Raw genomic sequence first — 105,417 nt, forward strand, 5'->3', positions numbered from 1 at the left:
AGAGAAGGCCCCTAAAGAATCAACCTTTCCACTCAACGCAAGACTTACTCTTACTCATATGCGATTCCCCTGCCCACAAGGGGGAGGGAACACTGCCGCGCACTCCAATTCGATCCTTTTGGCGCCTGAACGTTGGCAGTTTGCCGTTGTCAGCGCCGACTGGAGTCTCCCTCCCCCTTGTGGGGAGGGGTTAGGGGCGGGGGTCCGTGCCGGGCAAAGGCCGGCAATAGTGGCTTAGGCGGCTCCCTGGCGGCTATCGATCATGGCGCGGCGCACCGAGCGGCGCCACTCGACGGCGCCGGCAAGGCCGTGCAGCACCGTCTCGGTGGTCGCCCAGTCGATGCAGCCATCGGTGATGCTCTGGCCATACACCAACGGCTTGCCGGGCACGATGTCTTGCCGGCCGGCGACGAGGTTGCTCTCGATCATCACGCCGATGATGCGCTCGTCGCCCGCCGCGACCTGGCCCGCGACATCGGCCGCCACCTTGGGCTGGTTCTCGGGCTTCTTGGCTGAGTTGGCGTGGCTGACATCGATCATCAAACGGGGCGCGACACCGATGCGGGTAAGTTCCGTGCTAGCGGCTTCGACGCTCGCCGCGTCATAATTCGGCTGAACGCCGCCGCGCAGGATGACGTGGCAGTCCTCGTTGCCGGTGGTCGTCGCGATGCCGCTGCGGCCGCCCTTGGTCACCGCCATGAAATGATGCGGCTGGGCGGCGGATTTCACTGCCTCGGCAGCGATCCGCAGATTGCCGTCGGTGCCGTTCTTGAAGCCGACCGGGCAGGACAGGCCCGATGCCAGTTCGCGGTGGATCTGGCTCTCGGTCGTGCGCGCGCCGATGGCACCCCAGGCGACGAGGTCGGCAATGTATTGCGGCGTGGTCATGTCGAGGAATTCGGTCGCAGCCGGCAGGCCGAGATTGTTGACGGCAGACAGCACGTTGCGCGCCATCCGCAGTCCCTTGTCGATGTTGAAGCTGCCGTCGAGATCGGGATCGTTGATCAGGCCTTTCCAGCCTATTGTGGTGCGCGGCTTCTCGAAATAGACCCGCATCACGATCTCAAGCCGGTCCGACAGGCTCTCGCGCAGCGCCGCCAGACGGCTGGCATAGTCTACCGCAGCGACCGGATCGTGGATCGAACACGGGCCGACGATGACGAGCAGCCGATCGTCGGTGCCGTTCAAGATAGCGTGGATGGCATTACGTGAAGCGCTGACGGTGCGCGTCGCCGTCAGCGTGCGCGGTATTTCCCGCATCACCTGGTCCGGCGTACTCAATTCCCTGATTTCCTTGACCCGAAGATCATCTGTAGTGGTCAACACGGCTTTCTGCTCCTGTTTGGGGAACCTGCCGGCTGAAACAAAAAAGCCGCCAGGTATGGCGGCTGTTCGGATCTTGTTGCTGCAATCTTCAGATCGAGCGCAATCCTCCCGCCGCCAGCGAGCTCCTAAAGTACCAATACGTGGCGGTCAGGTTGATCATGAAACTCATATAGTCGAAGCCGAAGTGTTTGTCACGTGCCCCGATGGCAACCGAGCAGCAGCCTCACAACGGCAGATCACGCGGGTTCGTCGCGCCGGCGCTCAAGGTCAAGATCGGCGCCGCGCAGCGGCGAGCCCTGCAGGAACTCAGCAAGCGTGACCTTGCGCGCGGTCTTGCGATGCCATTCCTCGGCCGAGACGACAACCACGCTTGGTTTGCCGTTTCTGGTGATCGTCTGCGGTGAGGACTGTGCGCGCTCGATAACCTCCGAGAGCCGGGCCTTTGCTCCGGCGACCGTCCAGTTGGTACCCTCTTTGGGTGCAGATGGCATCTCGACCTCCGTGACCATCCTGACTACATGGAATAGCGATGCGTCGGCAACAGGGCGCGGGTGACGGGCGTTTCCGCTGGACTCGCCGGCGCTATTCCGGCGCCGACCCGGCAATACCCTGGTCGTAGTCGACCAGCGATCCGGTCATGACGCCCGATTGCGGGCTCACCATGTAGCTGATCAGCCGAGCCAGCTGGTCCGGCTTCACCAACTGGCCCATCGGCTGCGCGGCTTCGGCCTTTGCCAGCCAGTCGTCCGGCGCGTCGTGCCATTTCTTCTGGACGATATCCTCACCCTCGGTGTCCATCCAGCCGGGCAGCACGGCGTTGCAGCGGATGCGATTGCGTCGATACGAATTGGCGACGTTCTTGGTCAGCGTCATCAGCGCGCCCTTGCTCGTGGAATAGGGCGTCAGGAAAGACTGCCCGCAATGCGCCGACATGGACAGCACATTGACGATCGAGCCAGGCGCCTTGCGATCGAGCAGATGCGCCACCAGGCCCTGCATCAGGAAAAACGGGCCGCGCACATTGGTGTCGAAGATCTGGTCGAAAAGCTCTTCGCTCGTTTCGACCAGCGAACCGCGCGCCGATGTGGCGGCGGCGTTTACCAGCGCGTTGATGGTGCCGAAATGCGAGATCGCGGTGGCGACCGCGCGCTTGCAGTCGGTGACCTTGGAGACGTCGGCGCTGATGAAGATGGCGTCGACACCCAATTTCCTGAAATGGGCAACGGCCTTGTCGCCCTTCTCCTGCGAGCGGCCGATGAGCGCCAGCGCCCGGCAGCCCTCGTCTGCCAGCGCCTCGGCAACGGCAAATCCGATGCCTTGCGCACCACCGGTGACGATGGCGCGTGTCTGTGAATTGCGATCGGCTGATGCGCTCATCGCTATGCTCCTGTGTCTGGGGTCCGAAATCCGGTTCTTACTTGTCGAGGCGGACGGTCTTGCCCGATGTCGCGGACTTTAGTGCCGCGTCCGCCAGCTTCAGTGCCACGAGGCCATCCGCGCCGCTTGGCGCCGCCTTCTTGCCCGACGTCGCCGCAGCGATGAAGGCAGCGATCTCATTGGCATAGGCATCGAGATAGCGGGTCATGAAGAAGTCGTGCAACGGCGGGCGCGTATAGCCCTTCTCGTTGGCCAGTTCGATCGACACCGGGCGCTGGTTCTCGGCCGCGATCATGCCTTTCGAGCCGTGCACCTCGATGCGCTGGTCGTAGCCATAGGTGGCGCGGCGCGAGTTGGAGATGACGGCCTGCTTGCCGGATGCGGTTTCGAGGATGACGCTGACGCTGTCGAAATCGCCGGCCTCACCGATCTTCTTGTCGACCAGCACCGAGGCATGCGCGCTGACAGCCACCGGCTCCTCGCCGAGCAGGAAGCGCGCCATGTCGAAATCATGGATGGTCATGTCGCGAAAAATGCCACCCGAGCGCTTGATGTAATCGATCGGCGGCGCACCCGGATCGCGCGAGGTGATGGTGACCATCTCGACGGTGCCGATCGCGCCGTCGTCGATCGCCTTGCGCACGGCGGCGAAATGCGGATCGAAGCGCCTGTTGAAGCCGACCATCAGCGTCGCCTTTGTCTTGTCGACCACCGCCAGGCATTTCTCGACCCGCTCGGCGTTCAAATCGATCGGCTTCTCGCAGAAGATCGCCTTGCCGGCCTTGGCGAAACGCTCGATCAGGTCGGCATGGGTGTCGGTCGGCGTGCAGATGACGACGGCGTCGATGTCCTTGGATTTCTCGATGGCGTCGATTGTGCGCACTTCGGCGCCATAGGCGCTCGCCAACTCGGTCGCCGCCTTCTCGAACGCGTCGGCGACGGCAACCAGTGTGGCCTGCGGATTGGAGCCGACGGCGCGGGCGTGGACCTTGCCGATGCGGCCGGCACCGAGGAGGGCGAAGCGGAGAATCATGGAAATTTCCTCTAGGGATGGGTTCGAGAGAGTGGTGTCTCCACCTTCCTGTCAGGGAAAGGTGGCAGGCGTATTTTTTTGGCGCAATTCCGACCGGAAAACCGTTTCACACTTTTCCCGGAATTGCTCAACGCGCCAGATTGTTGCTAAACCGGGTGATCATCCTGTTTAGGCCGCGAGCTCTGCCTCCCCGGTCTTGGCGCCGGTAATGTAGGAGACGATATCGTTTCCGTCGGTGTTCTCCTTGCGCAAATTGGCGACGATTCGGCCGCGCCGGAACACGACGATGCGGTCGCAAAGATCGAACACCTGGCGCATGTTGTGGCTGATCAGGATCAGCGGCTCGCCATTGTCCTTCAGCGTGCGGACGATGTTTTCGACCTGTGCTGTCTCCTGCACGCCAAGTGCGGCCGTCGGTTCGTCCATGATGATCAGTTTTGACGCGAAGGTCGCGGTCCGGGCGATCGCCACGCATTGGCGCTGGCCGCCCGACATATGGCGGATGGTGTTTGACAAATTGGGGATCTTCACCGCCGTGCGGACAAGTGCGGCCTCGGTCGCCTTGCGCATGTATTTGCGGTCGAGAATCGAGAACGGGCCGAGATTGAACAGCACCTTTTCGCGGCCGAGGAACAGGTTCGACGGCACATCGAGGTCGTCGGCCAGCGCCAGGTTCTGAAACACGGTCTCGATGCCCGCCTCGCGCGCCTCGATCGGCCCGGTGAAATTCACTTCCTTGCCATCGAACCAGATCTGGCCGCTGGTGCGTTGCTCGACACCGGTGATCTGGCGCACGAAGGTCGATTTGCCGGCGCCGTTGTCGCCCATGATGGCGACATGCTCGCCTTTGCGCAGCTCGAAGTTCGCGCCTTCCAGCGCATGCACGCCGCCATAGCGCTTGGTCAGGTTTTCGGTCTTCAGGACGATGTCTGACATGGTCAAGCCCTCATTGCCCGCAGGCGTTGGCGCCACTGGTCGAGAACGACAGCACCGACGATGATCACGCCCTTGACCATCTCCTGGTAGTAGGCGTCGAGGCGCAGGAAGGTAAAGCCGGAGATGATGACGCCGAAGATCAGCGAGCCTATCACCGTGCCAATGATCGAGCCACGGCCGCCTGACAGCGAGACGCCGCCGATGACCGCCATGGCGATGGCGTCGAGTTCGTACATCACTCCCATGCCCGACTGTGCGGTGAGGTTCTTGGAGCTCAGCACCACGGCGGCGAGCGCGGCGAGCACGCCGGCGATGACGTAGACAAGGATCTTGTGGTTGGCGATCTTGATGCCGGACATGCGCGCGGCATCCTCATTGGAGCCGATCGCGTAACAATGCTTGCCGTACCTTGTGTAGCTCATGATCAGCTGGAACAGCACCGCCAGAGACAGGAAGATGATGACCGGCATCAGGCCTTTGCCGATCGCCGCGAAACTCTCGGTGGGAAACGAGATCGGCTGGCCCTTGGACCACCATTTGGCGATGCCGCGCGCGGTCACCATCATGCCGAGCGTGGCGATGAACGGCGGAATGCGCGTGTAGGCGATCAAGGCACCGTTGATCAGGCCGGCAAACAGGCCGCAGCCGATAGCGACCAGCACCGGCACGATCACCGGCAGGTCGGTCCAGCCCTGCGCGAGGAACATCGCCTTGGGGTTGGGATTGCCGTTGACGGTCGCCACCTGGGCAAAACTCATGGCAATCATTGCCGTCGCGCCGACGATCGAACCCGAGGACAGGTCGATGCCGCCGGTGATGATCACCTGCGTCACGCCGATGGCGATGATGCCGACGATCGACACCTGCAGGATGATGATCTGCAGCCGGGCTTCATTGAAGATCGCGCTGACGTCGCTGCGGGTGTTGAACAGGAAGCTGTCGCCAAGAAAGAGCCGGCCGATCAATTCGAAGACGACAACAAGAATGACGAGCGCCAGGAAAACGTTGAGTTCGGCAGGCCATGCGCGCTTCTTCGCATCATAGGTGAGGCCGCCGACGCCATGAGATGTCTGTGCCATCGTTCTTTCCTCCGTCAGCCGCAGTTCTCCCCTTGCTGCCTTGCCGGCGCTGAGGGGAAGAGGAGCGGCGCAGTGAGAGCGCCGCTCCGCATGTCCGCTGCTCAGTTCTTCTTCAGGAACTTGTCGATGTTCGCCGGCGTCACCAGTTGGAAGGGGACGTAGACCTTGTGTTCGACCTTTTCGCCCTTGGAGAGCTTGAGCGCCGCATCCAGCGCACCGGCGCCCTGGCCGGCCGCGTCCTGGAACACGGTTGCGTCGAGGTCTCCCGCCTGCATGGCGGCAAGCGCGTCCTGGGTGGCGTCGACGCCGCCGACGACGACCGACTTCATGTCGATGTTGGCGGCTTTCATCGCCTGGATGGCGCCGATCGCGCTTTCGTCATTGTTGGCGATGACGCCGTCGAATGGCTTGCCGGTCGACAGCCAGTTGGTCATCAGGTTCTGCGCCTCGTCGCGGTTCCAGTTCGACGTCTGCTTGTCGATGATCTTGATGAAATTGCAATCCGGCGTCGCGATCACCTCTTCGATATCCTTGGTGCGCTGCACGGCGGCCTGGTTGGAGAGCTCGCCCATGATCACATAGACATTGGCTTCCTTCTTGCCGGCTTCCTTGAACAAGCGGCAGACTTCCTTGGTCTCGAGCGTGCCGGAATCCGCCTCGTTCGAGGCGACGAAGGCCTGGTTGTCGGGCAGCGTGTCGACATTGACCGGCTCGCGGTTGACGTAGACCAGCGGGATCTTGGCTGCGGCGGCAGCGTCCGACATCGCCTGCGTGGCCGAGGTGTCGACCGGGTTGACTATGATGGCGTCGACGCCCGAGGCGGCGAAGTTCTTGATCTGGTCGAGCTGCTTGGCAACGTCGTTCTGCGCGTCTTCGACCTGCAGCTCGACGCCGCTCATGCCCTTGGCCTGAGCGATCATGCCGTTGCGCAGCACGGTCAGGAAGTTGTCGTCGAACTTGGCCATCGACACGCCGACCTTGGCGGCCATGGCAGATGAACTCATCAGCGCCGCGAAGGCGACGCCCAAAAGCAGTTTCTTCATTGTGTTTCTCCTCCACATATTGGTGTCCGGTTTCACCGATTTATCCGGAATCCCCGATCTCCCCGGGGAATCTCTCCCACGGCCTTTTCTGTTCCGGATGGCGTTTTCCTAGGGGAACGCCAGGCTCCCAGTTTTGAAACAGATGTCCGGAACGAAAGGACCAAAATACGTAGCTGATGAAATATTTATTCCATTTCACATCGGGGCGTCAAGGGCAATTCAGCGGCCTGCGGGCCTATTTGCGCATCGCCCTGATGGATTCTATCATTTGCCTCGGCGGCTCGCGCGGCGGCAGCTAGATGTTTTCCGGCAGATAGATGTCAAAGGGCAGGAAGGTCTGGCCTGGAGCGTTGGCGGCGCCGGTTTCGATGGCATGCGCCATCAGGTCGACAAGCTCACGACATAGAGCGGCGAGCGGCGTCGAGATCACCATGGTGAGGATGTTGTCGGCGAGTGCCGCGCGCGATTCGGCGTTGATCTCGTTGCAAACGACCACCGGCATGTTCGCGGGCTTTGCTGCGCGCAGCGCCGACACCGCACCTTCCATGCCCCCGCCGGCGACGTAGCAGCCGACAAGATCCGGATAACACGCCAGAAGATCGATCATCGCATCATGGGTCACCTGGTTGGCTTCCAGATTGACCAGCGTTTCAAGCACGCTGAAGTCCGGCGCATGCTCGCGGAAGAAGGAGCGAAAGCCGATCTCGCGCAGCTCGTGGCCGTGGAAGCGGTGGCTGCCGACGAAGAGGGCGACCTTGCCGGGTTCCTTCGCTGCCTTGGAGATCATCCATGCGGCGGTGCGCCCGACCTTGCGGTTGTCGAGGCCGATATAGCCCTCCCGGATGCCGGCGGCAAAGTCGGACAGCACCGAAAAGACCGGCTGGCCTCTCGCCTTCAAGGTTTCCACGACCGCTGTCAGGGTCGGATGGTCCGGGCCGACAACGGCGATAGCCCGCGATTTTGCCGCCAGCCTGCGCATCTGGGATGCGATCTCGTCGGGAGCCAGGGAACTGGCGAAGTCGATGGTCGCAACGCCACGGAAGCGCTGCGATTGCGAGATGGCCAGTTCGAGTTCCCGCGCGAAGTCACCGTAGAAGGCATCATTGCCCCGTAGCAGCAGGAAGCCCAGCCGGTATTCCGGCAATTCCTGGCGCATGCGCTGCTTGATAAGTCCGGCGGCGTGATAGCCGATATCGGTAGCGGCCTCGTAGACGCGGCGCGCGGTCTCCTCGCGCACCGGCAGCCGGTTGTTCAGCACGCGGTCGACGGTGGCGACACTGACGCCCGAGACGCGCGCCAGATCGGTGATGGTGGGCCGTTTCGCCATGCTTGCCTCATTGGATCGCCTGAGGCTTCCTACACCATTCTGATGGGAAATGATAGAAACTATCTTTATGATGTTGAGTCTATCATGATCTGGCACTATTTTTCAGGCTCGAAGCCAAATGGATTTCGGGCGTTCGTTCCGACGAGTGCCTCGCCGAGGGAGGCAACCATGCATGCTGCGCCGTCCCGGCGTGACTACAGCCTGATCGGCCGCGACGCCAAGCTCGCCGTCGAGACCGGGCTGTCGGCGGCCGAATGGTATCACACCGAGATTCCGCGCAAGCAGATAAAGGAGCTGATGCAGCGCTCCGACGGGCCGGCGATCCGCGATACCATCATCTGGCTCGCTGCCCTGATCGTCAGCGGCGCCGGCGGTGCCTGGTTCTGGGGCACATGGTGGTGCGTGCCGTTCTTCTTCGTCTACGGCGTTCTCTACGGCTCCTCGACGGATTCACGCTGGCACGAGTGCGGCCATGGCACCGCGTTCCGGACGCAGTGGATGAATGATGCGGTCTACCAGATCGCCTGCTTCATGATCATGCGCAATCCGGTGACCTGGCGCTGGAGCCACACGCGCCATCATACCGACACCATCATCGTCGGCCGCGACCCGGAAATCTCGGTCATGCGACCGCCGGACCTGGTCCGCGTCGTCCTGGGGTTCGTCGGTGTGCTCGACGCCTGGCATGCGATGAGCGACATGCTGCGCAACGCCGCCGGCAACATCAGCGCCGCGGAAAAGACCTTCATTCCCGAGCAGGAGCAGCCAAGGGCGATCCGCGTCGCCCGCATCTGGACGTCGACCTATGCCGCGACCACTGTGTTGGCGTTCTACACCGGCTCGTTTCTGCCGCTGATGCTGATCGGCCTGCCCAGGCTCTATGGGGCCTGGCATCACGTTATGGTCGGCCTTCTGCAGCATGGCGGCCTGGCCGACAATGTCACCGACCACCGGCTCAACAGCCGCACCGTCTACATGAACCCGATCAGCCGCTTCATCTACTGGAACATGAACTACCATGTCGAGCATCACATGTTCCCGATGGTGCCCTATCATGCGCTGCCGAAGCTGCACGAACTGATCAAGCACGATCTGCCGGCGCCGACACCGTCGATCCTGGCCGGCTACCACGAGATGATCCCGGTCTTCCTGCGCCAATTGCGCAACGAGGACTATTTCCTCAAGCGCGAGCTGCCGCCGACCGCCAGGCCATACCGCGAGGAATTCCACAACGATGCCGTCGCGGTCGCGGCGGAATGATCGTTCGGTCATCCGGATTTCCAGGCGAGCCCCGATTGTTGAGGAGGAATCTATGAGCGACTGGGTCGAGGCCTGTGACACCGGCGACATCGACGAGGAGGATGTGATGCGCTTCGATCATGGCGGACGCACCTTCGCCATCTATCGCAGCCCGGATGACGAGTACTTCGCCACCGACGGCTATTGCACGCATGAGAAGGCACATTTGGCCGACGGGCTGGTGATGGACGACATCATCGAATGCCCCAAGCACAATGGCCGCTTCAATTACAAGACGGGTGACGCCCGCGGCGCGCCGGTCTGCGTCAACCTGAAAACCTATCCGGTCAAGGTCGATGCCGGCAAAGTCCTGATCCAGGTCGGATGACCGATATGGCGCGGGGAATGGTCATTGTCGGCGCCGGCGAATGCGGTGGGCGAGCAGCTTTGGCACTGCGCGATCTCGGTTATGAGGGGCCTGTGACGCTGGTCGGCGACGAGCCGCATCTGCCCTACGAACGCCCGCCGCTGTCGAAGGACGCGATGGCCAGCGACGCGCCCGAGATCAAGGCGATCGCCAGCGACGCAATTCTGGCCGAGAAATCGATCCGGCATATCCATTCCGTTCAGGCCGTGGCGATCGATCGCGCGGCGCATATGGTGCGCCTGTCGGACGGTTCGGTCCTGCCTTATGACAAGCTCCTGCTGGCGACCGGTTCGACGCCGCGCAAGCTGCCGATGGCGGGACTGGGTCGGCGCTGCGTTTATCTCCGCACCTTCGTCGATGCGCTCGCCATTCGCGCGCATCTCAAGGCAGGCAATCGTATCGCCATCATCGGCGGCGGCTTCATAGGCCTCGAACTCGCCGCCGCGGCACGCAAGCTCGGAGCGTCGGTCACCGTCATCGAGGCGCAGCCGCGCATACTGATGCGCGGCGTACCGGCCGAGATCGCCCAGATCATTCATGATGCGCATGTCGCCGAAGGCGTGAAGATCCTGTGCGGCGACGGCATCGTGTCCATTGCCGACGATGGCAACGAGGTGCGCATTGCGCTTGCCGGCGGACAGGACATATCAGCCGATCTCGCCGTCATCGGCATAGGCGCCGTGCCGGTGACCGGGCTTGCGGCCGAAGCCGGCCTGATGATCGACAATGGCATCGCTGTCGATGCCGAGCTGCGCAGCAGCGATCCCGATATCTTTGCCGCCGGCGATTGCTGCTCGTTTCCGCTCGCGGTCTATGGCGGTCGCCGCGTGCGGCTGGAAGCCTGGCGCAACGCCCAGGAGCAGGGCGCGCTGGCGGCGAGGAACATGCTGGGCGCCGGCGAGGTGCACGCAGCGGTGCCGTGGTTCTGGTCGGATCAATATGGTCTGTCCCTGCAGATCGCGGGCCTCTCGGACGAGGGCCGCAGCACTGTGCGCCGCGACCTCGGCGATGGCGCCTTCATCCTCTTCCACCTGGCCGAGGATGGCAGGCTGGTGGCGGCCAGCGGCATCGGTCCCGGCAACACGGTCGCCCGCGACATCCGGCTGGCCGAAATGCTGATCGCCAAGCGGGCGAAGCCGACGCCGGAAGCGCTGGGATCGCAAACCGTCAAGCTGAAGTCGTTGCTGGCGGCTTGAGCTTGCGAAGAATGGAGGGCCGAGGCCCTAAAACAGTGCCTTCAGCTCCGGCAGCTTGTCGTTGACCAGCCAGCCGTAATAGTTCTCCTCCGGCAGCTTCTCCGGCTCGCCGGCGGCGCGGCGCCTGTCGTTCTCCGCCTTCAGCGCGTAGGCGCGCTGCTCCGGATTGCCGACATTGTAGAGCGTGGCGGTCAGCCCCGGATTGCCCGAAATATCGAAGCCGGCAATGCTCTTGTAGGCGTCGATCGATTTTTTGATCGTCGCGGCGACGTAAGGCAGCGTCAGGTCGGGATCCATGATGGTCTTGTAGACCGAATTGGGGTCGGCGACGTCGAGCTTCGGCAGGCCCGAAACCCTGTGCACGAGATCGCTCATCTGCAAGGCGGTCAGCGGATTGAGCTGGCCGAGGCCGAAGGTCTGGCCGGCATAATAGGGCTGGAAGAAGGTGGCGCCGAAGCGGTCGTCTGGAAAGCTTGTCCCGCCGACGCTCTTGCCGCGAAACGAATGGTTCCACACCTGCTCACGGCATTCCCACAGATCATAGCTGTCCGAGACGCCGGCGCATTTCTTGAATTCCGGCCGCTGCACGAAATCAGTGACGTCCTCGCCGTCATAAGCGAAGGACAGCTTGCTCGACAGGTAAGAGATCGCCTTGACGTAATAAGTCTGCAGCCGGTCGTAAGCGTCGACATTGTAGGTGTGCTCGCCGACGATGGCGCCGACGATGTGCATCGGATCAATGCCGTAGGTGGCTGCTGCCTTCTTGATCTTGCCGCGCAGGTCGGCGTCGTTCTGCAGCAGGGCGTAGACCTTGCGGTACTTCGCCTGGAAGGTGGTGTTGGTCGCCTGCGTGCGCCGGCTTGAAGCGCCGGGAATGTCCGGCTGTACGGCATTACGGTTTCCCGCCGGCACCAATGTCGCCGCTTCAGTGGCGAACAGCGTCGCCGCCAGCGTCAAGCCGAGAATGAGCAGGATCAGTTTTTTCATGCGCCGCCGCCCAAGCAATTCCAGGAAAAGTGTGAAACGGGTTTCCGCCCGGAATTGCGTCAACCAAGAGATCGAGAATGCCGCGCAAACTAGGTAAAGCTCTTGATCGAGTCGAGAGCACCCCTTCGCCCAGCACTACGAAAGATGGCCAGATGGTACCATCTGGCCACACCCCAAACTGTTTGCCGGAACCGTGTCGTCCGGACCGGCGCCGGAATGACCCCGGCGCCGTCGTTTAAAGGATGAATCGCGACAAATCTGTGTTTCGCGACAGATCGCCGACATGCTTTTCCACATAGGCGGCGTCGATTGTGACGCTCGTGCCGTTGCGGTCCGGCGCGTCATAGGAGATGTCATCCAGCACTCGCTCCATCACCGTCTGCAGCCGCCTTGCGCCGATGTTCTCAACGCTGGCGTTGAGGTCGACGGCGATGCCGGCCAGCGAATCGATGGCGTCGTCGGTGAAGGTCAGGTCGACGCCTTCCGTCTTCATCAGCGCGATATACTGCTTGATCAGGCTGGCCTCGGTCTCGGTCAGGATGCGGACGAAATCGTCCTTCTCCAGCGCCCGCAGCTCGACGCGGATCGGCAGGCGGCCCTGCAATTCCGGCAACAGGTCGGACGGCTTCGACACATGGAACGCACCCGAGGCGATGAACAGGATGTGGTCGGTCTTCAACGGTCCGTATTTGGTCGCCACCGTCGTGCCCTCGATCAGCGGCAGCAGGTCGCGCTGCACGCCTTCGCGAGAAACTCCAGCGCCCATGCCGCCTTCACGCGACGCGATCTTGTCGATCTCGTCGAGGAAGACGATGCCGTCATTTTCGGTCGCATCGAGCGCCCGGCGCACCACCTCATCCTGGTCGAGCAGCTTGTCGGACTCATCGTTGACCAGCAGCGCGTAGGATTCCTTGACCGTCGTCTTGCGCGACTTGGTCTTCTTGCCGCCCATCGCCTTCGACAGCATGTCGTTGATGTTGAGCACGCCGATATTGGCGCCCGGCATGCCGGGAATCTCGAAGCCGGGCATGCCGCCAGTGCCGGTGTCGGCGACTTCGATCTCGATCTCCTTGTCATCGAGCTCACCGTCGCGCAGCTTCTTGCGAAAGCTATCACGCGTCGCCGGGCTCGCTGTCTTGCCGACAAGCGATTCCAGCACCCGTTCCTCGGCGTTGATGTGGGCGCGCGCCTTGACGTCCTCGCGCATCTTCTCGCGCACCAGGCCGATGGCGATCTCGACCAGGTCTCGGATGATCTGCTCGACGTCACGGCCGACATAGCCGACTTCGGTGAACTTGGTCGCCTCGACCTTGACGAAAGGCGCACCGGCCAGCCGCGCCAGGCGGCGCGAGATCTCGGTCTTGCCGACGCCCGTCGGCCCGATCATCAGGATGTTCTTCGGCATCACCTCTTCGCGCATCTGGCCTTCCAGCTGCTGGCGGCGCCAGCGGTTGCGCAGGGCGATGGCCACGGCGCGCTTGGCGTCCTTCTGGCCGATGATGAAGCGGTCGAGTTCCGAAACGATTTCGCGGGGAGAAAATGTGCTCATATGACTAAATTCCACTTTGCCACTGCTTGATGGCCTCTAACGGATGCAGCAGCATGATCACGTTGAGTGTCAGATTGTCCCGGATCAGATAGCCGGTACCCAGTTCGAAGATGACGGCGAGGCTGACGATCACCCATATAGGTAGCGTTCGTGCCATCACAAATCCCAGCACCATGGCCAGTGTGTCCGAGACCGAATTGATGATGCTGTCGCCGTAATAGTCGAGAGAAATGGTGCCGGCGCGGTAGCGGTCGATGATGAACGGGCTGTTCTCGACCAGTTCCCAGCCGCCTTCGATGAAAACGGCGAATGCCAGCCTCAGGCCGATCGGTGAGCGCGGAAACAGGAAGCGCGCCAAGGCATAGAACAGGAAGCCGTGGATGAAATGCGATGGCGTGTACCAGTCGGAAATATGCTGGGAATTCTCCGAACTCTGCACGATTCCATGCCAGAGCTTGACGTAGCCGCAGGTGCAGATCGGTGTCCGTCCCATCAAATAGAGCGTGACGGCCTGGACGATGATCAGCCCAAGCACGATGAGAACCCCCATCCGCCAACTGTTTTCGTAGGCCGAGAGGTCTTTGTCCTCGCCGGATGCTTTCATGCCGTCATTCCCCCTCATGCCCATCGTGCTCTTCGGTCATCACAGCCCGCTACGCCTTCAGCGGCGGCAGCCAGCGGATTACGGCCGCCGGCAAAGTAGGCTTGACGACAATTCGCCGGATACGCTGCCAGCCCGCCCCGAAAAGGACGATCAACGCGCCGACAACGACCAAGATCAAGGCAAAAGGCGGAATGCCAGTCGAATGGGAGGCGGAGTTGACCAGATAGTAGATGCCCAGCGAGCCGAAATAGGCCAATGTGGGAACCAACAGCGAACGGCGGTCTATGGCGAGCGCAACATAAACGAAGCCAAGGATCAGGATCGTCAGCATGATGGTCGCATTGGCATCGGGCGCGATATGTCCGAATGCGACGTTCTGGCCAGTTGCCATGATAAAGAGCGGATGCACCAGCATGGGCGCCGATACGACATGCAGCCAGAACGCACAATCGGACCAGATTTTGCGTCGATCTCGGTCGTGGATGTCGAAAGCCACGGCCGTCGAGAATACGATCAGGCCGCAGATCAGCGGCATGTAGAGTGCCGCGCGGAGCAATTCGGGAACATCCTCGAGGCTTGGCGGCGCAACCGCGCCTGTCGTCACGCCGTCGTACAGGACTATCGCCGTTTGCAGGAAAGCAAGTAGGGTGAAGGCGATGGCGATGACCCCGGCAAGGACGGGGACGCGAAAGCGCCAGAAATAGATCACCGCCGCCGCTATTCCCCCGCCGAGAAACAGATATCCGGCCCGGGAAGCCGTTTGGCGCAACGCCAATAGCTGCCAGATGGTCTCCGGCATGCGGATGTCAAAGCTGGCCCTAACCCCCAGCGCCAGCGCGACCAGGATGGCGACCATGAAGATCAGGGCAAGCACGGAAGAAGACAATTTCATCCGGTGCTGGCGCGTGACAATTTCGGCGAGTGCCCAGGCGAAAACCGCAAGAATGCCGGCAATCCAGAACGTCTGACCAGGAAGCATGGTGATGAGGACGAAGAAAATACCGGCGTTGAGCAGAACAGTCCCCACGGTGATGAAGAGATCATTGCCGCCGCCGACCAGTCGCAGGTTTTCCTCGTCACCCTCATCATCGGCGCGCTGGGCCCCAGCCGCGCCCGCGCGCTCCATGGCCTCAAGTTGATCCCGCAGCGTCTGCGAAATCAGACCCGCGGCGATCGCCTTGTCGAGTGTTTCCGCGCGGATCAATCGGGCTCCTGTGGCGCGTCGCGCGCCATCATCAATGCTGGCCCGTATTCCGATATTCTGGTGTCAAAGGCAACAAAGCCAGCCTTTTCATAAGCGCGGATAGCCCGCCCGTTGGCGGGATCCGGGTCTATGATGACGCGCGGCACGCCTTCCTCGAACAGCTGTTCGACGAACTGGCGCACGATTGCCGAGCCATGGCCGAGCCCGAGCAGCTCCGGCCGGCCGATCGACAGGTCGATGCCGAGCGTTCCGTAAGGCTGGTCGGCATAGGGGTGGTCGTCTTCCAGATGCGGGTCGTAGCTCTGCAGATAGGCGATCGGCTTGCCGTGGAGTTCGACGATCAGCGGCTCGACGGAAATCGAGTCGATATGATCGCGAATCTCGGCGATTTCCGTTTCGGGATCGTCCCACCACTCTGCCACATGCGGCTCGGCGAGCCAGCCGGCGATCATCGGCAGGTCTTTCTCGGTCACCGGCCGAAAATCATATCTATCTTCTTGTTCAACCATGATCTTTCCCGAAAACCGGTCTCCACTTTTCGGGATCATGGTCGGCGGCCGGGTCAGCCGGCATCGAGCGTTTCGATGACGAAATTGTTGTTGGTGTAGACGCAGATATCGGATGCGATCTGCATCGCCTTGCGGGCGATCTCCTCGGCGTCCTTGTCGCTGTCCATCAGGGCGCGCGCCGCGGCCAGCGCGAAATTGCCGCCAGAACCGATGGCCATGACGCCATGTTCGGGCTCGAGCACGTCGCCGGTGCCGGTCAGCGCCAGCGAGACCGACTTGTCGGCAACCAGCATCATCGCTTCCAGCCGGCGCAGATAGCGGTCGGTGCGCCAGTCCTTGGCGAGTTCGACGCAGGCGCGCGTCAGCTGGTCGGGATATTGTTCGAGCTTGGCTTCAAGCCGCTCCAGAAGGGTGAAGGCGTCCGCCGTGGCGCCGGCGAAACCGGCGATCACATTGCCGCTCTTGCCGATGCGGCGCACCTTTTTGGCGTTGCCCTTCATGATGGTCTGGCCAAGGCTGACCTGGCCATCGCCGGCGATCACCACCTTGTTGCCCTTGCGCACCGTCACGATGGTCGTGGCGTGCATGGTCAGTTCATTCGACATTTCCTGGCTCCGAGCAGCGCTATCCCAATAGGCGATTGGCGCGTACGAGTGACTTGATCGGCCATATGTATGCATGGGCCCGGTGATTGCAAACCGCTCGATACCCGACCGGGATGGCAACTGGCAATCGCCGGATCATGCTGCTAGAAGGCTCTCGTTTTCAAGCCGGTGAAGGCTTGGAACGCATGAAAACCCTGGGACAAGGACAAGGTCATGTCGCCCCGTTCCGCCGAAGCCAGCCGCAAGACCAAGGAAACCGATATCGCGGTATCGGTCCATGTCGACGGTTCGGGCAAATCAGACATTTCGACGGGCGTCGGCTTCTTCGACCATATGCTGGACCAGCTTTCCCGCCACTCGCTGATCGACATGACGGTCAAGGCCAAGGGCGACCTGCACATCGACGACCACCACACGGTCGAGGATACCGGCATCGCGCTCGGCCAGGCGCTGGCCAAGGCACTCGGCGAACGGCGCGGCATCATGCGCTATGCCTCGATCGACCTTGCCATGGACGAGACGCTGACGCGTGCGGCGATCGACGTGTCCGGCCGTCCCTTCCTGGTCTGGAACGTTTCCTTCTCGTCGCCTAAGATCGGCACGTTCGACACCGAACTGGTGCGCGAGTTCTTCCAGGCGCTGGCGCAGAATGCCGGCATCACGCTGCATGTCACCAATCATTACGGCGCCAACAACCACCACATCGCCGAGACCTGCTTCAAGGCGGTGGCGCGTGCGCTGCGCACGGCACTTGAACGCGACCCGCGCCAGCCGGACGCGGTACCCTCCACCAAGGGATCTTTGAAGGGATAGCGTCATGACCGCCTATGTCGTCATGGAACCGCCCGGCCGCAGCGAGAGGGCCGATACAACGGCCTTTGTCCGCGACGGCTTCACCTGGCTGGGTTTTCTGGTGCCGCCACTCTGGTTCGCCTGGCATCGGCTGTGGATCGAGGCAGCCCTTGCCTTCGTGGTCATGGGCCTGCTTTCTATGCTTGGCCAAAAGCTCGGCCTTGGCCCGGCCGCATCGCTGCTGTCGCTGCTGGTTTCGCTGTATGTCGGACTGGAAGGGCAGGGGCTGCGCATATCGGCACTTCGCCGGCGCGGCTGGCACGAATGGGGCGTGGTCGAGGCCGGATGGCTCGATGACGCCGACACGCGCTATGCGCTCGAGGCGGAAGCGCTTTCCGATCAGCCCGCACCGGGACCGCGCATGGTCCCGGACGCTGCCCTGGCGCGGCCATCGCAGCCGGGCATCGCGCTGGGGCTGACCCATATTCCGGGAAGACGCTGACATGCGCGTTGCCATCATCGATTACGGCTCGGGCAATCTGCGCTCTGCCACCAAGGCTTTCGAGCGCGCCGCGCGTGAAGCCGCCATATCCGCGGACATCGACCTGACCGCCGATGCGGAGAGGGTGCGCGCGGCCGATCGCATCGTCCTGCCCGGCGTCGGCGCTTATGCCGACTGCGCGGCTGGCTTGCATGCCGTCGAAGGCATGTGGGAGGCGGTCGAGGAGGTCGCGATTGCCAAGGGCCGGCCTTTCCTGGGCATCTGCGTCGGCATGCAGCTGATGTCGCAGCGCGGCTTGGAAAAGATTGTCACCAACGGCTTCGGCTGGATATCAGGCGACGTCAAGGAGATCAGGCCGGCCGATCCGGCATTGAAGATCCCGCAGATCGGCTGGAACACGATCGACCTCAAACGCCGGCATCCGCTGTTTGCCGGCATTCCGACCGGGCCGGACGGGCTGCATGCCTATTTCGTCCATTCCTACCATCTTGATGCGCGCCAAGCGGACGAGGTCCTGGCGGTCGCCGACTATGGCGGCCCGGTGACGGCCACGGTCGCCCGTGACAATCTCGTCGGTACGCAGTTCCATCCTGAAAAGAGCCAGGCGCTGGGCCTGGCACTGATCACGAATTTCCTACGCTGGAGGCCCTGAAACACCATGAGTAAGAAGGGCTACTGGATGGCGATGATCGATGTCCGCGATCCCGATGTGTACAAGCAGTACATCGAGGCGAATGCCGTCGCCTTCGCGAAATACGGCGCGAAATTCCCAGTGCGGGCCGGTCGTTACGAGAGCCCCGAAGGACCGACCGGCAACCGTCACGTGCTGGTCGAGTTCGAGTCCTACGACAAGGCGGTCGAATGCTATCATTCGCCGGAGTATCAGCACGCCTCGAAGTTTCGGCTTGCCGCCTCATCAGGCCATTTCGTCATCGTTGAAGGCGCCTGAACGGATGATCCTTTTCCCAGCCATCGACCTCAAGGACGGCCAATGCGTGCGCCTCAAGCACGGCGACATGGCCACCGCGACCATCTACAATGACGATCCGGCGGCCCAGGCCAAGGCCTTCGAAAAACAGGGCTTCGAATGGCTGCACGTCGTCGACCTCAATGGCGCGTTCCAGGGCCAGAGCGTCAACAGCGCGGCGGTCGGCGCCATCCTCAAGGCGACGAAGAATCCGGTCCAGCTCGGCGGCGGCATCCGCACGCTGGCGCAGATCGAGGACTGGCTCGATCGCGGGCTGGCCCGCGTCATCCTCGGCACGGTGGCGGTGCGTGACCCCGGCCTGGTCAAGCAGGCCTGCATGGCTTTCCCCGGCAAGGTGGCCGTCGGCATCGATGCCAAGGGCGGCAAGGTTGCCGTGGAAGGCTGGGCCGAGGCGTCGAGCCTCGGCGTCATCGAACTGGCGAAGAAGTTCGAGGGCGCCGGCGTCGCCGCCATCATCTACACCGACATCGACCGCGACGGCGTTCTGACCGGCATCAACTGGGATGCCACCATCGACCTTGCCGACGCCGTGTCGATCCCGGTCATCGCTTCCGGCGGCCTCGCCTCGATCGCGGACATCGTGCGCATGACCATGCCCGACGCGAAAAAGCTCGAGGGCGCGATCTCCGGCCGCGCGCTCTATGATGGCCGCATCGATCCGACCGAGGCGCTGGCGATCCTGAAAGGCCGGCCTGCGGCGGAGACGCGGTCGTGAAAATCTCCATCATTCTGGCCTCTTATGACAGCGGCCACTACCATGGCGGCATGGGCCAAGGTCCGGATTCGCTGATATCGGGCGGTCTCGTGGACGCGCTGACCATAGCTGGCCACGATGTTGCCGTGGAAGACATCGGCAAGGTCGGAGACATTCAGGAGCGCGAGATCGCCACCGGCTTTGCCGTCTGCAACGCGGTTGCCGCCGAGGTTCGCTTTGCCCGTGACGCCGGTCGTTTTCCCATCGTTCTTGCCGGAAACTGCCTGACCAGCGCTGGCGCGGTCGCCGGTGAGGACGCCGATGCGATCATCTGGGCCGACCAGCATGGTGACCTCAACACGCCCGAGACATCCATGTATGGCTTTCTCGACGGCATGGCGCTGGCCACTGTTCTGGGCCTGTGCTGGCGCCCGATGGCGGCGGCCATTCCCGGCTTCAAGCCGATCGATCCGTCCCGCTGCGTGCTCATCAACGCACGCGATCTCGATGCCGCGGAAAAGCAGCTCCTCGAGACATTGCCGATCATCCGGACGGAATGTCCGGGAGTGGCCCAGGCGACCGAAAGACTGAAGGTCGCCGGTGCCAGACGCGTGCACATGCATCTCGACCTCGACGTGCATGACCCCCAGCAGCTGCAGGCCAACCGCTACGTCAGTTCCGGCGGGCCGAGCCCGGAACAGTTGCGCGACGCGGCTTGCGCCGCGGCACTTGCTGTGCCGGTCGTCGGCATCACTGTTTCCGCCTATGATCCGGCCTTCGACGCGCAGGGCGATGTCCCGCCGCTGGTCGGTCAGTTGCTCAACGATCTCATCGCCACGATAGAGGGCCGCTGATGCTGAAAGCCCGTGTCATCCCCTGCCTCGACGTCAAGAACGGTCGCGTCGTCAAGGGCGTCAACTTCGTCGATCTGATCGACGCCGGCGATCCGGTCGAGGCGGCCAAAGCCTATGACGCCGCCGGCGCCGACGAGCTCTGCTTTCTCGACATCACCGCTTCGTCGGACAATCGCGAGACTATCTTCGACGTCATCGCACGCACCGCCGAACAATGCTTCATGCCGCTGACCGTCGGCGGCGGCGTGCGCCAGGTCGCCGATATCAGGAAGCTGCTGCTGGCCGGCGCCGACAAGGTGTCGATCAACACGGCGGCGGTGAAGAACCCGGATTTCGTCGCCGAGGCGGCCGACAAGTTCGGCAACCAGTGCATCGTCGTCGCCATCGATGCCAAGAAAGTGTCGGGCGCCGGCGAGGCCGATCGCTGGGAGATCTTCACCCATGGCGGGCGAGAGAAGACCGGCATCGATGCGGTCGAGTTCGCGCGAAAAATGGTCGATCGCGGCGCCGGCGAGATCCTGCTGACCTCGATGGATCGGGACGGCACCAAGGCCGGCTACGACATCGCGCTGACCCGCGCCATTGCCGACGCGGTGCGGGCGCCGGTCATCGCTTCCGGCGGTGTCGGCACGCTCGATCACATGGTCGAAGGCATTCGCGATGGCCATGCCGGCGCGGTGCTGGCGGCCTCCATCTTCCATTTCGGCACCTATACGATAGCGCAGGCCAAGGCGCATATGGCCGCTGCGGGGCTGCCGATGCGGCTGGACTCGCTTGGCAATCGGTCCTAAAGCATGATCCCGAAAAGTGGGAACCGGTTTTCGGCAAAAAGATCATGCTGAAACAAGCAGATAGATGACGGTCATGACCGAGTTTTCGCTATCCGATCTGGAAAAAATCGTTGGGGAACGCGCCCATTCCGGTGATCCGGACTCCTGGACTGCAAACCTGTTTGCGCGCGGCATCGACAAGGCGGCGCAGAAGCTTGGCGAAGAAGCGGTCGAGACCGTCATTGCCGCCGTCAAGGGCGATAAACAGGCCCTCGTTTCGGAAAGCGCCGATCTTGTATATCATTGGCTCGTCGTTCTCGGCCTCTCCGGGGTTCCGCTGAGCGACGTGCTTAGGGAACTCGAACGCCGCACCGGGCATTCGGGCATCGCCGAGAAGGCGTCACGGCCCAAGGGCTGACCGCGAGGAAGGCAGGTATCTCGATGGATCAGCTCGCGCCAACCGAGAAATATTCCCCCTTTCGCTTCTTCTCCGCCGAGCAATGGTCGCAATTCCGCGCCGACACGCCATTGACGCTAAGCGCGGACGAATTCCGCCGCCTGCGCTCGCTCAACGACCCGATCGACCTCGAAGAGGTCAAGCGCATCTATCTGTCGTTGTCGCGGCTCTTGTCCGCGCATGTCGAGGCGAGCCAGCTGCTGTTCAGGCAACGCCAGGCCTTTTTCAACGCGGTGGACATCGTCAAGACGCCTTTTATCATCGGCATTGCCGGTTCCGTCGCGGTCGGCAAATCGACCACGGCGCGCGTGTTGAAGGAGCTGTTGGCGCGTTGGCCGTCGAGCCCCAAGGTCGACCTTATCACCACCGACGGCTTCCTGCTTCCCAACGAGGTCCTGCGCCGCGAGAACCTGATGGAACGCAAGGGATTTCCGGACAGCTACGATGTCGGCGCGCTGCTGCGCTTCCTCTCGGGGATCAAGTCGGCGCTGCCCGATGTCCGCGCGCCGGTCTATTCGCATCTGACCTATGACGTCATTCCCGGCGAGTTCGTCACCATCGATCGGCCTGACATCCTGATCTTCGAAGGTATCAATGTCCTGCAGCCCGGCAAGCTGCCGCAGGACGGCAAGATCGTGCCCTTCCTGTCGGATTTCTTCGACTTCGCCATCTATATCGATGCCGACGAGAAGCTGATCCACAATTGGTACATCTCCCGCTTCATGCGGCTGCGTGAGACCGCTTTCCGCAACCCGGAGTCCTTCTTTCACCGCTATTCGCAGCTCTCGGAGGGTTCGGCGCGCGCCATCGCCGAAGGTCTGTGGACCAACATCAACCTGAAGAACCTGCGCGAGAACATCCTGCCGACGCGGGCCCGCGCCGACCTCATCCTGCGCAAGGGCGCCGACCACCGGGTCGAGGAAGTGGCGCTCAGGAAGCTGTGACGGCCGGCTTCGTCACCCGCCTCAGCGTCAGATTGATGCGGCCGCCATTTTTCAGCAGCGCCGAAGTCGAGGGATAGATCCGGTCGACGCCGTGGAAGCACAGGCGGCCTTCGCCGCCGAGCACCACGACATCGCCGCTTTTCAGTCGAAACGACTTTGTGCCGCCCTCGCGCGTCGCCCCCTCGCGCGTCACTTGGCCAACCCTGAACAGGCAATCGTCGCCGAGCGAGACGGAAACCACCGGCGCCGAAAAATCGGCCTCGTCGCGGTCCTGGTGCAGGCCCATCTTTGCCTCTGGAGTGTAGAAATTGACCAGGCACGCTTCCGGCGGATGCGGATAGCCCGAGACCTGCCGCCACAGCTCGAGCAGGCTGTTCGGGATTGGCGGCCATGGCGCTCCGGTCACTGGATGCGTCGGCTGGTAGCGGTAGCCTTGCTCCTTGTCGGTAACCCAGCCGAGCGGGCCGCAATTGGTCATGCGCACGCTCATCTCCTTGCCGGTGCGCGGCATGGCTGGCACGAATAGCGGCGCCTGCTGCACGATGCTTCTCACCTCATCGACCAGCGCTTCCTGCACGCTGCGTGACAGGTAAGCTGGCATGTGGCGGACGCCTTTGGGCAGGACGAGCATAGGCTTGGTCGCTAGATCCGTTCGTCAAAAGTCAAGCATGCCATCGCCAAATGAAAACGGCGACCTGAAAGTCGCCGCTCATGTCATTTGCGGTTCGAAATTGGAAGTTGTTTTGTGTGCTCGCCATTGGGTGTGTAGTGCTTAATCATTCTCCACCCGGCCGCGCAGTTTCTTGATCGTGCCGCGTCCGGCCTTGCTCTTCAGCCGCCGCTCCACCGCACCCTTCGACGGCCGCGTCTTCTTGCGCGGCGGCGGTGGCGGTTCGGCGGCCTTGGCGACCAGCGCCGTGAGTCGTGCCCGTGCGTCCGCCCGGTTCTGTTCCTGGGTGCGGAAGCGGCCTGCCTCGATGACGATGACGCCGTCCTTGGTGGCACGCTGGCCGGCAAGCTTGATCGTGCGCTCGCGCACGCGCTCCGACAGGCCCGTTGCGTTGGCCGCATCGAAGCGCAGCTGCACCGCCGTCGCCACCTTGTTGACGTTCTGGCCGCCTGGACCGGACGAACGGATGAAGTCCTCGTGCAGGTCGCCCGGGTAGATCACCGCATCGTCGGCAATGATGATGTTGTCGTCGCTCGCCATGCCGCAGTCATGGCGCGGCGGATCAAAAAAGAAAAGGCCCGATCGAGACCGGGCCTTTCAACGACGGCTTAGTCCGATGGCGTGGTTACTCCGCCGCTTCCTGCATGCGCGGCGCGGCGCCCAGCACCACGGCGTCGACATGGCGTTCGAATTTCTCGAAGTTGACGGCGAACATGCCGACCAGTCTTGCCGCCTGCAGGTCATAGCCGGCCTTGTCAGCCCAGGTCGAGCGCGGGTCGAGAATGGCGCTGTCGACGCCGCGAACCGCCACCGGCACCTCGAAACCGAAATGAGGGTCGGTGCGGAACTCGGCCGTCTTCAGCGAGCCGTCGAGTGCGGCGGCAAGCAAGGCCCGCGTCGCCTTGATCGGCATGCGCTTGCCGGTACCGTAGGCGCCGCCGGTCCAGCCGGTGTTGACCAGCCAGCAATCGGCGCCATGGCGGGCGATCAGCTCGCGCAGCAGGTTGCCGTATTCGGATGGATGGCGCGGCATGAACGGCGCGCCGAAACAGGTGGAAAACGTCGCCTCGGGCTCGGTCACGCCCTTTTCGGTTCCGGCCACCTTGGCGGTGTAACCGGAGAGGAAATGATACATCGCCTGCGCCGGGCTCAGCCGCGCGATCGGCGGCATCACGCCGAAGGCGTCGGCGGTCAGCATGATGATGTTGTTGGGGTGGTTGGCGCGTCCCGTCTTGCTGGCGTTGGGGATGAAGTCCAGCGGATAGGCGCAGCGCGTGTTTTCGGTGAGCCTCCCGTCGTTGAAATCCGGCACGCCGTCGACATCGAGCACGACATTTTCCAGCACGGTGCCGAAGCGCTGCGTGGTGGCAAATATTTCCGGCTCGGCTTCCGACGACAGCTTGATCGTCTTGGCGTAGCAGCCGCCTTCGAAATTGAAGATGCCATGCGGCCCCCAGCCATGCTCGTCGTCGCCGATCAGCGTGCGCGAGGGATCGGCCGAGAGCGTCGTCTTGCCGGTGCCCGACAGGCCGAAGAAGATGGCTGCATCGCCGGCCGCGCCCTCATTGGCAGAGCAATGCATCGGCATCACGCCTTTCGCCGGCAGCAGATAGTTGAGCATGGTGAACACCGACTTCTTCATCTCGCCGGCATAGGAGGTGCCGCCGATCAGCACGATCTTGCGCGTGAGGTCGACGGCGATCACCGTTTCGGTACGGCTGCCGTGGCGGGCTGGATCGGCACGGAAGGACGGCAGGTCGATGATGGTCATGTCCGGTACGAAATGCTCGAGCTCGGCGGCATTCGGCCGGATGAGCAGATTGCGGATGAACAGCGAGTGCCATGCAAACTCGGTGATGACCCTGGTGGGCAGCTTCAGCTCTTCATCGGCGCCGCCAACCAGATCCTGGACGTAAATATCCTTGTCGGCGGCGTGCGCCTGGAAATCGGCAAGCAACGCGTCGAACTGGGCCGGCGAGATCGCCTTGTTGTTGTCCCACCAGATGTGCGGCTCGGTGGCGCCGTCGCGGACGACGAATTTATCCTTGGGCGAGCGGCCGGTGTGCTGGCCGGTCTCGGCGAGCAGCGCGCCGTGCGCGGTCAGCCTGGCTTCGCCGCGTCGGATCGATTCCTCATAAAGGGCTGCCGCACCGAAATTATAGCGCACCACGCCGGTGGTTTTCAGGCCGATATGATCGATAGCGCAGGCAGGATTGCGTTTGCCGACTTCCGACATGGGTGTCCCTTCTTGGATTTGCCGCATCTTTGCCGGCGTGTTTCCGACAAGCCCGCACCGCGGACTGAAATGCTCAGAAACAGAAAAGCCGAATGATATCAAATCATTAATCGATTTAAAAATTTTGAAAGTTGTTTAAATCGTTTATATGTGCAAAAAGTTCGGCGGTTGCCCAAAGGATTGGCGATGTACGTTCGTCCAATCCATATCGAGGTAGGATTGTGGCCGCCGGCATGCCGCGCGTGACAGCGGGCAAGGCGTATGCCACATTTTGTACCTAATTTGTCCTGCAAAAGCCCCTTCTCTACGAAAGAAGGGACAGCTCATGAGGGAGCCGCTTGAAATGGCAACAATCGCGCTTGTCGATGACGACCGCAACATTCTGACATCGGTGTCGATCGCGCTCGAATCCGAGGGGTATCGCGTCGAGACCTATACGGATGGTGCGTCAGCGCTGGAGGGATTGGCGGCACGCCCGCCTAACCTTGCCATCCTCGACATCAAGATGCCGCGCATGGACGGCATGGAACTGCTGCGCCGGATGCGCCAGAAGTCCGACCTCCCGGTGATCTTCCTGACCTCCAAGGACGACGAGATCGATGAATTGTTCGGCCTCAAGATGGGCGCCGACGATTTCATCCGCAAACCGTTCTCGCAGCGTCTGCTGGTCGAGCGGGTGCGCGCCGTGCTGCGCCGTGCCAGTGCCCGCGAGGCCGCCGCCAAGACACCCAGCCAGCAAGCCCGCTCGCTCGAACGCGGTCAGCTCGTCATGGACCAGGAGCGCCACACCTGCACCTGGAAGGGCGAGCCGGTGACGCTCACCGTCACCGAGTTCCTGATCCTGCATTCGCTGGCGCAGCGTCCCGGCGTCGTAAAAAGCCGTGATGCGCTGATGGATTCGGCCTATGATGAACAGGTCTATGTCGACGACCGCACCATCGACAGCCACATCAAGCGGCTGCGCAAGAAGTTCAAGGCCGTCGACGACGACTTCGAGATGATCGAAACCCTTTACGGAGTCGGATACCGGTTCCGCGAGGCGTAAGGTGCATGTCGCCCAAAAGTGGTCCCGGTTTTTGGGGTGACGACATGCACCAGAGCAAGGTATTTCATGTCGCCCAAAAGTGGTCCCGGTTTGGGATGACGACATGCATCTAACTAGAGACTAGGCGGGAGCTGCTATTCGATGGCAGTCGAGGCACAGCGAAGCAGACCGGCGGGCGCCTCGAGGCGGCCGTCGCGGATCATGCCGTCCTTCGTGTCGAAGATCACGGTCCCGATGCGCCGCTTCCTCGGCCATCATATCTTTTCCAGCCTGACGCGACGTATCCTCTTCCTCAACCTTGCCGGCCTTGCCGTCCTGGTGACCGGCATTCTCTATCTCAACACCTTCCGCGACGGGCTGATCGACGCCCGCGTCGAAAGCCTGATGACGCAGGGCGAGATCATCGCCGGCGCGATCGCGGCGTCGGCGACGGTCGAGACGGATTCGATCAGCATCGACCCGGAAAAGCTGCTTGAGCTGCAGGCCGGCGAAAGCCTTGGACCGGGCTCCGACCAACTCGACAATCTCGACTTCCCGATCAACCCGGAACGTGTCGCGCCGGTGCTGAGAAGGCTGATCTCGCCGACCCGGACCCGCGCCCGCATCTATGACCGCGACGCCAATCTGCTGCTCGATTCACGCCATCTCTATTCGCGCGGCCAAATCCTGCGCTACGACCTGCCGCCGGTGGAAGAGGAACAGCCCGATCTGCTCGAGCGCATCCAGAAATTCGTCTTCGACTTCTTCCGCAACACCGAGCTGCCGGTCTATCACGAGCAGCCGGGCGGCAATGGCGCCGCCTTCCCGGAGGTGGTCAAGGCGCTCACCGGCAGCCCGTCGACCATCGTGCGCATATCGGAACAGGGTGAGCAGATCGTTTCCGTGGCGGTGCCCATCCAGCGCTTCCGAGCGGTTCTCGGCGTTCTGATGCTGTCGACTGAAGGCGGCGACATCGACAAGATCGTCGCCGCCGAACGCANCCAGCGCTTCCGAGCGGTTCTCGGCGTTCTGATGCTGTCGACTGAAGGCGGCGACATCGACAAGATCGTCGCCGCAGAGCGCAAGGCGATCCTGCGCGTCTTCGGCATCGCGGCCTTGGTCACCGCCATCCTGTCGATGCTGCTCGCCTCCACCATAGCCAATCCGCTGCGCCGGCTGTCGGCGGCGGCGGTGCGGGTGCGGCGCGGCGTCAAGAGCCGTGAGGAAATCCCCGACTTTTCCGACCGCCAGGACGAGATCGGCAATCTCTCGATCGCGATACGCGACATGACCAAGGCTCTCTACGCCCGCATCGAGGCGATCGAAAGCTTTGCGGCCGACGTGTCGCATGAATTGAAGAACCCGCTGACGTCGCTGCGCAGCGCGGTGGAAACCTTGCCGCTGGCCAAGAACGACGATTCGCGCGGCAGGCTGATGGACGTGATCCAGCACGATGTCAGGCGGCTGGACCGGCTCATCACCGATATTTCCGATGCCTCCCGTCTTGATGCGGAGCTCGCGCGCGAAGATGCCGGGACCGTCGACTTGAAGAAATTTATCACCGATCTCGTCGTCGTTTCGCGTGAAGCCACGCGCAACAAGAAGGCGGTCGAGATCGAGTTCAAGATCGCCAAACTGCCGCAGGGCGTCAAAGGCTATTTCGTCGTCGGGCATGACCTGCGCATCGGCCAGGTGATCACCAACCTGATCGAGAACGCTCGCTCCTTCGTTCCCGAGGACCATGGTCACATCGGCCTGTCGTTGGCACGCGCCGGCAAGTTCAACATCATCACGGTCGACGACAATGGTCCCGGCATCCGCGCCGACAACATCGACCGCATCTTCGAACGGTTCTACACCGACCGGCCGGCCGGCGAGGCGTTCGGCCAGAATTCAGGCCTTGGCCTGTCGATATCCAGGCAGATCGTCGAGGCCCATGGCGGCACCTTGACCGCCGAGAACATCCCCGGCACCAAACCCGGCGAGATCAAGGGCGCGCGCTTTGTCGTGACGCTGCCGGCCGAAGCATGATCCCGAAAAGTGGAAACCGGTTTTCTCGGACGAACGGTTCCGTTCGTCCAGAGATCATGCTTCATCCAACAGGCATGATCCAGCAAAGTGGAAAACGGTTTTCGGACAAGATCATCATGCTTCATCCAAAAACATGATCGTGCAAGATCGTGCCTGATCCAGTTGCGCAGCCAGAAAACATTCACGGAACCGCGATCCTGATCGGCGAGCGCGGCGTCCTTATCACCGGGCCGTCCGGCGCCGGTAAGACGACGTTGGCGCTGACACTCCTGGACCATTGCCGCGCGCGCGGACTGTTCTCGCGGCTGATCGGCGACGACAGGCTGCTTGCCGCCGCCCGCGCCGGGCGGCTGGTCTGTCGCGTGCCGGCGACCATCGCCGGTCTCGCCGAAGTGCCTGGGTTCTTGCCGCGACCGCTGCCGTTCGAGCCGGGCGGAGTGATCGACCTGCATGTGAGGCTGGTGCCAAAGGCAGAGATGGCCCGTTTCCAGGAGGAGGAAATCAGCGAGCCTGTCGCAGGCTGCCCGGTGCCGCGTATCGACCTTGCCGAGCGTAACGCCGCCACGGCACTGCCCGCCGTGATGGCGCGGCTGTCGATCGCGCCTTTTCTATGATCCGCCCCGGCTTTTTTGCTGCAATGCGTCAAAATGGCATGGACCTGCGCAATTTTGGGCTTGTCAACGGGCCGTGCGTCGACAAGATAGCGCTCCCGCCGCCTGGAATGGCTGGCGAGCATAAAATGCGCCTGTGAAGCGGCGATGACGGGAGCCACCAAAGAATGATCGGACTCGTGCTTGTAACGCACGGTCAACTGGCCGCCGAGTTTCGACATGCCGTGGAACATGTCGTCGGGCCACAAGACAATTTCGAAACCGTGGCGATCGGCGCCGATGACGATATGGAGCAGCGTCGCCGCGATATCGTCGACGCTGTTGCCCGTGTCGACACCGGGGCGGGGGTCATCGTGCTGACCGACATGTTCGGCGGCACGCCCTCCAACCTTGCCATCTCGGTGATGGAGTCCGGCCGCACGGAGGTGATCGCCGGCATGAACCTGCCGATGCTGATCAAGCTCTCCTCGATCCGCAAGGGCGACAATATGGCGGCGGCGCTCGATGAGGCGCAGGCGGCCGGCCGCAAATATATCAACGTCGCCAGTCAGCTTCTGAGCAGCAAATGAACGCGCTGTCCCCGGAAAAAGATCAGATCGCCAAAGATACCATCACGAGGGACTTCCCCATCATCAACCAGCGCGGCCTGCACGCCCGCGCCTCGGCGAAATTCGTCCAGCTGGCCAGCGGTTTCGACGCCTCGGTGCATGTCGAGAAGGACGGCGTCAAGGTCGGCGGCACCTCGATCATGGGCCTGATGATGCTGGCGGCAAGCCCCGGCTACTCGATCCGCGTCACCGCCAGCGGGCCGCAGGCGCGGCAGGTCATCGACGCTCTGGAGCAGCTGGTGGCGTCCCGCTTCGGCGAGGAAAGCTGATCCGCCACACTGCGAACGCATGTCCGAGAGACATGCACGAATAAAGATTTCTTTATATCCCATTGTCGTCTCGGTGCCGATCTGCTAGTCAGACCGGCAATTCGCGCCCTTCGACGCGCCTGCCGGCGTGGGCGCATCCGCAACCAATTCGCAGCACAAAACTTCGGAGCACTGCCATGACGGGTAGCAAGGACTATGTGGTCGCCGACATCTCGCTTGCCGGCTGGGGTCGCAAGGAAATCGAGATCGCCGAGACCGAAATGCCGGGCCTGATGGCCAGCCGCGAGGAATTCGGCGACAAGCAGCCGCTCAAGGGCGCGCGCATCACCGGCTCGCTGCACATGACCATCCAGACCGCGGTCCTGATCGAGACGCTGAAGGCGCTCGGCGCCGATCTCCGCTGGGCCTCCTGCAATATCTTCTCGACCCAGGATCACGCGGCCGCGGCCATCGCCGAGGCCGGTATCCCGGTGTTCGCCGTCAAGGGCGAGTCGCTCGAGCAGTACTGGGACTATACCGACAAGATTTTCCAGTGGGCCGACGGCGGCCTCTCCAACATGATCCTCGATGATGGCGGCGACGCCACCATGTACATCCTGATCGGCGCCCGCGCCGAGGCCGGCGAGGACGTGCTGTCCAACCCGCAGAGCGAGGAAGAGGAATACTTCTACGCGCAGGTCAAGAAGCGCCTGAAGGCCTCGCCCGGCTTCTTCACCAAGCAGAAGGCGGCGATCCGTGGCGTCACCGAAGAGACGACGACCGGCGTCAACCGGCTTTACCAGCTGCAGAAGAAGGGCCTGCTGCCCTTCCCCGCCATCAACGTCAACGACTCGGTCACCAAGTCGAAATTCGACAACAAATACGGCTGCAAGGAATCGCTCGTCGACGGCATCCGTCGCGGCACCGACACGATGATGGCCGGCAAGGTAGCCGTCGTCTGCGGTTACGGCGACGTCGGCAAGGGCTCGTCGGCCTCGCTCAAGGGCGCCGGCGCCCGCGTCAAGGTTACCGAGGTCGATCCTATCTGCGCCCTGCAGGCGGCGATGGATGGTTTTGAAGTCGTCACGCTGGAAGACGCGGCACCCACCGCCGACATCGTCATCACCACCACCGGCAACAAGGACGTCGTCACCCTCGACCACATGCGCTCGATGAAGGACATGGTGATCGTCGGCAACATCGGCCACTTCGACAATGAGATCCAGGTGGCCGCGCTGCGCAACCTGAAATGGACCAACGTCAAGCCGCAGGTGGACATGATCACCTTCCCGGACGGCAAGCGGATGATCCTTCTGTCCGAAGGCCGCCTGCTCAATCTCGGTAACGCCACCGGCCACCCGAGCTTCGTCATGTCGGCATCCTTCACCAACCAGGTGCTGGCCCAGATCGAGCTGTACACCAAGCCCGGCCAGTACGAGAACCAGGTCTATGTCCTGCCCAAGCATCTCGATGAAAAGGTCGCGCGCCTGCATCTCGACAAGCTTGGCGCCCGTCTTACCGAATTGTCCGGTGAGCAGGCGGCCTATATCGGCGTCACGCCGCAGGGTCCGTTCAAGCCGGAACACTACCGCTATTAACCAAATCTAAAATTGCTACCAGATATTGAGGCCGGGCGATTGACTTTTCGCCCGGCTTTATTTTTGCGCGCAATCGCCTTCACGACGATTCGGCGAGGGTTTATTGTCAGGTGATTCGCGACGCTTCCAGCCCGAGAGGGGTTCAAGAGAGGTGTGCATCAGGGCGGTCTTGCATTCAGGCGGCGGAGAGGACCAAGACATGCCGGGGCAACACCCGCACAGAGCGGGACGGGCCGTTTCCGGCGGCCATGACGATTCGAGGATCACTGGCTCCGCCTTGCAAAGCGGGGGCGTGTCCTGGCGCGTCCGTGCGTCGATCTTCCTTGCCACCTCCGCGCTTGCCGGCCCTTTGGCAGGTGCTGTCGCGCATGCCGAGACCGCTGGTTCCGCCGTCGCCGGATTGTCGATGAGCGCCGTAGAGGTGATGCAGCTTGCCGTGTTTGTCGGGGTGACGGGCGCTGCCCTTCTCTCGGCCATCGTTCTCATCCGCGAAAGAGCCCGCACCTCGGCGGAAAATGTCGAGCTCAGGAGCCGCCTCGCCGATATCAACGCGGCGCTCCGCCGCTCGGAGGCGCTGCTCAATCTGCGCGACCAGCGCGTGGTCGTCTGGGCCGCGGAAAACAAGAAGCCGGAACTCATCGGCACATTGCCCGTCGAAAGCGGCGCTCCGGAGGACCGGGCCGCTTTTCTTGCTTTCGGCCGCTGGCTGATGCCGCGTTCGGCGGCAGCACTTGAACATGCCGTTGCGGGATTGCGCGAAAAAGCCAAACCCTTCGACCTCGTCATCGAATCGCAGGCCGGCGCTCCGCTCGAAGTGCATGGCCGCAAGAGCGCGGCGCATGTGCTCGTACGTTTTATCTCGCTTTCGGAGACGCAGCGCAGCCAGGCCAGGCTGAAGATCGAGAACCAGCGGCTGGCCGCCGACCATGATACGATGATCGGCCTGCTCGACGCGCTGAACATGCCGGCCTGGCTTCGCAGCGCGGATGGGCGGCTGAAGTGGGTCAACCGGGCCTATGCCAATGCGGTCGAATCCGAAAATGCCGAAACCGCGGTTCGGGAGGCAAAAGAGTTCCTCGGCGGCCAGGCACGCGACACGATTGCCGCCCAGCACAAGACACATCCGGTCTTCGAACAGTCGCTTTCCACCGTGATCGAAGGTGATCGCCGTGTGTTTGCGGTCACCGATTTCGCCGGCAGCGATGGCTCGGCCGGCCTTGCTTGCGACACCAGCGCTATCGAGACGGTTCGCGGCGAATACGAGCGGACCGTCAGGAGCCACGCCGACACGCTCGATCAGCTCAATACGGCGGTCGCCATTTTCGACACCGACGAGAAGCTGCGGTTCTTCAATCAGGCCTTTCAGAAGCTATGGGGCCTCGACAGTGGTTTCCTGCACAGCGCTCCCGACAATGCGCTGCTGCTCGACCGGCTGCGCAGCGAGGGCAAGATCGCCGAGCAACCGGAATGGCGCCGCTGGAAGGAAGGTTTGCTCGGCGCCTATCGTGCCGTGGAATCGCAGGAGCATTGGTGGCATCTGCCGGACGGCAAGACCATCCGCGTCGTCGCCAACCCGCAGCCCAAGGGTGGCGTGACCTGGGTGTTCGAGAACCTGACCGAGAAGATGGACCTCGAAAGCCGCTACCAGACAGCGGTGCGGGTCCAGGGCGAGACGCTCGACAATCTTGCCGAAGGCGTGGCGGTGTTCGGCCCCGACGGCAGGCTTCGGCTGTCGAATCCCGCCTTTGCCACACTCTGGGGTTTGAGCGGCGAAGCGGCCAAGCCAAATGTCCACGTCTCCACGGTCCGCGACCTTTGCGACCGGCAGGCGGCGGACAGTCCCTGGCCAGGCTTCGTCGCCGCCATCACCGGCTTCGACGACGAGCGCCGCGACCGCCATGGCCAGACCGAACTCAACAACGGCAATGTGCTGAGCTACGCCATGATCCCGTTACCCAACGGGCAGGTGATGATGACCTTCGTCGACGTTACCGACAGCGTTAATGTCGAAAGGGCGCTGAAGGACAAGAACGAGGCGCTGCAAAAATCCGACCAGCTCAAGAACGAATTCGTCCAGCACGTCTCCTATGAACTGCGCTCACCGCTGACCAACATCATCGGCTTCACCGAACTGCTGTCGCAGCCCACGACCGGTCCGCTGACGCAGAAACAGCGCGAATATGTCGAGCATGTCAGCTCGTCGTCCTCGGTGCTGCTCACCATCGTCAACGACATCCTCGATTTGGCCACGGTGGACGCCGGCATCATGCAGCTCGACATTTCCGAGGTGCACGTCGATCGCACCATTGCGGCCGCGGCCGAACTGGTCGCCGACCGGCTGGAAGAGCATTCGATCAGGCTTGAGGTCGACGCCAGTGCTGCGCCGAAGACGTTCCACGGCGACGAAATCCGCGTCCGCCAGATCCTCTACAATCTGCTTAGCAACGCCGCCAACTACGCGCCGGAAGCCAGCACCATCCGGCTCACTTGCCGCAATCTGGCGGACGGGGTGGAATTCTCGGTTCATGACGACGGCCCCGGCATGCCGCCGGACCTGCTCGATTCTGTGTTTCGCCGCTTCGAGCCGCGCGCCAATGGCGGCCGCCGGCGCGGTGCCGGTCTCGGCCTGTCGATCGTCAAAAGCTTTGTCGAGCTGCATGGAGGCAGCGTTCGCATCGAAACCGGCAAGGACAAGGGCACGACCGTCATCTGCACCTTTCCCGACATGCCGGGCATCCGCGCCGCGGCCGAGTAGCACGCTCGATGACGGGATTGGTGCTGGAGCGTTTGCTCGCCGACGAGACACAGACAGCACGGCTGGGCGAAGATCTTGCCCTGTCGCTGCGCCCGGGTGATGTGCTTGCCCTCAAGGGCGATCTCGGCGCCGGCAAGTCGACGTTGGCGCGGGCCTTGATCAGGACCTTGGCCGACGATGCCGGTCTCGATGTTCCGAGCCCGACCTTCACGCTGGTGCAGAGCTACGACACGCGCATCCCGGTCCATCATTTCGATCTCTACCGCCTGTCCTCGGCGGCCGAGATCGATGAGCTCGGCTTCGACGAAGCCCTGACCCAAGGCGCCGCTTTGGTCGAATGGCCGGAACGGGCGGAAGATTATCTGCCGAAAACCACGGTCCTGATCGAGCTCGTCCAGCATGGCGACGGCCGGTTGGCGAGATTGTCGGGGCAGGGCGCTGCCTTCGATCGGGCGGCACGATCGCTGGCCATGCGCGACTTTCTCGTGAACGCCGGCTGGGGGCAAGCGCAGCGCCGCCATTTCATTGGCGATGCTTCGGCCCGCTCCTACGAGATCGTTTCGCTGCCGGACCGGAAGCCGCGAGTGCTGATGAATTCCCCCCGGCTGGTGCTCGGCCCACCCGTGCGCGACGGCAGACCCTATGCCGAGATCGCTCATACCGCCCAGTCGGTCTCCGCCTTCGTCGCCATCGACCGCGCCTTGAAGGCCGGCGGCGTCACCGTTCCGGAAATCCATGCCGAGGACCAGGAGCAGGGATTCCTGCTGCTCGAACATCTTGGTTCGGAAGGGTTTCTCGGCAGCGATGGCCAGCCGCTGGCCGAGCGCTATGCGGCGGCAGCCGAACTGCTGGCCATGATGCATGGCAGAGCCTGGCCGCAGCGCCTGGAAACAGGGCACGGCGGCTTCCACGACGTGCCGCCTTTCGACCGTGATGCCATGATGATCGAAGTCGATCTGCTGGTCGATTGGTACGTGCCGGCGCTATCGGGCAGCCCGGCAAGCGACAGCTTGCGCGCCGGCTACCACAGGGAGTGGAATGCGCTTCTCGACCGGCTGCACGGCCGCGAAGTCACACTGATGCTGCGCGACTTCCATTCGCCCAACATCATCTGGCGCGGCGATCTTTTCGGTCATGACCGGCTGGGCATCGTCGATTTCCAGGATGCGCTGATCGGCCCGTCCGCCTATGACGTCGCCTCGCTCGCCATGGACGCGCGCGTCACGATGTCGCCCGAGATCGAGAGAGAGACGCTCGATGCCTACATCACGGCGCGCCACGCAGCCGGCGCTTTCGACGAGGCAAGTTTCCTGGAATCCTACGCAATCATGGCGGCGCAGCGGAACTCCAAGATCCTCGGCATCTTCGTCCGTCTCGAAAAGCGCGACGGCAAACCCTATTATCTGAAGCATCTCCCGCGCATTCGCGATTATCTGCGCCGGGCCTTGTCTCATCCGGCGCTGGCAAGCATGCGCGATTTCTACAACGCCAACGGTTTGCTGGAGGAGCGAGCGCTGTGACAGCAAAACCGGACACTGCCATCGTACTTGCCGCCGGGCTCGGCAAACGCATGCGGCCGATCACCGACACCATTCCCAAGCCGCTGGTCAGGATCGCCGGCAAGACGCTGCTCGACTGGAGCCTCGACAGCCTGGCCGCCGCCGGTGTCGCCAAGGCGGTGGTCAACGTTCACTATTTTCCCGACCAGATCGTCGCCCATGTCGCGGCGCGCCAGTCGCCGAAGATTGTTATCTCCGATGAGAGCGAAAGACTTCTCGATTCCGCCGGCGGCATCGTCAAGGCGTTGCCGGAATTGGGCGAGCAGCCCTTCTACATCCTCAACGCGGACACCTTCTGGATCGACGACGGTCCACTCAATCTCAAGCGCCTCGCCCTTGCATGGGACGCGGCGAAAATGGATATTCTGCTGATGCTGGCGGATCTTAATCAGGCGACCGGACACTACGGCAGCACCGACTTCCTGGTGGCGCCGGATGGAGCCTTGCAGCGCTCGAAAGGCGATCCGGCGGGTCTGATCTATGCCGGAGCGGCGATCGTCCATCCGCGCCTATTCAGGCAAGCAGCGGCCGGGCCGCACTCGCTCAACGCCTATTTCGATTCGAGCATCGCCGCCGGCCGACTGTTCGGCATGCCCATGCACGGCCAGTGGATCACCGTCGGTACGCCTGATGCCATTGCGCTCGCCGAAGCGGCGGTCGCCGGCGCGCTAATCGAGTCTCAATGAGCGGCTCAAGCCGCGTTTTCTCGATCCCCCCCGGGGCGCCGTTTCTACCGACGCTTGCCGAAGCGCTGCTTGCCGGCCGCCTTGTTCCTGGCTTTCGCTTCGACGGCGATCCGCTCGCTTTGGCCGATGTCACCATCTATGTGCCGACGCGCCGCGCCGCGCGCGCGCTGCGGGGTGTCTTCGTCGACAGCCTGGCGGCACGCGGCGGCGGCGGTTCGGCGATCCTGCCGGTTGTCCGGCCACTCGGCGAGTTCGATGAGGATGAGGCCGCGTTCGAAACCGAGGCAGCGGCGGCGATCGATCTCGCACCGCCGATAGCCGCGACTGAGCGCCTGTTGCTGCTGACGCCGCTGGTGCGCGCCTGGAAACGCCGGCTGCCGGCGCATGTCGCCGCGCTCTTCGCCGAGGAGATCGTCATCCCGGCCTCCACCGCCGATGCGATCTGGCTGGCGCGCGATCTGGCAAGGCTGATGGACGAGATCGAGACGGAAGGCACGGACTGGGCCAAGCTCACCGACCTGGTGACCGGCAATCTTGCCGGATGGTGGCAGGTGACGCTTGAATTCCTCGGCATCGTCACCGACGCCTGGCCGAAATTCCTCGCGGAAAGCGATCGCTCCAATCCAGCCGCGCATCGCAGCGCGCTGATCCGCGCCGAGGCGGCGCGGCTGCAGCGCAATCCGCCCGCTGGACCGGTCATCGCCGCCGGCTCGACCGGCTCCATTCCGGCCACCGCTGAGCTGCTTGCGGCGATCGCCCGCTTGCCCGGCGGCGCCATCGTGCTGCCAGGCCTCGACCGGACGCTGGACGAAGCGTCCTTCCAGGCAATCGCCGCGCCGGGTGCGCGTCCGGCCGTGCTAGGCCATCCGCAATATGGCCTGGCCAGGCTGATCGCCAAGATCGGGGTGTTGCGCGGCGATGTCGAGGAGATCGGCGCGCCCGTGCCACGGCTCGCGCTTCGCGCCGCCCTTGTCGGCGAAGCCCTGCGGCCGGCTGAGACCACCGAATTTTGGGCCGAGACGCGCAATGGCTTTTCGACGTCCGATATCGCCGGGGCATTCGCCGGCGTGACCTTGCTCGAAGCAGCCAGCGAACGCGACGAAGCCGTGGCCATTGCCGTGGCGCTCAAGCGCGCGGTCGAAGTATCAGGCCAAAAGGCCGCTCTCGTCACCGGCGACCGCGCGCTGGCGCGGCGCGTCTCGGTCGAGCTCCAGCGCTTCGGCGTCGTCGCAGACGATTCCGGCGGCACCTCGCTCGCCAACACCCCGCCGGCCAGCCTGCTCCGGCTGGCGCTCGAAGCGGTGTTCCGGCCAGGCGATCCGGTAGGCCTGCTGTCGCTGCTCAAGCATCCGCTGCTTGGCCTCGGCCTCGAACGGGCTGATGTGCGCCATGCTGCGGAACTGGTCGAACTGGTGGCGCTGCGCGGCGGCACAGGCCGTCCCGACATCGTTTCGTTGCCGGAACTATTCGAGGCTCGCCTCACCGGCCTGGGCAGCGGCAGCCGGCCGCCCTTCTGGTTTTCCCGGTTGACCGTGCGCGCCATCGAAAGCGCACGGAATTTGCTGGACCGTCTCACGCAAGCACTGGCGCCACTTGCGGCTTTCCGGGGCCAGGATGACGCCGACCTTGCCGCGCTGGTCACAGCCAGCGTCGTCGCACTCGAAAATCTCGGCCGCACCGCCGATGGCGGCCTTGGCGAACTCTATGCCGGTGACGCCGGCGAAAAGCTTGCCGAACTGCTGCGCGGGTTGGTCGCGGCTTCCGCATCGCTGTCCTTCGCGGCGAGCGAATGGCCAGACGTGATGGCGGCGCTGATCGCGCCAGAAACGGTCAAGCCGGCGCAAGGCACCGACAGGAACATCGCTATCTGGGGCGCGCTGGAAGCACGCTTGCAGACTGTCGACACGCTGGTCATCGGCGGGCTGAACGAGGGCGTATGGCCGCGCAAGCCCGAGAGCGACCGCTTCATGTCGCGGCTGATGAAGACTGGCATCGATCTCGAACCGCCGGAACGGCGCATCGGCCTTGCCGCGCATGATTTCCAGATGGCCATGGGCGCGAAGAAGGTGCTGCTGGCCCGCTCGGCGCGTGCCGGCGATGCACCGGCGGTGCCGTCGCGCTGGTTGCAGCGCCTGCTCACGTTCATCGGCAACGACCAGGCGGCAGCGCTGCGCCGCCGTGGTGACGAACTGCTCACCTGGGCGCGCGCACTCGACTCCGGTCCAAGACAGGATTTCGCGCCGCGGCCGCAGCCGAGGCCGCCCTTGTCAGTGCGCCCTGGCCATTTCTCGGTCACCGAGATCGAGACACTGCGCCGTGATCCCTATGCCGTCTACGCAAGACGAATCCTCGGCCTGGTGCCGCTCGATCCGGTCATCCGCGACCCCGGTGCGGCCGAGCGCGGCACGCTGTTCCATGCCATCCTGCACCTGTTCGCGGCACGCGTCGCCGATCCACGTGCTCCCGATGCGCTCGCCGGCCTCATATCAGCGGGCCGTGCCTGTTTTGCCGATGCAGCCCTTCCAGCCGATGTCGAAGCGGTGTGGTGGCCGCGTTTCGAAAAACTTGCCACCAACATCATCGAGTGGGAACGCACGCGCGCCGGCGCGGTGATCCGGCGGCATGCCGAGGAGCGCGCCGGAAAGACCGTCGTTGGCCAGTCCGGCGTGACGCTGTCCGGCTATGCCGACCGTGTCGACCTGCTGGCTGGCGGCATAGCCGACATACTGGACTACAAGACCGGATCCTCGCCGTCCAAGGCGCAGGCGCACACGCTGCTGGCGCCGCAACTGGCGCTGGAGGGCGCGCTGCTCAGGCGCGGAGCCTTCAAGGATTTGGGCGCGCGTGAACCGTCGCAACTGGCCTTCATCAGGTTGAAGCCGAATGGCGAAGTGTTCGAAGAATCCATCCTCGAACACAACCGCCAGCCGCGCACCGCAGCCGATCTTGCCGAAGAGGCCTGGGCGCGGCTGGAAAAGCTGTTGATCCACTATGCCGACCCGGCGACCGGTTACCTGTCGCGCGCGCTGCCGTTTCGCGAGGGCGAGACCGATGGCGATTACGACCATCTTGCCCGCGTGCTGGAATGGTCGGCCGGCGGCGACGCCGGTGACGAGGGAGGGGAGGCATGAAAAAGGCCTATCCCATCCCGAGCGACACCGCGACCAGCCAGGCCCGCGCCGCCGACCCTCAGAATTCCGCCTGGCTGTCGGCGAACGCCGGCTCCGGCAAGACCCATGTGTTGGCCCAGCGCGTCATCCGGCTGCTGCTGCGCGGCACCGATCCGTCGAAGATACTGTGCCTGACCTACACGCGCGCCGCCGCCGCCAACATGTCCAATCGGGTTTTCTCGACACTGTCGGAATGGACGACGCTTGGTGACGCGGATCTGGCGGCAAAGGTCGAGGCGCTGGAAGGCCGGCGGCCGGATCCAGAGACCATGCGCCGGGCGCGGCGCCTTTTCGCCGAGGCGCTGGAAACGCCCGGCGGCCTGAAGATCCAGACCATTCACGCCTTCTGCGAATCCGTGCTGCACCAGTTCCCTCTGGAGGCCAACATCCCGGCCCATTTCGAGATGCTCGATGGCCAGATGGAGGCTTCGCTGTTTGCCGCGGCGCGCCGCGACATGATTTCCGGCACTGCCGCCGGCGACCGGGATCTGGCCGAGGCCTTTGCCACCATCCTCGACCGTGGCGGTGAGGCCGGGCTCGATGCCTTGCTAGGCGAGATCGTGCGCAAGCGCGACGGCTTGCGCAATTTCATCGACGCGGTCGGACGCGACGGCACGCGCTTCCAGGCATTGGTCGACGAATTCCATTTCCGCCGCGGTCAGACCGCCGAAGGAATAGCGGCATCGGTCTGGCCGTTGCCGGGCTTCCTGCCCGATTATTTTGCCGGCTTTGCCCAGGCCGCCGATGCCGCCGATGCCAGGACGGTGCTGAACAACATCCTCCCCTATGCGCGCCAGGCCTTCGCCGAGAACGATCCCATTCGCCGCCTGCAATTGCTCGCAAGAGCCTTCCTCAAGACCGATGGCGACGCCTACGACCCGGCAAAAGCCTTCAAGAAGGCGCTGGTCGACCGACTGCCGGATCTGGCGGAGCGCTATCTCTCAGCAGCCAGTACGATCGTTGAAACCGTCGATCGGCTGGCCCTGTTCCGGATGCTGGAAGGCACGGTTGCCGCGCTGACCATCGCCGACTGGCTGATCGCCCGCTACGAAGTGCTGAAGCGCAGCCGCGGCTTTCTCGACTTCAACGACCTGATCACCCGCACCGTCAACCTTCTGGCGCGGCCCGATGCCGGCCCCTGGGTGCAATACAAGCTCGACCAGGGCATCGACCACATCCTGCTCGACGAGGCACAGGACACCAGCCCGGATCAATGGGAGGTTGTGAAGCGGCTGGCGGAAGAGTTCTTTGCCGGCTTCGGCGCCCGCGACAGGGTCCATCGCACGGTCTTTGCCGTCGGTGACGAGAAGCAGTCGATCTATTCCTTCCAGGGTGCGGCGCCGGATTCCTTCGCCGACAGCCGGCTGTTGTTTGCTGGCAGGGTGCGCGACGCCGAGGCGTCCTTCGCCGATCTCAAGCTGACCTGGTCGTTCCGCTCGACCGACGATGTTCTGGCCGCCGTCGACCGCGTCTTCGCAGATCCCCTGGTGCGGCGCGGCATCAGTCACGATCCCGATCCGCTGAGCCACAAGGCGATCCGCACCGATGCGCCGGGCTATGTCGAGGTCTGGCCATCGGTCGGCGCCGACGTCGTCGACGAGCCCGACGATTGGACGCAAGCCATCGACCATGCGCATGCGCCGGCGGTGCGCGTGGCCGAGAACGTCGCCGCCACCATTGCCGGCTGGATCGGCACCAGTGAGATCATCGAAGGCCGCGGCAAGCGGCTGCGGCCTGGCGACGTGCTAGTGCTGGTGCGCAAGCGTGACCGCTTCGTCCATGCGCTGACCCGGGCGCTCAAACGCCGCGACATCCCGGTCGCCGGCGCCGACCGGCTGAGCCTGCCCGGCCATATCGCCGTCAAGGACCTGATCGCGCTTGGCCATCTCCTGATCCAGCCGCAGGACGATCTGTCGCTCGCCGCCGTGCTGCGCAGTCCGATCTTCGATTTGCCCGAGGAGGAGCTGTTCACGCTCGCTGCGCAGAGGGCAGCTGGGCTGTCGTTGCTCGCATCGCTGCGCCAGCGTGCCGGCGAAAGCGAGCGACTGACAAAGATCGTCGCGCAATTGGACATCTGGACAAATGAGGCCGCCTTCAAGCCGGTGTTCGAGTTCTATGCCGGGCTGCTGGCGCGCGATGGCGTGCGCAAAAAGATGATCGCGCGGCTCGGGCCTGAGGCCGGTGACATTCTCGACGAGTTCCTGAGTTTCTGCCTCGCCGAGGAGCGAACCGGCCTGCCTGGGCTGGAAGCCTTCCTGTCGACACTGGAAAACGCCGGTCCCGAGATCAAGCGTGAGATGGACCAGACCCGCGACGAGGTCCGGGTCATGACCGTGCATGCCGCCAAGGGCCTGGAGGCGCCGGTCGTGTTCCTGGTCGATGGCGGTTCCGCCCCGTTCAGCGACCAGCATCTGCCGCGCCTGATGCCCTTTGACGGCTCCGGCGCCACCTGGGATGGCAAGGGCTATCTCTGGCGCTCGGCCAGCGACGTCGCCAACGGCTTTTCCAAAGCAGCGGCAGCGCGGGCACGGGAACTTGCCGACGACGAATACCGCCGGCTGCTCTATGTCGGCATGACCCGTGCCGAGGACCGGCTGATCGTCTGCGGCTATCACGGCAAGCGGGCGCCGAACGCCGGCACCTGGCACTCGATCGTCAGCCGTGCACTGGTCGGCGCTCCGGAGAGCCAGCAGCATCCGCATCCCGCCGGCGGCGAGCCGGCGCATCGTTTCCATGTCACGAAGCTGCCGCCGGTCGCACTGGTATCCAGCGAGCAGGCACGGCAGGCCGACGCTTTCGAGCCTTTGCCGTCGGGCCTGTTCCGGCCCTTGCCGCCGTTCGAGGACTTGCCGCGTCCCCTGTCGCCATCCGGCGCCGCGGCGCTGATCGACGAAGGCAAGGAAGCCGTGATCGACAAGGCGTCGCCGGTTATCGATGCCGATGCGGAGCCAGGTTTTGCCGTGCTGCGCGGGCTTGCCCTGCACAAGCTGCTGCAGATGCTGCCTGGCATTGCCGAGCACGAGCGCCAGGGCGCGGCGGAACGCTACCTCGCACGAACGGGTGCGGAATGGCCTCCGTCGGAGCGGGAGAAGGGCCTGGCTTCGGTGACCGCCATCCTTGCCGACGCCAGCTTCGGTCCGCTGTTTGCGCCGTCGTCGCGTGCCGAAGTCGCGATCATGGGCAGCCTGGAGGTCAAGGGCAAAAAGCGCTCGATTTCCGGCAAGATCGACCGGCTGGCGGTGACGCCGGACAGTGTGTCGATCGTCGACTACAAGACCAACCGGCCGGCACCCGCCTCTCTGGCCGAGGTGCCGCCGGCCTATGTCCTGCAGCTGGCGCTCTATCGTGCCCTGCTGCAACCGCTTTATCCCGGTCGCGCGGTCCAGGCGGCCTTGCTGTTCACCGAGGCGCCGCGGCTGATCGAGCTGCCGGCGGGCGCCATGGATGACGCCCTTGCTCGACTCACGGGAGCGTGACACAACACCTGCTTGAAGAAGGGCGCGATCACCACCACATTTGGTGCGACGAAAAATTTCGAAAGGATTTCCGCATGACCACCGTCAAGGTCGACAAGAGCAATTTCCAGGCCGATGTGCTTAACGCCAGCGTACCGGTCGTCGTCGATTTCTGGGCGGAATGGTGCGGTCCCTGCAAGATGATCGCGCCGGCGCTTGAGGATATCGCCACCGAACTTGGCGCCAAGATCAAGATTGCCAAGCTGAACATCGACGAGAATCCCGAGCTTGCCGCGCAGTTCGGCGTGCGCTCGATCCCGACGCTGATGATCTTCAAGGGCGGCGAAGTGGCCGACATGAAGGTCGGTGCGGCGCCCAAGACCGCGCTGTCGCACTGGATCAATGGCAGCCTCGCCTGATCCATCTGAAATTCCTGATATCAAGCCCGGCCTCGCGCCGGGCTTTTTGTTGGCGTCGTCTACAGCGCCGCGCGTCCTCGGACGCGCAAAGGACGCTGTAGCAGTTTGATTGGCGCATGATCCTTTCAGAAAATCGATTCCGATTTTCTGGGTCATGCGCTGCCACGCTCTGGCCCTCGCGTCCGGCCACTCCATGTCATCTGCTTGAGGGAGATAGGAGAACCCAATGACCGGATCCGCCAAGGCCACCGTCTTCATCGACAATGAACGCGTCATCGTCACCGAATACCGCTTCGCGCCGGGCGAGAACACCGGCTGGCACCGCCACGGCCACGACTATGTCGTCGTGCCGCTGATGGACGGCAAGGTAAAGCTGTTGACCAAGGACGGCGAATCCTTCGCCGAGATGAAGAAGGGCGCGCCCTATTTCCGCAAGGAGGGCGTCGAGCACGACGTCATCAACGCCAATGACGGTGAATACGCCTTCATCGAGATCGAGCTGAAGTGATGGACTGCCATCAGCTGCCATCTTGATGGCAGGAGCAAAAAAGGCTATATCTTTCTCAAAAGGGAGTTTGAAATGGCCGAACCCCAGCTTTCCGTCCGCAGCGCAAAAGCACGTGATCTTGCGCATCGACTCGCTCGTCGCGAAAACCGCTCAATAGCTGATATCGTCGAACGCGCGCTTGAATCCTATGAGATTCGGGAGGCCGGGCGAGAACCGGCATCCGCCTTCTACTCTCGCCTGACGGCAAGCGTTGGCGTCGACATCGATCTGGAAGAAATCATCCGGGAAAGCCGCAAGGTCCATACAGGGCCGGAGCTTTGATTTTCGTCGACACCAATGTGATTTCAGAGAGCCTTAGAAAGGCGCCTGACGTGGCTGTCATGGCTTGGCTGGTCCGCAACGATGCCGAACTGGCGCTTCCTACGGTGGCGATTGCCGAAATCGCTTTCGGCATCCAAAAGATACGACCTGACGAGCGTGCCGATCGCCTGGAGCAAGGTCTCTCCCAATGGCGCCATCGCTTTGCCGGTCGCATTTTTGGGCTGACGGAGGAGGCGGCTCTGGCTTATGGCGAGATTATGGGAACGGCGACGCGCCGTGGCCGGGGCATGTCGGCACCCGATGGCATGATTGCAGCGATAGTGCGCGTGAATGGCGGTCAGCTGGCAACGCGTAACCTGAACGACTTCGGCCCGGCCAACCTTGAGCTGATCTCACCTTGGGATTTCTAGGGCGTCTCACCGTTCACGGAAAAGGCGGAATGCTCTACCAGTCGGCGATGCGATCGCCGCCGACGAATTGCGCACTTTTTTCGGTATATTCGAACAGCTCGATCTTCACGCCGTTGGGATCGCGTATCCAGGCTTGAAACGTGTCGTCGCAGGCGTGCTTCTTATCCGTGACATCGACGCCTTTCGATTTGATATGGGCGATCGCCGCGTCGATGTTTTCAACCTCAAGGCAAAAGTGGTTGATCTGGTTGTGCTCGCTATAAGCAGTGCCGTCCTTCTGAAACACCTCGACATGGCTGCTGCCGCCGCAATTGAGGTAGAACCCGAAAATCTTGCCGTCGCGCAGGAAATTGAACTGGGTGTCGAGGCCGAGCACGTCGCGATAGAAGCTTCGCGTCGCTTCCAGGTCATGCGCGAAGATGCAGACATGGGCGAGCTGCCTGACCTTGATCATGACTGGCTCCTCTCGAAGGTCTGGCCTCAGGTCGGCGGCGTGCCGTTCTCGGCCAGCACCGCGCCAGCCAGGTACAATGAACCGCCGATCAGGATGCGCGGCGGCGGGCCGTCCCAGGTGTCGCGCAGCAGCATCAGCGCATTGGCAACCGAACTCACCGGCTCGGCCGTCAGTCCCGCTTCCGTCGCGCGGATCGCCAGTTCGTCGTTCGGCACGCCGGCCTCGCTGAGGCTCACCGGCACCGTGTAGACATGCCGGGCAAGGCCTTTGAAAGCCCGGAAATAGCCGCTCTGGTCCTTGGTGTTGATCATGCCGGAAATGAGCAAGAGCGGACGCGGGTTCTTTTCTTCCTGCTCGGCTAGCGCTTCGGCAACCACCATGCCGGCGCCCGGATTGTGGCCGCCGTCCAGCCAGATGTCGGCACCCTTCGGTGCCAGTTCCGCCAGCCGGCCCTGCGCCAGCTTCTGCATGCGGCCGGGCCAAGCGACATTGATCATCGCCTTTTCGGCGGCGCGATGGCTGATCTCGAAACCGGCCGCCTTGACCGCGGCGATCGCCGCCGCCGCATTGGCGAACTGGTGGCGCCCCGGCAGCCGTGGCGGCGGCAGGTCCATCAACCCGTCCTCGTCCTGGTAGACCATGCGGCCGTTTTCTTCATAGGCGAGGAAATCCTGGCCGTAGACGAAGGTCGGGCACTCAAGCCGATCGGCGGTTTCGATCAGCACCTGCAGTGCTGTCTCGCTTTCCTGTGCGCCGATGACCACCGGGCAGCCAGGCTTGATGATCCCGGCCTTTTCGGCGGCGATCAGTTCGACACGGTCGCCGAGATAGGCCTCGTGATCGAGCGACACCGGCATGATCACCGATACGGCCGGCTCCTTGACGACATTGGTGGCGTCGAAACGGCCGCCGAGCCCGACCTCGATGATGGCGGCATCGGCCTGGTGTTCGGAAAACAGGAGGAAGGTGACAGCGGTGAGGATCTCGAAGACGGTAATCGTCTCACCTTCGTTGGCCCTGGCGACGCGCGCTATGGCATCGGCGAACACCCTGTCCTCGACCAGCCTGCCGCCGCCATCGGCGGCCAGCCGGTAGCGCTCATGCCAATTGACCAGATGCGGCGAGGTGTGGACATGGACGCGGTAGTCCGCTGCCTCGAGCAGGGCGCGCGAAAACGCGGCGCACGAACCCTTGCCATTGGTGCCGGCGATGTGGATGACCGGCGGCAGCCGGTCCTGCGGGTTGTCAAGCCGCTCCAGCAGCCGCGAAATGCGGTCGAGCGAAAGGTCGAAGCCTTTCGGGTGAAGCGCCATCAGGGCTTCGATTTCGCGGTCGGCGGCAAGCGTCATCATGGAAGAATCCTATGCGGGCCGCAAAGCACGCGCAATCGTGGTTCGGGGCGCACGATGTCGCGTCAGGCGTGCGGTCGGGCTTCCGTCGGAATGGTAGCCGGCGGCAGGATTTCCGGCTCGATCGGCTTTTGCTCCTCCGGCAGCTTGAGCAGCATCCTGAGCAGGCGCGCGATGGTTTCGCGCAGTTCCAGCCGCGACACCACCATGTCGACCATGCCATGCTCCATCAGATATTCGGAGCGCTGGAAGCCATCTGGCAGCTTTTCGCGGATGGTCTGTTCGATCACGCGCGGTCCGGCAAAGCCGATCAGCGCGCCGGGCTCGGCGATGTGCACGTCGCCCAGCATGGCGTAGGAGGCAGTGACGCCGCCGGTGGTCGGGTTGGTCAAAACGACGATGTAGGGAAGACCGGCTTCCTTCAGCCTGTCGACGCCGACCGTGGTCCTCGGCAATTGCATGAGGGACAAAATACCTTCCTGCATGCGGGCACCGCCGGAGGCGGCAAACAGGATCAGCGGCCGCTTGCGCTGCAGGGCGACTTCAAAGCCATGCACGATGGCGTCGCCGGCGGCCATACCGAGCGAGCCGCCCATGAAGGCGAAGTCCTGCACCGTGACCACAACCGGCAGGCCCTCGACGGTCCCCAGCGCGTTGATGATCGCGTCTTCCAGGCCGGTCTTGGCCTTGGCGTCCTTCAGCCGGTCGACATAACGCTTCTCGTCGCGGAATTTCAGCGGGTCCTGCATGACCTTGGGGTTGTCCAGGGTCTCGTATTTGCCGTCGTCGAAGAAGAATTTCAGCCGCTCCTTGGCCGAGATCTTCATGTGATGACCTGACGAAGGGATGACGAACTGGTTGGATTCCAGATCCTTGTGGAACACCATCTCGCCGGTCTCCGGATCCTTGATCCAGAGATTCTCGGGCATGTCGGTGCGCCGGCCGAGCATCGAATTGATCTTCGGGCGAACGTAATTGGTGATCCAGTTCATCGCTTCGGCTCCTGTCCTGACGAAGAGTTGGGTAAAGAGGTAGGGAAACTATTCGGCGGCAGCAAGGCGGGCCGAGCGCACACCTTGCGCAAGACCGCTGACCAGCGTGGCCACGGCTTCGGCAGGGTCGGCGGTCTTCTCGCCTTTCGGCCCCAGGACATTGGCCACTGCATTGACGATCGCGGTGCCGACGACGACGCCGTCGGCATTGGCGCCGATCACGCGGGCCTGCTCGGCGGTCTTGACGCCGAAGCCGACGCAGACCGGCAGGCCGGTATGGCCCTTGATGCGCTTGACGGCCGCCGCCACCTTGCCGGTGTCGGCCAGCGCCGAGCCGGTGATGCCGGTCATCGATACGTAATAGACGAAGCCCGACGTGTTCTGCAGCACCTTGGGCAGGCGCTTGTCGTCGGTGGTCGGCGTCGCCAGCCGAATGAAATTGATACCGGCTTTCAGCGCCGGAATGCACAGTTCCTCATCCATCTCCGGCGGCAGGTCGACGACGATCAGCCCATCGATGCCGCTGGCAATAGCATCCGTGAGGAAGCGGTCGACGCCATAGATGTAGATCGGGTTGTAATAGCCCATCAGCACGATCGGTGTCTCGTTGTCGCCGGTCCGGAACTCCGCCGCCATCTTGAGTGTCTTGACCAGCGTCTGGCCGCCTTTCAGCGCCCTGAGGCCCGCGGCCTGGATCGCCGGGCCGTCGGCCATCGGATCGGAAAACGGCATGCCGAGCTCGATGATGTCGGCGCCTGCGCCAGGCAGTGCCTTCATGATCGACAGCGAGGTGTCGTAGTCCGGGTCGCCACCCATAAAATAGGTGACGAGGGCCGGGCGGCCTTCGGTCTTCAGCTTCGCCATGCGGCGATCGATGCGGGTCACCATGATCAGATCTCCATGCCCAGCATCGAGGCCACAGTATGCACGTCCTTGTCGCCACGGCCGGACAGGTTGACGATCACGATCTGGTCCTTGTTCATCGCAGGCACGATCTTCACCGCATGCGCGATGGCATGCGCCGATTCCAGCGCCGGGATGATGCCTTCGACCCGCGTCGTCAGCTTGAAGGCCTCCAGCGCTTCGTCATCGAGGATCGGCACATATTCGACGCGGCCTGAATCACGCAGCCAGGAATGCTCCGGGCCGACGCCGGGATAATCGAGACCGGCCGAGATCGAATGCCCGTCCATGATCTGGCCGTCGGCATTCTGCAGGAGATAGGTGCGGTTGCCGTGCAGCACGCCCGGTGCGCCGGCATTCATCGAGGCGCAATGCTCGATGCCGTCGAGGCCACGGCCGCCGGCCTCGATGCCAATAATGCGCACCTCCTTGTCGTCCAGGAAGGGATGGAACAGGCCGATGGCGTTCGAACCGCCGCCGACAGCGGCGATGATGGTGTCCGGCAGCCGGCCCTCCTGCTCGAGGATCTGCGCCCGCGCCTCGATGCCGATCACCGACTGGAAGTCGCGCACCAGTTCCGGATATGGATGCGGGCCTGCGGCGGTGCCGATCAGGTAGTAAGTATCCTCGACATTGGTGACCCAATCACGAAGGGCTTCGTTCATTGCGTCCTTAAGCGTGCCGTGGCCGGCGGTCACCGGCCGCACTTCGGCGCCGAGCAGCTTCATGCGGAAGACGTTGGGGCTTTGCCGGGCGACATCGGTGGCGCCCATGTAGACGACGCAGGGAAAGCCGAAGCGGGCCGCGACCGTCGCCGACGCCACGCCGTGCTGCCCGGCACCGGTCTCGGCGATGATGCGCTTCTTGCCCATGCGCTTGGCCAGCAGGATCTGGCCGAGACAATTGTTGATCTTGTGCGAGCCGGTGTGGTTCAGATCCTCGCGCTTGAAATAGACTTTCGCGCCGCCGAGATGGCGTGTCAGGCCTTCAGCGAAATAAAGCTTCGAGGGTCGCCCGGCATAGTGGGTCGAGAGGTCAGTCAGTTCAGCCCTGAAATCCGCATCGTTCTTGACCTCGTTCCAGTGCCGCTCCAGGTCGAGGATCAGCGGCATCAGCGTTTCGGCAACGAAACGACCGCCGAAAATGCCGAACATGCCCTTTTCGTCGGGCCCGGTGCGGAAGGAATTGGGTATCGCCGGCTTGTTCATCGCCGATCTCCTGGCATCTTGATTTCTTGAGCATGCTTGTCGGAAAACCGGTTCCCCGCATGCTCTGGATTGAACCGGTCAGGCGGCGCGGTTGTCGCGCGCTGCCCTGACGGCCCGGAAAAACTGCTCGATCAGCGCCGGATCCTTGACGCCCGGCGCACTTTCCACGCCTGAGGAAATGTCTATTCCGGGCGGATTGGCAAGCCGAAGGGCATCGCCGATATTGCCGGCGTTGAGCCCACCGGAAAGCATGTAATCGACGCCGGCGTCAAGGCCGGCGAGGATGCGCCAGTCGTAGACAACACCATTGCCCCCCGGCAGTTCGGAGCCTTTCGGCGGCTTGGCGTCGAACAGGAACCGGTCGGCGATGCCGACGAACGGCTTTATCCGTTCGAGATCCGCGGCCTCGCTGAGCGGCAGCGCCTTCATCACCGGCAGGCCATAGCGGGCTTTCATCTCGGTCACCCGCTCCGGCGTCTCCGCGCCATGCAGCTGCAGCATGTCGGGCTGCATCTTGGCAACGATTTCGTCCAGGAAGGTGTCGCCTGCATCGACGGTGACCGCAACCGCAATCGCCTTGCCACGCGCCGCCTCGCGCAGACGGCCAGCCTCGGCAGGTTCGACATAGCGTGGGCTTTTGGCAAAGAAAATAAAGCCGACATGGCTGGCGCCGCAGGCCAGCGCCGCGGCCATTGCCCCGTCGGTCTTCAAGCCGCAGATCTTGATGTCGAGTGCCATGCGCGGGAATTGGCATGAAAAGCGAAAAGAGTCGAGAAAAAGCATACTGTTTGCCGGCAACGCCAAAGGCGCTACCTATGGATGGACAAGGCGGGAGTACGATCATGACCGAGAGAACCGTTGCCGAACTCAGGCAGAAGATAACGCAGGCGCGCGAGGTCATTGCGCACCTGATGGACAAGGCCGCCTTCAACGGCGCCGAGGCGCACCGCGCGCTCGACTATTTCGGCAGCGATGCCTTCGACCGCAATTTTTTGCCGTGGCCGCATCACGGCGAAGAGGGGCTGCGTCCGGAGGAACTCAACGCGACGAATGACGATTGAATGTCGTCATCCTAGGGCGGAGCGACGCGAAGCGGAGCGCAGACCCTAGGATCCATGCCGTGACATCCTCCGAAAAATGCGACGGTGGAGAATGAATGCGTTCGTTTTGTTCTGGTGGATATCCGAGACCTGCACCGTTGCGGCGCTTGTGCGTCACGGCATGGATCCTAGGGTCTGCGCCGCGTCACTTCGCTCCTTGCTTCGCCCCAGGATGACGAAGTTGAGATGGCTCAGCCCATCTCCATCGTTTGCACCGTTGACAGCGGACAGCGGACAGCCCTTAAGGCCTCACTTCGCCCATCCCTATTCGAACGCAATCGCCTGAAGCGCGCCGCCATTGCGCTTCAGCCAGACCTTGCAGCGCTCGGTGTCCGGGCAAAGCTGCTCGCACAGCTTCCAGAATTTCGGACCGTGGTTCATCTCCTTGAGATGCGCGACTTCATGCGCGACGAGGTAATTGATCACCGGCGACGGCGCCATCATGATCCGCCAGGAGAAGGACAGATTGCCGTCGGAGGTGCAGGAGCCCCAGCGGCTCGACGTGTCCTTGAAGCGGACGGCCTTGGCGCGCTTGCCCAACGCCTGGGTGTGCTTGAGCACCAGCTTCTCGATGTCCTTCTTGGCCTCGCGCTTGAGAAAGTCGGTGATGCGGCGCGGCAGGTGTATGCGATCGCCGTGCACGATCAGCAGCGGCCCGCGCTCATCGCTCGACACCGTCACGGTCCCGCGCTTTGACGGCTCGTGGACGATGCGATGCGCCACGCCACGCACCGGAATCTTGATGCCGGGCCGCACCTGCGGCCGAGCCGGAACCTTGGCCAGCCGCTGTTCCAGCCAGTCCTGATGGCGGTCGAGGAATTTTTCCACCTCGCCCCGGCGCAAGCCCGGCGGCACCGTAATGCGCAGGCCACGGCCGCCGGAATCGATGCGCAGCGTCAGCCGTCGGGCGCGGTCGTTTTCGACGATCTTGAGTGGCAACGAGCGGCCGGCAACGACATGCTCGCGCTCTTCGACAGGCGCGGGCTTGGGCTTTGTCAAATTGCGGAAGAAGCCGAAGGACATGGCCGGACGATACGCGATTCGAGGAAAACGGATAGAATAAAGAATGGAACAAAAAAGAAACGGCGCCGCTCGTGCGACGCCGTTTTTTCACGATCTGACCAGTCGCTGGATGTCAGTCGTCAAGCAGGTTCGAACCCTTGCCGCGCTTGGTGGTCGTCCCGGTGCTCGGATCGGCCTTCGTCGGCGCCGTCGACTTGTTGCGGTTGGCCATGAAGCGGTCGAACTCGTCCTGGTCCTTGGCTCGGCGCAATTCGCGGGCGTAGTCGTCGAACTCGGTCAGCATCTCGTCGAGCTTGCGGCGTTCCTCAGCGAGGCGCTCAAGTTCCTTTTCGCGCCAGTCGTCAAAGGCGACGTTGCCGGTGCGGGCGGAGCCGTGACCCCAGCGCGCCGCCTTGTCGGAACCACGGCGGCAGCCGGCGAAGATGCCGTCGGTGGCCCGGTTGACGTCACGCTTCAAGCCGTCGAGGCGGTCGCCCCAGATGATGTAGGCGAGCATGGCGAAGCCGAGTGGCCAGAACACCATGAAACCGATCACCATCAACGCGATGGTTGCCGGCGTCCAAGCCGGGCGGATCAATGCAGATGTGTTCATTTTCTCCCATTCCTTCGGTTGGAGACAGCCAAGACCGGCTGTGTGGAATCGAAATGGGAAGAAGAAAACGGCGATTCAAGACAATATCCGCCAAAACCGGACAAGAGGCTGAAATGATTGTTGCTTTTTGAATGCTTCGAGGAAAAGCACGACCAATCCGGCGACAAGTCCCCAAAATGCCGCGCCGACGCCGAACAGCGTCAGTCCCGACGCGGTGACGGCGAAGGTGACGGTGGCAGGCATGCGTTCGCCTTCATCCTTCAAGGCGATCGACAAAGCATTGGCAAGCGGCGCCATCAGCGCGAGACCGGCCACCAGCACGATCAGGCTCTGCGGCAGGACGGCGAATATCGCCACCAGCGAAGCGCCGAAAATGGCGAAGATGAGATAGGCGAGCGCATAGAACGGACCGGTCTTCCAGCGCTCGGCGGGGTCCGGATGGACGTCAGGCCCGGTGCAGATCGCCGCCGAAATCGCCGCCAGATTGGTGGTCGAGCCGCCAAACGGCGCCGACAGCAGCGAAAACAGGCCGGTGACGCCGATCAGCGGCCCGGGCTCCGGGTGATAGCCGGCGGCGCGCAGCACGGCGAGGCCGGAGAGGTTCTGCGAAGCCATGGTGACGAGATAGAGCGGCAGTGCCAGGCCGATGATCGCGGCGGCGCTGAACTGCGGCGCGATCAGCGTCAGCGTCGACAGTTCCGGCGTCGGCAGGCCGCCGACGCGGCCGGTGAGAAATGCCGCGAGGCCGCCGCCGATCAGCACCACCAGCACCGACACCGCCGGATTGAACAGCCTGATGACGAAGAAGGCCGCGATCAGCGGCAGGATCAGCCAGGGATCGGCGGGGATGGCCTTGACTGCGTTGATGGCGAAGCTGACGAGGATGCCGGCCAGCATGCCGGATGCCACCGACGCCGGTATCCTGGCGATCAGCCGCGTCAGTGGTCCGAACAGGCCGGTGGCGATCAACAGGATGCCGGTGACGATGAAGGCGCCGACCGCCTCGTTCATCGAAAAGCCGCTCGACGCGGCGATCAGCGCCAGACCCGGCGTCGACCATGCGGTGATAACAGGCATTTTCGTGCGCCAGGACAGCCACAGGCACTCGATCGCCATCGCCAGGCAGATCGCCGTTACCCAGCTCGCCGTCTCGATCTGCGTCGCACCGACCGCCTTGGCGGCGGCAATGACGATGGCCAGCGTGCCGCCGAAACCGACGATCGCCGCGACGAAGGCGGATATCGGAATGGAAAGGCGCATCAGTTCAGTTTCCCCTCTGTGCCATCGCATCGACGGCCCGCACCAACATGTCGAGATCCTGCGGCCGCGACAGGCGGTGGTCGCCATCGGGGATCAGCGACAAGGTCACGTCGTCGGCCGGCAGCAGGCTGACCAGCTTCAGCGCGTGGCTTGCCGGCACGTCAGCATCGGCCAGCCCCTGCAGGATGTGCACCGGGCAATGCGTGTCGATCGGGCCCGTCATCACCCTGTTTTCGCGCCCGTCCTCGATCAGAGCGCGCGTATAGATGTAAGGCTCGGCGGAATAGTCCGACGGCTCCTCGAAGAAGCCTTTTTTGACGAGATCGCGCTTCTGCGCCTTGGTCAGCACCGGTTCGACCAGTTCGGTGGTAAAATCAGGCGCCGGCGCCAGCAGCACCAGGCCGGCGACGCTGCTGCCGCCCGCTTTGTGCAATTCCTGCACCATGCGCAGCGCTATCCAGGCGCCCATCGAGGAGCCGACCAGGATCTGCCGGCCCTTGGTGAAATGCCGGAACACGGCAAGGCTCTGCGCGAGCCATATCGAAATCGTGCCGTCGGCAAAGGCGCCGCCGGATTCGCCATGGCCGGAATAATCATGGCGTAGGAACGCGCGGCCTTCCCTTGCCGCCCAATCCGACAGCGTCTGCGCCTTCGTGCCCAGCATGTCCGACTTGTAGCCGCCAAGCCAGACGATGCCGGGCGCGGAGCCGGCACTATGGCGCACCGCGATGCGCGATCCCCCAACACCGGGAAAGATTGGGACATCGATAAAGATGGGGGGCGTGGCGTTCATGGCTTTTTCCTCAACGTCGGTCTTGTGGCACAGCCAGCGGCGAGGCGGAAAGTGCTCGCGATGTTTCTTTGTTTGGTGCAGGGCAGCGATCAGGGTGATTTTCTGTCAATGCTGTGCTATTGACTCCGCCCGCGCGCTCACCACATTGACGCGTCCACGCATCAACACTGACAAACCCTGAACGAAACGGCCAAGGAGACCACGACCATTCGCAGACCTTTCAAAGCAGCGGCGCCGACCAAGGATGGCCCGCGCTCCAACCGTGATATCCGGGTTCCCCGGGTCCAGCTTATCGACGCCGAAGGCCAGAACCGCGGCGATGTTTCCATCAACGACGCATTGCTGCTCGCCGAAGAGGCTGGGCTTGATCTCGTCGAGATATCGCCCAATGCGGTGCCCCCCGTCGTCAAGATTCTCGATCTCGGCAAGTTGAAATACGCCAACCAGAAGAAGGCGGCCGAGGCGCGCAAGAACCAGAAGGTCATCGAGATCAAGGAGATCAAGATGCGCCCGAACATCGACAGCCATGACTACGAGACCAAGATGAAGGCGGTTCGCCGCTTCTTCGAGGAAGGCGACAAGGTCAAGCTGACGCTGCGGTTCCGTGGCCGTGAGATGGCGCATATGGAACTCGGTATGCAGCTTTTGAACAAGGTCCGCGAGGAAGTGGCGACGATTGCCAAGGTCGAAGCGGAACCGAAGCTCGAAGGCCGGCAGATGATGATGGTGCTGTCGCCGCGCTAAGGTGTGCTGAACTATCAACACACCTCAGTCACGATGACGCGCTAACGCGCTTAAATCCGCCTGAATCACATCCCAAGGCGTCCCGGCGATCGGCGGGACGCCTGTTTTCTTTGGCCGAGGCTGCGATCGCCGGTTTTTTATGCATGTCACAAGACCGCGCCTTCGGGCGACATGCATCACGCTCTACGATGATCGGATTCCAAGGTTGGATAAAGAACTCAAATACGGGCTGGGCAATTACCAGCGTACGCGTCGGATGGTGCTTGCCGGGCTCGTGGCGGTGCTGTTCGCAGCGCTGCTGTTCGGCCAATCGACCTTTCCGCCCGACACGCCGGTGCATGAGTCGATCGAAATGTTCGGCGTGCTGCTGATTTTCCTCGGCATCGTCGGGCGCCTTTGGTCGACGCTCTACATAGGCGGACGCAAATCTTCCGAGGTGGTGACCGGCGGGCCTTACTCGATCACCCGCAACCCACTCTATGTCTTCTCGACCGTAGCCGCGGCCGGCGTCGGGGCGCAGATCGGCTCGTTCTCCGGCATCGCTCTCTTCGCGCTTCTGTGCGCGGGCGCCTTCCATATCGTCATCCTGCGCGAGGAGAAGTTCCTCAAGGAAGCGCTTCCCGCCACATATCAGGCCTATCTGGCGAGAGTGCCGCGCTTCTTCCCGAAGCTTTCCCTTTACCAGGAGGGTGATACCGGCAGCTTCAAGCCGCGCCTATTGTTGACCACGCTGCTCGACGGCCTGGTGTTCCTCGTCGCGCTGCCGGCCTTCGAACTGATCGACGGCGCCCAGCAGTCGGGCATGCTGCCGGTATTGTTCCGGCTGCCCTGACTCGACGACAGAGCCGCATCTCTACTGGTGTTGCACAGCCGCCGGCTTTGACGTATAGGACCGCCGTTCAAGAAAACCGCCCGGCAGGGCATGCCGTGGCGGTTTCATTTGCTTTTCGGGCTTTGGTCGGCCCGAAGCGAACAAGACAAGAGGCGTGGAGTGCCGGAGGCACGACAGGGACCTCATAGAAACGGAGTAGCAAAATGCCCAAGATGAAGACCAAGTCCGCCGCCAAAAAGCGGTTCAAGATCACAGGTACGGGTAAAGTTTTGTCGGCTGCGGCCGGCAAGCGTCACGGCATGATCAAGCGTTCCAACAAGTTCATTCGAAATGCCCGCGGCACGATGGTTCTGGCTGAACCGGATGGCAAGAAGGTCATCAAGAATTTTCTGCCGAACGGCCTCTAAGGCGCGATGCCAAAAAGTTGCAGACTTTTTGGATAACATCCCGCTCAAATAAGGCATTCGGTCCGGACACGCATTTGTTTTACGCAATTCCGAACGGAAAACCGCAAGGCACTTTTCCTGGAATTGCTTTTAAGGAGATCATGACATGGCACGCGTAAAGAGAGGCGTCACCTCGCACGCCAAGCACAAGAAGGTCCTGAAAGCCGCCAAGGGCTTCTATGGCCGCCGCAAGAACACCATCCGCATCGCCAAGCAGGCGGTGGAAAAGTCGCTGCAGTACGCTTACCGCGACCGCAAGAACCGCAAGCGCTCGTTCCGCGCGCTGTGGATCCAGCGCATCAACGCAGCGACCCACGAGCATGGCCTGACCTACGGCCGCTTCATCGACGGCCTCAACAAGGCCGGCATCGAGATCGATCGCAAGATCCTGTCGGACATGGCCATCCATGAGCCGCAGGCTTTCGCAGCCCTGGTCGCCAAAGCCAAGGTGGCGCTCGAATATCTGAAGAACACCACGCCGAACGCTTTTGAAAGCGCTGTCGCCTAAGACCAGCGCTTCCCAAGCATTCGCAATTCTGATTTGGGGAACCCGCGCTGGCACGGCTGGCGCGGGTTCTTTTTTGACCCTGATGTAACCAAAATGGTGACGACGAACCAAAATGGTGTCGGTCGCCCGATCGAGAGAGTTTCGCCGTGAACGACACAGCTGGAAATCTTGAAGCGCTGGAGGCCTCGCTGCTTGCCGACATCGCAGCGGCCTCCGACGAGGCCTCGATCGAGGCCGTGCGAGTCGCGGCTCTTGGCAAGAAGGGTTCGATCTCCGAGATGCTGAAGACGCTCGGCGCCATGACCGCCGAGGAGCGCCAGGTGAAGGGCCCGGCCATCAACGGCCTCAAGAACCGCGTCACCGATGCGCTGACGGCCCGCAAGGCTGAGCTCAGGGATGCGGCGATCACCGCGCGTCTCGCCGCCGAAAGGGTCGACGTGACGCTGCCGGTGCGGCAGTCGCCGGCCGAGCGCGGTCGCATCCATCCGATCAGCCAGGTCATCGACGAGATCGCGGCGATCTTCGGCGATCTCGGCTTCTCCATAGCCGAAGGTCCAGATATCGAGACCGACTACTACAATTTCACCGCGCTGAATTTCCCGGAAGGCCATCCGGCGCGCGAGATGCACGACACCTTCTTCTTCCAGCCGGACGAGAAGGGCGAGCGCAAGCTTTTGCGCACCCACACCTCGCCGGTGCAGATCCGCACGATGGAGACGAAGAAGCCGCCGATCCGCATCGTCATTCCTGGAAAAACTTATCGGCAGGATTCCGACGCTACCCACTCGCCGATGTTCCATCAGGTCGAGGGGCTGGTCATCGACAAGACGGCGAATGTCGCCAACATGAAGTGGGTGCTGGAGGAGTTCTGCAAGGCCTTCTTCGAGGTGCCGCAGGTCAAGATGCGCTTCCGGCCGTCCTTCTTCCCGTTCACCGAGCCGAGCCTCGAGGTCGACATCCAGTGCGACCGCTCGCGGCCCGGCGAAGTACGCTTCGGCGAAGGCTCCGATTGGATGGAGATCCTCGGCTGCGGCATGGTGCATCCCAACGTGCTGCGCCATGGCGGGCTCGATCCGGACGAATATCAGGGCTTTGCCTGGGGCATGGGCATCGACCGCATCGCCATGCTGAAATACGGCATGCCGGACCTGCGCGCCTTCTTCGACGCCGATGTCCGCTGGCTGTCGCATTACGGTTTCAGGCCGCTCGACATGCCGACCTTGTTCGGGGGCCTAAGCGCATGACAGCGCCGCACGCCGGCGGCTGCCGCTGCGGCGCTGTGCGGTTCGAGGCCACGGCCGAACCGCATCACGTCAGCTATTGCCACTGCGGCGATTGCCGGCGGGCGAGCGGCGCGCCGGTATCGGCCTTTGTCGGGTTCCTGGCCGGTCAGGTCGCGTTCACAGGCAAGGCGCTGAAGATGTTCGAGAACGGCCCGGTGACGCGCTCGTTCTGCGGCGTCTGCGGCTCGCCCATCGCCTATGTCGACGAGCGGCTGGAGGACGACATCTATTTCATGCTCGGCGCCATGGACGCACCAGCCAATTTCGAGCCGACGCTGCATGCCTATGTCAGCGAGCAGCTTGCCTTCCTGCATATGTCTGACGACCTGCCGAGACATCTGAAAACAAGCGTCAAAAGACCAGACGGAACAGTCCAATGAAATTCACCCTCTCCTGGCTCAAGGATCATCTCGAGACCGACGCCACGCTCGGCGAGATCGTCGAGCGGCTGACCTCGATCGGCCTCGAAGTCGAGCATGTCGACGACAAGTCGAGCCTGAAACCCTTCGTCATCGCCAAGGTGCTGACGGCGGTTCAGCACCCCGATGCCGACCGGCTGCGCGTGCTGACCGTGGATACGGGCGATGGCAGGCCACCCGTGCAAGTGGTGTGCGGCGCGCCTAACGCCCGCGCGGGTCTGATCGGCGCCTTTGCCGCGCCCGGCACCTATGTCCCCGGCATCGACGTGACGCTGACGGTCGGCAAGATCAGGGGCGTCGAAAGCCATGGCATGATGTGTTCTGAGCGCGAGCTGGAACTGTCGGACGAGCACGACGGCATCATCGACCTGCCCCAGGATGCGCCTGTCGGCACCAGCTTCGCGGCCTATGCGCATCTCGACGATCCGGTCATCGAGATCAACCTGACGCCGAACCGGCCTGACGCCACCAGCGTCTACGGCATCGCCAGGGATCTGGCGGCGAGTGGACTTGGCCGTCTCGTCGGCGGCGCGATCATGCCGCATGTCGGCAACGGCATGTGCCCGGTCAAGGTGACGATCATAGCGCCGGAGCTCTGCCCCGGCTTCGCGCTGCGGCTGGTCAAGGGCGTCAAGAACGGCCCGTCGCCGAAATGGCTGCAGCAGCGGCTGATCGCCATTGGTCTGAGGCCCATCAGCGCGCTGGTCGACATCACCAACTACGTCACCTTCGATCGCGGCCGCCCGCTGCATGTGTTCGATGCCAGCAAGGTCTCAGGCAATCTCACCGTGCGCCGTGCGCGCGATGGCGAAAAGGTACAGGCGCTCGACGGCCGTGAATACACGCTGACGCCGGAGATGTGCGTCATATCAGATGAAGACGGCGTCGAGTCGATCGCCGGCATCATGGGCGGCGAGCATTCGGGCTGCGACGAGAACACCACGGACGTACTGATCGAATCGGCCCTTTGGGACCCGATTACCACCGCGCGCACCGGCCGCACGCTCGGCATCATCACCGACGCGCGCTATCGCTTCGAGCGCGGCGTCGATCCCGAGTTCATGGTGCCCGGCGTCGAGCTGGCGACCAGATTGGTGCTCGATTTCTGCGGCGGCACGCCGACGGAGATCGAAGTGGCAGGCTATGCCGGCCACACACCAAGGATCGTCTCCTTCCCGCTCTCGGAAGTGAAGCGGCTGACCGGCATCGAAGTGCCAACATCGGAGAGTCGCCATATCCTGTCGCGCCTTGGCTTCAGGCCTGAGGGCTCGGGCGACGTCATCGATGTGGCGGTGCCGTCCTGGCGTCCCGATGTCGACGGCAAGGCCGATCTGGTCGAGGAGGTGATGCGTATCCACGGCGTCGACAACATCGCCCCGCAGCCGCTCGGCGCGCATGACGCGGTCAACGCGAGAATACTCACCACGCTGCAGGTCCGCACCCGTACGGCCAAGCGCGCGCTTGCCGTACGCGGCATGATGGAAGCCGTCACCTGGTCGTTCATTCCGGCCAAACACGCCGAATTGTTCGGCGGCGGCCAGACCGCGCTGAAGCTCGCCAACCCGATCGCCGCCGACATGTCCGACATGCGGCCCTCGCTGCTGCCGGGGCTGATCTCCGCCGCCCAGCGCAACGCCGACAGGGGCATTGGCGACGTGGCGCTGTTCGAAGTTTCGGGCACCTATGAAGGCGACGGCGCCGACCAGCAGCGGCGCGTGGCCGCCGGCGTGCGCCGCGGTACCGCCAAGCTCGACGGCTCCGGCCGCAACTGGGCCGGCAATTCCGGCCCGGTCGGCGTGTTCGACGCCAAGGCCGACGCTATCGCCGCGCTCGAAGCCTGCGGTGCGCCGGTCGAGCGGCTGCAGATCGAGGCAGGCGGACCGGGCTGGTATCATCCCGGCCGTTCCGGCACGATCAAGCTCGGCCCGAAAACCGTGCTCGGCACCTTCGGTGAATTTCACCCGAAGACGCTTGAGGGCCTCGACGCTTCCGGGCCACTCTGCGGCTTCGAAGTGTTCGTCGATGCCGTGCCCGAGCCGAAGGCCAAGCCGACGAAGACCAAGCCGAAGCTCGAGCTCTCCGCCTTCCAGATGGTCAAGCGCGACTTCGCTTTCGTCGTCGACAAGACCCTCGAGGCCGGCACGCTGGTGCGCGCAGCGCTCGCCGCCGACAAGAAGCTGATATCAGGCGTTTCGGTCTTCGATATTTTCGAAGGGGCATCGCTCGGAGCGGGCAAGAAGTCGATCGCCATCGAAGTATCGATCCAACCGGTCGAGAAGACGTTGACCGACGAGGATTTCGAGGCATTGGCCAAGCGCATCGTCGATAATGTCGGCAAGCAGACCGGCGGCGTTCTGCGCGGCTAGAGCAATTCTGGGAAAACTGCGTAACGATTTTCCCGGTAAAAACGCATAGCGCTTTCCCTTGGGAATTGCGCAGGAGCCAAGACTTGCGGGCAGGTGGCGAATCGCCGTCCAAAGGGCGATGGACCATCTGCGCTATTCCGGCCTTCCTTTCGAAACGCAACGCATGGCGTTTCTTGAGATCGTCTCGGCCGATCCGCTTGTTCGCGAAGCGCTGACGCATGCCCGCGCGCTTGGTCTTGCCGACTGGCTGGTCGTCTCCGGCGCGCTCTACAACTCTGTCTGGAACCATCTGACCGGCAAGCCGCCGGGCTATGGCATCAAAGATGTCGACCTGTTCTATTTCGATGACAGCGACCTGTCCTACGAGGCGGAGGACGCGGTGATCCGCCGCGCGGCGGTGCATTTTGATGGACTGGCGCTGCCGGTCGAGGTGCGCAACCAGGCGCGGGTGCATCTGTGGTATCCCCTAAAATTCGGGCAACCCTGCCCGCGCTACACGAGCTCCAGCGAATCCGTCAGCTATTTCGCCTCTAAGACCCACGCGGTCGGCGTGCGATACGACGCGGACGGGCAGCTCGATCTCGTTGCGCCGTTCGGGCTCGACGACATCTTTTCGTTCCGCATCGTGCCGAACCGGGTGATGGACAATCAGCGCACGCACGAGGTGAAGGGCAAGCGTGCGAAGGAGAACTGGCCGGAGATTTCAGTGGTGCCGTGGTAGAAGTGCCGGAATAAGAAAATGTCGGCGCGAGGCACCCCCCTCTGGCCTGCCGGCCATCTCCCCCGCAAGGAGGGAGATTGGCAGCTTCGGCCTTGTCGCTCCTCCTGCAACCTTGGCGATTGGCGAAAGCAGCAACGGCATCCGATCTCCCCCCTTGCGGGGGAGATGTCCGGCAGGACAGAGGGGGGTGTTTCGCGCTGACTTCTCGCAACCTTCGCTGTCACGTTCGCATGAAAAAGGGGCGCCGAAGCGCCCCCTCCAACGGTGACCTGACTCACCCATTCACCAGCGCCAACAGCTCCTCGGTGTAGCGCTTGCCAACGACCTTGTCCGGCGACAGCGCATCGCCTATGGCCGCTACCTCGGCAGCGCTCAGCTCGATCTCTGCTGCAGCCGTGTTCTGTTCAAGATGGCGGATCTTGCGCGCGCCGGGGATCGGCACGATGAAGTCGCCCTGGTGCAGCACCCAGGCCAGCGCCAGCTGTGCCGTGGTCACGCCCTTTTCAGCCGCCATCTTTTCCAGCGTGGCGATGACGGCGGCGTTGGCCGCCATGGCATCGGCCTGGAAGCGCGGCAGGCCACGGCGCCAGTCGTCGTCGCTCAGCGCCTCGGGCTTGGCGATGGTACCGGTGAGCAGGCCGCGGCCGAGCGGGCTGTAAGGGACAAAGCCGATGCCGAGTTCGCGGCAGACGGCGAACACCTCGTCTTCCGGGTCGCGGCTCCACAGTGAATATTCGCTCTGCACGGCTGATATCGGATGCACGGCATGCGCCCGGCGGATAGTCGCGGCACTCGCCTCCGACAGGCCGAGCGCGCGCACCTTGCCTTCGCGCACCAGTTCGGCCATGGCGCCGACCGTATCCTCGATCGGCACGTTGGGGTCGACGCGATGCTGGTAGTAAAGGTCGATGACGTCGGTGCCCAATCGCTTCAGCGACGCCTCGGCAACGGCCTTGACGTGGTCGGGACGGCTGTCGACGCCGGCCATGCGATCGATGCCGGTGCCTTCTTCCAGGATCTTGAAGCCGAACTTGGTCGCGATTGTCACCTTGTTGCGCACCGACTTCAGCGCCTTGCCGAGCAGGATCTCGTTCTCGAAGGGGCCGTAGACTTCCGCCGTGTCGAAGAAGTTGACGCCGATCTCGACGGCGCGGTGCAGGGTGGTGATCGCGTCGGCTTCCGCCTGGCCGCCATAGGCGAAGCTCATGCCCATGCAGCCGAGGCCGACCGGATAGACGTTCAATTCAGTTCCTAGCTTGCGGGTTTGCATCACGCGTCTCCTTGTTGTGATGCCTGGAAGATAGCGCCTTGCTTTGCGTTCGATAATACGTTAATGTGTGTACGGGTTGTTCTAAAAAGTAGATCAATGAACCGAGCACATCTTTCACAGCTGGCAGTGCTGGCAACCGTTGCCCAATGCGGCAGCTTTCGCGGCGCGGCCAAGGAATTGGCAATCGCGCCGTCGGCGGTAAGTCACGCCGTGTCCAGCCTGGAAACACGGCTAGGCGTACGCCTGTTGGCGCGCAGCACGCGCAGCGTCGCGCCGACGGAAGAAGGCGCGCAGTTGCTGGAGCGATTGCGCCCAGCTCTTTCGGAGATCGACCTGGCGCTGGAGACGGCGATCGAAGCGCGCGATCGGCCTGCCGGCAATCTGCGGCTCAGCGTACCCCGCACGGCAGCGCATCTGGTGCTGACGCCACGGCTTGGTGCTTTTGCTGCGGCCTATCCCGATATCGTGCTGGAGATCGCCATCGAGGACCGCTTCACCGATGTCGTCGAAGGCGGCTTCGATGCCGGCGTTCGGCTCGGCGAGAGTCTGCAACGTGACATGATCGCGGTGCGGATCGGGCCGGACATTCGCGGCGCGGTGGTGGGCGCCCCATCCTATTTCGAGGTCATGCCCAGACCGCGCCACCCGCGCGACCTTGCCGACCATCGCTGCCTCCGCTTCCGCTTCTCCAGCGGCATCCTTTACCGCTGGGAGTTCGAGAGAAATGGCGAGGTGATCGAGATCGCCACGCAGGGGCCACTGATCCTCGATGAGGATCGGCTCATCGCGCAAGCAGCGGTCGATGGCGCCGGGCTTGCCTTCGTCTTCGAGGACTATGTGCGGGCACCGCTTGCCGACGGCCGGCTGATCCGCGTGCTGGAGGACTGGTGCCCGCCCTTCGACGGGTTCTTCGTCTACTACCCCAGTCGCCGCCAGATGCGCCCGGCGCTGCGCGCCTTCGTCGATTTCTTCAAGGTGAGCGGGTAGGCGGCGCTTTACCCTGCCCTTGTGGCCATGGTGGGCGATGAGCCAGCACTGCACATTGGCTTTTCTTCCGATATCGGGCAAACCTCGTGGCCTGTAAATCGTGATGGAGAAGCCTGATGTTTCGATGGGGTGTGTTGTCCACAGCCAAGATCGGCCGCGAGCATTTGTTGCCGGCAATGGTCGAGGCGGAGAATGGTGTGCTGTCGGCGATCGCCAGTCGCGACCTGTCGAAGGCCAAGGCACTGGCCGAGCGCTTTGGCGCCCGCCATGCCTTCGGCTCCTATGAGGACCTGCTCGCCTCCAACGAAATCGACGGCGTCTACATCCCGTTGCCGACCTCGCAACATGTCGAATGGACAGCCAAGGCCATCGAAGCCGGCAAGCATGTGCTGGTCGAAAAGCCGCTGGCGCTCGACGCCAAGGACATTCTCCCGCTGATCAAGCTGCGCGACGCCAAAAAAGTGCTCGTCTGCGAAGCGTTCATGGTCATCTACCACCCGCAATGGATCAAGGTGCGCGATCTCATCGCCAGCGGCGCCATCGGCCGGCTGCGCCATGTGCAGGGCGCGTTCTCCTACTACAATGTCGACCCCAACAATATGCGCAACAAGCTCGATCTCGGCGGCGGCGCGCTGCCCGACATCGGCGTCTATCCGACTGTGTCGACGCGCTTTTCGACTGGCAAGGAGCCGCTGCGCGTGCAGGCGACAATCGAACGCGACGAGAAATTCGGCACCGACATCTACTCCTCGATCCGCGCCGATTTCGGCGACTTCGAACTGTCCTTCTACCTGTCGACGCAGATGGCGGCGCGCCAAGTCATGGTGTTCCACGGCGAGAAGGGTTTCATCGAAGTGTTCTCGCCCTTCAACGCCGGGCTGTACGACCATCACCGGGTCGAACTGCACAACCAGAACCACACCGAGGCGCAAGTGTTCCGCTTTCCCGGCACGCAGCAATACCGGCTGGAGGTCGAGACCTTCGCGCGTGCGGCACAGGGCGGCAAGGAGCGCGTCTTCACGCTGGAGGAATCCGTGCTCAACCAGAAAGTCATCGACGCCATCTTCCGCGCCGGCGGCAAGGACAGCTGGGAGACAGTCTGAGCTTAGCCGGCTGATTGGGAGGGGAAATGTCTGACGACGCGGACGTGATCATTGTCGGCGCCGGCCTTGCCGGGCTGGTTGCCGCCGCCGAACTTGCCGAGGCCGGCAAACGGATCATCATCGTCGACCAGGAGCCGGAGCAGTCGCTCGGTGGCCAGGCATTCTGGTCGTTCGGTGGCCTTTTCCTTGTCGATTCGCCCGAGCAGCGGCGCATGCGCATCCGCGATTCGCATGACCTGGCACTGGAGGACTGGCTGGGCACCGCGGCGTTCGATCGGCCCGAGGATTTCTGGCCGCGCCAATGGGCGGAAGCCTATGTCGGCTTCGCCGCCGGCGAGAAACGCTCCTGGCTTCTGCAGCGCGGCCTGAAGTTTTTCCCCGTGGTGGGCTGGGCCGAGCGCGGCGGCGGCAATGCCATCGGCCACGGCAATTCGGTGCCGCGTTTCCACATCACCTGGGGTACCGGCCCGGGCGTGCTGGAACCCTTCGTCCAGCGCGTGCGCGAGGCCCAGAAGCAAGGGCTGATCAGTTTCAGATTCCGCCACCGCGTCAATCAATTGACCCGCACGGGTGCTACCGTCGACGGTGTGCGCGGCGACATACTGCAGCCGAGCACAGTCGAGCGCGGCCACAAGAGTTCACGCGACATCGCGGGCGATTTCGCATTCCGAGCGCAGGCGGTGATCGTTGCCTCCGGCGGCATCGGCGCCAACCATCAGCTTGTCCGCGAAAACTGGCCGAAGCGGCTGGGCGCCGCACCTAGGCGGATGATCACCGGCGTGCCCGACCATGTCGACGGCCGCATGCTGGCGATCACGGAGCAGGCCGGCGGCTCGATCATCAACCGCGACCGCATGTGGCACTATGTCGAGGGCGTCAAGAACTGGTCGCCGATCTGGACCGATCATGCGATCCGCATCCTGCCCGGCCCGTCTTCGCTGTGGCTCGACGCACGCGGCAAGCGCCTGCCCGTGCCGCTCTATCCTGGCTTCGACACGCTGGGCACGCTGTCCCACATCATGAGCACCGGCTTCGATTATTCCTGGTTCATCCTGACGAAGAAGATCATCCAGAAGGAGTTCGCGTTGTCGGGCTCCGAACAGAACCCCGATTTGACCGGCAAAAGCTGGCGCCAGGTACTCGGCCGCGCCACCTCGGGCATTCCGGGCCCGGTCAAGGCGTTCATGGAAAAAGGCGAGGATTTTATCGTCGAGGCGGACCTGCCGACACTGGTCGCCCGCATGAACGCGCTGGCCGGCGGCGAACCGCTGCTTGAGTTGGCCCAGGTCGAGCGCGAAATCCGCGCTCGTGACCGGCAGCTCGACAATCCGTTCTCAAAGGACATGCAGATCACCGCTTTGCGCGGCGCTCGCGCCTATCTCGGCGACAGGCTGATCCGCACGGCCAAGCCGCACAAGATGCTCGATCCGGCGAACGGCCCGCTGATCGCGGTGCGCCTCAACATCCTGACCCGCAAGACGCTGGGCGGCCTGCAGACCGATCTCGACAGCCGCGTGCTGGGTGCCGATGGCCAGCCGATCGCCGGGCTCTATGCGGTCGGCGAAGCCGCCGGGTTCGGCGGCGGCGGCGTGCATGGCTATGCGGCGCTTGAGGGGACCTTCCTGGGCGGCTGCATCTTTTCCGGCCGCAGCGCCGGCCGGTCGGCGGCTGCCTCGGTGTAATAAGGTTCAGGCGGCGAGGCGAAAAGACCGCTCACCAGTGCCAGGCACCCTGTCCAAGGGCAGCAACCGCGTCAACGATCCGGGTAAAACTCGCGCGGGCGCGGCCGACCGTGTGCCGGGCCCTGAGATAGCCGTGCACCAGGCCCGGTTCCTCGAACCAGTATGCCCGTCCGCCGGCCGCGACGATGCGGTCGCGATAGGCTCCGCCGTCGGACGATAGCGGATCGCATTGCGCGGTGATCAGTACGGTCGGCGGCAGGTTGGCGAAATCGGCGTCGGCAAGCGGCGACTGCGTGATGTCCCCGGTGCCGTCTCGCCCGCCGGTGCGGATGTTCTTGTAGAATTCGAGATCGCGCATGGTCAGCATCGGCGCTTCGGCATGCCTGAGATAGGATCCCTTCGACCGGTCGCCGCCAAGACCGGGATAGATCAGCACCTGGCCGATCGGCCGTTTCGCATGGCCGCGTGTCGCGTGGCTGACCGCGGCGGCAAGATTGCCGCCGGCGCTGTCGCCGCATAGAAGAATTGGGTGGCTGCGGGCGATGCCAGCCCATTCGAAGGCGCTCATCACGTCGTCGAAGGCCGATGGATGCAAGTGCTCCGGCGCCAGCCGGTAATCGACCGAGATCACCTCGTAGCCGGTGCGGTCGCAGAGTTCGGCACAGACATCGTCATGGCTGTTCAGGCCGCCGAGAATGAAGCCGCCGCCATGGAAATACAGCACCGTCACGGCTGCTTGGCGTGCGCTTCGGTAAATGCGGATCGGGATCTCGTGCGTTCGCGTTGCAATGGCGGAGGTTTCGACCGCGACGCCTTGCGGGTAGCCGGCAAAGAATTCGCGGCACATGCGGTCGTAGATGTCGCGCTGCTGCGCGATCGTGTAATCGATCGTGTCGGGCGGATAGTAGGAATTGGTCCGCTCGATGAAAGCCCAGGTCTCGGCGTCGATGAGCGTTTTGTAGTCGGTCATGGGCACTGGAAGGGCAGAGCCCGGGCACCCCCCTCTGGCCTGCCGGCCATCTCCCCCGCAAGGGGGGAGATTGGCAGCGTTGATCGCGGTGCACTTCTTGCAACGTTGACGGTTGGCGAAAGCAGAAATGACATCCAATCTCCCCCCTTGCGGGGGAGATGCCCGGCAGGGCAGAGGGGGGTGTGACGGAACGCCATCGTTCCCATTACTTCCCCTTCCACACCGGATCGCGCTTTTCCGCAAAAGCGCGAAAACCTTCCATATTGTCTTCGGAGCCGTAGAGCGCATCGACCGTCGGCAGCTGCCGGCGCGTCACTCTGTTCATCGCGTCCTGGAAAGTCAGCGCTTCGGCCACGCGCGCCGTTTCCTTGATCGCTGCAAAGACCAGCGGCGGTCCGCCGGCGAGCAGCCGGGCGATCTCCCAGACGCGGTCCTCAAGCTTTTCCTTGGGCAGCACTTCGTTGACCAGGCCCCAGCGATGCGCTTCGGCGACATCCATCCAGCGGCCGGTGAGCAGAAGGTCCATGGCGACATGATAGGGAATGCGCTTCGGTAGCTTGATCGTTGCCGCGTCGGCCAGCGTGCCGGCGCGAATTTCGGGCAGCGCGAAGGAGGAATGGTCGGAGGCGTAGATGAGGTCGCAGGACAGCGCCAGCTCGAAGCCACCGCCGACCGCCATGCCGTTGACGCAGGCGATGACGGGCTTGTTGAGGTCGCGCAGTTCCTGCAGGCCGGCAAAGCCGCCGACGCCATAGTCGCCGTCGACCGCATCGCCGCCGGCAGCCGCCTTCAGGTCCCAGCCGGCGCAGAAGAACTTGTCGCCGGCGGTCTTGACGATGGCGACGCGCAAATTGGGATCGTCGCGGAATGCCTTGAAGGTTTCGCCCATCAGCCGCGAGGTCTTCAGGTCGATGGCGTTGGCCTTGGGCCGGTCGAGCGTGACCTCCAGGATGGTGCCCTCGCGGCGGGTCGAAATGACGTCAGACATTCTTCTTGTCTCCCAGCACCAGCAGCGCATCGGCGATCCAGGCGCCCTTGCCCTCCGTGCAGACGATCAGCGGGTTGATGTCGAGTTCCTCGATCTCGCCGGCATTCTCCTGCACGAAGGCGGCAATGCCCGAGATGGCGTCGATGGCAGCCTGAACATCGGCCTTCGGCCGGCCGCGATAGCCTTCGAGCAGCGGATAGAGTTTCAGGCCGTGCAACGCCGCCTCGATGTCATCGCGGGTCGCTGGCAGCATTAGCGTGACGCTGTCGCGCAGCAGCTCGACCAGCACGCCGCCGGTGCCCAGCGTCATCACCGCGCCGAACATCGGGTCGCGGGTGAAGCCGACGATCAGCTCGGCGACGCCGTCGCGCACCATGCGCTCGACATAGAGCCCGGTGCCGAGCGGCAAGAGGTCATGCGCAGCGGTGCTGACGGACTCGGCGTCTTTGAGGTTGAGCTGCACCGCGCCGACCTCGGATTTGTGGGTGACACCCAGCGCCTTCAGCGCCACCGGGAAGCCGAGCGCCATCGACGAGATCACCGCCTCGACCGCATTGGCGGCGCGCTCGCCTTTCGGCACCGGCAGGCCGGCCTTGATGAGGCGGGATTTCGCCTCGGCCTCGTCGGGCGTGACGTGTTCGCCGACAGGCGCGCCGGAGGCGGAGGTGTCGATCGGCTGCGCCTGCGGCTCAGCCCAAGCCCAACCGATGAAGGCCGCTGCCCCGGCTGCATCCATGGCTTCGGAAATCCCGAACAGCGGCACCATGCCGCGCGCCATAAGGCCGGCAGTGTATTCCTCCGGCAGGTTCTCCGGCAGCGAGGAGACGATGGCACCCTGCGCCTTGTTGGTCTTAAGCGCAGATTCGAAGGCACGCAGCGTCGCCCACCAGTCGGTGTCCGAGCAGCGGTCGGGGCGCGGGAAGTCGAGCACCAGCATGTTGAGGTCGAACCCGCCCGACACCATGGCGGTGAAGGTGGCGGTCATCGCCGGCTCATTGTTCCAGATGAAGGTGTGATAGTCCAACGGATTGGCCACCGCGACCAGCGGCCCGAGCGTCGATTTGACATGGGCACGGTGGGTGTCGCTGAGCACCGGGAAATTGACCCAGCGGCCTTCGGCGCTGTCGGCCATGACCGAAGCCTCGCCGCCCGAGCAGCTCATCGATGACAGCCTATAGCCGGGCAACGGTCCGGTGATATGCAGCAGCTTCAGCGCCTCGATGAAGGCGGGGATGGAATCGACGCGCGCTATGCCCAGCCGCCTCAGGAAGGCGCCCGATGCGGCGTCCGACCCTGCCAGCGAGGCGGTGTGCGAGACGGTCGCTTGCCGCGCCTGTTCGGAACGGCCGACCTTCATGGCGATGATCGGCTTCTTCAACTCGCGGGCCCTGGCCGCCAGCCGTTCGAAGCCGGCTACGGAATCGAAGGCTTCGATGTGCAGGCCAAGCGAGGTGACCCGCTCGTCCTCGATCAGGCCGAGTGCCATTTCGGACAGGCCGGTCTGCGCCTGGTTGCCGGCGGTCATCAGGAAGGCGATCGGGAGGCCGCGCTTCTGCATCGTCATGTTGATGGCGATGTTCGACGACTGGGTGATGATAGCGACACCTTTGCCGCCGTCGGCCAGTCGGATGCCGCCATGCTGGTCGGGCCACAGAAGTGCGCCGTCGGCATAGTTGATCAGGCCGTAGCAATTCGGGCCGATGATCGGCATCTGGCCCGCCGCCGCGACCAGCTCGGCCTGCAGCCGCTCGCCGTCGTCGTCATAGGCCTCGGTCTCGAGGAAGCCGGCGGCAAAGCAGACTGCACCGCCGGCGCCGCGCTCGGCCAGCGCCTTGACCACCTCGATGGTCAAGTGCCGGTTGACGCCGACGAAGGCGGCGTCCGGCGCGCCGGGAAGATCGGCGACGGAGCGATAGGCCTTTCGGCCGGCGACCTCTTCCTTGCTCGGATGCACCGGCCAGATCTCGCCGGCAAAACCCATCTTGATCGATTGCGCCACGACGACTGCGGCCTGAGCGCCGCCGAAGACGGCAATCGATTTGGGGCGCAAAAGACGTTCGAGTTTATGCATGGTCATCTTTTCGTTTGAGCATCATCTTCTCCCAAGCCTAGCTCCGGCCTTGGGGGATCATGCTCTAAGCCCCGAACGGACGCAGCAGCGCCCGCGAAATAATATGTCGCTGAATCTCCGAAGTGCCTTCCCAAATTCGCTCGACCCGGGCGTCGCGCCAGATGCGCTCCAGCGGCAAATCGTCCATCAGCCCCATGCCGCCATGGATCTGGATCGCTTCATCGGCAACAAAGGCGAGCATTTCGGTGGCCTTCAGCTTGGCCATGGCCATGTCCTGGTCGGTGACGGTGCCCTGATCGTACTTCCAGCCGGCTTCGAACACCATCAGGTCGGCGGCCTTCAGTTCGGTCGCCATGTCGGCAAGCTTGAACGACACGCCCTGGAACTTGCCGATCTGCTGGCCGAACTGCTGGCGCTGCGCGGCATATTCCACCGCATGGCCAAGCGCCCGCTCGGCGCGGCCGAGACAGGTGGCGCCGACCTGCAGCCGAGTGGCGCCGAGCCAGGAATTGGCGACATCGAAGCCCTTGTGCACCTCGCCCAGAACCTGGGAGGCCGGCAAGCGGCAATCGTCGAATTCGAGGATGGCATTGGTGTAGCCGCGATGCGAGACGTTGCGGTAGCCGTCGCGGACGGTGAAGCCTTTGGTCCCTTTGTCGACAAAAAAGGCGGTGATCTTCTTGCGCTTGCCGCGCGGCGAATCCTCTTCGCCGGAAGCCATGAACACGATGGCGAAGTCGGCGAGGTCGGCGTGGGAGATAAAATGCTTGGTGCCGTTGAGCACCCAGTCGTCGCCATTCTGCACGGCCGTCGCCTTCATACCGCGCAGGTCGGAGCCGGCGCCCGGCTCGGTCATCGCCAGGCAGTCCCATTTCTCGCCGCGGATGCAGGGGAACAAATATTTCTCGCGCTGCTCGGGTGTGCCGGCCAAGAGGATGTTGGAGGGCCGCGCCACGCAGGTCCAGTGCAACGCATAATTGGCACGGCCGAGCTCTTTCTCGTAGAGCAGCCAGGTCACCGTATCCAGGCCCGCGCCGCCGACATCGGCCGGCATGTTGGCGGCATAGAGCCCGGCCTCGATCGCCTTGGCCTTGATTTGCTCGATCAACTCGCGGCGCAGCACGCCGGTGCGCTCGACCTCGCGCTCATGCGGGTATAGCTCGTTCTCGACGAACGCCTTCGTCGTCTCGACGATGAGCTTCTGTTCCTCCGACAACCCGAAATCCATGATCTCAGCCCTTCTTCTTGCCGGTCTTTTTCTTCGGCTTTTCGGCTTTCTTCACCGGCTTCAACGTCTTGGCCTTCTCGGCCGCCTTGGAGGCCACAGGCTTTTTGGCCGCTAGCTTGGCCAGTTGCCTGGTATAGTCCTTGTGCAAGGCACCGGCACCCCAGCCCTTGCCTTTGTTCTGCTTCGACAGCGCGTCCATGATCGCAACCAGATTGTCGTCGCGGATCTTTTCCAGCTCGCGGATCGACAGCCCATGCGCCTGGTCGTCCGACTGCGTGGCGATCAGGTCGACCAGTTCATCGTTGAACTCCGGCACGTCCATCAGCTTGGTCCATGGCCATTTCAAGCACGGCCCGAACTGGGCCATGAAGTGGCGCATACCGGCCTCGCCCCCTGCGACGCGATAGACCTGGAACATGCCCATCTGCGCCCAGCGCAGGCCAAAGCCGAAGCGCATGATGTCATCGAGTTCCTCGACGGTGCAGATGCCGTCCTTTATTAGCCACAGCGCCTCGCGCCATGCCGCTTCGAGCAGGCGGTCGCCGACGAAGGCTTCGATCTCCTTGCGGATCACCACCGGCTTCATGCCGATCGAGGCATACATTTCCTTGGCGACCTCGATCGCCTCTGGGAAGGTCTGTTCGCCGCCGACGATCTCGACAAGCGGCAAGAGGTAAACGGGGTTGAACGGATGCCCGACGACCAGCCGCTCCGGGTGCTTCTTCATCGCCACCTGCATGTCGGTCGGCTTGATGCCCGAGGTCGAGGAGCCGACAATGGCGTTTGCCGGCGCATGGGTATCGATCTCGGCCAGCACGCGGTGCTTGAGATCGAGCCGCTCAGGCACGCTTTCCTGGATGAAGTCGGCATCGGCAACCGCCTCGGCGATGGTCTTGGCAAAGGTCAGTTTGCCCTCTTTCGGCAAGCCGCCAGGCACCATCTGCTTGTAGGCGCGGCGCGCGCCTTTCATCACTTCGCCAACCTTGCGCGACGCTTCGGGATCGGGATCGAAGATCGACACGTCGATGCCGTTGAGCAACAGGCGCGCCACCCAGCCGGCGCCGATGACGCCGCCACCGATGGCGGCCGCCTTGTTGATGATGCTCATGCGGAAGCTCCGGTTCTTGTCTTGGCTGTTGCGGGATCGATGAGAGGCACGCGCTCGCCGGCGCGGATCACCGGGGGATCGTAAGCCTTGCGGGCAAACACTTCGAGCACGAAGGGCCGGAAGAATTCGATCGGCAGCGTGTCGTAGTCGGGGTCGAAGCTCGACTGGTCCCAGCGCTCGCAGAACTGATCGCAATCATCGAAATAGGCGTGGCCGGCGAAGCGGTCGCGCGCATGGCGGTTGCCGCCCAGATGATGGGCATAGTAGAGCCGCTGGAAATCGCCGTGCTTTTCCACCACCCAGGTGCATTGTTCGCGTACGAAAGGCTTCAGGATCGAAGCGGCATATTCGTCGTGATTGTAGGGCGCGTATATGTCGCCGATATCGTGCAGCAGCGCGCACGCGATCCAGTCGGTATCGGCGCCGTCGCGCCAGGCGCGGGTCGCCGCCTGCAGCGAATGGCCGAGCCGGGTGATCTTGTACCCCGACAGACCCGCGTCGAGCTGAACCAGCGCGTCGAGCAGCCGCTCGCCGGTCCTTGCCGCATAGTCGATTTCATGCGCGGTCAGGAACTCATAGTCGTCCCGGTCGCCATCCTTCATCGCCGTGAATTTTACGGTAGTCATATCGACCCTCCCGGCGAATAATTTATGCCGCTATCGGCGCCCGCTTGGTGAGGTTGAGCTTCTTGCGCACTTCCTCCGGGCCGATGATCCTGGCGCCCAGATTGGTGACGATGCTGGCGGCTCGTTCGACCAACTGCGCATTGGTCGCCAGCACGCCCTTGTCGAGCCACAGATTGTCTTCCAGGCCGACCCGGACATTGCCGCCGGCCAGCACGGCGGCGGCGGCATAGGCCATCTGGTTGCGGCCGATGGCGAAGGCCGACCAGTTCCAGGTCGACGGCACGTTGTTGACCATTGCCATGAAGGTGTTGAGGTCGTCGGGCGCCCCCCACGGCACACCCATGCATAGCTGCACGAGCGCGTCGGGATCGAGCACCTTTTCCTCGACCAGCTGCTTGGCGAACCACAGATGGCCGGTATCGAAGGCCTCGATCTCCGGTTTGACGCCGAGCGCCGTCATCATGCCGCCCATGGCGCGCAGCATGCCGGGCGTGTTGGTCATGACATAGTCGGCCTCGGCGAAATTCATGGTGCCGCAATCGAGCGTGCAGATTTCCGGCAGGCACTGGCGCACATGTTCCATGCGGTTGGTGGCGCCGCCCATGTCGGTGCCTTTTTCGTTGAGCGGCAGCGGTGCTTCCGGCGAGCCGAAGACCATGTCGCCGCCCATGCCGGCGGTCAGGTTCAGGATGACGTCTACTTCCGCCTCGCGAATGCGCTCGGTGACTTCGCGATAGAGATGCACGTCGCGCCTGGGCTTGCCGGTTTCAGGGTCACGCACATGGCAGTGGACGATCGCGGCGCCGGCTTTGGCCGCATCGATGGCCGAATCGGCGATCTGCTTGGGCGAGCGCGGTACATGCGGGCTGCGATCCTGCGAGCCGCCGGATCCGGTCACGGCACAGGTAATGAAGACCTCACGGTTCATCGCAAGCGGCATGGAACTCTCCTCCGATAGAAACACTATGCATGTCGCCCAAAAGTGGGAACCGGTTTTGGGACAACGACATGCACAAAGACCAACCAACAATGACCGACTTGCCGGAAACTGTTTTGCGTTTTACGAAGCTTCCATGACGAAAAGCGAAAAACCAACGATCTTTCGTGCCGAACGCCTGCCACTCAGGGTGACGCTGCTGGTGTTTTCCGGCTCGTCGATCATGTGCGTCGCGTCGGCGGTCGATCCGTTGCGCGCCGCCAACCGCATCTGCGGCGAGACGCTGTTCGATTTCAAGCTGGTCTCGCTGACCGGCGAGGCTCCGGTCACCACCTGCGGCCTGCCGGTGGCGGTTAGCGGCCGTTTCGATGCGGGTGAGCCAACCGACGTTCTTGTCGTCGTCGCCGGCTTTGGCACCCAGAACTATGCGACATCGGGGCTGTTGTCAGGCCTGCGCCGGGCAGCGCGGACAGCACGGGCTTGCGGCGGTGTCGAAGCGGGCACCTGGCTGGTGGCGCGCGCCGGCTTGCTGGAAGGGCGCAGCGCCACCACCCACTGGGAGGACATGGAGGACTTTTCCTCGGCCTTCCCCGGCGTCGATGTGCGCCCGGACCGCTACGTCATCGACGGGCCGGTATTCACGTCAGGCGGCGCGTCGCCGACCTTCGACCTGATGCTGCATCTCATTCGCACGCGGCTGGGCATGGCCGTGGCGCTCGATGTCGCGAGCGTCTTCATCTACGACCAGGCACGTGCCGCGACCGACGCCCAGCCGCTGGTCTCGCTCGGTCGGCTCGATGGCTACGATCCGCGCCTGGCGCAAGCCATCCGGCTGATGGAATCGCATGTCGATCAGCCGCTGACCATAGAAGCGGTGGCCAAACGCGCCGGGGTGACGGCGCGAACCTTGGAAAGCATCTTTCGCAAGTCGATCGGCGAGACGCCGGGCGCCTATTATCTCAGGCTGCGCCTGGGTGCCGCGCGCCGGCTGGTGGTCGACACCAGGGTGGCGATGGCCGATATTGCCGGGCGGACCGGATTTTCGTCCGCCGCGGCGTTTTCGAGGGCGTTTTCAAGGGCTTTCGGCGAAGCGCCGGTCAGGCTGCGCCGGGGCTGACATGCATGTCGCCCAAAAGGACAACGACATGCACAGAAAGTTCAGGCAGCATTCTGGTGGTCGCTGCCGCCGTCGATCTGCGAGCGCATTTGCCTGGCAAGATGGGTCTCGAAACGGCTGGCAACGGCGCGGTCCCATTCGTTCGAGCGGCGCGTGCCATCCTTCGGATGCGGCATTGCCATCAGCCGGTCGATAATCGATTCGACTTCGCCCGGTGAGAGCAGGGCGTCGATTTCACGTTCGTTCTGCATATCGGGTCGCCTCCTTCTTCCTCTCCCGCCACGAGCAGTCTTATACGAGATACGTGACGGCAGTTTGAAGGCAAGAGCGAGGTCATTGAAGGGCGTCAAAGGGCAAAAACCGTGTCGTCGCACCCGGCTTTGCGCAAAGTTTGTTCCCGTGTCTGGGCAGGTCAGGCCAAGGAGAGTTCTACAGCTGCTTTTCGACCAGCAGGCAGCCGAGGATCTATGCGATCCTCGGTGCCTGTCGCGAAATGGGCGACTGGAGCATTTCGCGGTTTCGCGGAAACGGCGAGCCGCTCTAACTCTTTGTTTTGACGCAATTCCAGACGGAAAACCGCTTCACGCTTTTACTGGAATTGCTCCAGCAGAAGGCGATTGCCGCTCCAGAGGTGGCGGATATCGGTCCAGAGATCGGCTTCACACGTATCGGTTGACGATGTTTTCCAGCAGTTCCTGGCGGCCCGACCTTGGCTGCGGCTCGATCTTCTTCTTGACGACACGCTCGGCGATGTCCTCCAGCGTGCGCTTGCCCGACAGCATCGCCTTGCCCTCGGCTGTGTTCCAGCCGGCATAGCGTTCGGCCAGCGGTGCCGACAGCGCCTTGTCCTCGACCATGCGGGCCGCGGCCTTGAGGCCACGTGCGCAAGAGTCCATGCCGCCGATATGGCCGATCAGCAGATCCTGCGGATCAAGCGACTGGCGGCGCAGCTTGGCGTCGAAATTGGTGCCGCCGGTCTTGAAGCCGCCGGCCTGCAGGACCTGGTAGTAGGCCAATGCCATTTCAGGCACGTTGTTGGGGAACTGGTCGGTGTCCCAGCCCGACTGATAGTCGTTGCGGTTCATGTCGATCGAGCCGAAGACGCCGAGCGCATTGGCCAGCGCCAGCTCGTGCTCGAAGGAATGGCCGGCCAGAATGGCGTGGCCTTGCTCGATGTTGAGCTTGACCTCCTTCTCCAGTCCGAAGCGCTTGAGGAAGCCGTAGACGGTCGCGACATCGTAATCATACTGGTGCTTGGTCGGCTCCTGCGGCTTCGGCTCGATCAGGATCGTGCCCTTGAAACCGATCTTGTGCTTGTAGTCGACGACGAGGCTGAGGAAGCGGCCGGCCTGCTCCTGCTCGCGTGCGAGGTCGGTGTTGAGCAGCGTCTCATAGCCCTCGCGCCCGCCCCACAGCACATAGTTCTCGCCCTTCAGCCGCTTGGTGACATCGATACAGCTTTTTACCGTCGCTGCCGCGTAGGCAAAGACATCCGGGTCGGGATTGGTGGCCGCGCCCGACATGAAGCGGCGATTGGAGAACAGGTTGGCAGTGCCCCACAAGAGCTTGACGCCGGTATGCTTCATCTTTTCCTCGAAGTAGTCGGCGATCTCGTCGAGGCGTGCCGCACTCTCGGAAAAGTCCTTGCCCTCCGGCCGCACATCGGCGTCGTGGAAGCAGAAATAGGGCGCACCAAGCAGCGAGAACATCTCGAAGGCGACGTCTGCTTTCAGTTTCGCGAGTTCCATCGTGTCGACACCGCCGGCCTTGGGGAACCACGGCCGGTCGAAGGTCTGGCCGCCGAACGGATCGCCGCCCGGCCAGGCGAAGGAATGCCAGTAGGCGACGGCAAAGCGCAGATGGTCTTCCAGCCGCTTGCCGGCCACCACCTCGTCGGGATTGTAGAACCGGTAGGCCAGCGGATTGGTCGAATCCGGCCCCTCATATTTGATCTTCTTGATGTCGCCGAAAAATCCGCTGCTCATGTTTTTTCCTCTCGAATAGTTGGCCCTACCTCAGGCCCTGATTACCTCAGGTAATTCGCCGTGATTACCTCAGGCGTAATTGGTTTCGTTCGTCCGCTGGTCGAAAAAACTCATGTCAAAACAATCAGACAAAGGAGACAGGCCATGACCGACCTCAACAAGATCGCCCAAAGCTACATCACCGCCTGGAACGAAAGTGATGCCGGCCGTCGGGCCGATTTGCTCAAGGCGACCTTCACCGAAGACGTCAGCTATCGCGACCCGCTCATGAAGGGCGATGGCCATGCGGGTGTCGCGGCACTCATCGACGGCGTGCAGCAGCGATTTGCCGGCTTCCGGTTCTCGCTGAAGGGCACGCCGGACGGTTTTGCCGACAAGATCCGCTTCTCGTGGAATCTCGGTCCGGAGGGCACGGCCTCGGTGATCGAAGGCACTGACATCGGCATCATCGAGAACGGCCGCCTGAAGAGCGTCACCGGTTTTCTCGACAAAGTGCCGGCGCAGTGAGGTTTTGCTGTTACGGTGGGCGCTAGGCACACCGCTCTGGCCTGCCGGCCATCTCCCCCTCGAGGGGGGAGATTGGCTGTCACGCGGGCCTTCGCCGATTACCAAAGTTGAAAAAAGTGCGGCTACGTCAATGCTGCCAATCTCCCCCCTTGAGGGGGAGATGCCCGGCAGGGCAGAGGGGGGTAGACTCCCGCTCACGCCGTGGCGACCTTGACTGCCGGGTACAGCGCCCGGTAGCGCTGATAGGCATCCGCATAGACGCCGCCAAGTGCGGCGTCTGGTTCGATCGTGGCATCGGTCCTCGGTGCCGTGCAGATTTCAAGCGGGTCGGCACCCGTCGCCGCGATCAGGCCGAGCCGCGCGGCGCCAAAGGCGGCGCCGAAGTCGCCGTCGGCGGGAATGTCGACAGGCAGTTGAAGCGCGGTGGCAATCGCCTTCAGCCAATAGCGCGAGCGCGAACCGCCGCCGATCGCCGTCACCCGCGTCAAGGTCGTGCCGGCCGTGGCCAGGGCTTCGAAGCTGTCGCGGAAGGCAAAGGCGACGCCTTCGAGCACCGCCTGGGTCAGCACCGCACGGCTCGATTCATGCGCCAGCCCGGTGAACGCGCCGCGAATGGCGGAATCATTGTAGGGTGTGCGCTCACCGGAGAGATAAGGCAGGAAGGACACGCCGCTGGGCGCCCTCAGAGTGTCGCCGAGTTCGGCGGTCAGTTCGCCAGCGCCTTTTCCGGTGATCTCGGACAGCCAGTTCAGCGAATCGGTTGCCGACAGGATGACGCCCATCTGGTGCCAGGTGTCCGGAAGCGCGTGGCAGAAGGTATGCACAGCACTAGCCGGGTTGGGCAGGTAGGCGGCGTTGGCGGCAAACAGCACGCCCGATGTGCCGAGCGAAACGAAGGCGTGGCCGGCGCCGACCGTGCCCATGCCGCAGGCCGAGGCAGCATTGTCGCCGGCACCGCCGGCGATGGGAATGCCGGCCGGAACGCCCCATTTTGAAGCCAGTTCGGCACGCAGCGCGCCTGCCTTCTCCGTACCCTCGACCAGGGCCGGCATTTGTTTTTCATCGAGCGATGTCGCGGCGAGCAGCTCGGTACTCCAGCGCCGCTTGCCGACATCGAGCCAGGACGTGCCGGCAGAATCCGACATTTCCGAAATGTGTTCGCCGCTCAGCCAGAGCCGCAGGAAATCCTTGGGCAACAGCACTTTTGCGACCTTGGCGAAGACAGCTGGCTCGTTGTTCTTCACCCAGGCAAGCTTCGGCGCGGTGAAACCGGGAAACACGATGTTGCCGGTCAGCGCGCGGAAGCGCGGATCGGCGTCGAGCAAGGCCGCCTCGGCATGACTGCGTGTATCGTTCCACAGGATGCAAGGGCGCAGCACCTTGTCGGCGGCATCGAGCAGCGTTGCACCGTGCATGTGGCCGGACAGGCCGATGCCTTTGACCGCGGCGAGCTCCCCGGGATGCTTGGCTTTGAGGTCGGCAATCGCCTCTTCGCAAGCGCGGATCCAGTCGTCGGGGTTCTGTTCCGACCAGCCCGGATGTGGCCGCGATACGTCGATCGACGCATGGCCGGAACCGATGACGGTTTGCCCGGCATCGATCAGCAGCGCCTTGACGCCCGACGTCCCGAGATCGAGGCCGAGATACATGTGTTCCTCCCTTGCCGATAATTTTTTCGAGTCCCGAAAAAATCTGGCTTGTCAGTTTTTAAGACAAGATCGATCGCGGGTCAATTCTCTGACAAATTGGTCTCGGATAAATTGGCCGCGCGCCGAGAAAGCAGCGCCGACAGTGGACTGCCGGGCCGCGCCATTCCCCGTTCGGCCGTGAGCGCCCTGCCAAGCGCACCGTCACCGGCGCGCAGGACCGCCTCGATCAGCGTCAGGTCGATGACGTCGCGTTGGGCGTGGCTGCCGCCGAAACGGTGGGCGATCGCCCGTATCGGCCGGATCAGGCGCACGGTCTCGGCATAGTTGCCCTCGCCAAAGGCCTTGATGGCGAGCGTCAGGGGATGGCCGACATCCCTGGTGAAAGCCGCATTGTCGTCGCTGCCGCCCATCGCCTCGCGTTGAGCCTCGAGCAAGGTCTGGGCCGGGGCGTCGAGCCCGGCGCCGACGAACGCCATCATCGCGTGGGCGTCGTTGAAGGCATAATTGCCGGCCCCGGCCTTGCGCCAGTTGGCGGCGAGCCCCGCCCAGCGGTCGCCGACATCGATGCCGCCAAGGTAAAGCCGCCACAGGATTGCCGACGCGTCGACCATGTTGAGCGCCATCGTCGACTGCCCGCCATAGATGGGTCCGTCATAGAGCGCCAGCACCTCGTCTGTCTCGCCGAGATCATAGTGGAACAGCGCCAGGTGCCACCAATTGTGCACCTGCAGAAAGCTTTCCCTTGTCCACGCCTCGGGATCGGCGCGCATCCAGGCAATACCATCCCTTTGCCGGCTTTGCATTTCCATGACATGAGCGACGGCATGCTGCGCCCACCCGTCGCGCGGCTCCATGTCGACTGCCGCGCGGCCAAGCTGCTCGGCCCTGATATAGTCAGCCATCTCCTCAAGTCCGAACGCCTGCATGCCGAGCATGGCGTGGTAGCCAGGCATGCCGCTTTGCCATGATGGCAGGGCACGGGCGATGCGATCACGCAACATGCGGGCATTGCCGGTGAAGAAATCGATCTGGTGGCCGACCTGCAGCGCCAGCCCGTCGCGAGGGGTCTCGATGGTGACATCCTCAAGAATGCGGCTGGCTTGATGCCAGCGTCCGTTGGCGAGATGGCCAAGGGCTGCGACATGCGCCTGCTCGCGCGTGGTCGCGGCAAGTGGCAATGCGGCCTGATGGCAAGCCTTGGCCACGTCCGTCGCCTCTTGCTCGGTGGCGAGGCCGAAAAGGTAGCCCTTGAAGACATGCGCCATGACGAAGCCGGGAGCTTTCGCGATGGCGCGGTCGATGGAGGCCACGGGGTCGCCGATGAAGCACCGTAGTTCACGCACTGCCTGGCAGTAGGGCGTGAACCCCGCCTGCGTGGCACCCGAAAATGTCAGGCCCAATGCGTCCCTGATTGCCATGCAATGTCCTTCGATCGACCAGTGACCGGCCGTTCGATGCTTCGGCCCAAGGCGATCCTAACGCATGGGCCACGGGCACGCCAACCGCGCGCTGCGCCGGTTTAGCCCAGTAGTCTTTCAAATGGTGAGCGACGACGGCGAGTTCTTTTTGCGGTGCCAACCGCCGAAGTCCGCGCTGCCCCTCATCGCCCTGTCGGACACGTCTTCTCGCACGGCGAAATCGAGCCCTCTCCCGTCACTATGCGGCGAGAGGATGTCGGCACGTAGGTGAGGGGGCAGCACAAACGCTGCGTGATGAGCGAATCCAACTCTACCTCAATTGCTGGAACGCATGGCCACCGTGGCGATGCCGGCGCCGACCAGCAGGGTGCCGCCGGTGCGGTTGAAGATGCGGATTGCCTTGGGATTGCGCACGACGTTGCGCGCGCGCGCAGCGATCAGCGCATAACCGAAGGCGTTGGCGAAGGCGAGCGCCAGGAACGTCGTCTCGAAGATCAGCATCTGCGTCCAGAAATCGGCATGCCGGTCGAGGAACTGCGGCAGGAAGGCGACGAAGAAGGTGATGCTCTTCGGGTTGAGCGCGGTGACCAGCCAGGCATGTGCCATCATCTTGGCCGACGACACCGCATCGGTGCGCGGTTCGGCTTTCAGAGCGCCGCCGGCACGGAACAGTTTCACGCCGAGATAAATAAGATAGCCGGCGCCGATCAGCTTCAGGATGGTGAAGACGGTCGCCGAAGCGGCCAGCAGCGCGCCGATGCCCAGCATCGACAAGGTCATCGCGGTGAAGTCGCCCAGCGCCACGCCGACGGCCATCGGCAGTGCGGTGCGCCAGCCCTGGCCCAGCGCATAGGACACGACCAGAAGGATGGTTGGACCCGGAATGATGAGAAGGATCGTCGATGCGGCAGCGAAGGCGGCCCAGTTTTCGAAGGACATGCTCGTCTCCTTTGAGCGTAAAGAAGAGGATAAATCCTTGCGTCCGGCAGAATGTAAAGAGGCGATTTCCCTAATTTCGCCAATGGCAGACCGGCGTCAGTTCGGGCCGCTCAGCGTGCTTATTATTTTCGGCCAGGCTGACACTGGCACCGAGAACGCCGCGACAATGGCAGCGGCAAAAAACCTAGTGTCGGCTTTTAAGGTTTTGCACATGAGGCCATCGCTGATGGCTTGAGCTGTAGGAAACGCCGGCGCCGGGATTATGACCCGCCGAGGTCTTTTGTACAGAGCTCTCGGTCAACGGATCGCGCAGAAGGTCGATCGCCCACGGGCCATGCGCGAACGCAGGCTGTGCAAGGTCTTCACGCTTTATCAACCATGAATGATGAAAATGCCTGCCATCCGGCCGGACCGTGCTTCCCGCCGACAGCGTGGGGTTTGGGTATATGCGCGAGTTGCCGCAAGGTCTGACGCCGCCGCGAAATGGCGACACAATCGAAGCCGGCATCGTCTTTCCCGCCGCGCTATCCTGTCCGGGGCAGGGGCGCTGGCGCTGCTTAGCGTCGCCGGTTGCTCGACCTCGGGCGGTGGCCTGCCGGCGCTGGAGCTCGACGACGTCTCCACTGGTTCGGTGCCGCCGATGCGGCCGGCGATCAGCGTCGACAAGAACGTCACCAGCCCCGGCGTGATGTATGCCGCACTGACGGATGGCGGCTTCAACGTCCCGGAAGTGCCGTATCTAAAGGTCAAGCCGGAATTCCGCCGCCAGATCGTCGTCGACACCACAGGCGAGGCGCCCGGGACCATCGTTGTCCATCTCAAGGAGCGCATGCTCTATCTCGTCCAGCCGGGTGGTGATGCCATCCGCTATGGCGTCGGCATCGGCAAGGACGGTTTCCGCTGGTCCGGCCGTGCCAACATCCAGTACGGCAGGGAATGGCCTACCTGGACGCCGCCGCCAGAGATGATCGCCCGCAAGCCCGAGCTGGTTAAATGGCAGGCCGGCCAGCCCGGCGGCCTCACCAACCCGCTCGGCGCGCGCGCCCTCTACATCTATCAGGACGGTAAGGACACCGGCTATCGCATCCACGGTTCGCCCGAATGGCGGAGCATTGGCCAAGCGATGTCGTCGGGTTGCGTGCGTCTGATCAACCAGGACATCATCGACCTCTACAGCCGCGTCTCCAAGAAAAACCCGGTCGTCGTCGTCTGACACGCCGCCCGCCCCACTCTTCCGTTGCGCGATAGCGAAAGACAGGCGAATGTGCCTGCGAATTCATCGCTCGGGAGACGTCGGGAATGGCCGGAACTTTTGTCATCGCGCAGGGCGGCGGTCCAACCGCCGTCATCAACCAGACGGTGGTCGGGGCGACGCTGGAGATCCGCAAGCGGCATCCGGGTGCCAAGGTCCTCGGTTCCATCCACGGGGTGCGCGGCATCCGTGACGGCAACTATGTCGACCTCTCCGCGATTCCCGAGGACCGGCTGCGGCTGATCGCCGGCACGCCAAGTGCCGCCCTTGGCTCGACCCGCGATAAGCCGGATGCCGCTTATTGTGACGTCATCCTCAACGGATTGAAGAAGGCAGGCGCCGATGCCTTCATCTATATCGGCGGCAACGACACGTCGGGTACGCAGCAGATCCTGACCGATGCCGCAGGCGGCGAGATCGCCTTCGTCCATGCGCCAAAGACCATCGACAATGACCTCGAGGAAAACGACCACACGCCGGGCTTCATTTCGGCGGCCGAGTTCGTCGCCGGCGCCTTCCTGTCCGTCGACCTCGATTTTCGCGCCCTGCCCGGCATCTATGTCGGCATCGTCATGGGCCGGCATGCCGGCTTCCTGACCGCAGCCGCGGCGGCGTGGCAGCTTGACCCCGACAGCGGCCCGCACCTTGTCTATGTGCCCGAGCGCCCGTTCTCGGCCGCCGGCTTCATCGACGACGTCCGCGCCACGCTCGATCGTTACAAGCGCTGCATCGTCGCCGTTTCGGAAGGCGTCAGCACCGCCGACGGCAAGGCGCTGGTCGAAAGCCTGGTGCCGCCGGACAAGCTCGAGCGCGACGCGCATGGCAACGTCAAGCTGTCGGGCAGCGACCTGCCGGCCGCACTTGAGCGCGCGCTGGCTGAAGGCCTGCCCGGCAAGCGGGCCCGCGTCGACGCACTCGGCTACATGCCGCGCGGCTATGTCGGCGCCATCAGCGCGATCGACGCGCAGGAGGCTTTCGATGCCGGCGCTTTCGCCGTCACTGTCGCTGAACAGGGCGGCGGCTCGGTGGCGCTGCAATATCACGGCAGCAAAACGGTGCTGAAGAAGGTGCCGCTGAAGAACGTCGCCGGCAAGACCCGCCATATGCCGGACGATTTCATGAAGCCCGATGTCAATCAGCTGTCCGATGCCGGCATGGCTTATCTCAAGCGGCTGGTGCCGGAAAAATACAAGGTCGGGAAGCCGTTCGTCTGATGCCTGGCTCACACCTGATGCCGGGCCACAGGTGATGCCGGAGTGGTTCAGCAAAAGCATCGTCGACGACAAGACGACGATGCTGACCGAGCCGTTCGTGCATGCCTATGTGCGTGCCAATATCTGGCATCTGCGCGGCCGAGATGCCGACCTTCTGGTCGACACCGGCATGGGCATCTGTCGGCTTGCGCCGGAGATCGACACGCCCGACGGCAAGGCGCTGCTGGTCGTCGCCACCCACATTCATCTCGACCATGTCGGCTCACTGCACGAATTTCCGTGGCGAGCAGGGCCAAGGCACAGCGCGGAGCAGTTCGCGAGCATGGATGAGGCGGCGACTTACGCCTACATGTTCCACGATCTCGACGGCGCCGTTTCGACGCTGCCGGCGACAGGTTGGAAGGCGGCCGACTACAAGATCCCGCCCGCACCGCTGACGCGAACCCTGGACGAGGGCGACATCGTCGATCTCGGTGACCGGCAATTCCGTGTGCTGCATCTGCCCGGCCATTCGCCGGATTCGATCGCGCTGTTCGACGAGGCCGATGGCCTTTTCTTCAGCGGTGACGCCATCTACGACGACACGCTGATCGACGACCTGCCGGATTCGGATCGATCGGCCTACATCAGTACGATGCAGCGCCTGCTCGACCTGCCGATCCGCGTCGGCCATGGCGGCCACGGACCGAGCTTCGACAGCAAGCGCATGCACGACATTGCCACTGCCTATCTCGGACGAACCGGCGGGATCTGAGCCCCCGGCGGGCAGGGAAGACCGGACTGGCCCGTCGCCTGACGACATCGTGACCGCCGTCATTCCGGAAATTAAATCTTCGTAAGGTGGCCCGGAATCCCTAAATCGGGCCAAGCTGCGCCCTAGATTCAGAGCTGTCGATCCGGTCCGGCTGCCGTGCCAGGCGAGACAGGCAATCGCGACGTTCGACACGCCGAATGGCCGGTCTTCCGCACAAGGAGACCTCCACGGCGACCGATCAACTCTCGCCCGGACAAACGACCATGTCAGACATAATTCGCAGACATCGCGTCGCGGCCTTGCTGGGCGCTGCGCTGATCGTATCCCCCTTCGTCATGTCTTTCGCCCAAAGCGAGGGCAACACCGTTCCGACGACCCAGACACCGGTCGCCGGCCTCACCGCTCCCAACGGCTCGTTCGCTCCCATCGTGGCAGCCGACAAGCCGGCGGTGGTAACGATCACCACTGTCACGAAGGCAGAGCCTGGAACGACGAGCGATGCCTCTCCGTTCGACGGCGGCTCGCCTTTCGACGACTATTTTCGTCAGTTCTTCGGTGACCAGGGCATGCCGATGCCCAAGACACCGCCACAACAGCAACCGCAGCGTGCCGAAGCACTGGGTTCCGGCTTCCTCGTGGGCGCGGATGGTATCATCGTCACCAACAATCACGTGATCGATGGTGCCACCTCGATCAAGGTTGCGCTCGACGACGGCACCGAACTCCCCGCCAAGCTGGTCGGCCGCGATGCCAAGAACGATCTCGCCGTCCTCAAGGTCAAGGCGGACAAACCCCTGCCAACCGTCAAATGGGGTGATTCCGACAAGCTCATGCCAGGCGACCAGGTATTGGCCTTCGGCAACCCGTTCGGCATCGGCACCACTGTCACCGCAGGCATCGTTTCGGCGCGCGGCCGCGATCTGCACAGCGGCCCGTTCGACGACTTCATCCAGATCGACGCCCCGATCAACCACGGCAATTCCGGCGGCCCGCTGATAGATGTCGCCGGCAAGGTCGTCGGTATCAACGCGGCGATCTATTCGCCCAATGGCGGTAGCGTCGGCGTTGGCTTCGCCATCCCGTCCGACCAGGCCCAGAAGGTGGTCGCCAAGCTGATGAAGGACGGCTCGATCCAGTATGGCTATCTCGGCGTCGAGATCCAGCCGGTGACGGCGGATGTGGCGAGCGCAATTGGCCTCGATCATGCCGCCGGCGCGCTGGTTTCGCGGGTCAATGACGGTTCGCCCGCCGCCAGGGCCGGAGTCGAGGCCGGCGACGTCATCACCAGCTTTGCCGGACAGGATGTGAAGGATCCCAAGGACCTGTCGCGGGCGGTCGCCGATGTCGCGCCCGGCGCCAGAGAAACACTGAACATCTGGCGCAAGGGCAAGGCCGTGGATATTTCCGTCGATGTCGGGCGCAACACCGACGACGTGAAGACCGCGTCATTGGAAGACGGGTCCGGCGCGCCTGGCGTCGGGCAAGGCTCACGCGTCGCGGCGATCGGGCTTGGCCTGATGGACATCACCCCTGACATTCGCGAGCAGATGAATCTCGCCCACAATCAGCGCGGTGCGATCGTTGCCAGCGTCAATCCCGACAAGGCTGCCGCGGCTTCCGGAATCCAGGCAGGTGACATCATCGTCGCCGTCAATCAGGTGCCGGTGAAGAGCGCCAGGCAGGTCACCCAGGCGATTGCCCAGGCTGGCAAGTCCGGCAAGAAGTCGGTGCTGTTGCTGGTCGAGCGGGACGGAGGCCAGAGCTATGTCGCGGTGCCGTTCGCCAATGGCTGACGCGAGGCGCTGAACTGAATGCAAAGCCGGCAGGCTCGCCGGGCCTGCCGGCTTTGTGCGCCAAGATTTCAGTTGCCCGCAGCGGCATCATCGAGAAAACTGCGACAGGTTGATGGATGCCTGCCGCAGAGGAATTACCGCGATGGTCACCCGAGGTTTCTCTTCAGGACGGCGCCCGCCAACCGATGACGATGCGCGCATACCGCCCGGCCAATATCTCGAACAGGGTTTTCCGGTACTGTCGGCCGGTCCGACGCCGCGCGTGCGCACGGAGGATTGGTCGTTCACGTTGAAGCATGGGCCACGGCCGATCAAGAAGTGGAACTGGGCTGAATTCAACGCGCTGCCGTTGACCAAGATGACACGCGACATCCATTGCGTGACCGCGTGGACCAAGTTCGACACGCCGTGGCAGGGCGTGCTGGTCGACGATATCCTTGCCGACGCGGGTTTGGAGCCGCCGACCGGCTTCACGCTGGCGCACGCGTTCGACGGGTACACCACCAATGTGCCGGTAAAGGATCTTACCGGCGGCAAGGCCATGGTGGCGCTGCTCTACGAAGGCGAGCCGATTGCGCCGGACCATGGCGGCCCGGCAAGGCTGCTGGTGCCGCACCTCTATTTCTGGAAGTCTGCCAAATGGCTGAACGGCCTGCAATTCACGACGCGCGACGAACCCGGTTTCTGGGAATTGCGCGGCTATCACATCTATGGTGATCCATGGCGCGAACAGCGCTATACGGGCGATCCATGAGCGCTGTGGCAGCAGTGCAATCGCCCTGGCAGACGGCCGGGATCGTCCGCATCGAAAAACGCACGCCGCGTGTTACCAGCTTCTTTTTCCGGCCATCGCGGCCGTTTGCCTACCGCGCCGGGCAACATGTCGATGTCAGGCTGACGGCACCGGATGGTTACCAGGCGCGTCGCTCCTACTCCATTGCCTCCGCGCCCGAGACGGTTGGCGCGATCGAACTGGCGATCGAGAAGCTCGACGATGGCGAGGTTTCGCCCTTCTTCCACGAGGTCGCGGCGATTGGTGACGAAATCGAACTTCGCGGACCGCTCGGCGGGCATTTCGTCTGGCCAGAAGATGTGGGCGGACCGCTTGTGCTTGTCGGCGGCGGTTCCGGCGTCGTGCCCTTGATGTCGATGGCTCGCCATCGCGCCGCGCGCAATTCGACAGTGCCCGTCGTTCTGGTCTTTTCAGCCCGGATCTGGGACGAAGTGATCTTTCGCGACGAACTGATCGCCCTCGACGACCGCAGGGACGGGTTCGACCTAGTGCTGACACTGACACGCGAAGCCGCCCGGCGCCCGGCCGATTATGTGCGGCGGGTGGACGTCGCGATGATGGCGCAAGCAATGGCGCGGCTGCCCGAGCCGCCTGGTCTCGCCTTTGTCTGCGGCTCCAACGCGTTTGTATCAGTCGCCGCCCAGGCGCTGATTGATGCCGGCGTTGCAGCGGGAAACATTCGCACCGAGCGCTACGGAGTTTGAATGGACGTTGTTAACGCATGTGGTCTTGGCGCTGACAGTTCGTGAAAGATGGTATTACCACGAGGATGAAGATGGCCACTCCTGTTACGGCAAAGGGACAAGTGACCATTCCCAAACCGGTCCGCGATCTCCTTGGAATCGTCCCGGGCAGCAGAGTGGATTTCCGACGCGCTGCCGATGGCAGCGTGGTGCTGCCTCGCGTTGACAAAGAGCCGCCTGCGAGCCGCTTCGCCAAGTTGTACGGCCATGCCGGCGAGGAGCTCACGACCGATGCGATCATGGCACTGACGCGTGGCGAAGCGTGACGCTGGTCGACACCATGTTCTGCTCGACCTCGTTACGGACGATCCGACCTGGGCGGACTGGTCGGTTGCACAGCTCGAGGCAGCGAGCCTCGATGGACCATTGTTGATCAATGATGCGGTCTATGCCGAGCTTGCTGTTCGCTACATCAGCGTCGAGGATCTCGACGCATTTCTGGATGCGGCCGGCCTCGAAATGGCTCCGATGCCAAGAGCAGCTCATTTCCTGGCCGGGAAGGTATTTACACAGTACCGCCGATCAGGAGGATCCAGGATTGGCGTGTTGCCCGACTACTTCATTGGCGCCCATGCCGCGGTCGCTCAGCTTCCGCTTCTGACCCGCGATGTCGGTCGATACCGGACCTATTTCCCGTCTTTGAGACTGATCACTCCGGACTCCTGAAATGGCACCAACCGCCGGTCACGCCTCGATTTCGAGCGCCGAAAGCGGTTTTGAGCAACAGGCAAGGATAAAACCGTCGTCGATTTCATGATCGAGGATGCCGCCATTGTGGCTCATCTCGACGTCGCCCGCGACCTTTTTCACCTTGCAGGTGCCGCACAGGCCGAACTCGCATGCAGCGGGAATCCGCACGCCTGAGGCCCGCGCGGTCTGCAGGACGGTTTGGCCGGCGACGCAGTCGGCATCGACATCCGAAAGCGAGAATCGGATCGGTGTCACGGCTTCGATCGGGGCGACGGCGTCGTCTCCCGCCGGCAAAGCGAACGGCGCCGGGATCTCCTCCACGGCCGGCGCCGCAAAGCTCTCCTGATGGTATTTCGTCATGTCGAAGCCGGCGGAGTCCAGCATGCCGCGCACGGCGCGCATGAAAGGATCGGGGCCGCAGCAGAAGATTTCGCGCTCGCGGAAATCGGGCGCCAGCAGCGGCAGCCTGATGGCGTCGATGCGGCCCATATGGCCGAACCAGCCCTCTCGGCTCGAACGCTCCTCGATCATGAAACCGAGCGACAAGCCCGGCATACGGCTGCCGAGCAGTTCGAGCTCCTTGCGGAAAATGATCTCTTCCGGGCGGCGCGCGCAATTGACGAAGCCGACATCGGTCCATGGCGCACAGTCGTTCAGCCAGCGCAGCATCGACATCATCGGCGTCACGCCCGAACCGGCCGAAATGAACAGATATTTAGCCGCCGGGTGACTGTGCAGCGAAAAATCGCCGGTCGGCCCATAGGCCTTGACGTGCGAGCCGGGCGTCAGATGGTCAAACATCCATCGCGTGCCGGTGCTGCCGGCTTGCGCCTTCACCGTCACTGCGATCGAGAACGGCCGCGATGGCGAGGACGACAGCGTATAGGTGCGCATCAGCGGCCCGTCCGCAGTCGGCAGTTCCAACGTCACGAACTGGCCCGGCTTGTAGCGGAACCAGGTCTGGTTGTCGGAGCGGAAGGTGAAGGTCTTGACGTCAGGCGCTTCGTCGCTGACGCCGATCACCTCCAGCACCTGCAGCCTGTCGTTCCAGGGCGTCATCTGGTCGAGATGGCGATAGAGGCCAAGATCCGTCATCGCATTCATCCTCTCTTGTCCCTCATGTTTTGTGCATGTGATGCAACTAGGCGACGCTGCGTAGCGCCGGCCTTCCACCTTCGGCGAGGCGCGGGCCGATGAACGACGCGTACCATTCGACGAACTGGATCACGCCGCCCTCATGCAGCTCCGAATAGGGGCCTGGTTCGTAGGCGGGCGACAGGATGCCGAGAGCGTTTTCCTCAACGATGCGGCGGTCCTGGTCGTTGGTTTCGGTCCACACATGGGTAAGGTCTTCGATGGTGTAGTCGACGCCCTCGACCGCGTCCTTGTGCACCAGCCATTTCGTCGTCACCGCCGTTTCCGTGGCGCTGATCGGCACCACCCGGAACGTCACCGCGTGATCGATAAGGATGTGGTTCCATGTCGTCGGATAGTGATAGTGCATCAAGGTGCCGATGCGGTCGGCGGAGACAGCGTCGGAGAGGTTCTTCTTCACCGCCAGTTTGCCGCTCATGGTGTAGCTGACGGCATCGCGCAGCAGCGGCGCGCGGGTGGCTCGATACTGCCCGGCCGGATCGATGCGGAACTTGCTCGGAAGTCCGACGGCCTCGCATTTGGCCCAATGCGCGACCATTTCAGGGTCGCTGTCGGCGCCGTTGACGCCGGTCACAGTCGGAGCCTCCGGGAAGGTCTTGCACAGCTCGGGATGGTTGGCGACGCAGTGATAGCACTCGCGATTGTTTTCCCAGACCAGCTTCCAGTTGCCCTTCTCGATGATCGTGCTCTCGAAGGCGACCTTTGCTTCCCTCAACCGGTGAGGCAGAAGATAAGGTTCGATCATCGCCCGCATCGGCGCGAAATCCGCTGGCTCCTTGGCCAGGCAGATGAAGATATAGCCGCCGACGCTCTCGCAGGCGACCGGCTTCAGGCTGAACTCACTCTTGTCGAAACCGTCGGCCATCTGACGGGCGAACAGCAGGCGGCCGTCGAGCTCATAGGTCCACTGGTGATAGGGACAGGCGAGCTTTGCCGCAGTACCCTTGTCGGTGTTGCAGACGCGACTACCGCGATGGCGGCACGAATTGTGGAAGGCGTTGATCTTGCCTTGCTGGTCACGGACAAGAACAACCGGATAGTCGCCGATCTGCACGGTAATGTAGCTGCCCGGCTTCGGCAGCTCGCAATCATGGCCGATGAACAGCCAATCGCGATACCAGATCAGCTCCATGTCCAGCTTGAAGTAGTCTGGATCGGTGTAGAAGGGCTGCTCTAGCGAAAAGCCTTGCCGACGGCTGTTCAAGAGCCTCAGCATGTCGTTGCGAATATCCATGTCCTGTCCTCGTTATCTAAGGACTGAACTGGTGGTGACGGAGGGAGGATTGGACGCAGGCCGGCGAGGCGCCGGGCATGCACTATCCACCTCTTGATCGCCCACCGCGATCAGTCGAGTCTAGAAATCTCGGGCTGGTTTCCGGGCTTTGGAGTTGTCCTTGCGGACGATCGCGACACCTTCCCAGGCAGTTGCCCAGTGGTCTCCCGTTGCGACTTGAACTCCACCACCGTTGCGGGGGCAGCGCCGGATTTTGACCGGCTTCCCAATTCTCCGCCCCGTCGTCACGAAGCGGCACCTGAGATGGCATGATCTAACCACGATCGCTGGCGCGTCATCGGCATGAAAACGACATCGTATCCATGCGGCGCGACACGCGTGCGAAACGTTCGGGTTGGCGATTGCCGGGCTGAAATCCTATCTCTTCGGCAGCCATCGCCACTTGCAATCTCCTCGAAAGCCAACCCTTGCTGGCGGCCAAAAAAGGCTAGCGGTTTCGAAAAGTGACTATTAGCTGATTCTAAAATCGAACCGAACGGTTCGTTTCTGTTGACGGTGCGTGCAGGACGTTGTGAACGCCGGGCCTTGGCAACAGTTGGTGATCCAGCGGACGGTTTTGCTTAAACCATTGAAAAATAAAGATAAGAAGTAGCGTGTGGAAGCCCTTGGCACAATTTCAAGTAGCGGATTCATGGTCCACACGGAACAACTTCGTGATTGGAAAAGGCGAGGATGCCCTCCCACATCGGGCCTGTCCGAACGACGCGATTTCATTTCCAAGACACGCCGCTAGACGGACGAAAAGAAGATACTGGAGTACAAAAAATGAAAAAGATCATTCTCACTGCCGCCGCCGTTCTGGCCATTTCCGGCAGCGCCTTCGCTAATGGCAGCGACCACTACGGTTCGAACGCCCCGGCAGCCACTGCCGTCGACAGCTCGTACACCGCTTCGGTGAAGAAGTCGGAACCGGCTGCTCAGACGCCTGCCCAGGGCAGCGACCGTAACCTCTTCGGCCACTAACAACCAATTCCCAGTTGACAGCGGGTTCGCCCGCCGTCCTGGCGAAATCCAGAAAATTCAAGAGACTTGAAATGAAGAAGATCATTCTTGCTACCGCCGCTGTTCTGGCCATCTCGGGTAGCGCTTTCGCCGCTAGCGACAACTATGGTTCGAACGGCGCCAACCAGCCTGCCACCACCGCCGTCGACAGCTCGTACACGGCTTCCGTCAAGAAGTCGGAGCCGGCCACGCAGGCGCCTGTCAACCATGGCAGCGACCGCAACCTGTTCGGCAACAACTAACATCCGATCAAAACCAACATCCGACAGCGATGCTGCGGGTTAACCCGCAGCATCGAATTCGAGAATACGGAGTGTCAAAAATGAAAAAGATTGTTCTTACTGCCGCCGCTCTTCTGATTGCCGCCGGCAGCGCCTATGCCCGCAACGACAACGTTGGTGGCACCGACATCAACAAGCAGTCGACCGTCAACGTCGATACCTCGCATACGGGCTCGATCCGCAAGAGCGAATCGCCGATCTACAAGCTGCTCAATTCGTCGGGCGACGCTCCGAAGTCCGCCCCCCAGGGCAGTGATCGGAACCTCTTCGGCCGCTAACAGTCTAAGCCGATGTCCAGAAAAGAGCGGCGGGCCTTGCCCGCCGCTCTTTTTTTACCGTCGAGATGGTTCCGTCTCAAGCCGCCTTCGCTTCTGCTTCGTGAAGCGCGAAGGACCGCCCGTCCGTATCGAAGATATGCAGGTCTTCGCCATTGGCGCTCAGCCGCAATGTCGAGCCGCGCTTGACCTCGACGTTGCCGGGCAGCTTGGTCACCAGCGGCAGGTCGGCGCGGCCGATGTCGACATAGACAAGCTGGACCTCGCCGAGCTGCTCGACGTAGTCGACCGTCCCTTCGAACAGATAGTCCGCACCGCTGGCAATGATCAAATCCTCCGGCCGCACGCCAAAGCTCACCGCGGCGCCCTTTGCCGAAGCAGGGGTCGTGATCGGCACGGTTGCCTTGCGACCGCCGACATGGCTGACGACAGTCGGGTTCCCGGTCTTGTCGATGGTCGCCGGCAGGATGTTCATGGCCGGCGAGCCGATGAACTGGGCAACGAACAGATTGCCGGGCTTCTTGTAGAGATCCATGGGCGTGCCGACCTGTTCGATATGGCCTTCCTTGAGCACCACGATGCGGTCGGCCAGCGTCATCGCCTCGACCTGGTCATGGGTGACGTAGATCATGGTCGTGGCGGGCATCGATTCCTTGAGCTTGGCGATTTCGATGCGGGTGGCGACGCGAAGTGCGGCGTCAAGGTTCGACAGCGGCTCGTCAAACAGGAACACCTTCGGATTGCGCACGATTGCGCGGCCAATGGCGACGCGCTGGCGCTGTCCGCCCGACATCGCCTTGGGCAAGCGGTCGAGATATTTCGTCAACTGCAGGATTTCCGCCGCCTGGCGTACGCGCCGGTCGATCTCGGCCTTGTTCTCCTTCCCGATCTTCATCGAGAACGCCATGTTGTCGTAGACGGTCATGTGCGGGTACAGCGCGTAGGACTGGAACACCATGGCGATGCCCCGCTTCGACGGCGGCACGTCGTTCACGACCTCGCCGGCTATTCTGAGCTCGCCGGAGGTGATTTCCTCGAGCCCGGCGATCGACCTCAGCAATGTCGACTTGCCGCAGCCCGACGGACCGACGAAGACGATGAATTCGCCCGACTTGATATCGAGGTCGATGCCGTGGAGAATGTTCAGATTGCCGTAGGACTTCTTCACTTGCCTTAGTGTGACATCGGCCATTGGTTTCCTCCAGTGATTTGAAATTCAGTCGACGCGCCCGAACCAGGCGCCGTAGCCGCCAAGCTCGATGGAACCGCTGCTTGCCTGCCCCGAAAATCCGTGCCCGGGCAAAGGTTGCAGCGATCGGCTGCCAAGGTCAACCTTGGTTGGCCCGGCTCCCAGATTGAAGACGCAGACGACCTGCTCGTTGCCTGCGCGGCGGGTGAAGGCAACGGTGTCGCCCTCGCTTTCGATAAAGGTGATGTCACCCTTGACGAGCGCCGGATGGGCACGCCGGAACGTGAGAAAGCGACGATAGTGCTCAAGCAGCGAATTCTCGTCGCCCTGCTGGACATTGACCGCTTGCGAAAGATGCTTGGTCGGCACCGGTAGCCAGGGCTTTGCCGGGGAGAATCCTCCATTCTTGGTGCTGCCGTCCCACACCATCGGCGTGCGGCAACCGTCGCGGCCCTTGAATTCCGGCCAGAAGCGGATGCCGTAGGGGTCCTGCAAGTCCTCGAAGCGCAGCTCCGCTTCGCCGAGCCCAAGCTCTTCGCCCTGATAGATGCAGACTGAACCGCGCAAGGACATCAGCAGCGCCGAGATGATCTTGAGATAGGCGGTCGGGTCGGGTTCGCCGGCCGCCCAGCGCGAGGCCGGGCGCATCACGTCGTGGTTGGAAAAGGCCCAGCACGACCAGCCGTCGCTGGCGACCTTGCCGAAGGATTCCAGCACCGAGCGGACCTTGACCGCACTGATCTTTTCCGGCGCCAGGAAGTCGAAGGAATAGCACATGTGCACGCGCTTGCCGCCGGCAGTGTAGGCAGCCACCACGTCCAGTCCGCGCTGCGAATCGCCGACCTCGCCGACCGCGGCGGTCGCCGGATATTCGTCGAGCAGCGCGCGGAAGCGCTCGAGGAAGCCGAGGTTTTCGGGGCGGCTCTTGTCGTAGAGATGGTCCTGGTAGTTGTAGGGGTTGACCGCCGGTGCGGTCTGGTCGTTGCGCTCTTCCGGCGGCAGCGGCGGGTTGTTTTCCAGGCCCTGGCTGTGGAAGTAGAAATTGATGGTGTCGAGCCGGAAACCGTCGACGCCGCGCTCCAGCCAGAAGCGGGTGACGTCGAGCAACGCGTTCTGGACCTCATGGTTGTGGAAGTTCAGGTCGGGCTGCTCGGCCAGGAAATTATGCAGGTAATATTGCTGGCGGCTGGTGTCCCATTGCCAGGCCGAGCCGCCGAAGATCGACAGCCAATTATTGGGTGGCGTGCCGTCCGGCCTGGCGTCCGCCCAGACGTACCAGTCGGCCTTCGGGTTGGTGCGGTTCGACCGGCTTTCCTTGAACCATGGGTGATTGTCGGCGGTGTGCGACAGCACCTCGTCGATCATCACCTTCAAGCCTAGCCTGTGTGCCTCGACGGTCAGCGCGTCGAAGTCGGCCAGCGTGCCGAACATCGGATCGACGTCGCAATAATCGGTGACATCGTATCCGAAATCCTTCATCGGCGATTTGAAGAACGGCGAAATCCAGATGGCGTCCGCACCGAGTGCCGCAATGTAGGGCAGGCGGCCGATGATCCCCTTGAGGTCGCCGATACCGTCGCCGTTCGAGTCCTGATAGCTGCGCGGATAGATCTGGTAGATCACAGCACCCCGCCACCAGTCGCGATCGATGGCGAGGTCAGGTTTCGAGCTGGCCTTCAAAGCGGATTGCATCGTCTCAGCCTCCTTTCACCGAGCCGGCAAGCAGCCCGCGGACAAAATAGCGCTGCAGCGAAAAGAAGACGATCAGCGGCACGATTATGGTCACGAAAGCCGATGTCGTCAGAATCTCCCAGTCGCCACCGCGTGAGCCCAACAGCGCATTGAGCTTGGCGGTCAGCACGATCTGGTCTGCCTCTGTACCCAGGAAAACCATCGCCACCAGCAGATCATTCCATACCCATAGGAACTGGAAGATGGCAAACGAAGCCAGCACTGGGAAGGACAGCGGCAAGACGATCTTGACGAATATCTCGAAATCGCTAGCGCCGTCGATACGCGCCGATTCCATGATCTCGCGCGGCAGGCCGGCAATGTAGCTGCGCAGCAGGTAGATGGCGAAGGGCAAGCCGAAGCCGGTATGCGCCAGCCAGATGCCGAGATAGGTTTTCGACGGCATGCCGAAGAAAGCGCCGACGCCGTTGTATAGTTTCAGGAGCGGGATCAGCGACATCTGCAGCGGCACCACCAGCAGGCCGATGATGACCGCGATCAGCAGCGCCCGGCCGGGAAACCGCATCCAGGCCAGCGCATAGGCGGCAAAGGCGGCGATCAGGATCGGGATGACGGTCGCCGGGATGGTGACGGTCAGCGAATTCATGAACGACCGCCCGATGCCCTCGGAAAATAAGACTGTCCTGTAGTTCTCGGTGGTGAATTTCGGCGGCGCCGACGAGGCATAGTAGACGCGCTGGCCGCGATCGCCTTCGAATGCCTTGGGCGACTGCATGACGAAGCTGCCGTCTTCATTCAGCTGCAAGATTTCGCCATCGCCGAGATCGGCCGAAGTGCCAGCGGGATATTGCGTTGGCGCCGCCGATTTGACACCGAAGGCGCTGATGTTGCGCTTGGCACCGTCGCCGAAGATATTGCCCTCGAGAACGAACTTGCCGTCCTTTTCGACTTGCGTCGAGGCGGCCGGCAGCCGGCCGGCTTCGGTCTGAGTGGAACTGGCGAACGAATTCCACCAGCCAGAGGCGATGATTTGGTTCTTGTCGCGCAGCGACGAGACCAGGATGCCGAGCGTCGGTATGGTCCAGATCGCGACGAAGACAAGCACGGCGATGTGGACGCCGAAGCGGCTGGCGAAGGAATTTCCGGTCGCAACGGCCATCTCAATGTCCTCCCGTCTCTTTGTTCGCCTGGCGGATGTTCCAGACCATGATCGGAATGACCGCGATCATGATGATGATGGCGATGGTGGCGCCGCGGCCGAAATCGCCGCCGCCACGGAACATCCAGTCGAACATCAGATTGGCCAGCACCTGGCTGTTCCACTGGCCGTTGGTCATGGTCAGCACGATGTCGAACACTTTGAGCACCAGGATGGTTATGGTTGTCCAGACGACGGCGATCGTGCCCCAGATCTGCGGCACCATGATCTTCCAGAAGATCTGGAATGGATTGGCGCCGTCGATGACGGCGGCTTCCAGCGTTTCTTCGGGGATGCCGCGCAGGGCGGAAGACAGTATCACCATGGCAAAGCCGGTCTGGATCCAGATCAGGATCACCATCAGGAAGAAATTGTTCCAGAACGGCAGCGATATCCAGACCTGCGGCTGGCCGCCGAAATGCTGGATGACGGCGTTGAGGATACCGATCTGGGTCTGGCCCTCGCCGCGATACTCGTAGATGAATTTCCAGATCACGCTGGCGCCGACGAAGGAGATCGCCAGCGGCAGGAAGATCAGGCTCTTGGCGATCGTGCCCCACCAGATCTTGTCGGTGAGCACGGCAATGATCAGCCCGAGGAAGGTGCAGGCAGCCGGTACCACCGCCAGCCAGACGATGTTGTTGAGGATCGAGTTGCGGAACTCGCGATCTCCAAAGGCCCATTCATAATTGGCCAGGCCGACGAAATTGACGCCGCCGCGATCGAGGAACGACAGCCGCAGCGTCTCGACCACCGGATAGATCAGATAGATGGTCAGGATGATCATCGCCGGACCGACGAACAGCCACGGCCGGACCAGCCCTTGCCGGCGCAGATTGTCGATAGCGGCGGCGCCAGCGACGCCGCGCGATGGAAATATCAGGTCGACCAGTTTGTTGGCGCCCCAGAAATAGGCGACGCAACCGCCGACCCCGACGATGATGACGAATATGGCCGAGAAAATCTGAGCCGCCATGGGTCCCTCCCCCTGCGCATCACTAGCCAAGGCCGAACGGTCAGGGCGATGAGATGCGCCGATTCAGTTGTTCAGAGCGCTATCGCCAGGCAGACAGGTCTTCCTCTTTGCTGGTCGCGCTTCATGCCGGATGTCTGTGTGCTCATGATAGTCGCCGCGGCACGGGCCGCCGGTTGGATCCGGGCCCCGGGGCCCGGATCCAGTCAGGATCGATAGTTCAAACGTCCAGCCGAACAATCGGCGGCTTGCCTACTTTATGGCGTCCCAGCTTTTCTGAATGTCGGTGGCGACATCCTGCGCTGACTTGCCGCCGACCAGGTCGATCATGCCGGTCCAGAAGGCGCCGGCGCCGATCTTGCCGGGCATCAGGTCGGAGCCGTCGAAGCGNAAGCGGAAGGTCGAGGCGTTGGCGAGGATGTCGCCCTGCTTCCTCAGCGCGTCGCTGGCATAGGCCTCCTTGTTGACTGACTTGAGCGGCGTCACGAAACCGCCTTCGGCCATCCAGATCTCATGGGCGAGCGGCATCTTCAGGAATTCGATGAAAGCGCGGGCACTCTTGCTGTCTTTCGTGATCATCGCCAACGTACCGGCACCGAGCACGGGCGTGCCCAGTTCAGGCTTGGATGCATAGGGCGGGAAGTAGAAGAAGTCCGCGTCCTGGCCAATCTTGGTGCCTTCCGGGAAGAAGGTCGGGATGAACGACGCCTGGTGGTGCAGGTAGCATTTCGGCGGCACTGAGAAGAGGCCCTTCGGGCTGTCGCGGAAATCGGTCGCCGCAACTGCCTTGGCACCGCCATCGACCATCTTGTCGTCGGTCGCGATCTTGCCGAAGATGTCGATGGCGCTGACCACTGCCGGGTCGTTGAACGGGATCTCGTTCTTCACCCATTTGTCGTAGACTTCCGGAGGCTGGGTGCGCAGCATCAGGTCTTCGACCCAGTCGGTCGCCGGCCAGCCGGTGGCGCCGCCGGAGCCGAGGCCGATGCACCACGGCTTGCCGCCGTCGGCGATGATCTTCTTTTCGAGATCGGCGAGCTCTTCCTGCGTCTTCGGCACCTTGTAGCCGGCTTCCTCGAAATTGTCCGGCGAGTACCAGACCAGCGATTTCACGTCGGCCTTGTAGGGGAAGGCGAAGAAGCCCGGCTTGCCGTCCTTGTCCTTGAACGTGCCGAGATCGACCCATGACTGGCCGGCGCCGTAATTGTCCTTGACCCATTTGGCGGTGTCGTCGCCGAGCGGCGTCAACAGTCCCTTCGATGCGAGATCCTGGATCAGGCCTGGCTGCGGCAGCACGGCGATGTTCGGCGGGCTGCCGGCCTGCGTATCGATGACGATCTGCTGTTCGTAATTCTCCGAGGAGGAGTATTTGATCTCGACGCCGGTGGCTTCCGAGAAATAATCGAGAACGCCGCGCACCAGGCCTTCGTCCTCACCGCGCCATGGTCCGAAGATCGACAGCGTCTCACCCTTGAGGTCGACTTTCTTGAGCTCTTCGTAGTTCGCCCAGTTGAAGCGCTTGTCCTCACCCGGCTTGAATTTCAGTTCGGCATGCGCGGGCGCGTTCAGGGCGAGCGTGGCAAACGCGGCACCCAGCAAAAGCATTTTCTTCATCGGTATTCCTCCCAGTGGATCATACACACCGGACGGAACCTCCATTCCGCCCGCCGACGCCGCAGGACTGTGACTCAGTCAGAAAGGAACCGCAACCTTTCGAAGAGTCTTCCAAAGCGCTTTGGCCTTTTTGATCTCGCCATTGAATCGGCCGGAAGTCAAGAGGCAGCTGGGCTAATCGATTTAATCTGATGCGTTTGTGGTCTGAAAAGTGCGCTGCAACATGCTTTTATGGCAGTGCAGCAGCAATTTTTGTTTCAAACACCTCTGAACCACGCTTATGGTCCGATGTCGAATGGCCCAACCCCGACGGCACTTGGGTCGATTCAATTTAAAAGCGCTTTGAGGGAGATGGAGAGTTTTCGTGAACCTCAAGCAGCTTGCCCATATGCTGGCATTGTCGCAGACTACGGTAAGCCGCGCGCTGAATGGCTATCCTGAGGTCAACGAGGAAACGCGAAGGCGTGTCATGGACGCCGCCAAGCGCCACGGCTACCGCCCCAATCCCAGCGCGCGCCGGCTGGCGACCGGCAAGACCGGGATGATCGGCTATGTCCTGCCGACCGGTGCATCCGTCGACATCGATCCGCATTTCGTCGAGTTCCTGTCCGGCCTTGGCGATTATGCCCGTTCGCACGAGCTCGATCTGGTGCTGTCGCCGGCCGACGCCGACGATCAGGAGACGACCTACCGGCGCATCGTCGCCAACCGCCAGGTCGACGCTGTCTACATCTCCTCGCCGAGGCCCGCCGACCGGCGCGTGGCGCTGGTCAACACGCTCGGCATACCCTTCATCGTCCATGGCCGCAGTGAAGGCTTCGATTTCGACTATGCCTTTACCGACATCGACAACGAGGGCGCCTTCCGCGAGGCGGCGAGGCTGCTGATCCAGCTCGGCCACCGGCGGTTGGCGCTGATCAATGGCGACAACCGCGAGACCTTTGCCATCCATCGCGAACGCGGCGTGCGCCGGGCGCTGGCCGCGAGCGGACTGGAACTGGACGAACGCCATGTCTGCTCGGTGGTCATGACCGAAGAGAACGGCTATCGCGCCACCAGGCGTTTGCTGGAAGAGGGCGATGCGCCGACGGCGATCGCCTGCTCCAGCCTGATCATGGCGCTGGGCGTCGTGCGTGCGGTGCGCGACCTCGGCTTGAGCATTCCGGGCGACGTGTCACTGATCGCCCATGACGACGTCTTCCCCTGGCTGCGGCCGGAGAATTTTTCGGTGCCGCTGTCGACGACGCGTTCATCCATTCGTCTCGCTGGCGCCCGCGTCGCCGAGCGGCTGGCAGCCCGGATTTCGGGGCTGGAAGAGGGCGCCCGCGGCGAAGTCTGGCCCGTCGACCTGGTGGTCAGGGGATCGGTCGCCGGCGCGCCTGGCTAGAGGTCGAAACGCACACTCCGCGCGACCGAGTTCGCCCCACTCCGGTCGTTCGGTCGAATTTGATGCTTTCGCAAAAGCTGCCGATGAGCTCTGACCGCTCGAGGAAGGCAAGCCATTGCCTGCGACCTTCGCGAAGTACCAAAGCTACCTAATTGATCATCCGCCGTTTCAATATTTCTAGTCTGGCATCGGTACTTCGAAATTTTCAGATGGCTTTAAGATTGCATCCCTTGACCAATCTCACGTCGTCCCCTATATAATTGAGTATCCACTTACTCAATATCGTTGGACAGAAATATGGCGCGTCCCCTCAGTGAAGAAAAGCGACAGGCGCTGCTGGATGCAGCGGCCGAGTTCGTCGCGCACCTTGGCACGGGCGCGTCCACGGCCAAGATCGCAAAGGCTGCTGGCGTTTCCGAGGGGACGCTGTTCACCTACTTTCCAACCAAGGACGATCTGCTCAACCAGCTCTTTCTCGAGATCGAGGCCGACCTCACAGAGACGATGCTGGCGCCATATCCGGCGGACGCCTCCGCCAAAGACCTGCTATTCGCGGTTTGGAACCGTCTGATTGACTGGGGGCTGGCTCACGCCACAGCGCGCAAGGCCCTTCGCCAGTTGAAGGTGTCGGATCGCGTCACAGCGGAAAGCCGGAACCGGTGCCACGCCATGCAGCGGGATGCGCGGACGATGGTGGAGGAGTGTCTCGCCGGCCATGCGGCGCCTGACAGGATCGCCTTCTACATCGATACCATTCTTTTCGATCTGGCAGACATCAGCATCAACGCGGTCACGGCCAAACCTTGGGAAAGTGACGCCATCCGGCAGGCCGGGTTCGACCTGTTCTGGAAGGGGTCTGCCGCCTGAATTTTAACCCATAAATGAGTATGTAATTACTCACCTACAAGGAACGAAAATGTCTAATAGCAAGGGTTTCACCGAAGCCGACGTCCCCAAGCAGACGGGAAAGAGCTTCATCGTTACAGGCGCCAACGCGGGCGTCGGGTTCGAAATCGTGCGGGTGCTTGCCGCCAGGGGCGCGCGCGTCCTGCTTGGCTGCCGCGAGCAGACCCGGGCGCAGGATGCCATCGCACGGATCAAGCGGATCACGCCCAACGCCGATCTCGTCTGGTTGCCGCTCGACCTCGGTGACCTGGACAGCGTTCGCACCGCAGCCGAGATCGCCGCGAAGGAGCCACGGATCGATGCGCTCATCAACAATGCCGGGATCATGAACCCGCCGCTGACGCGCACGAAGCAGGGGTTCGAATCGCAGTTCGGCGTCAATCATCTCGGCGTGTTCGCGCTCACCTCGCTGCTCCTGCCTAAGCTGGCGGAGACGCCGGGAGCGCGGGTGGTCGTAACCTCGAGCGTCGCGCATCTGAAGGCCAAGATCGACTGGGACGACCTCAATGCCGACAAGAGCTACATCAAGAACGAACGCTACGGCGCCAGCAAACTGGCGAACGCGCTGTTCTTCTTCGAACTGGATCGTCGCCTGCGCGCCTTGAAGTCGCCCGTCGCGGCAATCGGCGTTCACCCTGGCATCGCCAGCACAAGTCTTGGCCGTCACATGGGGATTGTCCAGTTCGCGGGCCCGATCGTCGGCCTGTTGCTCAACAGCGCCGACAAGGGCGCCTGGCCGGCGCTTCTGGCCGCGACCGGCAAGGTGAAGCCGGGAGGCTATTACGGTCCCACCGGCTTTGGCGGAACCCGCGGTGCAGCCGGCGAAGCAAAGCGCGCGCCGCATGCCGAAGATCCCGCGCTCGGGAAGCGACTCTGGGACGTCTCGATCGCCATGACCGGCATCGACCCAGGCTTGCCGGCCGCCTGATCTCATCACGACGTGGCAAGAGCGGTTTATCGACCCACGCTGGCGCCCGAGACTGCTTTCCTGTGGAAACGCCGAAAAGCAGACCTTCGGCTTTCCACCCATCTCAGCCATTGGGGCAACCATCTGATTGAGTTTCGACATGCATAAAAGCAGAAGCTTTTAAGCGTTAGACCTATTCCTTTGCCCCCGCCGCCTTGATGTCCAGCAGCCCGTAGCCGAAATCATTGTCGCGCCCCTTGGGGCCGAGATCTCTTGCCGTAGCCCCGAGCGCCTTCTCGATGTCGTCGGCCGAGCGATCGGGCGCGGCGTGGATGAGATTGGCGATGGCGCCGCTGACGATCGCCGCCGCGAACGAGGTGCCGGTGACCACATCCGAGCCGGCGCCGCTCGGCGCCACCATCTCGACGCCGGGCGCCGAGATGAAGACGTACGCGCCGCGATTGGCCTGCGGCATCAGCCCGTCCTTGGCGTCGGTGGCGGTCACGGCGATGACGCCGTCGAAAGCGGCCGGATAGCCATAGGGCGCCTTCGGCCCGTTATTGCCGGCGGCGGCGACCAGCACCATGCCGAGCGCGCGGGCATTGCGGCAGGCAACGCCGAGCAGATCGTTCTTCGGCCCGACGAAGCTCATGTTGATGATACGCACGTCCTGGTCCGCCGCCCAGTCGAGCGCCGCCAGGATGACGTCCATGGTCGACTTGCCGCCCTCGAAGGCACGGGCGTGGTAGATCCTGGCGCCAGGCGCCATGCCCTCCAGCGCGCCGACGCCAGCGATCAGGCCATCGATCGACGTGCCGTGATCGCGCATTTCGATCGGCACGCCCGGCATGGCGTCGAACTGTTCGGCAATGACGCCAGCCAGCGCCGGATTGGTGTCGTCGATGCCGGTGTCGATCACCGCGATGCGGACGTTTTCGCCGCTGGCCTGCTTGGAATCGAGCGCTATGTGCTCGAAGGCATAGTTGACGATGCTGGCGGCTGCCTGCTGCAGCGAATAAACATGGTTAGGCTCGCGCCGCTGGGTGCGGCCGTCGGCGGCCAGTTGCGCCAGCACGACGCCGACGGGCCGTCCGTCGGGAATCCCAAAACGCACCAGCGTGGTGCCAAGCAGCCGCGACTGGCGCTGCGAGCGCACCTGGAGGCCGAAGGAAGCGGCGATCTGCTGCACGGCCCCGGCATCGCCGTCGACCGTCACCAGCACCTCGTCCGGCACGAAATCGCCGACCACCGCGCGCGGCGGCTGAACGGCGACGAGATCGGTCGGAGAGACGATAGGGCCGCCAGGCGGAGGGCCGGCCTGATTACCGGCGGGAGGTGTCGCCGAAGCCGGCCGCGGCATCGGTGCCGGGGGCACCACCGGGTTGGGGAACAGGTCGACGATCAGGGCCGGCAAGAACACCGCGCCGGCCTGCGCTGTATCCGTCCCGCCCTTCGCGTCACCCTTGGCGCAGTCGGCTCCTGCCGCATTGGCCCCGTCGCGGCAGTCGATTTTCGTCCGGTCGGGCTTCGCGCTGGTCTGCGCCGACGCAGGCACGGCGGCGATTGTCATCGCCGCCGCAAGCATGGCCGCAAATCGAATGACCGCCTCAGCCGCCATCAACCGGCTTCCTTCCCTCGATCAAAGTCTCCGTGAAAGGCTGAGCGACAATAAGGCCGATTTGCCTTGTGTAATCGGCAGCGGTCGTCGCGGGAATGCCAAGCCGGAAGACGCCGTCGGCGGTCGGTCCGCCGATGATCTTCAGCCCGTTGCCGCCGAGAAAGCCGGAAATATCCGACATCTTCGCATCCGGCTTGAACTTGACCAGGGCGAACGGCATTTTCGCCAGATCGTCTTGCGCGCCGGCTATCTCGAAATCACTGCCCTTGCCGCCGGGCTCGACGAACGACTGCACCATGACCAGGGCCAGCAGAACCGCGGCCGCGGCCCAGGCGACGCCGACCGGCACCGCCATGAA

102 protein-coding genes, 3 pseudogenes and 1 riboswitch are annotated in these 105,417 nt (G+C 63.0%); of the genes and pseudogenes, 56 read left to right on the forward strand and 49 right to left on the reverse strand.

From position 1 onward, the window contains the following. Positions 1-234 precede the first annotated feature (234 nt). From X744_RS148525 to X744_RS148495, 8 genes are all read right to left on the reverse strand, one after another. Positions 235-1,326, reverse strand: a complete 1,092-nt coding sequence (locus X744_RS148525) for a 3-deoxy-7-phosphoheptulonate synthase (RefSeq protein WP_023761103.1) — start codon at positions 1,324-1,326, stop codon at positions 235-237. Positions 1,327-1,562: 236 nt separating this feature from the next. Then, positions 1,563-1,817 carry a type II toxin-antitoxin system prevent-host-death family antitoxin gene (locus X744_RS0137725; RefSeq protein ID WP_031260719.1) on the reverse strand — a complete coding sequence of 85 codons (255 nt, stop codon included), beginning with the start codon at positions 1,815-1,817 and terminating at the stop codon, positions 1,563-1,565. A gap of 91 nt (positions 1,818-1,908) precedes the next feature. Beyond that, positions 1,909-2,703: an SDR family oxidoreductase gene (locus tag X744_RS148520; protein WP_023761104.1), complete on the reverse strand. Its 795-nt coding sequence runs from the start codon at positions 2,701-2,703 to the stop codon at positions 1,909-1,911. A gap of 37 nt (positions 2,704-2,740) precedes the next feature. Beyond that, positions 2,741-3,736: an inositol 2-dehydrogenase gene (iolG, locus tag X744_RS148515; protein ID WP_023761105.1), complete on the reverse strand. Its 996-nt coding sequence runs from the start codon at positions 3,734-3,736 to the stop codon at positions 2,741-2,743. Between the two features lie 168 nt (positions 3,737-3,904). Next, a complete protein-coding gene (locus tag X744_RS148510; protein WP_023761106.1) occupies positions 3,905-4,672 on the reverse strand; it encodes an ATP-binding cassette domain-containing protein in 768 nt (255 codons plus the stop codon). A gap of 2 nt (positions 4,673-4,674) precedes the next feature. Then, entirely contained in the window at positions 4,675-5,751 is a 1,077-nt protein-coding gene (locus X744_RS148505) for an ABC transporter permease (RefSeq protein ID WP_023761107.1), read from the reverse strand. 101 nt (positions 5,752-5,852) lie between these two features. Further along, a complete protein-coding gene (locus X744_RS148500; protein WP_023761108.1) occupies positions 5,853-6,794 on the reverse strand; it encodes a sugar ABC transporter substrate-binding protein in 942 nt (313 codons plus the stop codon). A gap of 295 nt (positions 6,795-7,089) precedes the next feature. Then, positions 7,090-8,121, reverse strand: a complete 1,032-nt coding sequence (locus tag X744_RS148495; RefSeq protein ID WP_023761110.1) for a LacI family DNA-binding transcriptional regulator — start codon at positions 8,119-8,121, stop codon at positions 7,090-7,092. Between the two features lie 168 nt (positions 8,122-8,289). Between X744_RS148495 and X744_RS148490 the strand changes: the two genes are divergently transcribed. From X744_RS148490 to X744_RS148480, 3 genes are read left to right on the forward strand one after another with little or no spacing between them, the layout of a single operon-like run. Further along, complete coding sequence (locus tag X744_RS148490; protein ID WP_023761111.1) at positions 8,290-9,381, forward strand: fatty acid desaturase family protein; 1,092 nt, start codon at positions 8,290-8,292, stop codon at positions 9,379-9,381. A gap of 52 nt (positions 9,382-9,433) precedes the next feature. After that, positions 9,434-9,748 carry a MocE family 2Fe-2S type ferredoxin gene (locus X744_RS148485; RefSeq protein ID WP_023761112.1) on the forward strand — a complete coding sequence of 105 codons (315 nt, stop codon included), beginning with the start codon at positions 9,434-9,436 and terminating at the stop codon, positions 9,746-9,748. Next, on the forward strand, positions 9,745-10,983 hold the full coding sequence (locus X744_RS148480) for an FAD-dependent oxidoreductase (protein ID WP_031260720.1): 1,239 nt from the start codon (positions 9,745-9,747) through the stop codon (positions 10,981-10,983). The genes X744_RS148485 and X744_RS148480 overlap by 4 nt, the downstream gene beginning before the upstream one ends. Positions 10,984-11,010: 27 nt before the next feature. Here X744_RS148480 and X744_RS148475 read toward each other — a convergent pair whose 3' ends face one another. From X744_RS148475 to hslV, 6 genes are all read right to left on the reverse strand, one after another. Then, a complete protein-coding gene (locus X744_RS148475; RefSeq protein ID WP_023761114.1) occupies positions 11,011-11,970 on the reverse strand; it encodes a DUF1402 family protein in 960 nt (319 codons plus the stop codon). Positions 11,971-12,205: 235 nt separating this feature from the next. Then, positions 12,206-13,519: an ATP-dependent protease ATPase subunit HslU gene (hslU, locus tag X744_RS148470; RefSeq protein ID WP_023761115.1), complete on the reverse strand. Its 1,314-nt coding sequence runs from the start codon at positions 13,517-13,519 to the stop codon at positions 12,206-12,208. A 4-nt stretch (positions 13,520-13,523) separates the two neighbouring features. Further along, positions 13,524-14,123 carry a DUF2585 domain-containing protein gene (locus X744_RS148465; protein ID WP_023761116.1) on the reverse strand — a complete coding sequence of 200 codons (600 nt, stop codon included), beginning with the start codon at positions 14,121-14,123 and terminating at the stop codon, positions 13,524-13,526. A 49-nt stretch (positions 14,124-14,172) separates the two neighbouring features. Next, on the reverse strand, positions 14,173-15,327 hold the full coding sequence (locus tag X744_RS148460) for a hypothetical protein (protein WP_023761117.1): 1,155 nt from the start codon (positions 15,325-15,327) through the stop codon (positions 14,173-14,175). Beyond that, the gene (locus tag X744_RS148455) at positions 15,324-15,836 is read right to left on the reverse strand and encodes a GNAT family N-acetyltransferase (RefSeq protein ID WP_023761118.1); all 513 of its coding nucleotides are present in this window, start codon (positions 15,834-15,836) and stop codon (positions 15,324-15,326) included. Before X744_RS148455 ends, X744_RS148460 begins: the two co-directional genes overlap by 4 nt. Positions 15,837-15,889: 53 nt before the next feature. Next, the gene (gene hslV, locus X744_RS148450; RefSeq protein WP_023761119.1) at positions 15,890-16,441 is read right to left on the reverse strand and encodes an ATP-dependent protease subunit HslV; all 552 of its coding nucleotides are present in this window, start codon (positions 16,439-16,441) and stop codon (positions 15,890-15,892) included. Between the two features lie 213 nt (positions 16,442-16,654). Between hslV and hisB the strand changes: the two genes are divergently transcribed. The 9 genes from hisB to coaA all read left to right on the forward strand — a co-directional run bounded on the left by hisB (position 16,655) and on the right by coaA (position 22,442). Continuing rightward, positions 16,655-17,254, forward strand: coding sequence for an imidazoleglycerol-phosphate dehydratase HisB (gene hisB / locus X744_RS148445; protein WP_023761120.1), 600 nt, complete (start codon positions 16,655-16,657; stop codon positions 17,252-17,254). A 4-nt stretch (positions 17,255-17,258) separates the two neighbouring features. Next, on the forward strand, positions 17,259-17,735 hold the full coding sequence (locus X744_RS148440; protein ID WP_023761121.1) for a DUF2628 domain-containing protein: 477 nt from the start codon (positions 17,259-17,261) through the stop codon (positions 17,733-17,735). Position 17,736: 1 nt separating this feature from the next. Further along, entirely contained in the window at positions 17,737-18,387 is a 651-nt protein-coding gene (gene hisH / locus X744_RS148435; RefSeq protein WP_023761122.1) for an imidazole glycerol phosphate synthase subunit HisH, read from the forward strand. Positions 18,388-18,393: 6 nt separating this feature from the next. Then, positions 18,394-18,684: a DUF1330 domain-containing protein gene (locus tag X744_RS148430; RefSeq protein WP_023761123.1), complete on the forward strand. Its 291-nt coding sequence runs from the start codon at positions 18,394-18,396 to the stop codon at positions 18,682-18,684. Positions 18,685-18,688: 4 nt separating this feature from the next. Next, positions 18,689-19,438 carry a 1-(5-phosphoribosyl)-5-[(5-phosphoribosylamino)methylideneamino]imidazole-4-carboxamide isomerase gene (gene hisA, locus X744_RS148425; protein ID WP_023761124.1) on the forward strand — a complete coding sequence of 250 codons (750 nt, stop codon included), beginning with the start codon at positions 18,689-18,691 and terminating at the stop codon, positions 19,436-19,438. Further along, positions 19,435-20,271, forward strand: a complete 837-nt coding sequence (locus X744_RS148420; RefSeq protein ID WP_023761125.1) for an arginase family protein — start codon at positions 19,435-19,437, stop codon at positions 20,269-20,271. Before hisA ends, X744_RS148420 begins: the two co-directional genes overlap by 4 nt. Further along, entirely contained in the window at positions 20,268-21,062 is a 795-nt protein-coding gene (gene hisF, locus X744_RS148415; protein ID WP_023761126.1) for an imidazole glycerol phosphate synthase subunit HisF, read from the forward strand. Before X744_RS148420 ends, hisF begins: the two co-directional genes overlap by 4 nt. A gap of 73 nt (positions 21,063-21,135) precedes the next feature. Continuing rightward, positions 21,136-21,459, forward strand: coding sequence for a phosphoribosyl-ATP diphosphatase (locus X744_RS148410; protein ID WP_023761127.1), 324 nt, complete (start codon positions 21,136-21,138; stop codon positions 21,457-21,459). Between the two features lie 23 nt (positions 21,460-21,482). Continuing rightward, positions 21,483-22,442 (forward strand): type I pantothenate kinase, encoded by a 960-nt coding sequence (gene coaA, locus X744_RS148405; RefSeq protein WP_023761128.1) that lies wholly within the window; start codon positions 21,483-21,485, stop codon positions 22,440-22,442. Here coaA and X744_RS148400 read toward each other — a convergent pair. From X744_RS148400 to X744_RS148390, 3 genes are all read right to left on the reverse strand, one after another. Next, complete coding sequence (locus tag X744_RS148400) at positions 22,429-23,073, reverse strand: alpha-ketoglutarate-dependent dioxygenase AlkB (protein ID WP_023761129.1); 645 nt, start codon at positions 23,071-23,073, stop codon at positions 22,429-22,431. The two genes, coaA and X744_RS148400, sit on opposite strands and share 14 nt — an antisense overlap. A 141-nt stretch (positions 23,074-23,214) precedes the next feature. After that, complete coding sequence (gene arfB / locus X744_RS148395; protein ID WP_023761130.1) at positions 23,215-23,652, reverse strand: alternative ribosome rescue aminoacyl-tRNA hydrolase ArfB; 438 nt, start codon at positions 23,650-23,652, stop codon at positions 23,215-23,217. Between the two features lie 85 nt (positions 23,653-23,737). Beyond that, complete coding sequence (locus X744_RS148390) at positions 23,738-25,348, reverse strand: phosphoenolpyruvate carboxykinase (RefSeq protein ID WP_023761131.1); 1,611 nt, start codon at positions 25,346-25,348, stop codon at positions 23,738-23,740. 343 nt (positions 25,349-25,691) lie between these two features. Between X744_RS148390 and X744_RS148385 the strand changes: the two genes are divergently transcribed. The 15 genes from X744_RS148385 (at position 25,692) to X744_RS148315 (ending at position 44,751) form a co-directional block, all read left to right on the forward strand. Continuing rightward, complete coding sequence (locus X744_RS148385; RefSeq protein WP_013528337.1) at positions 25,692-26,393, forward strand: response regulator transcription factor; 702 nt, start codon at positions 25,692-25,694, stop codon at positions 26,391-26,393. 141 nt (positions 26,394-26,534) lie between these two features. Then, positions 26,535-28,403, forward strand: a complete 1,869-nt coding sequence (locus X744_RS148380) for a sensor histidine kinase (RefSeq protein WP_023761132.1) — start codon at positions 26,535-26,537, stop codon at positions 28,401-28,403. A 149-nt stretch (positions 28,404-28,552) separates the two neighbouring features. Beyond that, positions 28,553-29,017, forward strand: a complete 465-nt coding sequence (locus tag X744_RS148375) for an HPr kinase (RefSeq protein WP_023761133.1) — start codon at positions 28,553-28,555, stop codon at positions 29,015-29,017. 164 nt (positions 29,018-29,181) lie between these two features. Beyond that, complete coding sequence (locus X744_RS148370) at positions 29,182-29,583, forward strand: PTS sugar transporter subunit IIA (protein ID WP_023761135.1); 402 nt, start codon at positions 29,182-29,184, stop codon at positions 29,581-29,583. Beyond that, positions 29,580-29,891 (forward strand): HPr family phosphocarrier protein, encoded by a 312-nt coding sequence (locus X744_RS148365; RefSeq protein WP_023761136.1) that lies wholly within the window; start codon positions 29,580-29,582, stop codon positions 29,889-29,891. Before X744_RS148370 ends, X744_RS148365 begins: the two co-directional genes overlap by 4 nt. Before the next feature lie 176 nt (positions 29,892-30,067). Then, positions 30,068-31,468, forward strand: a complete 1,401-nt coding sequence (gene ahcY, locus X744_RS148360; protein ID WP_023761137.1) for an adenosylhomocysteinase — start codon at positions 30,068-30,070, stop codon at positions 31,466-31,468. Positions 31,469-31,667: 199 nt separating this feature from the next. Further along, positions 31,668-34,223, forward strand: a complete 2,556-nt coding sequence (locus X744_RS148355; RefSeq protein WP_023761138.1) for an ATP-binding protein — start codon at positions 31,668-31,670, stop codon at positions 34,221-34,223. An 8-nt stretch (positions 34,224-34,231) separates the two neighbouring features. Then, positions 34,232-35,743 (forward strand): tRNA (adenosine(37)-N6)-threonylcarbamoyltransferase complex ATPase subunit type 1 TsaE, encoded by a 1,512-nt coding sequence (gene tsaE, locus X744_RS148350; protein ID WP_023761139.1) that lies wholly within the window; start codon positions 34,232-34,234, stop codon positions 35,741-35,743. Then, on the forward strand, positions 35,740-36,468 hold the full coding sequence (locus X744_RS148345) for a nucleotidyltransferase family protein (RefSeq protein WP_023761140.1): 729 nt from the start codon (positions 35,740-35,742) through the stop codon (positions 36,466-36,468). Before tsaE ends, X744_RS148345 begins: the two co-directional genes overlap by 4 nt. Beyond that, complete coding sequence (gene addB / locus X744_RS148340; RefSeq protein WP_023761141.1) at positions 36,465-39,599, forward strand: double-strand break repair protein AddB; 3,135 nt, start codon at positions 36,465-36,467, stop codon at positions 39,597-39,599. Before X744_RS148345 ends, addB begins: the two co-directional genes overlap by 4 nt. Further along, the gene (gene addA, locus X744_RS148335; protein ID WP_023761142.1) at positions 39,596-43,114 is read left to right on the forward strand and encodes a double-strand break repair helicase AddA; all 3,519 of its coding nucleotides are present in this window, start codon (positions 39,596-39,598) and stop codon (positions 43,112-43,114) included. Before addB ends, addA begins: the two co-directional genes overlap by 4 nt. 74 nt (positions 43,115-43,188) lie before the next feature. Next, positions 43,189-43,512: a thioredoxin gene (gene trxA / locus X744_RS148330; RefSeq protein ID WP_023761143.1), complete on the forward strand. Its 324-nt coding sequence runs from the start codon at positions 43,189-43,191 to the stop codon at positions 43,510-43,512. Between the two features lie 226 nt (positions 43,513-43,738). Continuing rightward, positions 43,739-44,020, forward strand: coding sequence for a cupin domain-containing protein (locus tag X744_RS148325; protein WP_023761144.1), 282 nt, complete (start codon positions 43,739-43,741; stop codon positions 44,018-44,020). Between the two features lie 72 nt (positions 44,021-44,092). Beyond that, entirely contained in the window at positions 44,093-44,341 is a 249-nt protein-coding gene (locus X744_RS148320; protein WP_023761145.1) for a hypothetical protein, read from the forward strand. Then, positions 44,338-44,751 (forward strand): type II toxin-antitoxin system VapC family toxin, encoded by a 414-nt coding sequence (locus tag X744_RS148315; RefSeq protein WP_023761146.1) that lies wholly within the window; start codon positions 44,338-44,340, stop codon positions 44,749-44,751. Before X744_RS148320 ends, X744_RS148315 begins: the two co-directional genes overlap by 4 nt. A 34-nt stretch (positions 44,752-44,785) precedes the next feature. On the opposite strand, the gene X744_RS148310 is transcribed toward X744_RS148315, so the two are convergent. From X744_RS148310 to X744_RS148285, 6 genes are all read right to left on the reverse strand, one after another. Further along, entirely contained in the window at positions 44,786-45,205 is a 420-nt protein-coding gene (locus tag X744_RS148310; RefSeq protein ID WP_023761147.1) for a VOC family protein, read from the reverse strand. Between the two features lie 26 nt (positions 45,206-45,231). Next, entirely contained in the window at positions 45,232-46,557 is a 1,326-nt protein-coding gene (locus X744_RS148305) for a folylpolyglutamate synthase/dihydrofolate synthase family protein (RefSeq protein WP_023761148.1), read from the reverse strand. A gap of 62 nt (positions 46,558-46,619) precedes the next feature. Then, positions 46,620-47,546 (reverse strand): acetyl-CoA carboxylase, carboxyltransferase subunit beta, encoded by a 927-nt coding sequence (gene accD, locus X744_RS148300; RefSeq protein ID WP_023761149.1) that lies wholly within the window; start codon positions 47,544-47,546, stop codon positions 46,620-46,622. A gap of 48 nt (positions 47,547-47,594) precedes the next feature. After that, entirely contained in the window at positions 47,595-48,434 is an 840-nt protein-coding gene (gene trpA / locus X744_RS148295; protein ID WP_023761150.1) for a tryptophan synthase subunit alpha, read from the reverse strand. A 2-nt stretch (positions 48,435-48,436) separates the two neighbouring features. Further along, positions 48,437-49,657, reverse strand: coding sequence for a tryptophan synthase subunit beta (gene trpB / locus X744_RS148290; RefSeq protein ID WP_023761151.1), 1,221 nt, complete (start codon positions 49,655-49,657; stop codon positions 48,437-48,439). A gap of 78 nt (positions 49,658-49,735) precedes the next feature. Then, a complete protein-coding gene (locus X744_RS148285) occupies positions 49,736-50,395 on the reverse strand; it encodes a phosphoribosylanthranilate isomerase (RefSeq protein ID WP_023761152.1) in 660 nt (219 codons plus the stop codon). Between the two features lie 104 nt (positions 50,396-50,499). On the opposite strand from X744_RS148285, the gene X744_RS148280 reads away from it, so the two are divergent. Continuing rightward, positions 50,500-50,718 carry a hypothetical protein gene (locus X744_RS148280; protein ID WP_023761153.1) on the forward strand — a complete coding sequence of 73 codons (219 nt, stop codon included), beginning with the start codon at positions 50,500-50,502 and terminating at the stop codon, positions 50,716-50,718. Positions 50,719-51,021: 303 nt separating this feature from the next. Here X744_RS148280 and X744_RS148275 read toward each other — a convergent pair whose 3' ends face one another. From X744_RS148275 to X744_RS148260, 4 genes are all read right to left on the reverse strand, one after another. Further along, complete coding sequence (locus tag X744_RS148275; RefSeq protein ID WP_023761154.1) at positions 51,022-51,780, reverse strand: M48 family metallopeptidase; 759 nt, start codon at positions 51,778-51,780, stop codon at positions 51,022-51,024. A 112-nt stretch (positions 51,781-51,892) separates the two neighbouring features. Then, the gene (locus X744_RS148270) at positions 51,893-52,372 is read right to left on the reverse strand and encodes a DUF2852 domain-containing protein (RefSeq protein WP_023761155.1); all 480 of its coding nucleotides are present in this window, start codon (positions 52,370-52,372) and stop codon (positions 51,893-51,895) included. Between the two features lie 75 nt (positions 52,373-52,447). Then, the gene (locus tag X744_RS148265) at positions 52,448-53,632 is read right to left on the reverse strand and encodes a benzoate/H(+) symporter BenE family transporter (protein ID WP_023761156.1); all 1,185 of its coding nucleotides are present in this window, start codon (positions 53,630-53,632) and stop codon (positions 52,448-52,450) included. A gap of 4 nt (positions 53,633-53,636) precedes the next feature. Further along, positions 53,637-54,425, reverse strand: a complete 789-nt coding sequence (locus X744_RS148260; RefSeq protein ID WP_023761157.1) for an alpha/beta hydrolase — start codon at positions 54,423-54,425, stop codon at positions 53,637-53,639. A gap of 207 nt (positions 54,426-54,632) precedes the next feature. Here X744_RS148260 and infC point away from each other — a divergent pair, with 207 nt between their 5' ends. The 8 genes from infC to X744_RS148220 all read left to right on the forward strand — a co-directional run bounded on the left by infC (position 54,633) and on the right by X744_RS148220 (position 61,744). Then, positions 54,633-55,169 carry a translation initiation factor IF-3 gene (gene infC / locus X744_RS148255; protein WP_013528312.1) on the forward strand — a complete coding sequence of 179 codons (537 nt, stop codon included), beginning with the start codon at positions 54,633-54,635 and terminating at the stop codon, positions 55,167-55,169. 205 nt (positions 55,170-55,374) lie between these two features. Beyond that, positions 55,375-56,001 carry an isoprenylcysteine carboxylmethyltransferase family protein gene (locus X744_RS148250; RefSeq protein ID WP_023761159.1) on the forward strand — a complete coding sequence of 209 codons (627 nt, stop codon included), beginning with the start codon at positions 55,375-55,377 and terminating at the stop codon, positions 55,999-56,001. Between the two features lie 203 nt (positions 56,002-56,204). After that, a complete protein-coding gene (gene rpmI / locus X744_RS148245) occupies positions 56,205-56,408 on the forward strand; it encodes a 50S ribosomal protein L35 (protein ID WP_006201248.1) in 204 nt (67 codons plus the stop codon). A gap of 145 nt (positions 56,409-56,553) precedes the next feature. Then, a complete protein-coding gene (gene rplT / locus X744_RS148240; RefSeq protein WP_006201247.1) occupies positions 56,554-56,955 on the forward strand; it encodes a 50S ribosomal protein L20 in 402 nt (133 codons plus the stop codon). Between the two features lie 146 nt (positions 56,956-57,101). Further along, the gene (gene pheS, locus X744_RS148235; protein WP_023761160.1) at positions 57,102-58,199 is read left to right on the forward strand and encodes a phenylalanine--tRNA ligase subunit alpha; all 1,098 of its coding nucleotides are present in this window, start codon (positions 57,102-57,104) and stop codon (positions 58,197-58,199) included. Beyond that, positions 58,196-58,618, forward strand: coding sequence for a GFA family protein (locus X744_RS148230; protein WP_023761161.1), 423 nt, complete (start codon positions 58,196-58,198; stop codon positions 58,616-58,618). Before pheS ends, X744_RS148230 begins: the two co-directional genes overlap by 4 nt. Beyond that, complete coding sequence (gene pheT, locus X744_RS148225; protein ID WP_023761162.1) at positions 58,615-61,023, forward strand: phenylalanine--tRNA ligase subunit beta; 2,409 nt, start codon at positions 58,615-58,617, stop codon at positions 61,021-61,023. The genes X744_RS148230 and pheT overlap by 4 nt, the downstream gene beginning before the upstream one ends. Positions 61,024-61,141: 118 nt before the next feature. After that, complete coding sequence (locus X744_RS148220) at positions 61,142-61,744, forward strand: nucleotidyltransferase family protein (RefSeq protein WP_023761163.1); 603 nt, start codon at positions 61,142-61,144, stop codon at positions 61,742-61,744. Between the two features lie 274 nt (positions 61,745-62,018). Here X744_RS148220 and X744_RS148215 read toward each other — a convergent pair whose 3' ends face one another. Continuing rightward, on the reverse strand, positions 62,019-63,014 hold the full coding sequence (locus X744_RS148215; RefSeq protein WP_023761164.1) for an aldo/keto reductase: 996 nt from the start codon (positions 63,012-63,014) through the stop codon (positions 62,019-62,021). Positions 63,015-63,110: 96 nt separating this feature from the next. On the opposite strand from X744_RS148215, the gene X744_RS148210 reads away from it, so the two are divergent. From X744_RS148210 to X744_RS148200, 3 genes are all read left to right on the forward strand, one after another. Beyond that, positions 63,111-64,001, forward strand: coding sequence for a LysR family transcriptional regulator (locus X744_RS148210; protein WP_023761165.1), 891 nt, complete (start codon positions 63,111-63,113; stop codon positions 63,999-64,001). Between the two features lie 116 nt (positions 64,002-64,117). Beyond that, entirely contained in the window at positions 64,118-65,104 is a 987-nt protein-coding gene (locus X744_RS148205; RefSeq protein ID WP_023761166.1) for a Gfo/Idh/MocA family oxidoreductase, read from the forward strand. A 26-nt stretch (positions 65,105-65,130) separates the two neighbouring features. After that, entirely contained in the window at positions 65,131-66,786 is a 1,656-nt protein-coding gene (locus X744_RS148200; RefSeq protein ID WP_023761167.1) for an FAD-binding dehydrogenase, read from the forward strand. 31 nt (positions 66,787-66,817) lie between these two features. Here X744_RS148200 and X744_RS148195 read toward each other — a convergent pair whose 3' ends face one another. The 7 genes from X744_RS148195 to X744_RS148165 all read right to left on the reverse strand — a co-directional run bounded on the left by X744_RS148195 (position 66,818) and on the right by X744_RS148165 (position 74,717). Then, positions 66,818-67,756 carry an alpha/beta hydrolase gene (locus X744_RS148195; RefSeq protein WP_023761168.1) on the reverse strand — a complete coding sequence of 313 codons (939 nt, stop codon included), beginning with the start codon at positions 67,754-67,756 and terminating at the stop codon, positions 66,818-66,820. A 205-nt stretch (positions 67,757-67,961) separates the two neighbouring features. Next, positions 67,962-68,744 carry a carnitinyl-CoA dehydratase gene (locus X744_RS148190; protein WP_023761169.1) on the reverse strand — a complete coding sequence of 261 codons (783 nt, stop codon included), beginning with the start codon at positions 68,742-68,744 and terminating at the stop codon, positions 67,962-67,964. Further along, complete coding sequence (locus X744_RS148185; RefSeq protein WP_031260722.1) at positions 68,737-70,815, reverse strand: acetate--CoA ligase family protein; 2,079 nt, start codon at positions 70,813-70,815, stop codon at positions 68,737-68,739. Before X744_RS148185 ends, X744_RS148190 begins: the two co-directional genes overlap by 8 nt. Positions 70,816-70,879: 64 nt before the next feature. Continuing rightward, on the reverse strand, positions 70,880-72,043 hold the full coding sequence (locus X744_RS148180; RefSeq protein ID WP_023761171.1) for an acyl-CoA dehydrogenase: 1,164 nt from the start codon (positions 72,041-72,043) through the stop codon (positions 70,880-70,882). Between the two features lie 4 nt (positions 72,044-72,047). After that, the gene (locus X744_RS148175; RefSeq protein WP_023761172.1) at positions 72,048-73,151 is read right to left on the reverse strand and encodes a carnitine 3-dehydrogenase; all 1,104 of its coding nucleotides are present in this window, start codon (positions 73,149-73,151) and stop codon (positions 72,048-72,050) included. Then, entirely contained in the window at positions 73,148-73,777 is a 630-nt protein-coding gene (locus X744_RS148170; RefSeq protein ID WP_023761173.1) for an HD domain-containing protein, read from the reverse strand. The genes X744_RS148175 and X744_RS148170 overlap by 4 nt, the downstream gene beginning before the upstream one ends. 22 nt (positions 73,778-73,799) lie before the next feature. Beyond that, entirely contained in the window at positions 73,800-74,717 is a 918-nt protein-coding gene (locus tag X744_RS148165; RefSeq protein ID WP_023761174.1) for a 3-keto-5-aminohexanoate cleavage protein, read from the reverse strand. 133 nt (positions 74,718-74,850) lie between these two features. Here X744_RS148165 and X744_RS148160 point away from each other — a divergent pair, with 133 nt between their 5' ends. Continuing rightward, complete coding sequence (locus X744_RS148160) at positions 74,851-75,831, forward strand: GlxA family transcriptional regulator (RefSeq protein WP_023761175.1); 981 nt, start codon at positions 74,851-74,853, stop codon at positions 75,829-75,831. A 41-nt stretch (positions 75,832-75,872) separates the two neighbouring features. Here X744_RS148160 and X744_RS148155 read toward each other — a convergent pair whose 3' ends face one another. Then, on the reverse strand, positions 75,873-76,082 hold the full coding sequence (locus tag X744_RS148155) for a hypothetical protein (protein WP_023761176.1): 210 nt from the start codon (positions 76,080-76,082) through the stop codon (positions 75,873-75,875). Between the two features lie 408 nt (positions 76,083-76,490). Then, entirely contained in the window at positions 76,491-77,816 is a 1,326-nt protein-coding gene (gene xylA / locus X744_RS148150; RefSeq protein WP_023761177.1) for a xylose isomerase, read from the reverse strand. A 144-nt stretch (positions 77,817-77,960) separates the two neighbouring features. On the opposite strand from xylA, the gene X744_RS148145 reads away from it, so the two are divergent. Further along, positions 77,961-78,323: a nuclear transport factor 2 family protein gene (locus X744_RS148145; RefSeq protein ID WP_023761178.1), complete on the forward strand. Its 363-nt coding sequence runs from the start codon at positions 77,961-77,963 to the stop codon at positions 78,321-78,323. 194 nt (positions 78,324-78,517) lie between these two features. On the opposite strand, the gene xylB is transcribed toward X744_RS148145, so the two are convergent. The 3 genes from xylB to X744_RS148130 all read right to left on the reverse strand — a co-directional run bounded on the left by xylB (position 78,518) and on the right by X744_RS148130 (position 82,329). After that, positions 78,518-79,972 carry a xylulokinase gene (gene xylB, locus X744_RS148140; RefSeq protein ID WP_023761179.1) on the reverse strand — a complete coding sequence of 485 codons (1,455 nt, stop codon included), beginning with the start codon at positions 79,970-79,972 and terminating at the stop codon, positions 78,518-78,520. Between the two features lie 80 nt (positions 79,973-80,052). After that, a complete protein-coding gene (locus X744_RS148135) occupies positions 80,053-81,390 on the reverse strand; it encodes a tetratricopeptide repeat protein (protein ID WP_023761180.1) in 1,338 nt (445 codons plus the stop codon). A gap of 315 nt (positions 81,391-81,705) precedes the next feature. Further along, positions 81,706-82,329, reverse strand: coding sequence for a LysE family translocator (locus X744_RS148130; protein WP_023761181.1), 624 nt, complete (start codon positions 82,327-82,329; stop codon positions 81,706-81,708). Between X744_RS148130 and X744_RS148125 the strand changes: the two genes are divergently transcribed. The 9 genes and pseudogenes from X744_RS148125 (at position 82,328) to X744_RS01000000170075 (ending at position 89,544) form a co-directional block, all read left to right on the forward strand. Continuing rightward, positions 82,328-82,564, forward strand: coding sequence for a hypothetical protein (locus X744_RS148125; RefSeq protein ID WP_023761182.1), 237 nt, complete (start codon positions 82,328-82,330; stop codon positions 82,562-82,564). The genes X744_RS148130 and X744_RS148125 overlap by 2 nt on opposite strands. Positions 82,565-82,775: 211 nt before the next feature. Then, positions 82,776-83,542: pseudogene (locus X744_RS01000000170070) on the forward strand (L,D-transpeptidase). Between the two features lie 86 nt (positions 83,543-83,628). Then, a complete protein-coding gene (locus X744_RS148120) occupies positions 83,629-84,795 on the forward strand; it encodes a diphosphate--fructose-6-phosphate 1-phosphotransferase (RefSeq protein WP_023761183.1) in 1,167 nt (388 codons plus the stop codon). 34 nt (positions 84,796-84,829) lie between these two features. Further along, the gene (locus X744_RS148115) at positions 84,830-85,549 is read left to right on the forward strand and encodes an MBL fold metallo-hydrolase (RefSeq protein ID WP_023761184.1); all 720 of its coding nucleotides are present in this window, start codon (positions 84,830-84,832) and stop codon (positions 85,547-85,549) included. A 263-nt stretch (positions 85,550-85,812) separates the two neighbouring features. After that, positions 85,813-87,342: a DegQ family serine endoprotease gene (locus X744_RS148110; RefSeq protein ID WP_023761185.1), complete on the forward strand. Its 1,530-nt coding sequence runs from the start codon at positions 85,813-85,815 to the stop codon at positions 87,340-87,342. Between the two features lie 142 nt (positions 87,343-87,484). Then, on the forward strand, positions 87,485-88,096 hold the full coding sequence (locus X744_RS148105) for a molybdopterin-dependent oxidoreductase (RefSeq protein WP_023761186.1): 612 nt from the start codon (positions 87,485-87,487) through the stop codon (positions 88,094-88,096). Then, positions 88,093-88,839 carry an FAD-binding oxidoreductase gene (locus X744_RS148100; RefSeq protein ID WP_023761187.1) on the forward strand — a complete coding sequence of 249 codons (747 nt, stop codon included), beginning with the start codon at positions 88,093-88,095 and terminating at the stop codon, positions 88,837-88,839. Before X744_RS148105 ends, X744_RS148100 begins: the two co-directional genes overlap by 4 nt. Before the next feature lie 71 nt (positions 88,840-88,910). Beyond that, positions 88,911-89,144 carry an AbrB/MazE/SpoVT family DNA-binding domain-containing protein gene (locus X744_RS148095; protein WP_023761188.1) on the forward strand — a complete coding sequence of 78 codons (234 nt, stop codon included), beginning with the start codon at positions 88,911-88,913 and terminating at the stop codon, positions 89,142-89,144. Next, positions 89,141-89,544 (forward strand): annotated as a pseudogene (locus tag X744_RS01000000170075) (type II toxin-antitoxin system VapC family toxin). Before X744_RS148095 ends, X744_RS01000000170075 begins: the two are co-directional and overlap by 4 nt. 18 nt (positions 89,545-89,562) lie before the next feature. On the opposite strand, the gene X744_RS148090 reads toward X744_RS01000000170075, so the two are convergent. Beyond that, entirely contained in the window at positions 89,563-90,663 is a 1,101-nt protein-coding gene (locus X744_RS148090; RefSeq protein WP_023761189.1) for a hybrid-cluster NAD(P)-dependent oxidoreductase, read from the reverse strand. Positions 90,664-90,709: 46 nt separating this feature from the next. After that, entirely contained in the window at positions 90,710-91,957 is a 1,248-nt protein-coding gene (locus tag X744_RS148085; protein ID WP_023761190.1) for an aromatic ring-hydroxylating dioxygenase subunit alpha, read from the reverse strand. Between the two features lie 114 nt (positions 91,958-92,071). Then, positions 92,072-92,274, reverse strand: a riboswitch (cobalamin riboswitch). Positions 92,275-92,782: 508 nt separating this feature from the next. Between X744_RS148085 and X744_RS148080 the strand changes: the two genes are divergently transcribed. From X744_RS148080 to X744_RS148070, 3 genes are all read left to right on the forward strand, one after another. Next, positions 92,783-92,980: a DUF680 domain-containing protein gene (locus X744_RS148080; protein WP_023761191.1), complete on the forward strand. Its 198-nt coding sequence runs from the start codon at positions 92,783-92,785 to the stop codon at positions 92,978-92,980. Between the two features lie 71 nt (positions 92,981-93,051). Beyond that, the gene (locus tag X744_RS148075; RefSeq protein ID WP_023761192.1) at positions 93,052-93,261 is read left to right on the forward strand and encodes a DUF680 domain-containing protein; all 210 of its coding nucleotides are present in this window, start codon (positions 93,052-93,054) and stop codon (positions 93,259-93,261) included. 80 nt (positions 93,262-93,341) lie between these two features. Beyond that, positions 93,342-93,578 (forward strand): DUF680 domain-containing protein, encoded by a 237-nt coding sequence (locus X744_RS148070; protein WP_023761193.1) that lies wholly within the window; start codon positions 93,342-93,344, stop codon positions 93,576-93,578. A 76-nt stretch (positions 93,579-93,654) separates the two neighbouring features. On the opposite strand, the gene ugpC is transcribed toward X744_RS148070, so the two are convergent. The 5 genes from ugpC to X744_RS148045 form a co-directional block, all read right to left on the reverse strand. After that, on the reverse strand, positions 93,655-94,767 hold the full coding sequence (gene ugpC / locus X744_RS148065; protein ID WP_023761194.1) for a sn-glycerol-3-phosphate ABC transporter ATP-binding protein UgpC: 1,113 nt from the start codon (positions 94,765-94,767) through the stop codon (positions 93,655-93,657). A 24-nt stretch (positions 94,768-94,791) separates the two neighbouring features. Beyond that, complete coding sequence (locus tag X744_RS148060; RefSeq protein ID WP_031260723.1) at positions 94,792-96,456, reverse strand: alpha-glucosidase; 1,665 nt, start codon at positions 96,454-96,456, stop codon at positions 94,792-94,794. A gap of 4 nt (positions 96,457-96,460) precedes the next feature. Next, positions 96,461-97,615: a carbohydrate ABC transporter permease gene (locus tag X744_RS148055; protein WP_023761196.1), complete on the reverse strand. Its 1,155-nt coding sequence runs from the start codon at positions 97,613-97,615 to the stop codon at positions 96,461-96,463. A 1-nt stretch (position 97,616) separates the two neighbouring features. After that, on the reverse strand, positions 97,617-98,630 hold the full coding sequence (locus X744_RS148050; RefSeq protein ID WP_023761197.1) for a sugar ABC transporter permease: 1,014 nt from the start codon (positions 98,628-98,630) through the stop codon (positions 97,617-97,619). A 249-nt stretch (positions 98,631-98,879) separates the two neighbouring features. Then, positions 98,880-100,241, reverse strand: coding sequence for an ABC transporter substrate-binding protein (locus X744_RS148045; protein ID WP_023761198.1), 1,362 nt, complete (start codon positions 100,239-100,241; stop codon positions 98,880-98,882). A gap of 364 nt (positions 100,242-100,605) precedes the next feature. Between X744_RS148045 and X744_RS148040 the strand changes: the two genes are divergently transcribed. The 3 genes from X744_RS148040 (at position 100,606) to X744_RS148030 (ending at position 103,462) form a co-directional block, all read left to right on the forward strand. After that, complete coding sequence (locus X744_RS148040) at positions 100,606-101,628, forward strand: substrate-binding domain-containing protein (RefSeq protein WP_023761199.1); 1,023 nt, start codon at positions 100,606-100,608, stop codon at positions 101,626-101,628. 297 nt (positions 101,629-101,925) lie between these two features. Next, on the forward strand, positions 101,926-102,495 hold the full coding sequence (locus tag X744_RS148035; RefSeq protein ID WP_023761200.1) for a TetR/AcrR family transcriptional regulator: 570 nt from the start codon (positions 101,926-101,928) through the stop codon (positions 102,493-102,495). A 49-nt stretch (positions 102,496-102,544) separates the two neighbouring features. Then, positions 102,545-103,462 (forward strand): oxidoreductase, encoded by a 918-nt coding sequence (locus X744_RS148030; RefSeq protein ID WP_023761201.1) that lies wholly within the window; start codon positions 102,545-102,547, stop codon positions 103,460-103,462. A 172-nt stretch (positions 103,463-103,634) separates the two neighbouring features. Here X744_RS148030 and X744_RS148025 read toward each other — a convergent pair whose 3' ends face one another. Together X744_RS148025 and X744_RS148020 are read right to left on the reverse strand one after the other, a co-directional pair. Continuing rightward, entirely contained in the window at positions 103,635-105,059 is a 1,425-nt protein-coding gene (locus X744_RS148025) for a S8 family serine peptidase (protein ID WP_023761202.1), read from the reverse strand. Continuing rightward, positions 105,049-105,417: pseudogene (locus tag X744_RS148020) on the reverse strand (anti-sigma factor); the annotation flags it as partial. The pseudogene X744_RS148020 and the gene X744_RS148025, both read right to left, overlap by 11 nt.

The sequence above is a fragment of the Mesorhizobium sp. LNHC252B00 genome (assembly GCF_000502955.1).
Classification (GTDB): domain Bacteria; phylum Pseudomonadota; class Alphaproteobacteria; order Rhizobiales; family Rhizobiaceae; genus Mesorhizobium.

Bases quoted from the DNA above. Each gene is read 5' to 3' on its own strand.
- X744_RS0137725 (WP_031260719.1), bottom strand. From the start codon at position 1,817: ATGCCATCTGCACCCAAAGAGGGTACCAACTGGACGGTCGCCGGAGCA.
- X744_RS148520 (WP_023761104.1), bottom strand. From the start codon at position 2,703: ATGAGCGCATCAGCCGATCGCAATTCACAGACACGCGCCATCGTCACC.
- iolG (WP_023761105.1), bottom strand. From the start codon at position 3,736: ATGATTCTCCGCTTCGCCCTCCTCGGTGCCGGCCGCATCGGCAAGGTC.
- X744_RS148510 (WP_023761106.1), bottom strand. From the start codon at position 4,672: ATGTCAGACATCGTCCTGAAGACCGAAAACCTGACCAAGCGCTATGGC.
- X744_RS148505 (WP_023761107.1), bottom strand. From the start codon at position 5,751: ATGGCACAGACATCTCATGGCGTCGGCGGCCTCACCTATGATGCGAAG.
- X744_RS148500 (WP_023761108.1), bottom strand. From the start codon at position 6,794: ATGAAGAAACTGCTTTTGGGCGTCGCCTTCGCGGCGCTGATGAGTTCA.
- X744_RS148495 (WP_023761110.1), bottom strand. From the start codon at position 8,121: ATGGCGAAACGGCCCACCATCACCGATCTGGCGCGCGTCTCGGGCGTC.
- X744_RS148490 (WP_023761111.1), top strand. From the start codon at position 8,290: ATGCATGCTGCGCCGTCCCGGCGTGACTACAGCCTGATCGGCCGCGAC.
- X744_RS148485 (WP_023761112.1), top strand. From the start codon at position 9,434: ATGAGCGACTGGGTCGAGGCCTGTGACACCGGCGACATCGACGAGGAG.
- X744_RS148480 (WP_031260720.1), top strand. From the start codon at position 9,745: ATGACCGATATGGCGCGGGGAATGGTCATTGTCGGCGCCGGCGAATGC.
- X744_RS148475 (WP_023761114.1), bottom strand. From the start codon at position 11,970: ATGAAAAAACTGATCCTGCTCATTCTCGGCTTGACGCTGGCGGCGACG.
- hslU (WP_023761115.1), bottom strand. From the start codon at position 13,519: ATGAGCACATTTTCTCCCCGCGAAATCGTTTCGGAACTCGACCGCTTC.
- X744_RS148465 (WP_023761116.1), bottom strand. From the start codon at position 14,123: ATGAAAGCATCCGGCGAGGACAAAGACCTCTCGGCCTACGAAAACAGT.
- X744_RS148455 (WP_023761118.1), bottom strand. From the start codon at position 15,836: ATGGTTGAACAAGAAGATAGATATGATTTTCGGCCGGTGACCGAGAAA.
- hslV (WP_023761119.1), bottom strand. From the start codon at position 16,441: ATGTCGAATGAACTGACCATGCACGCCACGACCATCGTGACGGTGCGC.
- hisB (WP_023761120.1), top strand. From the start codon at position 16,655: ATGTCGCCCCGTTCCGCCGAAGCCAGCCGCAAGACCAAGGAAACCGAT.
- X744_RS148440 (WP_023761121.1), top strand. From the start codon at position 17,259: ATGACCGCCTATGTCGTCATGGAACCGCCCGGCCGCAGCGAGAGGGCC.
- hisH (WP_023761122.1), top strand. From the start codon at position 17,737: ATGCGCGTTGCCATCATCGATTACGGCTCGGGCAATCTGCGCTCTGCC.
- X744_RS148430 (WP_023761123.1), top strand. From the start codon at position 18,394: ATGAGTAAGAAGGGCTACTGGATGGCGATGATCGATGTCCGCGATCCC.
- hisA (WP_023761124.1), top strand. From the start codon at position 18,689: ATGATCCTTTTCCCAGCCATCGACCTCAAGGACGGCCAATGCGTGCGC.
- X744_RS148410 (WP_023761127.1), top strand. From the start codon at position 21,136: ATGACCGAGTTTTCGCTATCCGATCTGGAAAAAATCGTTGGGGAACGC.
- coaA (WP_023761128.1), top strand. From the start codon at position 21,483: ATGGATCAGCTCGCGCCAACCGAGAAATATTCCCCCTTTCGCTTCTTC.
- X744_RS148400 (WP_023761129.1), bottom strand. From the start codon at position 23,073: ATGCTCGTCCTGCCCAAAGGCGTCCGCCACATGCCAGCTTACCTGTCA.
- arfB (WP_023761130.1), bottom strand. From the start codon at position 23,652: ATGGCGAGCGACGACAACATCATCATTGCCGACGATGCGGTGATCTAC.
- X744_RS148390 (WP_023761131.1), bottom strand. From the start codon at position 25,348: ATGTCGGAAGTCGGCAAACGCAATCCTGCCTGCGCTATCGATCATATC.
- X744_RS148385 (WP_013528337.1), top strand. From the start codon at position 25,692: ATGGCAACAATCGCGCTTGTCGATGACGACCGCAACATTCTGACATCG.
- X744_RS148370 (WP_023761135.1), top strand. From the start codon at position 29,182: ATGATCGGACTCGTGCTTGTAACGCACGGTCAACTGGCCGCCGAGTTT.
- X744_RS148365 (WP_023761136.1), top strand. From the start codon at position 29,580: ATGAACGCGCTGTCCCCGGAAAAAGATCAGATCGCCAAAGATACCATC.
- ahcY (WP_023761137.1), top strand. From the start codon at position 30,068: ATGACGGGTAGCAAGGACTATGTGGTCGCCGACATCTCGCTTGCCGGC.
- X744_RS148355 (WP_023761138.1), top strand. From the start codon at position 31,668: ATGCCGGGGCAACACCCGCACAGAGCGGGACGGGCCGTTTCCGGCGGC.
- tsaE (WP_023761139.1), top strand. From the start codon at position 34,232: ATGACGGGATTGGTGCTGGAGCGTTTGCTCGCCGACGAGACACAGACA.
- addB (WP_023761141.1), top strand. From the start codon at position 36,465: ATGAGCGGCTCAAGCCGCGTTTTCTCGATCCCCCCCGGGGCGCCGTTT.
- addA (WP_023761142.1), top strand. From the start codon at position 39,596: ATGAAAAAGGCCTATCCCATCCCGAGCGACACCGCGACCAGCCAGGCC.
- trxA (WP_023761143.1), top strand. From the start codon at position 43,189: ATGACCACCGTCAAGGTCGACAAGAGCAATTTCCAGGCCGATGTGCTT.
- X744_RS148325 (WP_023761144.1), top strand. From the start codon at position 43,739: ATGACCGGATCCGCCAAGGCCACCGTCTTCATCGACAATGAACGCGTC.
- X744_RS148320 (WP_023761145.1), top strand. From the start codon at position 44,093: ATGGCCGAACCCCAGCTTTCCGTCCGCAGCGCAAAAGCACGTGATCTT.
- X744_RS148310 (WP_023761147.1), bottom strand. From the start codon at position 45,205: ATGATCAAGGTCAGGCAGCTCGCCCATGTCTGCATCTTCGCGCATGAC.
- X744_RS148305 (WP_023761148.1), bottom strand. From the start codon at position 46,557: ATGATGACGCTTGCCGCCGACCGCGAAATCGAAGCCCTGATGGCGCTT.
- accD (WP_023761149.1), bottom strand. From the start codon at position 47,546: ATGAACTGGATCACCAATTACGTTCGCCCGAAGATCAATTCGATGCTC.
- trpA (WP_023761150.1), bottom strand. From the start codon at position 48,434: ATGGTGACCCGCATCGATCGCCGCATGGCGAAGCTGAAGACCGAAGGC.
- trpB (WP_023761151.1), bottom strand. From the start codon at position 49,657: ATGAACAAGCCGGCGATACCCAATTCCTTCCGCACCGGGCCCGACGAA.
- X744_RS148285 (WP_023761152.1), bottom strand. From the start codon at position 50,395: ATGGCACTCGACATCAAGATCTGCGGCTTGAAGACCGACGGGGCAATG.
- X744_RS148280 (WP_023761153.1), top strand. From the start codon at position 50,500: ATGACCGAGAGAACCGTTGCCGAACTCAGGCAGAAGATAACGCAGGCG.
- X744_RS148275 (WP_023761154.1), bottom strand. From the start codon at position 51,780: ATGTCCTTCGGCTTCTTCCGCAATTTGACAAAGCCCAAGCCCGCGCCT.
- X744_RS148270 (WP_023761155.1), bottom strand. From the start codon at position 52,372: ATGAACACATCTGCATTGATCCGCCCGGCTTGGACGCCGGCAACCATC.
- X744_RS148265 (WP_023761156.1), bottom strand. From the start codon at position 53,632: ATGCGCCTTTCCATTCCGATATCCGCCTTCGTCGCGGCGATCGTCGGT.
- X744_RS148260 (WP_023761157.1), bottom strand. From the start codon at position 54,425: ATGAACGCCACGCCCCCCATCTTTATCGATGTCCCAATCTTTCCCGGT.
- rpmI (WP_006201248.1), top strand. From the start codon at position 56,205: ATGCCCAAGATGAAGACCAAGTCCGCCGCCAAAAAGCGGTTCAAGATC.
- rplT (WP_006201247.1), top strand. From the start codon at position 56,554: ATGGCACGCGTAAAGAGAGGCGTCACCTCGCACGCCAAGCACAAGAAG.
- X744_RS148230 (WP_023761161.1), top strand. From the start codon at position 58,196: ATGACAGCGCCGCACGCCGGCGGCTGCCGCTGCGGCGCTGTGCGGTTC.
- pheT (WP_023761162.1), top strand. From the start codon at position 58,615: ATGAAATTCACCCTCTCCTGGCTCAAGGATCATCTCGAGACCGACGCC.
- X744_RS148220 (WP_023761163.1), top strand. From the start codon at position 61,142: ATGGACCATCTGCGCTATTCCGGCCTTCCTTTCGAAACGCAACGCATG.
- X744_RS148215 (WP_023761164.1), bottom strand. From the start codon at position 63,014: ATGCAAACCCGCAAGCTAGGAACTGAATTGAACGTCTATCCGGTCGGC.
- X744_RS148210 (WP_023761165.1), top strand. From the start codon at position 63,111: ATGAACCGAGCACATCTTTCACAGCTGGCAGTGCTGGCAACCGTTGCC.
- X744_RS148205 (WP_023761166.1), top strand. From the start codon at position 64,118: ATGTTTCGATGGGGTGTGTTGTCCACAGCCAAGATCGGCCGCGAGCAT.
- X744_RS148200 (WP_023761167.1), top strand. From the start codon at position 65,131: ATGTCTGACGACGCGGACGTGATCATTGTCGGCGCCGGCCTTGCCGGG.
- X744_RS148195 (WP_023761168.1), bottom strand. From the start codon at position 67,756: ATGACCGACTACAAAACGCTCATCGACGCCGAGACCTGGGCTTTCATC.
- X744_RS148190 (WP_023761169.1), bottom strand. From the start codon at position 68,744: ATGTCTGACGTCATTTCGACCCGCCGCGAGGGCACCATCCTGGAGGTC.
- X744_RS148185 (WP_031260722.1), bottom strand. From the start codon at position 70,815: ATGCATAAACTCGAACGTCTTTTGCGCCCCAAATCGATTGCCGTCTTC.
- X744_RS148180 (WP_023761171.1), bottom strand. From the start codon at position 72,043: ATGGATTTCGGGTTGTCGGAGGAACAGAAGCTCATCGTCGAGACGACG.
- X744_RS148175 (WP_023761172.1), bottom strand. From the start codon at position 73,151: ATGAGCATCATCAACAAGGCGGCCGCCATCGGTGGCGGCGTCATCGGC.
- X744_RS148170 (WP_023761173.1), bottom strand. From the start codon at position 73,777: ATGACTACCGTAAAATTCACGGCGATGAAGGATGGCGACCGGGACGAC.
- X744_RS148165 (WP_023761174.1), bottom strand. From the start codon at position 74,717: ATGCCGCTTGCGATGAACCGTGAGGTCTTCATTACCTGTGCCGTGACC.
- X744_RS148160 (WP_023761175.1), top strand. From the start codon at position 74,851: ATGACGAAAAGCGAAAAACCAACGATCTTTCGTGCCGAACGCCTGCCA.
- X744_RS148155 (WP_023761176.1), bottom strand. From the start codon at position 76,082: ATGCAGAACGAACGTGAAATCGACGCCCTGCTCTCACCGGGCGAAGTC.
- xylA (WP_023761177.1), bottom strand. From the start codon at position 77,816: ATGAGCAGCGGATTTTTCGGCGACATCAAGAAGATCAAATATGAGGGG.
- X744_RS148145 (WP_023761178.1), top strand. From the start codon at position 77,961: ATGACCGACCTCAACAAGATCGCCCAAAGCTACATCACCGCCTGGAAC.
- xylB (WP_023761179.1), bottom strand. From the start codon at position 79,972: ATGTATCTCGGCCTCGATCTCGGGACGTCGGGCGTCAAGGCGCTGCTG.
- X744_RS148135 (WP_023761180.1), bottom strand. From the start codon at position 81,390: ATGGCAATCAGGGACGCATTGGGCCTGACATTTTCGGGTGCCACGCAG.
- X744_RS148125 (WP_023761182.1), top strand. From the start codon at position 82,328: ATGCTCGTCTCCTTTGAGCGTAAAGAAGAGGATAAATCCTTGCGTCCG.
- X744_RS148130 (WP_023761181.1), bottom strand. From the start codon at position 82,329: ATGTCCTTCGAAAACTGGGCCGCCTTCGCTGCCGCATCGACGATCCTT.
- X744_RS148120 (WP_023761183.1), top strand. From the start codon at position 83,629: ATGGCCGGAACTTTTGTCATCGCGCAGGGCGGCGGTCCAACCGCCGTC.
- X744_RS148115 (WP_023761184.1), top strand. From the start codon at position 84,830: ATGCCGGAGTGGTTCAGCAAAAGCATCGTCGACGACAAGACGACGATG.
- X744_RS148110 (WP_023761185.1), top strand. From the start codon at position 85,813: ATGTCAGACATAATTCGCAGACATCGCGTCGCGGCCTTGCTGGGCGCT.
- X744_RS148105 (WP_023761186.1), top strand. From the start codon at position 87,485: ATGGTCACCCGAGGTTTCTCTTCAGGACGGCGCCCGCCAACCGATGAC.
- X744_RS148100 (WP_023761187.1), top strand. From the start codon at position 88,093: ATGAGCGCTGTGGCAGCAGTGCAATCGCCCTGGCAGACGGCCGGGATC.
- X744_RS148095 (WP_023761188.1), top strand. From the start codon at position 88,911: ATGGCCACTCCTGTTACGGCAAAGGGACAAGTGACCATTCCCAAACCG.
- X744_RS148090 (WP_023761189.1), bottom strand. From the start codon at position 90,663: ATGACGGATCTTGGCCTCTATCGCCATCTCGACCAGATGACGCCCTGG.
- X744_RS148085 (WP_023761190.1), bottom strand. From the start codon at position 91,957: ATGGATATTCGCAACGACATGCTGAGGCTCTTGAACAGCCGTCGGCAA.
- X744_RS148080 (WP_023761191.1), top strand. From the start codon at position 92,783: ATGAAAAAGATCATTCTCACTGCCGCCGCCGTTCTGGCCATTTCCGGC.
- X744_RS148075 (WP_023761192.1), top strand. From the start codon at position 93,052: ATGAAGAAGATCATTCTTGCTACCGCCGCTGTTCTGGCCATCTCGGGT.
- X744_RS148070 (WP_023761193.1), top strand. From the start codon at position 93,342: ATGAAAAAGATTGTTCTTACTGCCGCCGCTCTTCTGATTGCCGCCGGC.
- ugpC (WP_023761194.1), bottom strand. From the start codon at position 94,767: ATGGCCGATGTCACACTAAGGCAAGTGAAGAAGTCCTACGGCAATCTG.
- X744_RS148060 (WP_031260723.1), bottom strand. From the start codon at position 96,456: ATGCAATCCGCTTTGAAGGCCAGCTCGAAACCTGACCTCGCCATCGAT.
- X744_RS148055 (WP_023761196.1), bottom strand. From the start codon at position 97,615: ATGGCCGTTGCGACCGGAAATTCCTTCGCCAGCCGCTTCGGCGTCCAC.
- X744_RS148050 (WP_023761197.1), bottom strand. From the start codon at position 98,630: ATGGCGGCTCAGATTTTCTCGGCCATATTCGTCATCATCGTCGGGGTC.
- X744_RS148035 (WP_023761200.1), top strand. From the start codon at position 101,926: ATGGCGCGTCCCCTCAGTGAAGAAAAGCGACAGGCGCTGCTGGATGCA.
- X744_RS148030 (WP_023761201.1), top strand. From the start codon at position 102,545: ATGTCTAATAGCAAGGGTTTCACCGAAGCCGACGTCCCCAAGCAGACG.
- X744_RS148025 (WP_023761202.1), bottom strand. From the start codon at position 105,059: ATGGCGGCTGAGGCGGTCATTCGATTTGCGGCCATGCTTGCGGCGGCG.